This window comes from Kribbella sp. NPDC050470 (genome assembly GCF_044458365.1).
GTDB lineage: Bacteria > Actinomycetota > Actinomycetes > Propionibacteriales > Kribbellaceae > Kribbella.
Window position 1 is genome coordinate 339,360 of record NZ_JBITHV010000009.1, and the last position, 112,492, is coordinate 451,851.

Here is a 112,492-nt window from a genome sequence, read left to right on the forward strand (position 1 = left end):
GGTGCGTGTTGTGGGGGGGGCGCGCCCGCGCGGGGCCGCGCCCGCGCGCCTCCACCACCCCCCCCCCCCCCCCCCCCCCCCCACGACCAGGGAAGGACGCAGCTGCTCCGGAGCAGCTCGCCCGAATGGTCACGTGCTGGGGGTGGATGCGGTGGGTCGGTGTGGTTGGCGCCGGGTTTGTCAGCGTGGTCAGCCGGGGGAATCGGATCGGGGGTTCAGGTCGGGGCCTGGTCGGGTGTCGGGGCCCGGTCGGGTCCGGGGCCGGATATCCGGTGGAGTCGTCTGGCAGGTTGTCCTCGAGCACCTGGTTTCCTGGGACCGCGATATTCGGTAGGTGGACGGATTCGTCCGCATGCTGGTCGAAGTGGGGCATCTCTCGGAGGCTTGAACACCTTCTGGGGTCCTGGGACAGGCAATGACATGTCCGAGGACCCCAGTACCTGGTCAAGGCCCCGGTGCTTCGGCCGTGGTTTCCGGGATCCGGACGAAATTGCTCACATCCCGGACGGATGCGCGGCGGCGCTTCCCGCCGCGACCACACAGCAAGCCGACCAAGCCCGCGGCCCGCTCCCGCCGATCCGTACATACCAGTCGCCGCTCGTCCACAGCTCTTCACCGGAGCCACGCCGGGCATACAAACGCAACCCATCATCGGGCGCGCCTAGTTCCGATCAGCGGTATGAGTGCCGAATCTGAGTGATTGAGTACAGGCTGCACGGGTCGAGGCTGCCGGTGTCGGGCGCCTCCGCCTCGTCGATCAGTTGCCTTGGGTAACCACTCGGAGGCTCGTCTGTGATGCGACCGTTCTGTGTGGGACGGCTTGGTGATGCGTGGTCACTGCCAGCTCGGCCGTTGTTGCGGGGGCGGCCAGGGCCAGGATGGTTTGTTTGTCGACGGGTGGGTGTAGGACTGCGAGGGTTGGGGCGGACGGGACCAGGCCGGCGCGGAGCGGCGGGTCGTTGGTGGGAGGGAGCGGCATGCGGCGGCGGAGGCCGGTGTTGTGTAGGCCTAACCCGAGCGCCTTGCCTACAGCTTCCTTCGCCGTCCACAGGTGCAGGAAGGCGGTCAGCTGGTCGGCTTGCCCCGTTAGCCACTGCAGTTCCAGGGGGTCGAACCAGCGGCGTGCTAGTCCTCCCACCTCGCGGGGGTGGAGGTCTTCGATGTCTATGCCGACGGGGGCAGCGAAGGAGGCGGCGGCTGCGGTGAGGGTGGGGGTGCGGCTGAGGCTTACGGAGAGGCCGTCGATGTGGGGCTGGCCGGTTGGTGTGTGGTGCAGGGACGGCGTGCCGCCTAGTAAGGAGGCGGCCAGGTCGAGCAGGAGCGTGTGGGCGGCCGACGGGTCGCCGGCCGGGGCCAACCACACGTGTACCGAGTCACCCATCGGACGAAGGTAACCGCTCCGATACTGGTCCTCTGTGGCGGGTTGAAACTGGATCTGTAGGGGAGACCGGTCTGTTCTTAGGTTTGAGGCATGACCAACTGCGAAATCACCCTGGTTCCCGCGACACCGCGCCTGCTCACCGGGCAGTTCGGCCGGCTGCTGTTTACCGTGTTCGGCTCCTCGCTGAGCATGTACTTGCTCACCTCGGTGGTCCCGCTCTACCTGGCCGCCAGCGGCTCCGGGGGCATCGGCGCCGGGCTGTCCACCGGCGCGATGATGCTGTCCGCGGTGGGCGTCGAGCTGCTCGTGCCCCGGATGCTGGCCCGCTGGGGGTACCAGGTCGTCCTCGGGCTCGGGCTGGTCCTGCTGGGCGCGCCGTCCCTGGTCCTGCTGACCACCGCGTCACTGCCGCTGGTGCTCGCGGTCTGCGTCGTCCGCGGTGCCGGACTGGCGATCCTGGTCGTTGGCGCGGTCGCGTTGATCGCCGAGGTGACTCCGGCGCACCGCCGCGGTGAGGCGTTCGGTGTGTACGGCGTCGTCGTCGGACTGCCGGCCGCGATCGGTCTGCCGCTCGGCGTCTACCTGACCGGCGTGATCGGCTTCGACGCGCTGTTCGTCCTCGCCGCGGCGGCCTCGCTGGTCGGTCTGATCACCCTCGGCGGAATGCCCAAGCTGCCCAGCACGGAAGAGCAGCACGTCAAGGTGCTCGGCGGTCTGCGGGGGAGCGGCCTGTTGATGCCGACGTTCGTGTTCGCCGCAGTCACCGTCGCCGCCGGCATCAGCGTCACCTTCCTGCCGCTGGCCGTTGCCGAGGAGAACCAGTCCCTGGTGGCCGCCGCCCTGCTGATGCAGGCCATCACAGCCCCCGGCGCCCGCTGGCTGGCCGGCCGGTACGGCGACCGCGTCGGCCCGGCGAAGTTGCTGCCGGTGGCGTTGGTCCTGGCTGCGCTCGGCGCCGGCGCCCTGGTCCTGATCGGGAGCGCGACCGCGATCGTCGTCGGCTCCACCCTGTTCGGCATCGGCTTCGGCGCAGCGCAGAACCTGACGCTGTCACTGATGTACAACCGGGTCCCGAAGTCCCGCTACGGCCAGGTCAGCGCGCTGTGGAACCTGGCGTACGACGGCGGCTGGGGCATCGGCGCCATCGTCTTCGGCGCGATCGTCGCCGGCACCGGCTACTCGGTCGCCTTCGCACTGACTGCCGCGGTCGTCGCCGTGGCGATCGTGCCGGCGGTTCAGAGTTTGCGCAACCGGACGTAACGCACGGTGTGGTCAGCGCCCTTGCGGAGGACCAGGGTGGCGCGGGAGCGGGTGGGGAGGATGTTCTCCCGCAGGTTCGGGCCGTTGATGCCGTCCCACAGCGACTCGGCCTTCTTGATCGCCTCGTCCCGGCTGAGCTCGCCGTACCGGACGAAGTACGACTCCGGGTTGCGGAAGGCCGTCTCCCACAGCTTGAGGAAGCGGTGCACGTACCAGGACCGGATGTCGTCGGCGGCGGCGTCGACGTACACGGAGAAGTCGAAGAAGTCGCTGACCGCCAGGCCACTCTTGCCGTCCGCGTGCCGCGGCGCGGGCTGCAGGACGTTCAGGCCCTCGAGCAGCAGGATGTCCGGCTGCTCGACGGTGGTCCGGACGCCGGGCATCCGGTCGTAGTGCAAGTGTGAGTAGACCGGCGCCTCGACGGTGTCCATCCCGGACTTCACCTCGACCACGAAGCGCAGCAGCGCCTTGCGGTCGTAGGACTCCGGGAAGCCTTTGCGCATCATCAGGCTCCGGCGCTCGAGCTCGGCGTTCGGCCAGAGGAACCCGTCGGTGGTGACGAGGGCGACCCGCGGGTGCTCGGGCCAGCGGGCCAGCAGCTCGCGCAGCAACCGGGCGGTGGTCGACTTGCCGACGGCAACCGACCCGCCGATGCCGATCACGAACGGCGTCCGGGTCGCGGCCGGCTTGCCGAGGAAGCTCTCGGTGTCGGCGTGCAGGGCGCGGGCGTGCCGGACGTAGAGCGAGAGGATCCGCGACAGCGGCAGGTAGACCTCGCGTACCTCGTCCATGTCGATCTCGTCGCCGAGACCGCGCAGCCGCTCGATCTCCTCGGCCGTCAGCGGGGACACGGTCGTCTCGGCCAGTTGCGCCCAGGCCGCCCGGTCCAGCTCGGTGTAGGGAGTCACCTCCCGCGTCGGCTGCAGCATGAGCCCATTCTTCCCACCCCGACGTACGACGACCCACCCCGGGCGGGCGTGGCTTACGTCTCAACCATTTGAACGGACCGACTCCGGAAAACGCTTGCTCAACCTATTGACGGCGTGTGGGGGCGTGCGTACGGTGTGTCCACGTTCAAGTATCGAAGTTCCCAGCGAAAGTTTCGAGAACTCTGTGTGAGCGACCAAGAGACTCGGTGAGGAGGGCTGCGGGCGTGCACAACCGCCGTGTTGAGGTACAGCGCCGCCGGGGTGTCTGGGCGGACGTGAAGCGGGACTGGCGGCTGTACGCGCTGCTGGCGCTGCCGATCGCGTACTTCGTGATCTTCAAGTACCTGCCGATGGCCGGGAACATCATCGCGTTCCGCCGGTTCATGCCCGGCGGATCGATGTTCGGCGAGCAGTGGGTGGGGCTGCGCTACATCCGGATGTTCATCGAGGACCCGACCTTCTGGCAGGTGTTCCGCAACACGGTGGTGCTGGGCGGCCTGAGCCTGCTGGTCGTCTTCCCGATCCCGATCGTACTGGCGCTGCTGCTGAACGAGCTCCGCGGGCAGCGGTTCAAGAAGTTCGTCCAGACCGTGTCCTACCTGCCGCACTTCATCTCGGTGGTGATCGTGGCCGGGATGATCCTGCAGCTGGTCTCGCTGCACGGCACGGTCAACCAGGTGCTGAAGGCAACCACCGGCAGCACGGTGAACTTCATCCAGGACGCGGACTGGTTCCGGGCCATCTACGTGTCCTCCGACGTCTGGCAGACGGCCGGCTGGGGCACCATCCTCTACCTGGCCGCGCTCACCCAGATCGACGACACCTTGTACGAGGTGGCCCGGATCGACGGCGCCAACCGGTGGAAGCAGACCTGGCACATCACCCTGCCCGGGATCGCGCCGGCCGTGGTGACGCTGCTGATCCTGAACATCGGCTCGTTCCTGTCGGTCGGGTTCGAGAAGATCCTGCTGCTCTACAACCCGCTGACCTACGAGACCGCCGACGTCATCTCGACGTACCTCTACCGGGTCGGTCTGGTGTCGAACAACTTCTCCTACGCGACCGCGATCGGCCTGTTCGAGGCCGTGGTCGGCCTGACGCTCGTCTTCGGTGCGAACGCGATCTCGCGCCGCGTACTGGGAGCGGGACTGTGGTGAACCAGACGGCCGGCATCAAGGACAGCACCGGGCACCGGGCCTTCCAGGTCTTCAACGTCGCGATCCTGCTGCTGGTCGTGGTGCTGACGCTGTACCCGTTCCTGAACATCGTCGCGCAGTCGTTCAGCAGTGAGTCGGCGATCAGCGCCGGCAAGGTCAACCTGTTCCCGGTCGGCTTCGACACCTCGACGTACCACGTCGTGATGAACGACGCGATGTTCTGGCGCAACTACGCCAACACCTTGCTCTACACCGTGGTCGCGACCGCGATCTCGCTGGTGCTCACGACCTGTATGGCGTACGTGCTGTCGAAGAGGCACCTGCGCGGCCGGACGTTCGTCATCGGGTTCGTCGTGTTCACGATGTTCTTCAACGGCGGGCTGATCCCGAACTACGTGCTGGTCTCCCAGCTCGGGATGAAGAACACGCTGTGGGCGGTGGTGCTACCGAACGCGATCAGCGTGTTCAACCTGCTGGTGATGAAGGCCTTCTTCGAGAACATGCCGCCGGAGCTCGAGGAGGCGGCGATGATCGACGGCCTGACCACGTTCGGCATCCTGCTGCGGATCGTGCTGCCGCTGAGCAAGGCGATCCTGGCCACGATGATGCTGTTCTACGCGGTGGCGAACTGGAACGCCTGGTTCGGCGCCTTCCTCTACCTCGACGACAAGTCGCTGTTCCCGGTCACGATCTACCTGCGGAACCTGGTCGCCGGCGCCACCTCCGGCACCTCGGCCGGCGCGACCGGCGACGACCTCACCCAGATCGCGGCCAGCATCAAGGCGGTCACCATGGTGCTCACCGTCCTGCCCATCCTCTGCGTCTACCCGTTCGTCCAGCGGTACTTCGTCACCGGCGTGATGCTCGGCTCCGTCAAGGGCTGAGTACGCCGGATCGCCCTTCTGAAAGGAAGTCCACATGATCAGCGTGAAGAGGGCGGGCATCGCCTTGGCCCTGGCCGCCGCCTTGGGTCTGTCCGCGTGCAGTTCCGGCGGCGGTGACGAGAAGGCCGACACCAGCAAGAACCGAACCGGTGCCATGGACAACTACGCCGTCGGCACCCAGTTCAAGGCGACCGAGCCGGTGACGTTCTCGGTGCTCTACAACGACCCGCCGACGTACCCGTACAAGAAGGACTGGCTGCTCTGGAAGGCGATGGCCGAGCAGAACAACGTCACGCTGCAGCCGACCGTCGTACCGCTGAGCGACTACGAGCAGAAGCGGTCGCTGCTGGTGTCGGCCGGGGACGCGCCGCTGATCATCCCGAAGACCTACCCGGGTCAGGAGTCGGCGTACGTGTCGTCCGGCGCGATCCTGCCGGTCAGCGACTACCTCGACCTGATGCCGAACTTCCAGGACAAGGTGAAGAAGTGGAAGCTCGAGCCGGAGATCGACACGCTGCGCCAGCAGGACGGCAAGTTCTACCTGCTGCCCGGCCTGCATGAGGAGCTCTGGCCGGACTACACGCTGAACATCCGGGCCGACATCTTCAAGCAGCAGGGCATCCCGGTGCCGAAGACCTGGGACGACCTGGCGGCTGCGTTGGCCAAGCTGAAGCAGGCCTACCCGGACAAGACGCCGTTCTCGGACCGCTACCAGGGCAAGAACCTGCTCAACCAGCTGGCCGTGGCCTACGGCACGGCGGCCGGCTGGGGGTACGGCGACGGCGCGGTCTGGAACCCGTCCGAAAGCCAGTTCAAGGCCGCGGCCGGGATGCCGCAGTACAAGGACATGGTTGCTTACCTCAACAAATTGGTGACCGGCAAGCTGCTGGACCCGGAGACGTTCACCCAGCAGGACGACCCGGCGATCCAGAAGTTCGTCACCGGCCAGTCGTTCGTGATCAGCGGGAACTCGCAGGAGATCACGACGTACCGCAAGACGATGGACAGCACACTGGGCAAGGGCAAGTACGAGGTCGCCCGGATCCTCGTCCCGGGCGGTCCGGCCGGTCAGGTGATGGGCGGGTCCCGGCTGGAGAACGGGATCATGATCAGCGCGAAGGCGAAGGAGCAGCCGAACTTCGTCGCGATGATGCAGTTCGTCGACTGGCTCTGGTACTCCGACGCCGGCCAGATGTTCGCCAAGTGGGGTGTCGAGGGCACGACGTACCAGCAGCAGGACGGCAAGCCGGCGCTGCTGCCGGCCATCGACTACAACGGCCTGAACCCGGGCGCCGGGAAGAAGGACCTGCGCAAGGACTTCGGCTTCTCCGGCGGCGTCTTCGCGTACGGCGGAACGACCGAGCTGCTGCAGTCGATGATGGTCCCGGCGGAGCTGAAGTGGCAGGAGGAGATGGCCGCGACGCACAAGCCGGTGGCCGTCGAGCCGCCGTACCCGCTGAGTGACGCCGACCGGGAGCAGGCGACGCTGCTGAACACGCCGCTGACCGACTACGTCAACCAGCAGACGCTGAAGTTCGTGCTCGGGCAGCGGCCGATGGACCAGTGGGACGCGTTCGTCCAGGAGCTCAACGGCAAGGGCGCGGAGAAGTACCTGAAGATGGTCAACGACGCGCAAACGAAGTACGAGACGGAACACGGCGGCAAGTGATGTCGACGCTGTCGACGGGGTTCGTCGACGGCAGGTTGTACCGGACCTGCTCCTTCGTCTACCACCTGATGACGGTCGAGGGCTGCCTGGTGATCGCGCTGCTGCCGACGTTCGCCACGGTCCTGCTGCTGGCGCCGGATCCGCGCAACGCGCCGCTGTTCGCCGTTGCGCTGATCCCGGCCGGTCCGGCAATGGTTGCCGGCCTGTACGCCGTACGCCGGAAGGACGGATCGCCGGGGCGCGACTTCGTCCGGGGATACCGGTCGAGTTGGCGCGAGGTGCTCAAGGTGTGGGTGCCGGCGGTCGTGCTGATCGCGACCACGCCGGCGGTGGTGGCGGCTCTGGTGGCCGTGTGGCTGGCCAACGCGGTGGTGATCACGTCCCGGTTCTCGTTCCGCGGGCGTGACACCGCGCGACTGGCGGCGTACTACCTCGGTGCGCGCTGGCGGTGCACGCTGAACGTCCTGCTCCTGGGCGCGGCGTTCACGGGCCTGGTCGCGCTCACCTCTGATTGGGTTGCGGTGTTGCTGTTGTCGCCGGCGCTTTACCTGCTGGCCCGAGTGACGCGACCGCTGGTCGCCGACGTGGAGAAGAGGTTCGTGTGACGATCTGGTACGGCGGCGACTACAACCCCGAGCAGTGGCCGGCTGACGTCTGGGCCGCGGACTCCCGGCTGTTCGACCTGGCCGGGATCAACACCGCGACGATCGGGGTGTTCTCGTGGGGCCTGCTGCAGCCGTCCGAGGACGTGTACGACTTCGGCGTCCTCGACCGGATCACCGAGTCGCTGGACGGCCGCAACGTCATCATGGCCACCGCCACCGGCGCACTACCGGCCTGGCTGGCGCGCAAGCACCCAGAGGTCACGCGGGTCGACTTCGAGGGCCGCAAGCATGTGTACGGCGCTCGCCACAACCACTGCCCGTCGTCGCCGGTCTTCCAGCGGCTCTCGGTCGAGCTCGCCGGCCGCATCGCCGAGCGGTACGCCGGTCTGCCCAACCTGGTCGCCTGGCACGTCGGCAACGAGTACGGCGGTTCCTGCTACTGCGACAACTGCACAGCCGCCTTCCGGGTCTGGCTGCAGAACCGCTACGGCACGCTGGAGGCGTTGAACCACGCCTGGTGCACGACGTTTTGGAGCCACACGTTCTACGACTGGGGCGAGATCGTCGCGCCCTCGGCGTTGAGCGAGCACTGGCGTGGACCGAACCACACCGCGTTCCAGGGGATCACCCTCGACTACCTGCGCTTCATGTCGGACGCCCTGCTGGAGAACTTCAAAGCGGAGAAGTCCGCCATACGCCAACACAGTGATGCGCCGGTCACCACCAACCTCATGGGCTTCTACCGGCCGCTCGACTACTTCCGCTGGGCCGAGCACCTGGACGTCATCTCCTGGGACAACTACCCGCCGGACGACCGGTCGGCGCCGCGGATGGCGCTGACGCACGACCTGATGCGCGGGCTGAAGGGCAAGCCGTTCTGGCTGATGGAACAGACGCCGTCGACGACCGCTTGCCGGGACGTGAACCCGGTCAAGCGTCCGGGTGTCATGCGGCTGTGGAGCTACCAGGCGTTGGCGCACGGCTCCGACACCGTGCTGTTCTTCCAGCTGCGGGCGTCCCGTGGTGCGTCGGAGAAGTACCACGGCGCTGTCATCAACCACGCCTCCCGCTCCGACACTCGCGTGTTCAAAGAGATCGCTGAGTTGGGCGCCGAGCTCCCGTTGCTCGAGGGCCTCGTCGGCGCCGAGACGCGCAGCAAGGTCGCGCTGATGATCGACTGGAACAGCTGGTGGGCGGTCGAGATCTCCGACGGTCCGTCCCGGCACGTGTCCTACGTCCAGACCGCGATCGCCTGGTACACGGCCCTGCAACGCCTCGACGTGGATGTCGACGTGATCCCGGTCGACGGCAACATTTCGGCGTACGACGTGGTCCTGGCCCCGCTGCTGCACATGGTGCCGGACGAGTTGGGCCGGCAGTTGAAGGGCTTCGTCGCGGGCGGTGGAAAGTTCGTGACCGGTGTGCTGTCCGGGCGGGTCGACGTCGACGACAACGCGTTCCTGACCGATGTCCCGGGACCGCTCGCGCGAGTGCTCGGCATCCGCGTGGACGAGACCGACGCGCAGCCTCCGACCGTGGTGAACCCCGTGCAGTTGGACGGGTTGACGTCGGAGGCGTCACTCGTCTTCGACCTGGTCATTCCCGAGCACGCCGAGGTGATCGGCACCTACTCCGCCGACTTCTACGCGGGTACGGCGGCCGTCACGCGACACCGCTTCGGCGCGGGGCACTCGTGGTACATCGGGACCATGCTGGACGCAGCCGGCCTCGACGCCGTACTGGGGTCGGTGATCGAGGAGTCCGGGTTGACCGGGTCGTATGCGAGGATCGACGGCGTCGAAGCGACGCGGCGGTACAAGGACGGTCAGCGGTATCTCTTCCTGCTGAACCACGGGGACCGGGAGGTGCGAGTGGCGGCCGACAAGTCAGGAACCGACCTACTCACCGGCTCGCAGATCGAGGCCGGTGACAAGCTGGTGCTCCGGGCAACCGGTGTGGTGGTGTTGCGCTCGGATGACGTTTGACCCGTGCTGGCTCGGTGGCCAGCGGTTGCCCGAGGTCACCATCCACGCCTCCGGGGCGCTGGCGCAGACGATCCGGGGCGAGCTCCGGCAGACCCGCCGAGTCCCACATGACGTAGAGGTTGCCCTGTGCACCCTCGGGCGGCTCGAGGAGACGCCGCTCGCTCCGTGGGTCGAGCAGGCGTTGCCGGCCGATGGGCTCGGGGCCGAAGGCTTCGTGGTGACGCGACGAGGCAACCAACTCGTCGTCGCCGCCGAGGGCGGCCGCGGCCTGCTCTACGGAGACTTCTACCTGCTGCGGTACTTCGAGTGGATGACCGGCGACTTCACCGTGGTCGAGCGGCCGGCGGTACAGGTCCGGATGGTGGCGCACTGGGACAACCTCGACGGTTCCGTCGAGCGCGGGTACTCCGGTGGATCGATATTCTTCCGCGACGGCCGGGTGGTGCAGGACCTGACTCGGGTCCGCGCGTACGCGCGCCTGCTGGCGTCGGTCGGGATCAACGCGGTGGTGGTCAACAACGGCAACGTGCACGCCGCCGAGACCCGGTTGATGAGTGACCACCTGCCTGGCCTTTCCCGGCTCGCCGCGGTGTTCCGCGAGTACGGGATCGCGATCCACCTGTCGGTGAACTTCGCGGCGCCGATCGTCCTCGGCGAGCTGGAGACGGCAGATCCGCTGGACGAACGAGTGATCCGCTGGTGGTCGGCGGCCGTCAGCCGGGTGTACGACGCGGTGCCGGACCTCGGCGGATTCGTGGTCAAGGCGGACTCCGAGAACCGGCCCGGTCCGTACAGCTACGGGCGGCATCATGCGGATGGCGCGAACCTGCTGGCTCGGGCGCTGGCGCCGTACAAGGGGACTGTGTACTGGCGGTGCTTCGTCTACGACTGCCATCAGGACTGGCGGGACCGGAGTACGGATCGGGCTCGGGCGGCGTACGACCATTTCGTCCCGCTGGACGGGCTGTTCGACGACAACGTCGTACTGCAGATCAAGCATGGGCCGCTGGACTTCCAGCCGCGCGAACCCGTGTCGCCGTTGCTGGGGGAGTTGCAGGAGACCCGGTCCGCGGTCGAGTTGCAGGTGACGCAGGAGTACACCGGTCAGCAGAAGGACCTTTGCTACCTGGGGCCGTGGTGGCGGGAGATCCTGCAGTTCGACACCACCGGCTCCGGCGGGCCGACGACGGCCGAGCGCGCCGCCGCGGTCGTGGGCGTCGCCAACGTCGGTGACGATCCGAACTGGACCGGCCACAAGCTTGCCCAGAGCAACCTCTATGCGCACGGGCGGCTGGCCTGGGACCCGGCCGCGGATCCGGTCAGCCTGCTGCACGAGTGGGCCGCGGCGGCGTTCGCGATGGACGACCGGACCCGGGCCGAGCTGGTCGAGATCATGGCGGACTCGTGGCGGACGTACGAGCGCTACACCGCGCCGATGGGGGTCGGCTTCATGGTCACGCCGGGCACGCACTACGGGCCGAACGTCAACGGGTACGAATACTCCGAGTGGGGGACCTACCACTTCGCCGACCGGTACGGCGTCGGCGTCGACCGGACCGTCGCGACCGGATCAGGCTTCACGGCGCAGTACCCGGAGCCCCTCGCCGGCGGCTACGAGAACGTCCACACCTGCCCGGACGAGCTGCTGCTGTTCTTCCACCACGTGCCCTACGACCACGTCCTGCAGAACGGCCGCACCGTCCTGCAGCACATCTACGACACCCACTTCCAGGGGTACGACGAAGTCGAGGCGATGGTCGCCCGCTGGAAAGCCATCGCCGACCGCTTCGACCCCGCCACCCGCGAGAACATCACAGCCCGCTTCGACCTGCAGCTCCGCAACGCCCGCGAGTGGCGCGACCAGGTCAACACCCACTTCCACCGCCTCAGCGGCACCCCAGACACCGCCGGCCGCACGATCTACCGGTAGTCGCGACGTATCATGCCGCATCAAACTATGATTGAATAAAACTATGATTGATTCATAGTTTGTTCTCGGAGGTGTGGCTGATGAGGTTCAAGGGGCGGGCGGCTGATCTGAAGCTGCTCGACCGGCAGCTCGGCACGGTAACTGCCGGCGGCACTGACAGCCGTGGGCGCGCCGTGATCATGACTGGGCGTCGCCGGGTGGGAAAGTCTCGGCTGGCCCAGGAGTTCTGCGACCGGTCCGGTCTGCCCTACGTGATGTTCCAGGCAACCCGCGGCCGTCGGCCGGCCGCCGAACGGACGGAGTTCATCGCGGCTTTGTCCGGGCTGCCCGGGGCCGATCTCGTCGCCGGTCTCCAGTCCGGCGACTGGAATCAGGCGCTGCGTTCGCTGGCGATCGCACTGCCGGATGACACCCCGAGCATCGCGGTGATCGATGAGGTCCCTTGGCTGGTGGAGCAGGACGCGGAGTTCGAAGGGGCGTTGCAGACGGTCTGGGACCGCTACCTTTCGGCCAAGCCCGTCCTGCTGGTCCTGGTCGGCAGCGATCTGTCGGTGATGGAGGCGCTGCAGGCCTACGGCCGGCCGTTCTTCGGGCGGGCGGCGAAGATGACTGTGCGACCGCTGCACCTGGCGGATGTGCAGGCGATGACGGGTCTGGATGCCGCCGACGCGGTCGACGCACTCCTGATGACCGGAGGCTTTCCGGAGATCGTCCAGTCCTGGCAGAAGGGAATGAGCCGGAAGGCCTTCTTGCGGGAAGCCGCGAGCAATCCGCTCGCGCCGCTGCTGGTGGCGGGTGAACTGTCGTTGCTGGGGGAGTTTCCGGAGACGTCACAGTCGCGTGCGGTCCTGGAGGCAGTAGGTACCGGCGAGCGGACGTTCTCAGCGGTCGCGGCCCAGGCCGGCGGCGGTCGCGGGATGCTGCCGGGAACGCTCTCCCCACTCCTGTCGACTCTGCAGACGAAGCAGGTCCTGGTCGCCGATCTGCCGCTGTCGACCAAGGCCGACAGCAAGAACAAGCGGTACCGCATCGCGGATCCCTACCTGAGGTTCTGGCTGGCCTTCCTGCAACGGGGAATCCCGCTCATCGAGCGCGGCCGTGGTGACCTGGCACTGGAGCGAATCGAACGCGCCTGGACGAGTTGGCGCGGCCGGGCGGTCGAGCCGCTCGTCCGCGAGTCCCTGGTCCGGCTGCTGGCTGACGATGGCTGGGCTGCCACCGAGGCGGTGGGCGGGTGGTGGAACCGGCAGAACAATCCCGAGATCGACCTGGTCGGGGCCGATCGCGAACCGGTCGCGCGCGCAGTGCATTTCGTGGGCTCGATCAAGTGGCTGGATTCCAAACCGTTCGGCGGACGCGAGTATCAGGCACTGGCGCGGGACATGGCGGCGGTGCCGGGCGCCGGGGCGGATACGCCGCTGGTTGCCGTGTCGCGATGTGGTGTGGATGAAGGCATACCTCTCGCCGCACACTGGGGTCCGGACGACCTGGTCCGTGCTTGGCGCTAGCTGATTTCGCGCGAAGCGCAGCGGAGGGTTCGGGTGTGGTCTACGGTGCGCTCGGGGCCGGTCAGGGTGACGGTGTGGGTGGACTGGATGTCGGTGCTGGATTTTGCCAGGCGGAGGTTGATCTCGCCGGGCTCGACGATGCGTGTGCCGGTGCGGTCGGCGAACGACGTGAGGTCGGCGTGCACGGTGAACTCGACGGTCCGGGACTCGCCGGCGGCGAGGTCGATGCGGTGGTAGCCGATCAGCCGGGTGACCGGGCGGGTCACCTTGGCGACGGGGTCGCCGAGGTAGAGCTGGACGATCTCGGTGCCGTCGGTCGCGCCGGTGTTCTGGACGGTGACCTTGAGCGTCACGGTCCCGTCGGTTGGGGTGGTCTCGCGATCGGCGGTCGAGTCGGTCCACTCGAAGGTCGTGTACGACGTTCCGTGGCCGAACGGGAAGAGTGGTGTCGGGTCGACCGACGAGACCTTGCTGCGGCCGCCGAGCGGTTGATGGAGGTAGGTCCCGGGCTGCGCGCCCTCGCTCCGCGGCAGGCTGACCGGGAGCCGGCCGGACGGGTTGACGGCTCCGGTCAGAACCCGGGCCAGCGCCGGACCGCCTTCCTGGCCGGGGAAGAACGCTTGCACGATGGCCGCCGTACGGTGTGCGAATCGGCCGAGGGCGTACGGGCGTCCGGACAGCAGTACGACGACGACCGGCGTACCGGTGTCAAGGACCGCGTCGAGCAGGTCGGCCTGGCGTCCGGGGAGGGCCAGGGTCTCGACGTCACAGCCCTCGCCCGAGGTACCGCGGCCGAACAAGCCGGCCCGGTCGCCGAGCGCGACGATCGCGACGTCCGCCTCGGAAGCAGCGGTGATCGCCTCTTCGAAGCCGTCGTCGGAGTCGTCGTCGACCCCGCATCCCTCGGCCGTCTTCAGATCGATGCCTTGCGCAACGAGCGCCTCAGCGAGGGTGCGAATCTGGACGCCGTCGTCGGTGCCTGGGTAGCGGGGCGCGATGTGGATCGGGAAGGTGTAGCAGCCGAGCATCGCGTGCGCGTCCATCCCACGGGGCCCGACCAGCGCGATCTTCTTGCCTGGGGCAACCGGCAGTACGCCGTCGTTCGCGAGCAGCACGATCGACTCGTCGGCCAACCGCGCTGCGATCTCCCGGTTGGCCGCGGTGTCCAGCTCGACCGGTCCGGTCGGCTCGAGGTCCAGGTCGGGGTCGAGCAGACCGAGATCGCACTTCTGCCGCAGTACCCTGCGCACGGCCTGGTCGACGTACTTGACGTCGAGCCGGCCCTCCTCGACCTCTGCAATCAGCGCGTCGGCGTAGGTGTGCACGGTCGGCAGTTCCACGTCGATGCCGGCCTTCAGCGCGAGCGCGGCCGCTTCGCCGTCGGTGCCCGCGACCTGGTGCAGCGTGCGCAGGAACGCGATCGCGAAGTAGTCCGCGACGACCGTCCCGTCGAAGCCCCAGGTGTCGCGTAGCAGCGTGGTCAGCAGTTCCGGGTCGGCGGCAACCGGCACGCCGTCGATCTCGGCGTACGAGTTCATCACCGTACGGACGCCACCCTCGACCATGGCCAGCTCGAACGGCGGCAGGATCACGTCGGCCAGCTCGTGCCGGCCCATCGACACGGGCGCGAGGTTGCGACCGGCCCGGGAGGCGGAATAGCCGGCGAAGTGCTTCAGCGTGGCGTGAACGCCACCGTCCTGCAGGCCGCGGACGTACGCCGTACCGATCGTGCCGACCAGGTAGGGGTCCTCGCCGATCGTTTCCTCGGTGCGGCCCCAGCGGTAGTCGCGGGTGACGTCGAGGACGGGTGCGAGGCCGAGGTGCGTCCCGGCCGACTTCATGTCCGTGCCGATGTGGCGGGCCATGGTCTCGACGATTTCCGGGTCGAATGTGGCTCCCCACGCGAGCGGGGTCGGGTAGATGGTGGCGCCGTACGCCGCGAAGCCCGTCAGACACTCGTCGTGGGCGATCGCCGGGATGCCGAACCGGTTGGCGGCCATGATCTGCCGCTGCGCCGCGGCCAGCGACCGGGCGCCGGTGGTCGGGTCGACCGGCCGGGTGCCGAACGGGCGGGTGAGCTGGCCGAGCCCGTCCCGGATCACCTCGTCCCAGACCGGCGGGTCGGCGCTCATGTCGTGCTGGTACGGCGCGACGTCCTCGCCACTGTCCCGGGCGCCGACCCACAGGCCGGCCAGCTGGGAGACCTTCTCCCGCAGGGTCAGCTCGGCCAGCAAAGCCTCGACCCGGTCGTCCGGACGTGCGGTCGTGTCGCGCCAGGCGGACATCCAACTCCTCGAAAGTTTCGGGCAAATTCTCGATACCTCCGACGAGGTTAGCTTGTATTCTGCTGCTTGCACAGCCTCGAACCGGGTGGAGGAACGTCGTGGGTCAGCGGATGACCATCTCGAAAATTGCGGAGCAGGCGGGGGTCTCGGTGCCCACCGTGTCCAAGGTGCTGAACGGCCGCTCCGACGTCGCCGAGGAGACCCGGGCGAAGGTCGAGAGCATCATCCAGGAGCACGGCTACCGCCGCCGGACCACCAGTACGGCGAGCAGCCCGATGATCGACCTGGTGTTCCACGAGATCGGCGGCGCGTGGGCGGTCGAGCTGATCCGCGGCGTCGAGGAAGTGGTCCGCGCCGAGGGCGTCGAACTCGTGTTGTCGGAGTGCGGCGGCGCCCGGCGGCCGCGGCAGGAGTGGATCGAGTCCGTCCTGCTCCGCCGCCCGCTCGGCGTGATCATGGTCTTCTCCGACCTGGACGCCGACCAGCGGGCGCAGCTCGAGGCGCGGCGGATCCCGTTCGTGGTCGTCGACCCGGTCGGCGACGAGGGCGACGACGTACCGTCCATCGGCTCGGCCAACTGGAACGGCGGCCGGATGGCGACCCTGCACCTGCGCAAGCTCGGGCACACCCGGATCGGGATGATCGGCGGCCCGGTGGAGACACTGTGCTCGCGGATGCGGGTCGACGGGTACACCGACGCGCTCCGGTCGACCGGGGTGGACGTCGACCCGGCGCTGATCCGGGCGGCGGAGTTCGAGGTGGACAGCGGGCACCGCGAGGCGCTGGCGCTGCTGAAGCTGCCGGAGCGGCCGACCGCGGTCTTCGCGGGCAGCGACCTGCAGGCGCTCGGGGTGTACCAGGCGGCGCGGGAGCTCGGGCTGGAGATCCCGCGCGACCTGTCAGTCGTCGGGTACGACGACCTCCCGGTCGCGCAATGGGTCTCGCCGACGCTGACCACCGTCCACCAGCCGCTGCGCCAGATGGCCGAGCTGGCCACCCGGATGGTCCTCGACCTCGCCCGCGGCGTCACCCCGGCTGCCCTCCGTATGGATCTCGCCGTGGACATGCGCGTCCGCCAGAGCACCGCGGCGCCGCCCGGCGCCTAACTCGTCGTTCCAAGCCGGCGGCTAGGGTGATGGACATGATCGTCGGCGTGGGTATCGATGTGGTCGACGTTGAGCGGTTCATGAAGACCCTCGAGCGCACACCGGGTCTTCGGGATCGCGTCTTCACCGCTTCCGAGGCCGCCAGGCCGCCGGCGTCGCTCGCCGCCCGGTTCGCCGCCAAGGAAGCACTGGCCAAAGCACTCGGCGCGCCGGCGGGCATGCACTGGCACGACGCCGAGGTACAGACCGACGAGACCGGACGCCCCTGGCTGGAGATCAAGGGCACCGTCGCCGACCAGGCCGGTCGGCTCGGCGTCCAGAGCCTGCACCTGTCCCTGAGCCACGACGCCGGCATCGCTTCCGCCGTCGTCATCCTGGAGGGCTGATGCGCCGCGCGCACACCGTCGAGCAGGTCCGGGCAGCCGAGGCCGACCTGATGGCGCGCCTCCCCGAGGGCACCCTGATGCAACGCGCCGCGACCGGTCTCGCGGTTGCCATCAGCAACTTCCTCGGTCACACGTACGGCGCTCGCGTCGTACTGCTGATCGGGTCCGGCGACAACGGTGGTGATGCCCTGTACGCCGGGGTCCGGCTGGCTCGACGCGGTGCGCGCGTGGTCGCCGTACTGCTGTCGGACAAAGCGCACGCCGCCGGGCTGGAGGCGCTGCTGGCCGTCGGTGGACGGGTCGGCTCGACCGACGACATCGGAGACGCCGACGTGGTGGTGGACGGCATCGTCGGGATCGGCGGACACCCCGGCCTCCGCCCGAACGCGCTCGCCGCCGTCGAACTGGCCGCTCAGAAGGGCATCCCGATTGTCGCCGTCGACACCCCGTCCGGCGTCGACGTCGACACCGGCGAGACCCCGGAACCCCACGTGCGCGCAGCCCTCACCGTCACCTTCGGCACCCACAAGATCTGCCACTTCATCGACCCAGCCGCCACCGCCTGCGGCCCGGTCCACCTCGTCGACATCGGCCTCGACCTCCCGCCCGCTCCCGTCGAGTCGCTCCAGGCCGCCGACGTACGAGCGTTGTACCCCGTCCCGCACGGCGAATCCGACAAGTACTCCCGCGGCGTACTCGGGTTGATGGCGGGCTCAGCGCAGTACCCGGGAGCGGCCGTGATCGCCACAGCCGGTGCGCTCGGCGGCCCGCTCGGCATGGTCCGATACGTCGGCCCGGACGCCGTCGCGGCCGAAGTCCGGGCAGCCCATCCGGAGATCGTCGCCGGTGAGGGACGCGTGCAGGCGTGGGCAGTCGGCTCCGGTCTGGGCGACGAGCTGGACGTCAGCCGCGTCCGCGACCTCCTCGACGCCGACGAGCCGATCGTCCTCGACGCCGACGGCCTCCGCGCACTCGAGGACTCGGGCGACCACACCGGCGTACTCGCGACTCCGCATGCTGGCGAGCTCGCCCGCCTGCTGGGCGTCGACCGCGCCACCGTCGAAGCCGAACGCCTCAAACACGCCCGCCTGGCCGCCGAACGCTACGACGCGACCATCCTCCTCAAGGGCTCCACCACCGTCATCGCCGCCCCCGACGGCCACGTCCGCGTCAACACCAACGCCACCCCCTGGCTGGCCACCGCCGGCGCCGGCGACGTCCTGGCCGGCCTCTGCGGAGCCCTCCTCGCCGCCGGCCTCACCACCCTCGACGCCGCCAGCCTAGGCGCCCACCTCCACGCGGCCGCCGCCAACCTTGCCTCCTCCTCAGCCCCCATCACAGCCCTAGCAGTAGCCGCCACCCTCCCCGCAGCCACCCGCCAACTCCTGCACGGTTAGTCCCCCACGCAGCCGCTACGCGCTCCTGCGTCGCGCGCTCGCCGGCTGCTGCCTCCCACCTCGATTTGCGCGGCTACCGCCGCGCGATCGACGGCAAGGTGGTCGGGGCGAGCCGTCCGTCAGTCGACGCTGTCGCTGGACTGTGGTCGTTGTCTCGCACACGAACAGCCGGGATCGAGGCGTCACAGCTCGTGCCGCGTCAAGGAACGTTCGGGTCGTCACCGCTCTCCCGCGGAACGTGCTGGGGTTCGGTACCGCTCGACAGGACGTATACGCCCACTGCCGGCCGGTCCTCGCCTGAACCGGCCACCGAGCGGGCTGGAGGACCGGACACCTCCTGTCGAACTGCACCACCCGCCCGCCCTGTCCACCCACCACAGCACAGGCGCCGCGCCTGCCATCCAGCACCAGCCGTCCAGCACTCGCCACACGGCGCGGGCACTTCAGGGGAGAACCCCTGAAGTTGCCCCTTCTCCCGCGCAATGCGGGGAGAGAAGGGACAACTTGAAGGGATAACCAGTCATGTGACCGCGGGGGAGGGGTGCCGCGGATCGGGTTACACCCCGAACGTTTCTCGACGCGCTCGTCCGCGAGAGCTCCACGGTGATGGCAGTCCTGCTCTTGGTCATAGGCGTGGTCATGCTCGGCAAAGGCATCGAGAGCTTCTGACCGCGGACGTCACGCTTCGAAAACCGTCGGGCGGGAGCGGCGACTGACACCGGTCCACGGGATCGCGTGGGAATCCAATGCATGGGGTTGGCGGTGACGCGGGTTCGGGTGCGAGGCGACGACAGCAGTCCAGCGGCAGCGTTGACTGATCGCAGTCCGCGGGACCACCTCGTAGCCGAACGCGCGGCGGCAGCCGCGCAGATGGGGGTGCGAGGGAGCAGTCGGCGAGCACGCGACGTAGGAGCGGGCGTTGCGGGTGCGTGGGGGACACTTCGGGTGCGGTTGCGGGGGCGGCTTGGGGCGGATAGGACTGGAGGGCTGGTGTCTCCGCCGCCCTGGGAGATTGCACATGAAGCGTTTCGCCGTACTGCTGGTTCTTGCTCTTGTGGCCGCGTTGCCGGTGCCTGCTGAGGCGGTGAGCACGGGGTACGTGGCTGATGCCGCGACGAAGATTCATGTGATGGGGGAGTGGGCCCATCCGGATGACGACACGAGCATCATCGGGCCTTGTGGGGTGTGGCACCAGCGGTACGGCGTGAAGTGTGGCGTGATCATGGTGACGCGGGGCGAGGGTGGGGGGAACGCGGTCGGGACCGAGCTCGGGCCGGATCTCGGGCTGCGGCGGGAGAACGAGGACCGGGTGGCGCACTACCGGTCCGGGACCGTGGACATCTTCAACCTGGACCGGATCGACTTCTTCTACAACCAGAGTGCGCCGCTGACGCAGTACTTCTGGGACGAGGAGGAGACGCTGCGCCGGGTCACCCGGGTGATCCGGGAGACGCAGCCGGAGATCTACATCGGGTTCACGCCGACGCTCGCGGCGGGGCATGGGAACCACCAGCAGGCGGGGCGGCTGATCTGGGAGGGCGTGCTCGCGGCCGCCGACCCGACCAGGTTCCCCGAGCAGCTCGAGGGGCCGAACGCTCTCAGCACCTGGCAGGTCAAGAAGGTCTTCTCCGGCGGCAGTACGGCGGCAGTACGGCGGGAACCGGCGGTACGACGTCCGCCGCCAACTGCACCACCGGCTTCACCCCGAACGGGCTCGACACCGTCGCAGGCGTGTGGACGGGCTACGAGTCGCCGTACAAGTGGCCGGCCGGGAACCTGCAAGGTCAGCCGGCCGGCTCGGCCAAGATCTGGCAGCAGGTCGCGGACGAGGGGCGCGCGGCGTACCCGACGCAGAGCCGGGTGATGTTCAAGGGCACCTCGGCCCCGGCCTGCCCGCGGTTCGCGATGACCCAGTCGTTCGTGCCGTTCCAGCCGAACAGCAGTCCGTCGGCCGGCTCGGACGAAGCGATCCTCTTCGGCGCGACCAAGCCCGACCCCGGCGGGCTGCCGCTCGGCACGCTGCAGTACCTGACCTTCAGCCGCTTCTACAACATCGCCGGCGAGCCGTTCCAGGCCACTGTGCACCTCAAGGCGCCGAAGGGGAAGCTTGCCCCAGGCAACATAAACCTGACCGTCCCGCCGGGCTGGACCACGGACGGCCCCAAGCCGGTCCCGGCGCGCGCACAAGCCGACGTCACGTTCACAGTCACCCCGGCAGCGAACGCCCCGGTCGACCAGAACGCGAAGATCGCCGCGACCTACACCACCGCGAAGGCGACCGGCTACACCGACAATGTCGTACGCATCGTGGCCGCCGCCGAGGGCCGGTTCAAGCGCTGGGGCAACTGGCAGGAGTACGACGAGTGGCTGGCGACGACCGCCCCACAGGCCAACCGCCTCGGCCGCTCGTCGGCGATCCAGTCGATGGCGATCGGCAGCACGATCGACGTACCGGTCGTGGTCCACAACTGGTCGGCCCAGCCGCAGAGCGGTGCCGTGTCGCTGGACCTGCCCGCGAACTTCACCGTGGACGCGCCGTCCAAGCCGTACACCGTCCAACCCGGCGCCGACACCACCGTCACGTTCAAGCTCACCAACACCGACTCGGCACTGCCCGCGACTCAGAACGTCTCGATCCCGATCCGGACCGCCACCGGCAGCGAGACACTGACGCTGACTCTGGTGCCGACGACAACCATTCCGCAGGCGCAGCCGGTCGTCGACGGGAAGGCCGAGCCGGGCGAGTACCCGGGCCCGACCCTCGACCTCGGCCGGATCTGGCAGGGCGCGACCAACTGCACCGGCGTGGACGACTGCGGCGTTTCGTCAACAGGCGAAGGCAATACCGCCAAGGTGAGCTGGTCGGACGACGCGCTGTACTTCTTCATCCACGTCCGCGACGACTACCAGTCGTACGCCGTCACGCCGGCCGAGTGTGTCGGTCACTGGCAGGCGGACTCGGTCGAGATCCTGCTCGACCCGCGCGGAACCGCGTCCCAGGCGCTGATGGACACCGCCAACACGTTCAAGCTAGGCATCTTCCCGTTCAGCCAGAGCGGCGGACCGTGCTGGTCGAGGGACGCGGACAACCACCAGGGCTACTCCAGTGGTGACCTGGACACCGGGAACGCGCCCGGCGTCCAGGTCGCCTCGACGGCGCAGTGGGTGGGCAGCAACGAGACCACGGTCCCGCACGCGTACGCCGGTGGCGGCTACGACCTCGAGGTGAAGATCCCGCTGGCCACGCTGCCGGCCGCGGTCGACCCGTCCAGGTTGGGGCTCAACATCACGCCGTACGACAACGACGACACGTCAGCGGCCGGTGCGACGACGCTGCGGCACATCGACATGAGCACGCGACTCGGCTGGTCCGCACTCGGTTCCGTGCAGTCCGACCCGTACCGCTGGGGCCTCGCAACCCTGCCCGGCTACACCCCGCCCGCCGACCGGCCGACCACCCCGGCCCCGCCGAACGTCTCGAACCCGAACCTCAACGGCGCGCTCTCCCCGCAGACGATCGCCCAGTCCGCACGCAACGGCGTGCCGATCTCCGGCCGGGTCCCGGCGACCGACCTCAAGATCCTGTACGCCGACCTCGGCAAAGCCGGCGTGGACGTCTACACCCGGTCCACGGGCTCCGGCACGGCCCGGGCGTTCCTGACCACCGGCGCGATCGACGCCATCCCGGTCTGGACGACCAGCTGCTCGCCGGCCGCGGACCCGCCACCCGACTACGGTCTGACGCCCTGCGCAGTCACCGACGGCGGCACGCCGCCATGGTCGCCTGACATGAGCGGGCACGTGGTGAAGCAGGCGAGCAAGGACATCACCCGCGGCACGAGCCGCTGGTCCATCCCGCTCACCCCGGCCGAACACGGCAAGCTGGCCAAGGACGGTCGCCTGCTGATCTCCTACGAGACCCCGCAGAACACGGTCCAGGCCTTCGACCTCCGCCTCCGCTGAGCTTTGCGGAAGGAAGTAGTCGCCAGGCGGCCACTTTCTTCCGCAAACCCGGCTCAGCGGGCGCCGGTGAAGTCGAGGCCGTTGGGGCCGGTGCGGAGTTTGAGGCGATTGGCGTCGATCTCGTAGGTGACGTCGCCCTTGAGGCCGGTCAGCAGGGACTGCTCGAGCTTGCCGGCGTCGCCGGGGCAGGCGCGGCGGGTGGTGGCGATCTCGCCGAACGTCAGCTTGCCGGTCGCCTGGGCGACCTTGCCCTGGAGCTCGTTGCAGCCGGTCGAGCCGGTGACGCGTTCGCCGTTGATGGTGATCCACGCCTTCTCGGAGCCGACCTGGTGGGAGGCGGTGTCGTTGCTGACCACAGTCTCGAGCGACCACTTGGTGCCGTCGAGGGCGAGGTCCGGCTCGGCGGTCTCGCGGTCGGTCAGCGAGATCGTCGTACCGCCGGACGTCAGCGTCAGCCGCTCGCCCTCGAGCTTCCAGGCCGGGTCGGACGTCAGGATCGTCGACAGCCAGCCGTCCTGGCGGTGCCGGGGCTCGTCGCAGCCCATTGTGGTCGTGACGAGCTCCTTGTCGAGTGACAGCTTGCCGTCGCCGGTGTCGACCGCCGACTGCATGGAGTTACATCCGGCCTCCGCGATCAACCGGCCGTCGTCCGTGAAGTTGAGCCGGATCCGCGAGTTCGGGACCAGCTGTTTCGGCTTCCCGTCCTCGGTCACGGCGGCGGACAGAAAGGTCCTGCCCTCGAGCGACGCGCCGGTGGCACCACCGGTGCCGGACTCGTTTCCGCAGCCGGTCAGACCGAGCAGCAGGCCGGCTCCGGCGACCGTGATCATCCGCATCTTCACACCCTTAAGGACGCGGTCGAACAAGCGAGCGTTGCATATGCACTCTGCGTAAAATCGGGACCCCGGGGTTGGCGTTTCACATCACGGTTGGATAACGTCGGGCGCCGTACGCGCGAGAGCGAAACGAGAAGGACAGGGCCGGCGCCCCCTCGGCGCCCGGTCTGCCCGGATCGGTACGGCGTTTCGGGGACGTCGGCCGAACCTGGCCTCACTGGGGAAACCAACCGAAAAGCTGAGGGCCGCGCTGGAGTGCTGGGGCAGTCAGTGGGGCCCATCGAGCAGACGAGGAATGTTTCGCATGCCCCCCACCCGAACTGCCCGAAGCCGCATCGTCGTCCCGGCGGTGTTCCTTGCCATGGGCGCGCTTGTCGCAGCGCCCATCGCCGTTCAGGCGGCCAAGGACTCCCCTGTCGCCGCGACCACGACGAGCGCCGCGACGGACAGCACGGCTTCGACCCTCCCAAGCCTCGGACGCGTCGAGACCTGCGTCCTGGACTCCAACTCCGGTTGCACCGTGGTGCACGGCTTCCCCACGAAGCCGATCGCCATCACCGCGACCGCGGCCGGGCCGTCGATCCTGTCGATCGACCCGACCCAGACCAACGACAAGACGTACCGTCTCCGGGCGCTGAGCCGCAACGGCGACCGGTACCAGGCCGGCACCCGGCTGCGGTACACCGCGCACTACGACTTCGTCGAGGCGCCGCCGCAGCCGACCACCCCGACGCCGACCGCGACAGCGAGCCCGACGTCGACGCCGACCACGACGCCGACGGCGAGCCCGACCACCACCTCCACCCCGACCGCGACCCCGACCACGACGTCGACCCCGACGGCCACGGCGACTCCCACCACGACGTCGACCCCGACGTCGACGAGCAGCCCGTCGAAGAGCTGCACCAGCCCGGTGTGGACCACCACGTCGAGCAACAACCAGGGTGAGGGCCGGACCTTCGGCGCGTACTACGTCCACAACAACATGTGGAACAACGACAACGGCACCTACACGCTCGGCGCCTGCAGCTGGGACAACTGGTGGGTCGACGTGACCCAGCCGCTGCCCGGTGACAAGGGCGTCCAGGCGTACCCGAACGTGCACAAGGACTACGACGACGTCCCGCTGTCGAAGATCAAGTCGGCCAAGTTCGCCGCCACCACGCCGGCCAACTGCGCGAGCTGCATCTACAACGTCGCGTTCGACGCGTGGATCGGCGACGGCCTGAACAACGAGCTGATGATCTGGACCGACAACAAGGGCCAGGTCCCGGCCGGCCGCAAGGTGGGCACGGTGACCTTCGGCGGCTTCACCTACGACGTCTGGCACCAGGACGGCTACACGGCGTACGTGTCCCAGGTGACGCAGAAGTCCGGCACGATGCCGCTCGCCGACTTCTTCAACGACATGGTCAAGCGCGGCTGGGCCCCGAAGGCCACGACCTGGCAGGTCGACTACGGCGTCGAGGTGGTGTCCACCGGCAACACCAAGCAGCGCTTCAGCTTCACCGACTTCTCCATCCAGGAGAACTGACCCCTCACGCTCTCCCGCGAACCCTTGGCGGCCGCCGCAACACCTGTTGCGGCGGCCGCATTGCATAGGGTGGCCCGCGTGACCGGACTGGTGATCTTCGACAACGACGGCGTGCTGGTGGACTCCGAGCGGCTGGCCAACACGATCCTGGCCGAGCTGCTGACCGAGGCGGGCCTGCCGTACACGTTCGAGGAGACGGTCCGCGACTTCATGGGCGGCAGCATGGCCTCGATGCGGCTGAAGGCCGAGGCGCAGCTGGGTGGGCCGTTGCCGGCCGACCTGGAGGATCGCTACCACCAGCGGCTGTTCGACGGGTTCGCCAACCTGCAGGCGATCGCCGGCGTCGAAGCGGTGCTCGACCACCTGGACGCGGAAGGTGTCCGGTACTGCCTCGCGTCGTCCGGCACCCACCGCAGGATTCGTACGGCGCTCACCGCGGTCGGTTTCCTGGACCGCTTCGAGGGCAGGATCTTCAGCGCGGAGGACGTTGCCCACGGCAAGCCCGCGCCGGACCTGTTCCTGCACGCCGCGGGCTCGCTGGGCGTCAAACCCGGTGACTGCGTGGTCGTCGAGGACAGTCCGCTCGGCGTCGCCGCGGCCAACGCGGCCGGGATGAAGGTCTTCGGGTACGCCGGCATGACGGACCCGGCGAAGCTGTCCTCGGCGGACGCGGTTTTCCACGACATGGCCGCCCTGGCGGAACTGATCGACGGGGCCTGAGACACTGGAGGAGCTATGTCTACCCTCCAGTCACTTGGCGGCGAGCGCCCGGTCCGCGCCGAGGCGGTCGTCGACCTTGCCGCGATTCGTCACAACGTCACCACCCTGCGTGCCCGTGCCGAGGGCGCCCAGCTGATGACCGTGGTCAAGGCCGACGGCTACGGCCACGGCATGGTCCAGGTCGCAAAGGCCGCCCGCGAAGCCGGCGCCGCGTGGATCGGCGCGGCCGTGCTCGAGGAGGCGCTCGCGCTGCGTGACGCCGGCGACACCGGCCGGATCTTCTGCTGGCTGACCACGCCGGGCGAGCCGCTGTCCGATGCGATTGCGGCCGGCATCGACCTGTCCGCGGGCGCACCGTGGGAGATCGACGAGCTGGTCGCCGGCGTCGAGGACCACCCGGCCCGGGTCCACCTCAAGATCGACACCGGCATGAGCCGGGGCGGCGCCGTACCGGAGGAGTGGCCGGCGCTGATCCGCGCCGCGCTCGCCGCGGAGAAGGCCGGCCGGATCGAGATCGTCGGGATCTGGTCGCACCTGGCGTCGTCGGACGAGCCGAAGAGCCCGGCCAACGAGGCGCAGCTGGCCACGTTCACCGAGGCCGTCGAGATGGCCGAGGAGTTCGGCATCGACGCCGAGTTCAAGCACCTGGCCAACTCCGGCGCGACGCTGGCCCTGCCCGAGACCCATTTCAACCTGGTCCGGCCGGGTGTGGCGACGTACGGGCTCTCGCCGTTCGGGCACGCGCTGCCGTCGGCCGAGCTGGGGCTCATCCCGGCGATGACGCTGAAGGCCCGGCTCGCGATGGTGAAACGCGTCCCGGCCGGCGCCGGCGTCTCCTACGGCCTGACCTGGACCGCGCCGCGGCCGTCGACCCTCGGCCTGATCCCACTCGGGTACGGCGACGGCCTGCCGCGGCACGCCTCGAACGGCGGCCCGGTCCAGGCGCGCGGCGAACGCCGTACGATCGTCGGCCGGATCTGCATGGACCAGTGCGTGGTCAACCTCGAGGAGGACCAGGCGGACGCGGGGGACGAGGTGGTGCTGTTCGGCCCCGGGACCGCCGGCGAGCCGACCGCGGACGACTGGGCCGATGCGGCCGGGACCATCAACTACGAGATCGTCACCAGGCTGGGGCCCCGGATTCCACGCCGGTACGTCGACAGCGCCACCGCCCCGATCGAGAGGTAGACCGTGGTGTCCAAGGCAGGGCGGACCGCCGGTCTGATCGGAGCCGCGGTCGGAGTGCTGGCGGCCGGAGCTGCGGCCGGAGTCGCAGTGGAGCGGCAGGTCATCGGCCGCCGGTCGGGTCAGCGTGCTCAGCTCGAGGCCGAGCCGTTCGGCTCGCTGCGTGGCACGCCGTACGTGTTCACCGCCGACGACGGCGTCGAGCTGTACGTCGAGGTCGACGAGCTGAAGCGGTCCCGCCGGCCGGAGCCGCCACCGAAGCGCCGCTTCGGCAAGAAGCTGCCCTTGCCACCGGAAGACCTGACGGTGATCTTCGCCCACGGCTACGGGCTGAACATGGACTGCTGGCACTTCGAGCGCCGCGACCTGGCCGGCATCGGGACGATGGTGTTCTACGACCAGCGGTCGCACGGCCGGTCCGGGCGGTCGCCGAAGGAGAACGTCAGCATCGACCAGCTCGGCCGCGACCTGTACGGGATCTTCGAGGAGTTCGCGCCGACCGGCCCGGTGATCCTGATCGGCCACTCGATGGGCGGCATGTCGATCATGGCGCTGGCCGAGCAGCACCCGGAGCTGTTCGGCGACCGGATCATCGGCGTCGGCCTGTGCTCGACCAGCGCGGGCGCGCTGGACCGGGTCCCGATCGTGTTCCCGGGCAAGGTCGGCATGTTCGCCCGGGCGCTGGCCACCCCGACGGTCGCCGCGCTGGCCCGGATCCCGGACGTGGTCGAGCGCAGCCGGAAGGCCGGCACCGACATCAGCTACCTGCTGACCCGAAAGTACTCGTTCGGCTCCGAGGTGCCGCCGGCGTTCACCGAGTTCGTCAACGAGATGATCGCGGCGACGCCGATCTCGGTGATCGCGGAGTTCTACCCGATCTTCGCGCTGCACGACAAGTACCACGCCCTGGAGCCGTTGCAGAAGGTGGAGTGCGTCGTGATCGGCGGCGACAAGGACCACCTGACCCCGTTCGAGCACGCCGAGGAGATCGTCCGGCACGTGCCCGGCGCGGAGCTCGTCGAGGTGAAGAACTGTGGGCACCTGGGCCTGATCGAGCACCACCGTGAGTACACGGCCGCGCTCCTTGGCATGATCGAGCGAGCCGAACAATCCTTGGGACACACATGACCGACCTGCACGTCGTCGACGCGACCGCCGAGCACGCGAATGAGATCGTCGCGGTGATCCACCACGCGTTCTCCGCCCGCCGGGTGCTCGACCCGCCGTCGACCGCCCTGACCGAGAACGCGACGACCGTCATCGACGCGGTGAACAAGTACGGCGGCCTGCTGGTCCGGGTCAACGGCTCCCCGGCCGGCGCGGTGCTGTTCGAAGAGACCGGTGACGTCCTCAACCTGCGCCGCGTCTCGGTCGACCCGCGGCACCAGGCGCGCGGCGTCGCCTCGGCGATGGTCGGTTGCGCCGAGGAGGTCGCCGTACGGCGTGGGCTGAGCCGGGTGCAGCTGATCGCGCGAGTGGAATTGCCGGACACCGTGGAGTTCTGGCGCCGGCGCGGGTACTCGGTCGTCGAGCAGCACGACCACAACCTGATCTACGCGAAGGCGATGCCGGCCGAGCTGACCGTGCCGACGGCCGACGACATGCGGGCAATCGGCGAGGAGATCGCCGGCCAGCTGCGCGCGGGCGACGTGCTGGTGCTGTCCGGTGACCTGGGCGCGGGCAAGACGACGTTCACCCAGGGCCTCGGCGCCGGGCTGAGGGTGCGGGGTGACATCACGTCGCCGACATTCGTGATTTCGCGAGTGCACCCGTCGCTCGCGGGCGGGCCGGCGTTGGTGCATGTGGACGCTTACCGGCTGGGTGGGCTGGCCGAGCTGGACGATCTCGACCTCGACGCGAGCCTGGACGACGCGGTCACCGTGGTCGAGTGGGGTCATGGGCTGGCCGAGTCGCTGGCGCCGGACCGTCTGGACATCGTGGTGACCCGCGGCGACGACGACACCGACGAGACCCGGGAGATCCGCGTCACCCCGGTAGGCCCCCGCTGGGCCGCGTCCGGCCTTCGCGTGTCTGTACTGGAGAAGAACTGATGTTGCTTGCTTTCGACACCTCTAGTGCTGCGGTCACTGTTGCGCTGGCCGATCCGGTCAGCGGCGAGATCCTGGCGTCGTCCACGACCGTCGACGCGCTGCGGCACGGTGAGCTGCTCGCGCCCGCGATCGCCACATGCCTGGAGACCGCGGGCTGCTCGGTGCGCGACCTGACCCGGATCGCCGTCGGTGTGGGACCGGGGCCGTTCACCGGGCTGCGGGTCGGTCTGGTGACCGCTCGGACGATGGCCGACGTACTCGGGATCGAGGTCGCCGGCGTGTGCAGCCTCGACATCCTGGCCCGGCAGACCGACCTCATGCTGCCCGTGGCCGTCGCGACGGACGCGCGACGCAAGGAGATCTACTGGGCCCTGTACGACGGTCCGGCCGCGGACGGCAGCCGTCGTCGGCTGGAAGGGCCGGCTGTGGACAAGCCGGCCGACGTGGCGCACATCTTGTCCGGCCTGCCGGTGATCGGGCGCGGCGCGGTCCTGTACGCCGATGCGCTCGGGGTCGCGGATGTCGCGGTCGTCGAGTACCCGTCGGCCGAGGTGCTGGCGACCGGCGTCGCGACCGGGACGCTCGACGTCGTCGGACCGGAGCCGCTGTACCTGCGCCGCCCGGACGTCACGCTGTCGGGCGGACCGAAGAGCGTGCTGCCGAAGTGAGACCCGCCATTCGACCGGCGACCGCGGACGACCTGCCCGCACTGGTCGCGCTGGACGAGGTGTGCTTCGGGTCGGAGGCGTGGAGTACGGTCTCGTGGACGGGCGAGTTCGAGCGGCGGTCCGAGGACCGGGTGATCCTGGTCGCGGACGAAGGAGCCGTCGTCGGGTACGTCGTACTGCTGGTGCCGCCGGTGGCGCTGGACGTGGTCGAGTTGCTACGGATCGCGGTGACGCCGGCCGAGCGCCGTGCCGGGATCGGCGGACAGTTGATGACGGCGGCGCTGGCGCAGTGCAGCGGGCGGACGGTCTTGCTGGAAGTTGCTGCGAGCAACGAGTCGGCGGTCGGGCTGTACGCCGGGTTCGGGTTCGAGGAGATCAGCCGGCGGCGCGGGTACTACGCCGGCGGCGAGGATGCGGTGATCATGCGGTGGCGGGAGGATGCGTGAACGAGCGCAGCGAGCGAACAAAAAGTAGAGCAACGCGTGTTGGTTACACCGGAGCCGAGCGAAGCGAGGTGGAGGTGTGACCAACAGCGAGCCCCTGATCCTGGGGATCGAGACGTCGTGTGACGAGACCGGGGTCGGGGTCGTCCGGGGGCAGACGCTGCTCGCCGACGCGATCGCGTCCAGTGTCGAGGAGCACGCCCGGTTCGGCGGCGTCGTGCCGGAGGTCGCCAGTCGTGCGCACCTGGAGGCGATGGTCCCGACGATCCGGCGCGCCTGCGAGACCGCCGGCATCAAGCCGACCGACGTCGACGCGGTCGCCGTCACCAGCGGGCCCGGTCTGGCCGGCGCGCTGCTGGTCGGTGTCGCCGCGGCCAAGGGGCTGGCGTTGTCGCTCGACAAGCCTCTGTACGGCGTGAACCACCTCGCGGCCCATGTCGCCGTCGACACGTTGGAGCACGGCGACCTGCCGAAGGGCTGTGTCGCGATGCTCGTGTCCGGCGGGCACTCGTCGCTGCTCGCGGTCGAGGACATCACCGAGGGGGTGGTGCCGATGGGCAGCACCATCGACGACGCTGCGGGGGAGGCCTTCGACAAGGTCGCGCGCGTGCTCGGGCTGCCGTTCCCTGGCGGTCCATATGTCGACAAAGCGGCCCGTGACGGTGGTGACCGGCTGTACGTCACGTTCCCGCGCGGGCTGACGTCGCAGCGGGACCTGGAGCGGCACCGGTTCGACTTCTCCTTCTCCGGCTTGAAGACTGCCGTGGCGCGGTGGGTCGAGGCCCGGCGTCGCGATGGCGAGGACGTGCCGGTGAACCACGTGGCCGCGGCGTTCCAGGAAGCGGTCTGCGACGTGCTCACCCGGAAGGCGATCGACGCGTGCAAGGACCGCGGCTTCGAGCACCTGCTGATCGGTGGCGGGGTCGCGGCGAACTCACGGCTGCGCGCGATGGCGGAAGAACGCTGCGCCGAGGCCGGCATCGCCGTACGGGTGCCGCGGCCCGGGTTGTGCACCGACAACGGCGCGATGGTGGCGGCGCTCGGTTCGGAGTTGGTCCGGGCCGGGAAGGCGCCGTCGCCGCTCGGGTTGCCGGCCGACTCGTCGATGCCGATCACCGAGGTGCTGAACAAGTGAAGTGGACCGGGCCGGACGGCTTCGAGGCGGACGACTCCACCGAGCGCGTCGACGTCGACGTGGTGCATGGATTCCTCAGTACGTCGTACTGGGCGGAGGGGATCCCGCGGGAGGTCGTGGCGCGCTCGATCGCGGGCAGCCTGAATCTCGGGGTGTACGACGCGGACGGGGCGATGGTTGCGTTCGCGCGGATGGTGACGGACCGGGCGACGTTCGCTTGGCTGGCCGACGTGTTCGTGGTGCCGGAGCAGCGTGGGCATGGGCTCGGCAGGTTCGTCGTGTCGACGTTGCTCGAGCATCCGGACCTCAAGGGGGTCCGGCGGGTCATGCTGGCGACCGCGGATGCGCATGAGCGCTACCGCAGCTACGGCTTCGGTGATCTCGAGGACCCGAGCCGGATGATGATCATCCGGCGGGATGCGGCCGAGCTGTACGGCACGGCTTGAGTCCTGCTGCGGCGCGGGATTCTGCTGCAGCGCGGGGAAGGGCGCGGCAGAGACCTGGGGCTGGTGCGCCGCTCGATCCCCAGGTGAACGGCCAGCGGCAAACCGGTTCTGCCCCTGACCCTGCCCGACCCAGGTGAACGCACGACTTCACCAACGTGACGGCTTAGTGGCGGGCCTCCGGGAGGCTGCAGCAGCAGACGCAGCACCTCGCCCACCGGAAGCCGCCCGAAGGCCCGCACGTAAGATCGATCATATGTTCGACTGTGCTCAGAACGCAACTCGCCGGGTGTCTTACCGGGTGACCCGGTCGAGGAAGGTGAACAGCGCCTGTTTCGCGACGGTGGCCTCCGTGCCGTCCAGGAGCTCGACACCGTGCGCGGTAGAGCCGGTGACCACGACCAGCTTCTTGTCCTTGGCGGGTACGGCGGCGAAATCCTTGCGCACTTCGGCGACCGGCAGGCTGTCCCCGTCGCCGGCCAGGTACAGCGACGGAACCCGGAGCTTCGCGGCCAGCGGCGTGGTCGGCAGCCGATGCTCCACGTCGTACCAGGATGCGCAGCTCAACACCGCGACGCCGGAGACCGCCGGGGTGATCATGGAGCCGCCGATCATGGATATGCAGCCGCCGATCGAGCCGCCGGCCAGCACGACCTTGGTCGCGCCGGCGGCCCGGACCTGGTCCACGACGGCCTGCAGCTCCTTGACCCGATCCAGGCCGGTGAGGGTGCCGTACTCCCAGAGTGCGACCCGGTAGCCACGGGCGACCAGCTCGGTCGCGACACCGGACCAGTCGCACGGCGAACCGCCCCACTCGTAGGACAACACGACGGCCCGACTGGCGTCACCCAGCTGCACGCCGCTGACCGTGGCGCCGCCGGCAACCGGCGCGGTGAACGCCTTCGCGTCCGCGGACGGGCATGCGGCCATCATCCCGACCGGGGCGGACGTCGTCGGCGAGCTCGGTGGCGGCGCGGCTGGATCGGACCCGGACCCGGACCCGCATCCGGCCAGGCCGAATGCGAGGACGACGAAGAGGACCGCCGACCGACCGGCGTTCAGCATGGCCACCTCCAAGGGCGTCCCGGCAGATTATCCAGGCCACCCTGCTGTGGCGCTGGGAGCGACTCGGCGGCAGGAGAAGGTAATCGCGTCGCGGTCGATGCGGGTGATGATCAGGGTTGCCGAGCCGGAGCCCTTCGGCGCGAGCTTCCTCCGCAGCTGGGCGGGGTCGAGGTCGACGCCGCGCTTCTTGATCTCGAGCGTGCCGATGTCATGGCTGCGGACCCAGGAACGCAGCGCCTTCTCCTTGTAGGGCAGCTCTTCCAGAACCTCGTACGCCGACGCGAGTGCAGTCGACACCAGGGCGTCGGCGGTGACGTAGGCGATCCGGGGGTCCAGCAACCAGCCGTCTACTGCGGCGGCCACTGCAGTCACCAGGCCGGCACGCACCACAGCGCCGTCGGGTTCGTAGATGTACTGACCCACTGGACCGCTGTCGGCTTCGGGGGCGTCGGTGACGGTCGCGCCGCTGGGTAGAAGCGTTGCCCGACGAGTGATGCCGGCGTACAGATGACCGGACCACAGTGCTGCCTCCTTCACTTCGCCGGCGTCGCTGACCCACTCGGCCTCCACACCATCCGGTACGGCGTCATGCGGGATGCCGGGCGCGACCTTCACGCAGGCCGTGCGGTTGAGGAGCCCCGTGACGAAGGACCACGGTGGCGAGTAGGCGTTGTGGTCGAACACGCGCCGCCCGTCCGCCCGCCGCGCCGGGTCCGCGAACACCACGTCGTACGGCGCGAGGTCGAAGGACTCGGCGTCTCCGACGATGACCTCGCCGGGCAGTCCGAGTGCTGCCAGGTTGGCGCGGGCGGCGTCGGCGGTGGCTGGGTCGCGCTCGACTCCGGTGACCCGTAGGCCCGCGCGTGCGGCGCTGATGAGGTCGCCGCCGATGCCGCAGCCCAGATCGACCACGCTGCTGCCGGGCATTGTCGTTGCGATGCGCTGCGCCCTGTGCGCGCCGACAGTACTGCGGGTCGCCTGCTCCAGGCCGTCTGGCGTGAAGTACATCCTGGCCGCGTCGCTGTCGAACTTGGAGACCGCCCGGTGGCGTAGCGCGGCCTGCGTGACTGCGGCACTCACGAGCGTGGCGTCGTACTGCCGGCGGAGCTTCTCGACGAGCTGGAGCTCGCGGCCCGGCTGGAAGTTCGTGCACGCCTCGGCCAGCAGTTCGGCGCCGGCGCCGTCCAGCAAGGCAGTGACTGTCACCCCGTCACTTTAGAGGGGGCTCGAGCAGCCCTTGCTCCAGCTTCGGGTGGACATCGAGTAGAGGCGCCAGTTCATGGCTGAGCGGGTCTTCGGGCCGTAGATGCCGTCCGCGACGAGCTTGTGCTTGCGCTGGACCATCCGGACCACTGCGCGGGTGTTGCTGCCGTAGATGCCGTCGACGGCGAGCTTGGTGCCGTAGCAGAAGTTCAGGTTGCGCTGGAGCACGCGGATCGCGGTGTCCGGGTCGCCGAACACTGTGGAGCCGCGGTGCGGGTCGTCGCCGTACATCAGGTTGCAGTAGGTGCTGGAGGCGCCGTACACGGACGGCATCGGGATGCCCCAGGTCCGATTGACCGGCACGAGCATGGCCGACCGGCACTGCGGCAGTGCAGCAGCCGCAGCAGCGGCTCTGGTGCTGGCAGTGTCCGCGGCCGGGGCCTGCTCGGGCGGTGCGACGGCTGGTGCGTCCGCACCGGGCGCTGCAGTGGGCTGGTCCTTCGATGCGCCCGCGGCGACGGCGCCGACCGCGAGCGCGCCGGCCGCGGCCAGGACCGCGACAGTGCGGCCGGACAGTTTGGGCAGAGAGGGAAAGCTGAGGGCCATGGTCTCTCCTCGGGCACCCGGTCCCGGAGCGGCCGGGACGCCGTACAGACAGAACGGTCCCACGCCGACCCCGGGTTGGCCCAGCACTCGACCACATTCCGCAGCGGCTCGATCACAGTACGCCGGTCAGAGCTGATGCGGGTCGTGGTTTCGCCGTCGGCGTGATCCTGGCACTCGAGTTGACCGAGTGCTAAAGGCGGCCTAGATTCGGTATTGGCACTCTCCGGTGGAGGGTGCCAGCGGTCCGGCCCTTGACCCCCGCGACGGCAGGGGAGCGCGACCATCGCAGAACCACAGACAAGCGAATCGACCGTGGAGGTCAGCAAGTGTCGGTCACGATCAAGCCGCTCGAGGACCGCGTCCTCGTCGCGCCGCTCGAAGCCGAGCAGACCACGAAGTCCGGCCTGGTGATCCCGGACACCGCCAAGGAGAAGCCGCAGGAGGGCGAGATCCTCGCCGTCGGTCCGGGCCGGATCGACGACAACGGCAACCGCGTCCCGCTGGACGTCGCCGTCGGCGACAAGGTCATCTACTCCAAGTACGGCGGCACCGAGGTCAAGTACGACGGCCAGGACTACCTGATCCTGGGCGCCCGCGACATCCTCGCAGTCGTCAGCAAGTGACGACTGCTCGCTGTTCCTGACTGACACCGCCCTGGTGCCGTACCGGCGCCGGGGCGGAGTCGGTCTGGGCCCCCGGCCGGGGTGATGGGCGGGGGAGTTGGGCGCAGCGCTCGTACTGCTGTCACGAAGAGCGAATTTCAGAGAGGGACTGGATTTTTCATGCCGAAGATCCTCGAGTTCGACGAGAACGCGCGGCGCGCCCTGGAGCGCGGCGTCGACAAGCTCGCGAACACGGTGAAGGTGACGCTGGGGCCGAAGGGCCGCTACGTCGTCCTGGACAAGAAGTGGGGCGCCCCGACCATCACCAACGACGGTGTCACCGTCGCCCGTGAGGTCGAGCTGGACGACCCGTTCGAGAACCTTGGTGCGCAGCTGACCAAGGAGGTCGCCACCAAGACCAACGACATCGCCGGTGACGGCACCACCACCGCGACGGTGCTGGCGCAGGCGCTGGTGCACGAGGGCCTGCGGGCGGTCGCCGCCGGCGCCAACCCGATGGGCCTCAAGCGCGGTATCGAGGCGGCCGTCGAGGCTGTCTCGGCCAAGCTGGTCGACACCGCCCGCGCGGTGGACGACAAGGGCGACATGGCGCACGTCGCCACCATCTCCGCCCGGGACGCCGAGATCGGCGCCCTGATTGCGGACGCCTTCGACAAGGTCGGCAAGGACGGTGTGATCACCGTCGAGGAGTCGAACACCTTCGGCACCGAGCTCGAGTTCACCGAGGGCATGCAGTTCGACAAGGGCTACATCTCGCCGTACTTCATCACCGACGCCGAAGCCGGCGAGGCGGTGCTGGAGGACCCGTACATCCTGATCCACCAGGGCAAGATCTCCGCGATCGCGGACCTGCTGCCGCTGCTGGAGAAGGTCGTGCAGTCCGGCAAGTCGCTGCTGATCATCGCCGAGGACGTCGAGGCCGAGGCGCTGTCCACCCTGGTGGTCAACAAGATCCGCGGCAACTTCACCTCGGTGTCGGTCAAGGCGCCGGGCTTCGGTGACCGCCGCAAGGCGATGCTGGAGGACCTGGCCGCGCTGACCGGCGCGCAGGTGGTCGCTCCCGAGGTCGGCCTCAAGCTGGACCAGGTCGGTCTGGAGGTGCTCGGCACTGCTCGCCGGATCGTCGTCACCAAGGACAACACCACCGTCGTCGAGGGCGCCGGCGAGGCCGACGCGATCGAGGCCCGGGTCAACCAGATCAAGGCCGAGATCGAGCGCACCGACTCCGACTGGGACCGCGAGAAGCTGCAGGAGCGGCTGGCCAAGCTGGCCGGTGGCGTCTGCGTGATCAAGGTCGGCGCGGCCACCGAGGTCGAGCTCAAGGAGAAGAAGCACCGGATCGAGGACGCGGTGTCCGCGACCCGGGCCGCGATCGAGGAGGGCATCGTCGCCGGTGGCGGCTCCGCGCTCGTGCACGCGGCGACCGTGCTGGACAACGGCCTGGACCTCGAAGGTGACGAGGCCACCGGTGTCCGGATCGTCCGCAAGTCGATCGTCGAGCCGCTGCGCTGGATCGCCGAGAACGGCGGTTACGAGGGCTACGTGGTGACGTCGAAGGTGGCCGAGCTCGAGTCCGGCAGCGGCTTCAACGCCGCCACCGGCGAGTACGGCGACCTGCTGGCCCAGGGCGTGCTGGACCCGGTCAAGGTGACCCGGTCCGCGCTCGCCAACGCCGGCTCGATCGCCGCGCTGCTGCTGACCACCGAGACGCTGGTGGTCGACAAGCCCGAGGAAGAGGAGCCCGCCGCCGCCGGTCACGGCCACGGCCACGGTCACTGATCCTCAGGTCGAACGACAACCGCCCGGCTGGTCCACGGACCAGCCGGGCGGTTCGTCTTTGCCGGTGTGGTTGGGTTGGGGAGTGATTCGGGAGCGGACCGACGCGGATCTCGCGAGCTGTGCCGAGATTCTGCGGGAGGTGCATGTGGCCGCCGGTTATCCGGTCAACTGGCCAACGGACCCGACCCACTGGCTGACACCGCCGGGCATGCTCGGCGCCTGGGTGATCACCACCGACGACGGCCGCGTGGCGGGCCATGTCGTGCTGACCGCGGACGCGTCCGGCGGCGCGCTGGTGGAGCGGTTGTTCGTGGACCCGAAGGCCACCGGCGGCGGGTTGGGCCGCCGACTGCTCGACCACGCCCTCGCGGTCGCTGACCGGCCCGTCACCCTGGAAGTCGCCGACAACTGCCACGCCGCGATCGCCCTCTACCAACGCTCCGGCTGGCGCGAGACCGGCCGCAGTCCCGTCGACTGGGGCGGCGACCACGCGTCCGCCGTACTCCACTTCGAACCGCCGAACTGACTACGCTCCCAGGATGGACCTGACGGCATCCGCGCTGGTCGACGAGTTACGGTCGCAGGCTCGGCCGGCCGAGCATCCGCAGAAGCACTACCACGGTTCGGCCGCTGTTCTCGGCGTCCGGATGGGGACGCTGTTCGGGATCGCCAAGCGCTACACCGCGTTGCCGTTGAGCGAGGTCGACCGGCTGCTCGACGTCCCGGAGTACGAACCGCGCCTGGCGGCGTTCTGCGTGCTCGACTTCAAGGCCAGGAAGGCGAAACTGCCGGCCGACGAACGTCGCGGCTGTTACGAGCTGTACCTCGGCCGGCACGACCGGATCGACACCTGGGACATGGTCGACCGGGCCGCCCCACGCGTCGTCGGCAGCTATTTGCTCGACAAGCCACGTACGCCGTTGTTCGAGCTGGCCCGATCGGCCGATCCGCTGCGCCGGCGTACCGCGATGACGGCGCCGCTCGCCTTCACAGGATCCGGTGATCCCGATGCGCTCGCCGACCTCTTCGCCCTGGCGGAACTGTTGGTCGACGACACCGACCCGGTCGTGTCCAAGCCCGTCGGCATCGCCCTCAAGTACGCCGGCGTCGCCGACGAGCTCGCTCTCCGCGCCTTTCTCGACCGGCATGCTGCCCGGATGCCACGCCCGGCCCTGCGCTACGCCGTGGAGAAACTCGACCCGTCCGACCGCCAGTCCTACCTGACCCGCGGGTAGTGACAGATCGTGACCAAAAACCTGGTGCGATCACGAATTGCCACTAGGCAAGAGAAGATGAGCGCCGTACCATCTTTCAGGCTGACCGGTCCAACACGAGGGGGCGAGGGGTGACCGAGGTCCAAGTACCGCACACCCACGACCGGGTCGAGCTCAGGGATCTTGCCGCGCTTGCGAGCGAAGGCGACCGGACAGCTCTCAACGACCTGTTGACAAGGGTGCGCGCCGTGGCTCACCGCTATGTGCGGTCCCGGCTCTGGACGTACCCCGGCGGCGCCGACATGGTCGACGACGTCGCACAAGAAGTCTGTGTCGCGGTGTTCGGCGCGCTGAGCCGGTACCGTGATGAGGGGAGGCCTTTCGAGGCTTTCGTCTACGGCATCGCGGCCCGCAAGGTCGCCGATGCCCAGCGTGCGTTCGCGGTGGCCGACGTCTCGACGCCGGACCTGCCGGACGGCGCGGACGAGTCACCGACGCCGGAGGAGCACGCAGTCCGGCACTCGGAGGTCCAGCACATCATGGGCCTGCTGGACAAGTTGCCGGAGAAGTTGCGGGAGATCCTGCGGCTCCGGGTGGTAGCGGGGATGTCAGCCGAGGAGACCGGCCGGGCACTGGGGATGACACCGGGGGCGGTGAGGGTCGCACAGCATCGAGCGTTGAACACGCTCAGGGGGTTTGTGGGGCATGAGGCACAGCTGGAACGAGGAGCAGGGGAGGGGAATCATGGCTGACCGTTTCGACCTTGACGCGATCGACGCCGATGACGCGCTTCTCGACCTGCTGGCCGCTGGTGGGGAGTCCGCGCGTACCGCGGGAGAGCATGACCCGGCCGTCAAGCTGCTGGCCGAGCTACGGCTCGCGGTAGAGGTCGAGGACGAGCTCCCGGTGGAGACGATCGACGACCCGGAGAGCTTCCTGGCGCGCTGCGCGACGCTGAACCCGGTGACGGACCCGTTCGCCCGCAAGGTGGCGACGCGTGGTCTGGCGCTCGGGGTCGCCGCGGTGGCCGCGCTGTCGGTCTCCGGTGTTGCCGCGGCCGTCACTGGTGATCCGCTGTCGCCGTACGAGAAGGTCATCGAGAAGATGGTCGACGCGGTCCGTCCGCAGACCAGCTTCCCGAAGGAGCAGCTCGACGGAATGCCGGTGGTCGACAAGACGAAGATCGTCAAGGTCGCCAAGGACTTCCAGAAGAAGCAGGAAGAGCGTCGCGACGCCGAGCAGAAGGCCGCCGACAAGGTCGCGCCGACACCGCCGGCCACGGCCGTGCACGCCCTGCCTGAGGTGCTCCAGCGGGTCGTGCCCGAGCAGAACCCGACCGTTATCTCGGTCCCGCCGACCAAGCCGGTCGAGACGACCAAGCCGGCCGACACCGGGAACACGGAGGAGAAGCCGGCCGACGAGCCGACGACCGAGCCGTCGACGGAGCCGACCACCGAGCCGAGCACGGAGCCGACGACCGAGCCGAGCACGCCGCCGTCGACCGACCCGACGACGCCGACGACCGAGCCGACCTCGGAACCGACGACGACGCCGAGCACGCCGCCGAACAACGAGGAGACGGGCGAGACCGGGAACAACCCGGTCACCGACCCGACGACGACGCCGACCACGGTGCCGAGCAACGACACGGGGTCGGAGCAGGGCTCCTCGGACGAGGGCTCGGATTCCGGTGACACCCAGCCGGCTGAGGACCCCGGTGCGGACCAGAAGGAGCCGCCGACCGACGGGCCGCTGGAAGAGCTCACCGAGATCATCAAGGAGGTCCTGCCGGACGTCCTGCCGACACCGACCGGTGCGCCGGTCGAGGTGTCGAGCGCGGAGGAGTTCTTCGGGTCGCAGACGTCGGCGAAGCACTCCAGCGGCCAGCTTGCGACCGGCTCGGTCAAGAAGACCTACGCCAAGGGCAAGCACTCCAGCGGCACGTACGCCGAGGGCAAGCACGCCGCCATCGCCCGCGCTCACGGCTCCACCGAGTCGACCGAGGTCCTTCAGATCCTGGACGTCGTCAACACACCGACCACCCGCTGACACTGTCCGCCCGGCCCGCCACGGCCGGGCGGATTCACGGGTGGTCCGGGCGCCACGTCGTAGCGGGTGTGTACGGCGGGTGACGGCCGCCTGTGGATGGCGGATTCGGGGGTTGGGTGCGGGCGGCATAGGATGGTGTCCCGTTCTCGCCGTGCAAAGGTGCCTGCTTTCCCTATGGACATCACACCCGCTGGAGTTCCCGACAAGTTCGCCGTCCTCGGTCTCACCTTCGACGACGTGCTGCTGCAGCCCAACGAGTCCGACGTCATCCCCTCCGAGGCCAGCACCCGGTCCCGGGTGAGCCGCAACGTCGAGGTCAACATCCCGCTGCTGTCCAGCGCGATGGACACCGTCACCGAGGCCCGGATGGCGATCGCCATGGCCCGGCAGGGCGGTCTCGGCGTCCTGCACCGCAACCTCTCGATCGAGGACCAGGCCCAGCAGGTCGACCTGGTCAAGCGCTCCGAGTCCGGCATGATCGCGCAGCCGATCACCATCGGCCCGGACGCCAGCATCGGCGAGGCCGACGCGCTCTGCGGCCAGTACCGGATCTCCGGTGTGCCGGTGGTCGACGACGCCGGCGTCCTGGTCGGCATCGTCACCAACCGCGACATGCGGTTCGAGAACGACCTGACCCGGCCGGTGCACGAGGTGATGACCAAGCAGCCGCTGATCACCGGCAAGCAGGGCATCTCCGCCGACGACGCGATGGCGCTGCTCAGCCGGCACAAGGTGGAGAAGCTCCCGCTGGTCGACGACGCGGGCAAGCTGACCGGCCTGATCACGCTGAAGGACTTCGTGAAGCGGGACAAGTTCCCGCTGTCCACCAAGGACTCGACCGGCCGGCTGATGGTCGGCGCCGCGATCGGCTTCTTCGGCGAGGCGTACAAGCGCGCCATGACCCTGGTCGAGGCCGGTGTCGACGTGCTGGTCGTGGACACCGCGCACGGTCACTCCCAGGCCCAGCTCGAGATCATCCGCAGGCTCAAGGCCGACCCGGCCACCCGCGGCGTGGACGTGATCGGCGGCAACATCGGCACCCGCGCCGGCGCCCAGGCGCTGGTCGAGGCCGGCGCGGACGGCGTCAAGGTGGGCGTCGGCCCGGGCTCGATCTGTACGACGCGAGTCGTGTCCGGCGTCGGCGTACCGCAGGTCACCGCGATCTACGAGGCGTCGCTGGCCTGCAAGCCGGCCGGTGTCCCGGTGATCGGCGACGGCGGCCTGCAGTACTCCGGTGACATCGCCAAGGCCCTCGTGGCCGGCGCCGACACGGTCATGCTGGGTTCGCTGCTGGCCGGTTGCGAGGAGTCGCCGGGCGACCTGGTGTTCATCAACGGCAAGCAGTTCAAGGCGTACCGCGGGATGGGTTCGCTCGGCGCGATGTCGTCGGCCGGCGGGCTGCGCAAGTCGTACTCCAAGGACCGCTACTTCCAGAGCGACGTCGGCACCGACGAGAAGCTGATCGCCGAGGGCGTCGAGGGCCAGGTCCCGTACCGCGGCCCGCTGTCCGCCGTCGCCCACCAGCTGATCGGCGGCCTGCGCCAGTCGATGTTCTACTGCGGCTCCCGCACCGTCCCCGAGCTCCAGGACAAGGGCCGCTTCGTCCGCATCACCTCAGCCGGCCTGCAGGAGTCCCACCCCCACGACATCCAAATGACCGTAGAAGCCCCCAACTACTCCGGCCGCTGACCCCGAACCACCCCCGCGGAATCGCGGGGTCCTGCTGAATGTCGGGTTGATGTCTGAGACGGCAGATTCGTTCGTGCGGAGGCTCCTCGCGGCGTTCCCCAGACCAGGTGAGCGGCGCGCCGAGATCGAGGGGCTGCTGGGGCCGAGGCTCCGCGCCGAATTTCGGCAGCGACACAACTGACCCAGGCCCGCGGGCAGTGTGTCCACCAGCGGATGCGCGCGCCGGGCGCGCGAGGGGCTACCGGTAGATTGTCGGTATGAGTGAGATTGAGATCGGGCGGGCGAAGCGGGGGCGGCAGGCGTTCGCGTTTGACGACATCGCGATCGTGCCGTCGCGGCGGACGCGGGACCCCGAGGAGGTCTCGGTGGCCTGGCAGATCGACGCCTACCGGTTCGAGCTGCCGATCCTGGCCGCGCCGATGGACTCGGTGATGTCGCCGGCCACCGCGATCGCGATCGGGAAGGCCGGCGGTCTCGGTGTGCTCAACCTCGAAGGCCTGTGGACCCGGTACGAGGACCCGTCGAACCTGCTGGAGGAGATCACCTCCCTCGGCAAGGAGCAGGCGACGCACCGGCTGCAGGAGATCTACTCCGCGCCGATCAAGCCCGAGCTGATCTCGCAGCGGGTCCAGGAGATCCGCGACTCCGGCGTCACCGTGGCCGGCGCGCTCTCGCCCCAGCGGACCAAGCAGTTCGCGAAGCACGTCGTGGACGCAGGCGTCGACCTGTTCGTCATCCGCGGTACGACGGTCTCGGCCGAGCACGTGTCGGGCCAGGCCGAGCCGCTCAACCTCAAGCAGTTCATCTACGACCTCGACGTACCGGTGATCGTCGGTGGGTGCGCGACGCACCAGGCCGCGCTGCACCTGATGCGGACCGGTGCGGCCGGCGTGCTGGTCGGGTTCGGCGGCGGCGCGGCGCACACGACCCGCAAGGTGCTCGGGGTCGCGGTGCCGATGGCGTCCGCGGTGGCCGACGTGGCCGCGGCGCGGCGGGACTACATGGACGAGTCCGGCGGCCGGTACGTGCACGTGATCGCGGACGGCTCGGTCGGCCGGTCCGGCGATGTGGCGAAGGCGATCGCCTGCGGCGCCGACGCGGTGATGGTCGGTTCGCCGCTGGCTCGGGCGAGCGACGCGCCGGGCGGAGGATTCCACTGGGGCGCCGAGGCCTGGCACGCCGATCTGCCCCGCGGCGAGCGGGTCGAGGTCGGTGTCACCGGCACGCTCGAGCAGATCCTGTTCGGCCCGTCCTGGGTGCCGGACGGCACGATGAACCTGGTCGGCGCCCTCAAGCGCGCGATGGCCACCACCGGCTACACGGAGCTCAAGGAGTTCCAGCGAGTCGAGGTCGTCGTAGGTTGACCACGGGCGTCCTGCTCCTGCACGGATCCAGTGGTACGCCGGATCTGGAGCGGGCCCGGATCCTTGAGGCCGAGGGGTACGACGTCCACGCGCCGCGATGGTTCGACGCCACGATCAGCGAGATCCCGCTCGAGTCGTTTCCACTCGACGAGCTCAAGCAGCGCAATGACCGGATCGTGGTCATGGGCGTGTCCCGCGGCGCCGAAGCGGCCCTGCTGCTCGGCGCCCTCGACGAACACGTCGACGCGGTGATCGCACTCGCCCCCACCGCATACGTCTGGGCCTGGAACGACGCCGGCCACCAGACGTCGGCCTGGACCTGGCAGGGCGAACCCCTGCCGTTCGTCCCGCTCGACCTGACCTGGCAACCGGACGACGACCCACCCAGCTTCACCCCCTGGTACCGCCAGAGTCTGAAGAAGTACGACGGACACGCCGCCCGGATCCCGGTGGAGCGGATCCGCGGCGAGGTCCTGCTCGTAGCCGGCGGTGACGACCGGGTCTGGCCGTCGGTGCAGTTCGCGGAGCAGATCAGCCTGGCGCGCGAGGCTCGCCCCACCCGGACGGTGGTCGCGGCGAGGGCCGGGCATCGGGTGATCCTGCCCGGGGAGACGCCCAAGAGCGGCGGGCAGCGGATGGCCCGAGGGGGAACCGAGCAGGCGGATCGGGAGCTCGGCGAGCTGGTCTGGCCGCAGCTCCTGCGCACCCTCGCCGGATGAACCGGAGCGACCTGCGTCGAGTCCTCGCGGCTTGAGCAGTTCTGAAAGGATGGCGGCATGGGACTGTTCAGCCGACGGAGCAACCAGGACGCCGACAACGTCGCCCTCGCCGCCGCGCGGGCCAGGCTCACCCCTGACGACGTGGACCAAGTGCGGTTCCTGCTCACCACCAAGAAGTCGGTGCACGCGGTCAAACTGGTCCGGGACCGGACCGGCCTGGACCTGAAGAACGCCAAGGGCCTCGTCGACGACATCCGGCTCGGGCGCTACGTCTCACCGGTCACCGACACCCCGGTCGTCCGCGTGCCCGGCACGAACCTGGCGGAGCGCACCCGTGCCCTCAAGGCGCAGGGCGAGCTCCACCAGGCCACCGCCCTGGTCGTCTCCGAGACGGGGATGACCGAGGCCGAGGCCGGCCTGTTCGTCGGCGCTCTGAAGACGGACCTACCGGACTAGCCCTTCACGTACGACAGCTTCTCGGCGATCTTGCCGTCGCGCAGGCGCAGTACGTCGACGCCGCGGACGTGACCGCGCTCGCCGGACGATTCCCGCCACGAGTACGTCCAGCGGACGAAACCCCGGTCACCCTGCACGAAGGTTTCCTCGGTCTCGAACCGCGGGTCGTCCGTGTTCGCGAAGAGCTTCTCCCACACGGCCCGAACGGCGGCCGCGCCCTCGAACCGTTCGCCGTCCGGCGCGGGTGAGGTGGACTCGAAGACACAGTCGTCGGTGACGAGCGCCATCACGCCATCGATGTCCTGCCGGTCGAAAGCAGCTCCGAAGCGGGTGACGACGGTGTCCGTCGTCGACCAGTTCGGGTCGCGGCCGAAGGCGCCGATGAGCTGGTCGGCCGGGTCCGTGAAGCCGTCGACGGAAGCGGCGACCATGCCGGCCGAGCGATAGAGTTCAGCCCGCTCCGCGAACCAGGTCGCGACCTCGTCCACCAGGTCCGGATCCATCCGTGGGTCCACCCCGATCGCGGCGGCCAGGTCCCACCCGTGCACGAGGTGGTCGGCCGCTAGCTGCCGCAGGTACTCGGACGCGTCCTCGTCGCCGTACGAGAGATGGACCTTCTCGATCGGCTGGTCCGCGGCGCCCTGAGCGGCCCGGGCGGCCGCCGTCGCGGCGGACACCGGGTCGTCGCCGAGCAGATCGCCGTCCAAGGTGGCGCCGACCTCCGCGATGGTCTTTCCTTCCATCAGCGGCACGGTCCAGCGTTCCTCACCGACGACGTGATTCACCAGGTCACGAACGTTCCAGTCCGAGCAGGGCGTCGGAGCCGTCCACTGGTCGGGTCGCACCTGGTTGACCAGCAGGGCGAAGTTGTCGACCGTTCGATTGTGCAGTTGCACTACATGCATGTTCGTTCCCCCTCTCAAGCGCCAGCGTCCGCCTGGCGAGGGGAAGCGTCAATTACCCGGAGGTTACCGGCCGAGTTGGAGCTGCTGGGCGGCCTCGTGGGCGTGCTGGGACGCCATCACGTCTCCGGTCGCCGCGAGCAGGTCGCCGTGGTGCCGGTAGCAGGAGCCGGCGAGGTCCTTCATCACGGCGTCGTCGTCCGTGAACGGGATCAGCGCGGTCGCGACCTCCGCACACCAGCCGCCGAGGTCCAGGGCGAGGTCCGTCCGGCCGGCCTGGTAGTACGCCTCGGAGATGGCGAGCAGCAGCTGCGCCCAGATCGGCGCGTAGGTGCTGGTCTCGTACCGCATCCGGTGCGACTCCCGCTCGGACGAGATCGCGAACAGGTAGTGCGCCTCCATGCCCAGCGTGAGCGCGGTGTCCACGTCCTGCATCAGCAGCGGGCGGACCAGTTCGCTCAGCTCGGTCGCGCGTACGGCGGCCGACTCCGGGTCGGTGCGACCTGACACTGTCGCCAGCGTCATCCCGGGCGCGGGCTCACTCAGCGCCACCAGCCGGTGGTACTGCTCGAACGGGCCGAGCTTGATCTCCGCGTTCTCGAGCGCCGCGACCAGAGTCAGCGGCAGACCGCGGTCCAGCTCCTCGGTGACCCGTTGAGCGGTCTCCGCGTCGGTGTCGAACGCCGTCCGCAGGCAGGTCTCGCCTTCTATGATCCGGCCGACGACGCCGAGGTGCTTGCCCTTCCGGGTGAGCGCGGCGACCAGCGTGCGCATGTCGGTCGCCGACTCCGAGTCCGCGAGCGTGTCGGCCGTGCTCAGGCCGACCTCGTCCGCCTCCAGCGCCAGGTCGAGCCGTCCCTCGGCAGCGTGTACGTCAGCCGACACCGCGGTCGCCGTACACAGGTAGCGCGCGTAGGACAGCGACTGCGGGCTCTCGTTGATCTGGTCTGCGAGCTGCAGGAACAGCTGCGTCGCCGCGTCGGCGGACGCGACTGCCAGGGCGGGGTCGCCGTACCGCCGCAGGATCAGCGCGTTCATCGCCAGCACCCGGGCGAAGTCCGGCTGGTGCTTCAGCCCGTCCTTGCCGCCGACGAGCTGGCCGTACGCGATCACCGCGCCGTCCATCTCCAGTACGGCGGTCGCGCCGTGACCGCGGTGGGCCTGGGTCATCGCCCGCCGGGCGCGAACGTCGGCCAGGAAGGAGGTGGCGTCGAGGACGCCGGCGTCGCTGAGCTCGGTGTAGCCGAGCTGGGCCTCGTGCAGCGCGGCAAGCGCTTCCTCGTGCCGTCCGGACGCGTTCAGCGAGCCGGCCAGCTCGTACTGCGTCGCGGCCATCAGGTGCTTGGCCTCGTAGTGATTCGGGTGCCCCTCGGCGCGCTCCCGGGCCAGCTCGATCACGCGTTGCTGGTACGGCCCGGCCTCGTCGGCCCGGCCTTCCTCGATCAGCACCTGTGCGGTCTGCAGAGCCTCAGCGAGCTCGTCCTCAGGAGGCGTCCACAGCCCCCCGCTGTCCACCATCTCGACGTTCCACCCCTTCGCAGGTTCAGCCGTTCAGCTTAGTGGTCTGCCGGGTGGAACGCTGAGGCCTGACACGGCCGATTTCCGGTACTGACATGGGTATTACCGGCAGGTAGCCTGGTTACATGAGCGAGCGTAGCGAGCGAATCAAAGGCAGAGCAGCGTTTTCGCTCATTCCGGAGCCGAGCGCCAGCGAGGTGGAGGAATGAGCGAGCAGACCTCGATTCCTGCGGATCCCGAGCTCGACCCGACCGCGTCGTACGCGACCGATCAGTCGGTCGTCCGCCGCCTGTCGGGGCTGCTTCGCGCCTCGGCCGGGGTGCGGACGTCGCACGCGCCGGCCACCGGTCAGCCGATCGCCACGCTGCCGGTGTCCAGCCCGGACGACGTGGTCGCGGCGGTCCGATCCGCGCGCCGGACCCAGCAGACCTGGAAGCGGGTGCCGCTGGCCGAGCGCGCGGCGATCCTGCTGCGGTACCACGACCTGGTCCTGGACCACCGGCACGAGCTCGTGGACCTGGTGATCCTCGAGTCGGGCAAGGCGCGCAAGCAGGCCTTCGAGGAGGTCGCGCACGTCGCCCTCACTGCTCGCTACTACGCCCGCAAGGCCGCCGAGCTGCTCGAGCCGCAGCGCAAGCTGGGCATGTTCCCGATCCTGACCCGGGCCGAGCAGCGGTTCGTGCCGAAGGGCGTCGTCGGCATCATCTCGCCCTGGAACTACCCCCTCAGCATGGCGATGTCCGACGGCCTACCGGCTGTGCTCGCGGGCAACGCCGTCGTCCACAAGCCCGACAGCCAGACCCCGCTGACCGCGCTCCGGGCGATCGAGCTGCTGTACGACGCCGGCCTGCCACGTGAGGTCTGGCAGCCGGTGAACGGCGATGGCCCGACTGTGGGCGGCGCGATCATCCAGAAAGCCGACTACATCTGCTTCACCGGCTCGACCAAGACCGGCCGGCTGGTCGCGAAGCAGGCTGGTGAGCGGCTGATCGGCTGCAGCCTGGAGCTCGGTGGCAAGAACCCGATGCTCGTACTGCGGGATGCCGACATCAACCGGGCCGCGGAAGGCGCCGTACGGGCGTGCTTCTCGAGTGCCGGCCAATTATGCGTCTCGATGGAGCGGCTGTACGTCGCCGACCAGGTGTACGACGCGTTCGTGACCGCGTTCATCGACCGGGTGCAGAAGCTCCGGATCTCCGCAGGGACCGGCTGGGACGTCGACATGGGCTCGCTGATCTCGAAGGCGCAGCTGGAGACCGTGACCCGGCACGTCGACGACGCTCGCGCCAAGGGCGCCGTCGTACTCGCGGGTGGCAAGGCCCGGCCCGACATCGGCCCGCTGTTCTACGAGCCGACCGTGCTGTCCGGGGTGACACCGGAGATGGAGTGCTTCGACAACGAGACGTTCGGGCCGGTGGTGTCGATCTACCGGTTCTCCGACGAGTCCGAGGCGATCCAGCGCGCGAACGAGGGCGAGTACGGGCTGAACGCGAGCGTCTGGACCCGGGACGGCCGGCGCGGCCGGGCGGTCGCGGCCCAACTGGTGGCCGGCACGGTCAACGTGAACGAGGCGTACGGCGCGACGTTCGGCTCGATCGACACCCCGATGGGCGGGATGCGGGCGTCCGGTCTCGGCCGCCGCCAGGGCGCCGAGGGCATCCGCCGGTACGTCGACCCGCAGGCGATCGCCACCCAGCGGGTGCTCCCGATCGCCGCCTCGCACGGCATCTCCGACGAGGCGTACGCCGAGTTCATGACCGGCGCCCTCCGAGTGCTGAAGAAACTGGGCCGCCCATGAAATTGGACTATGACGTTGTCGTCATCGGGTCCGGGTTCGGCGGCAGCGTCAGCGCGTTGCGGCTCACCGAGAAGGGCTACAAGGTCGCCGTACTCGAGGCTGGGGCACGGTTCGAGGACGCCGGGTTCGCGAAGAACTCGTGGGACAAGAGCCGGTTCCTGTTTGCGCCGAAGCTCGGCTGGTACGGCATCCAGCGGATCAGCGCGCTGCGGGACGTGATCATCCTGTCCGGCGCCGGGGTCGGCGGCGGCAGCCTGGTCTACGCGAACACCCTGTACGAGCCGCTGCCTGCGTTCTACACCGACCGCCAGTGGGCGCACATCACCGACTGGAAGTCCGAGCTCGCGCCGTACTACGACCAGGCCAAGCGGATGCTCGGCGTCACGACGTACCCGCACTTCACGCCGGCCGACGAGGTGATGAAGCAGGTCGCCGACGACATGGGCGTGGGCGAGACCTTCCACCCGACCCCGGTCGGCGTCTTCTTCGGCAAGCCCGGCGTCGAGGTCGACGACCCGTACTTCGGTGGCGCCGGACCGCGTCGTACCGGCTGCATCGACTGCGGCGAGTGCATGACGGGCTGCCGGCACAACGCGAAGAACACGCTGACCAAGAACTACCTCTACCTGGCCGAGAAGGCCGGCGCCACGGTCTTCCCGATGACCACGGTCACCTCGGTCGAGCCGCTGCCGAACGGCGGGTACGCCGTCGACACCCGCCGTACCTCGAACCGCAAGATCACGCGCCGGTTCACCGCCCAGCAGGTCGTGTTCGCCGCGTCCGCCCTGGGTACGGCGAAACTCCTGCACCGGCTCCGGGACGAGGGCAAACTGCCGCGACTGTCCGACCGGCTCGGCGTGCTGACCCGGACCAACTCCGAGTCGCTGCTCGGGGCGATCGCCAGGGACCGCGATATCGACTACAGCCGCGGAGTCGCGATCACCTCGTCATTCCACCCCGACGACATCACCCACATCGAGCCGGTCCGGTACGGCAAGGGCAGCAACGCGATGTCGCTGCTGCAGACCGTGCTGACCGACGGGGATGGGGACCGGCCGCGGTGGCGGACCTGGGTGCGTGAGCTCGGCGTGCAGCGGAAGAACATTCGCCGGCTGTACGACCTGAAGCACTGGTCCGAGCGGACCGTGATCGCGCTGGTGATGCAGACCGCGGACAACTCGATCACCACCTTCGGGAAGCGGGACCGGTTCGGCCGCTGGCGGCTGTCGTCGAAGCAGGGACACGGTGCCCCGAACCCGCCCTGGATCCCGGTCGCGAACCAGGTGGTCCGGCGGATGGCGAAGCTGATGAACGGCACGCCGGGCGGCACCATCGGCGAGCCGTTCAACGTGCCGATGACGGCCCACTTCATCGGCGGCTGCGCGATCGGCGACTCGCCCGAGACCGGCGTGGTCGATCCGTACCACCGGGTCTACGGGTACGACGGCCTGCACATCCTGGACGGGTCGACGATCTCGGCGAACCTCGGGGTGAACCCGTCGCTGACGATCACCGCGCAGGCCGAGCGGGCGCTCTCGTTCTGGCCGAACAAGGGGGAGAACGACGTCCGGCCGCCGGTCGGATCGGCGTACCGGCGGGTGCAACCGGTGAAGCCGGGGCATCCCGTCGTACCGGCCGATGCGCCGGGGGCGCTGCGGCTCCCGATCATTCCGAAGCCGTCTGTGACGAAGTCGTAACACAACGACAATAGTTCACCCGCTGTCAGGTGAAATGAAGAAACCTCAGCAAACCCGTGAGGCTGCTGAGGCTGGTGGGAATTGCCAAAAGCTCCGGAAAAGGGAGCAGGTCCCTCGGGAACGTTTCCGCCCAAATCGTTTCCCGAGGGACCCACTCAAGCCGGGGTGAGGCGCCCGGCGCTTTGGGATCGGGTCACCAACCACAGCTGGCGACCCGAGCTCTTGGTCACTACCTTACATCCGATTCCCGGAGTTTCGAGGTTTTGCGAGTGGTTGTGACCACTCTGCGTGCCGATCGTAATGATCAGCTTTTCGTCGCTCCTTGTAACCGGGTGGCGGTCTTCCTTGCGGTAACCGCCTCTGCACACATCAACGAGCCCGTCTACGGGGGGTTACGAGGTTCCGCAGAAAATCCCGGAAAGTTTTGCCGGGGCTGCGGAGAGTTGCTGCGACGCCTCGGTCGCACGTGTTCCACGTGACGCCCCTCGCAGCCCTCCAGCCATGGGCTGACTTACTGTGGGCCGACCGTCAGATGAGGCAGGAGAACGATGAGCGACATCCTCGAGGTGGCCCGGGAGCAGGTTCTGGAGCAGGGCGTCGGCCTTTCCCAGGAACAGCTGGTCGAGGTCCTGCAATCACCCGACGACCAGTTGGCCGACCTGCTCGCGCTCGCGCACGGGGTGCGGGTGAAATGGTGCGGCGAGGAGGTCGAGGTCGAGGGGATCATCTCGCTCAAGACAGGCGGTTGCCCGGAGGACTGCCACTTCTGCTCCCAGTCCGGTCAGTTCACCTCGCCGGTGCGCTCGGTCTGGCTGAACATCCCCGAGCTGGTCGAGGCCGCCAAGGAGACCGCGAAGACCGGGGCGACGGAGTTCTGCATCGTGGCCGCGGTCCGCGGTCCGGACCAGCGGCTGATGTCGCAGGTGAAGGCCGGCATCGAGGCGATCAACGCCGAGGTCGACATCAACATCGCCTGCTCGCTCGGCATGCTCACCCAGGAGCAGGTCACCGAGCTCAAGGCGATGGGCGTGCACCGCTACAACCACAACCTCGAGTCGGCCCGCTCGTACTTCGGCGACGTCGTCACCACGCACTCCTTCGAGGAGCGCTGGGACACCTGCCTGATGGTCAAGGAGTCCGGCATGGAGCTGTGCTGCGGCGGCCTGGTCGGGATGGGGGAGACCCTCGAGCAGCGCGCCGAGCTGGCCGCGCAGCTGGCCGAGCTGGACCCGCACGAGGTGCCGCTGAACTTCCTCAACCCGCGGCCGGGGACGCCGTTCGGCGACCTCGAGATCATGGACGGCAAGGACGCGCTGCGCACGATCGCCGCGTTCCGGCTCGCGATGCCCCGGACGGTGCTCCGGTACGCCGGCGGCCGCGAGCTGACCCTGGGCGACCTGGGCACCCGCGACGGTCTGCTCGGCGGCATCAACGCCGTGATCGTCGGCAACTACCTGACCACCCTCGGCCGCCCGGCGACCGCGGACCTCGACCTGCTGGCCGAGCTGAAGATGCCGGTCAAGGAACTTCAGAAGACGCTGTGACCACGCTCGTCTACTGCGGCCACTGCGGCCGCGAGTTGGCCGACGGCAGTCACGAGGACTGCCGTCGGGCCCTGGCTCTGGAGCCGCCCCGCTACTGCGCCGAGTGCCGTCGCCGGATGATCGTCCAAGTCCATCCGATGGGCTGGTCGGCCCGCTGCTCAGTGCACGGAGAGCTAACAGACCGCGTGCGGACGGATCAGGACGGAAGGTGAGCGTGGTGGGCGGCGAGTGGTGGCAACGGGATGCGGAACGGCTGTGGCATCCGTACTCCTCGCTGAGCGATCCGTCCCCGGTCCGGCTGGTCCGCGGCGCCGCTGGCGTCCGGCTGCGGCTGGACGACGAGGCCGGCGGCACGGTCGAGGCGATCGACGCGATGGCGTCCTGGTGGTGCATGATCCACGGCTACCGCAACCCGGTGCTGGACGCCGCGGTGAAGAGCCAGGTGGACGACTTCAGCCACGTGATGTTCGGCGGACTGACCCACGAGCCCGCGATCCGGCTGGCCGAGCGGCTGGTCGAGATCAGTCCGGACCCGCTGCAGCACGTGTTCTTCTGCGACTCGGGCTCGGTGTCGGTCGAGGTCGCGATCAAGCTCGCCCTGCAGTACCAGGTTGCCCGGGGCAACAACGGGCGAACCCGGATGCTGACCGTCCGCGGCGGGTACCACGGCGACACGTTCGCGCCGATGAGTGTCTGCGACCCGGTGAACGGGATGCACTCGCTGTTCACCGGGGCCCTGAAGGAGCAGGTGTTCGGCCCGCGGCCACCGGCCGGGTTCGACCGGCCGGACGACGATCCCGAGCTCCGGGCCTGGGCCGCCGCCCTGACCGCGCTCGCGGACGAGCATGCGGGAGAGATCGCCGCGATCGTCGTCGAGCCGGTCCTGCAGGGCGCGGGTGGGATGTACCCATCCAGCCCGGCCTGCCTGCGGGTGCTGCGTGACCTCGCTGATCGTCACGGGTTCCTGCTGATCCTGGACGAGATCGCCACTGGCTTCGGCCGGACCGGGACTCTGTTCGCGTCCGAGCACGCGGGGATCGATCCCGACATCCTCTGCGTCGGCAAGGCGCTGACCGGCGGGTACCTCTCGCTGGCCGCGACCTTGTGTACGACGGACGTCGCGCACACCGTGTCCGACGGTCCAGGTGGTGCGCTGATGCACGGCCCGACTTTCATGGCGAACCCGTTGGCGTGCGCGGTCGCGCTTGCTTCGATCGACCTGCTGCTGTCGCAGGACTGGGCCGGCCGGATCGCCGGGATTTCTGCGGGTCTGTCGGCTGGTCTGGCTCCGGCGGCGTCGCTGCCGGGGGTCAAGGACGTCCGCGTGATCGGTGCGGTCGGCGTCGTACAACTGGATGGTCCGGTCGACATGAAGCGGATGACGGACGCCGTACTCCGGCGGGGCGTGTGGGTGCGGCCGTTCCGCGACCTTGTCTACACGATGCCGCCGTACGTCTGCACCGCCGAGGAGATCGCGACGATTACCTCGGCGATCACCGGTGCTGTGGAGGAGGTCGGCTGATGCTCGAGTCGTGGCTCGCGCCCAAGGCGGCTGCTCTGGAGTCGCGGGGCCTCACCCGCCGGCTCCGCGCTCGGTCTGCTGGTGATGACCTGATCGACCTTGCGGGCAACGACTACCTCGGCCTGTCGCGCGACCCGCGTGTCGTCTCCGCCGCCGCCGAGGCCTTGCAGACTTGGGGAACCGGCGCGACAGCGTCCCGCCTCGTCACCGGTACGACGGCCCTGCACGAGGAGCTTGAGTCGGCGCTCGCCGCGTACGTCGGTCAGGAGTCTGGCTTGGCGTTTTCCTCCGGCTACCTCGCCAACCTCGGCGTCGTCACCGCCCTTGGTGGGCCTGGCACTGTGCTGGTGTCCGACGAACACGTCCACGCCTCACTGGTGGATGCCTGCCGTCTCTCACGGTCGCGGGTCGAGGTCGTCCCGCACAACGACGTGGATGCCGTCGAGAAGGTTCTTGCCGAGCGCAACGAACCGCATGCGCTGGTGATGACCGAGTCCGTGTTCAGCGTGTTGAGCGACGAGGCGCCGATGGCCTCGCTTGCCGCCGTTGCTCAGGCGCACGACGCCGTACTCCTGGTCGACGAAGCCCACGGTCTGGGCGTCACCGGCGGGGGGCGTGGTTCGGTTGCGGCGGCGGGGCTGGCGGGTCTCGACCACGTGATCGTCACCATGACGTTGTCCAAGTCCTTGGCCTCGCAAGGCGGCGCTGTCCTGGGACCGTCGGTGCTGCGCGAGCACCTGGTCAACCGGGCGCGGCCGTTCATCTATGACACCGGGCTCAATCCGGCCGCCTGCGCTGCTGCTCTGGCCGCGCTCCAGGTGTTGCAGGCCGAGCCGGGGCGTCCCGAGGCCATCCACCGTGCGACGGCGCAACTCGCGGCAGCCTGCAACGTTCCGCCACCGTCCGGCGCGGTCGTCTCCGTTCCGATGCCCGGACCACGCGAGACGGTCCAAGCCGCCGAACTCTGCTTGTCCGCAGGTGTGCGGGTCGGCAGTTTCCGCCCGCCGTCCGTTCCCGACGGCGTCTCGCGCCTGCGCCTGACCGCCAACGCGGGTTTGACCTCGGCCGACCTGGACCGCGCGTGCACCGTCGTGCTCGACGCGATCGGCCGGTTCACATGATCACGATCATCACCGGCACCGACACCGGCGTCGGCAAAACCATCGCCACCGCCGCCCTGGCCACACGCGCCGCCCTCGCCGGCTCGGTCGCAATCGTCAAACCCGCCCAAACCGGAGTCACCCCCGAAGAACCAGGCGACCTCGACGAAATCCGCCGCCTAACCGCGCAGCCCACCCCGGCCACCTTCCACGAAGCTGCCCCCCGCGCCGCCCAGCCCACCTCTGCCACCGTCCGCGAAGGTGTCTCCGGCGCCGCGCAGGGTGGCGCGGCCGCCTTCCGCGAAGGCGCCTCCGGCGCCGCGCGGGGCGGCGCGACCGGCTTTGACGACGGCGGGCGGCTTGCCGCTCCGGCCGGCTTGATCACCTTCCACGAGGGCGTTCGCCTGCGGGACCCGCTCGCGCCGACGACAGCCGCGCGCCGGGAAGGCGTCCTCCTGCCGACCGTCGAAGAGCACGCCAAGCTGATCGACGACCTGGCGGCGACACACGACACCGTTCTGGTCGAAGGCGCCGGTGGTCTGCTGGTCGGCCTCGATGCAGAAGGCCGTGGCCTTGCCGACCTCGCCGAGCATCTGACGACGCCCTTCGGGTTTGTCGTGGTCACGCGCTCCGGGTTGGGCACGCTCAACCACACCGGCCTCACCGTCGAGGCGCTGCGCCGCCGCAACCTTCCGATCGATGGGCTGATCATCGGCTCCTGGCCGACCGAGCCTGACCTCGCCGAGCAGTGCAACCTCGAGGATCTGCCGACGACGACCGGCGTACCGGTGATCGCGCGCATCCCAGCCGGAGCCAGTGCAACGGACGGGTTTGCAAGCGCCGCCCCGGGCTGGTTCGCGTGACCGGTTGCCCTGCTCGGTACGACGAGGAGCTCGGGTACTGGGTGGTCGACGACCCAACGCTCGCCCGTGAGGTGCTGCTGGATCCGGACACGTTCCGCCCGGACAACGCCGTAGTCGCGCACACACCGCTGTCGGTGAAGGCGCTGCGGGTCCTGTCGGCGGCCGGGTTCGCACTCCCGCCGACGCTCGCGAACAACGCGGGCGAGTCCCACCGCCCGATCCGCGCAGCCGTAGCCCGCTTCTTCAGCCCGGCCCGAGTCGCAGCCATCGAGCCCCTGACCCGCTCCCTCGTATCGACCCGGGTCACCTCCGCCATGTCCGCGCTGGAGGCCGGTCAGCAAGTCGACCTGGTCGAATCCATCGCCGCCGAGCCTCCGGCCCTGGTACTCCTCCACATGCTCGGTCTGCGCGACGTCGACGTACCGTCGCTCAAGTCCTGGAGCCAAGACTCCCTGGAGCTCTTCTGGGGCCGGCCGGACGAGGACCGTCAATTGGAGCTCGCCCACACCGCGGCTGAGTTCTACACCTGGCTCCGCACCCGCACGACAACCGCCCGGCGAACCCCGGCCGACGACCTCTTCGCCGTACTGGTCGCCCTCGGCCTCACCGACGAGGAAGTCTGCGCCGTCGCCTACTTCCTCCTGATCGCAGGCCAGGAAACCACCACCCAATTGATCTCGACCGCCTTCCAGCGGTGTCTCGGAAGGTCTTTCGCGCCCGCCGAAGCGGTGGAGGAGGTGTTGCGGGAGGCTTCCTCGGTGCCTACGTGGCGGCGGGTCGCGGCGCGGGCTGCTGTGATCGGCGAGGTGGAGGTGCCTGCCGGCGCGCCCGTTCTGCTCGGGCTGACCGGCCACGGTGGGCCTGCCGATCTCGCCTTCGGAGTCGGGATTCACCGGTGTCTCGGCGCCGGCCTAGCTCGCCTCGAGGCGCGGGTAGCGCTGGAGTGTGCGGCCGACCTGCTGACCGCCGTACAACTCGTGGAAGAGCCCCCGATGATCGACCTGCTGTCCTTCAGAGCACCGAAGCGACTTCGGGTCGTAACGCGGAGCAATACGGCCGACAACTGACGGCGATAGCGTCCCGCAGGTGAGCTCCCCACCTCGCCGCCGAGTGCGCCTGTGGTTCGGCCCCCACCTCATCGCCGACTACATCGGCGACCCCGCCTCCGCCGCCCGCCACGAAGCCGCCCTCCGCCGCCGCTTCCCCGACCTCCACCTCACCAACGACCCCCTCCGAACGCCGGATTACGGCCCTGCTGAGGTGCACCGATAGGCTTTGCGGGTGAGCGAGCATGAGTTGGTACTGGTCGTCGACTTCGGGGCGCAGTACGCGCAGCTGATCGCGCGCCGGGTCCGCGAGGCCAAGGTGTACTCCGAGATCGTGCCGCACTCGATGCCGGTCGAGGAGATGCTGGCCCGGAACCCGAAGGCGATCATCCTGTCCGGCGGACCGCAGTCGGTCTACGCCGAGGGTGCGCCGCGGGTCGACTCCGGGCTGTTCGACGCCGGGGTGCCTGCGTTCGGGATCTGCTACGGGTTCCAGGCGATGGCGCAGACGCTCGGCGGCGAGGTCCGCCGGACCGGTCTGCGCGAGTTCGGCCGGACCCCGGTGACTGTGGGCTCGGCGGGCACGCTGCTGGCCGGGATCCCCGAGGACCTCAACGTGTGGATGTCCCACGGTGACGCGGTTCACGCCCCGCCGGCCGGCTTCGCCGTACTGGCTGCGTCCGAGGGCGCGCCCGTCGCGGCGTTCGAGGACCTGGAGCGGCAGCTCGCCGGCGTGCAGTGGCACCCGGAGGTGCTGCACTCGCAGGCCGGGCAGGCCGTGCTCGAACACTTCCTGTACGACATCGCCGGCTGCAACGGCGACTGGACCACCACGAACGTCGTGGACGAGCAGGTCGAGCTGATCCGCCGGCAGGTCGGCGACAAGCAGGTGCTGTGCGCGCTGTCCGGCGGCGTCGACTCCGCGGTCGCGGCGGCCCTGGTGCACAAGGCGATCGGCGACCAGCTCACCTGCGTGTACGTCGACCACGGTCTGCAGCGCGCCGGTGAGTCGGACCAGATCGAGAAGGATTTCGTCGCCGCGACCGGGATCCGGCTCGAGGTGGTCGACGCGGAGGACCAGTTCCTCGGCGCGCTCGCCGGTGTGACCGACCCGGAGCAGAAGCGGAAGATCGTCGGCCGCGAGTTCATCCGGACCTTCGAGGCGACCGCCCGCAAGGTGGACGCCGAGCGGCACATCGAGTTCCTCGTCCAGGGCACGCTGTACCCGGACGTGGTCGAGTCCGGCGGCGGTGCCGGCGCCGCGAACATCAAGTCGCACCACAACGTCGGCGGCCTGCCCGATGACCTGCAGTTCAGCCTGATCGAGCCGCTGCGCACCCTGTTCAAGGACGAGGTTCGCGAGCTCGGCCTGGCCGTCGGACTGCCGGAGGCGATGGTCTACCGGCACCCGTTCCCGGGCCCGGGCCTGAGCATCCGCATCATCGGCGAGGTCACCAAGGACCGCCTCGACATCCTCCGCGCCGCCGACCTGATCGCCCGCACCGAGCTCACCGCGGCCGGCCTGGACCGCGACATCTGGCAGTTCCCGGTCGTCCTGCTGGCCGACGTCCGCTCGGTCGGCGTCCAGGGCGACGGTCGCACCTACGGCCACCCGGTCGTCCTCCGCCCGGTCACCAGCGAAGACGCCATGACCGCCGACTGGGCCCGTCTCCCGTACGACGTCCTCGAACGCATCTCCACCCGCATCACCAACGAGGTCGACGAAATCAACCGGGTCACCCTCGACATCACCAGCAAACCCCCAGGCACCATCGAGTGGGAGTAACCGCGTAGCCCACCCACCCGCCACGCCCGCTCCTCGGTCGCGGGCGCTCGCCGGGCGCTCCCACCCGCCCCTCTGGGTGCGGCTGCCCGTCGACCACCCACGTGAATCCGCTGACCGCACTCACCCACCGCCGCCGCTACGCGGACTCCTCCGCCGCCGCTACGCGGACTCCTCCGCCGCCGCTACGCGGACTCCTCCGCCGCCGCTACGCGGACTCCTCCGCCGCCGCTACGCGCCTGCTGAACCGCATCCCCCGAACGGATCTGGAGCTGGCGCGGCGGTCGCCCGATGACGGAAGCTCGCTGGGTGCTGACGGGCGGTTCACCCGGCGGTGGTTCGCCGAGTTGTGGATTTCTGTTGTAGTTCCGCTCGCTGAAGCACCGAAATCGACGACTCGGCAAACGTCGGGTCAGAAGAGGGTTTGTTGGGTTGGGTCGGGGGTTTGGTGGGGGAGGGGGGCGGGGCGGTGGGTGCCTCGGGGGTGGCGGACGGGGTTGCGGTGTGGGGGTGGGCGGAAGCGGGCTGCGGTTGGGCCGGGCGGGGTGTCGGTGGAGGCGGGGATCGGGTCGGAGCGGTGGTGGGAGGCTCGGCCGAAGCCGTGTTTGTCCAGGAGGGGGTGGATTTTGGACTGGAAGGCGGTGAGGTAGCTGGGGGCGGCGTTGGGGCCGTGGGCGTAGAGGGAGGTGTAGCGGGGGACCAGGTCGGGGCGGGTTTGGGAGAGCCAGGTCATGAACCATTCCTTGGCGCCTGGGCGGAGGTGCAGGACGAGTGGGGTGACGCCGGTGGCGCCGGCCTCGGCCAACATCCCCAGGAGCGAGTCCAGGTGCTCGGTCGAGTCGGTGAGCCAGGGGAGGACGGGCGCGACCATGACGCCGCAGGGGAGGTTGGCGTTGCGTACGGCGCGGATCAGGTCGAGGCGGCCGCGGACGGACGGGGCGCCGGGGTCGACGAGTTTGCGGAGGTCCTCGTCGGCCAAGGCCAGGGAGACGCCGATGCCGACGGAGACCTCGGACGCGGCCGCGGACAGCAGGTCGAGGTCGCGGCGCAGCAGCGTGCCCTTGGTCAGCACGGACAGCGGCGTCCCCGAGCCGGCCAGCGCCTCGATGATCCCCGGCATCAGCCGGTAGCGGCCCTCGGCCCGCTGGTAGGGATCGGTATTGGTGCCCAGGGCAACCTGTTCGCCGCGCCAGGAGGGGCGGGCGAGCTCGCGGCGGAGGACGTCCACCACGTTCGTCTTGACCACGATCTGCTGGTCGAAGTCGGCGCCCTCGTCGAGTTCCAGGTAGCGGTGGGTCGGCCGGGCGAAGCAGTAGCGGCAGGCGTGCGTGCAGCCGCGGTACGGGTTGATCGTCCAGTTGAACGGCAGCGACGTCCCCGGCACCGAGTTCAGCGCCGAGCGCGCCAGCACCTCGTGGAAGGTGACGCCGCGGAACTCCGGCGTGGTCACCGACCGGACCAGGCCCGCGATCGACCCGAGCCCCGGCAACGTCCCCGGAGTCTCCGCGTCGACCTGCTGACCAGCCCATCTCATGCACCACAGTCGAACATATGTTCCCCGGATCTTCAAGTCGGCCATGTGCATACCGAGGCTATTCCCGTATATCCTACGAAAATAGCCAGCAGGGGAGGATGCACATGACGATCCTGGTGACCGGCGCGACGGGCAGCGTGGGCCGGCTCCTCGTCGACGAGCTCGTGGCGGCAGATGCGCCGGTGCGAGCACTCACCAACAACCCCAAGAAGGCCGCGCTCCCGCAAACCGTCGAGGTCGCGAAGGGCTACCTGGGCAAGCCGGAGACCCTCCCGGCCGCACTGCACGGCGTCGACACCGTCTACCTCGCACCACTTCCGGCGTACGTCGACGACTTCGTGACTGCGGCGCAACAGGCCGGCGTACGGCGGGTCGTCGTACTGTCCGGTGAGCCCGCGGAGTACGAAGCGCAAGGGGATCCGGCGGAGTGGCACTACTACAAGGTCGAGCGTGCGATCGAGCAGGGCGGCTTCGAGTGGACGCACCTGCGGCCGGGCCAGTTCATGAACAACACCATCGACTGGGCCGCGTCGATCAAGGCGGACAACGTCGTACGCGCGCCCTACCCGGCGGCGGTCCAGACGCCGATCGACCTCAAGGACATCGCCGCCGTCGCCAGGGTCGTGATCAAAACCGAGAGCTACACAGGCCAGAAGCTCACCATGAGCGGACCGGAAGGGCTGACCGCACCACAGCAGGTCGAGTGCATCTCCCAGGCGCTCGGCCGCGAGGTGAAGTTCGAGGAGCAGTCGCCCGAGGAGTACATGGCCGTCTGGACGCCGATCGTGGGCACTGAGACCGCACAGTGGTTGCTCGACGGCTTCCGCATGATGGCTGAGCACCCGATGACTCCAGAGCCGACAGTGCAGCAGTTGACGGGCCGCCCGGCGACGACCTATCGCGAGTGGGCGGTAGCCAACGCCGAGGCCTTCCGCTGACGCATGGGACGCTGTGCACGTGACAGTGCGGCACAGCGGTGGAGGCCAGCCCGAGCGCACGCTCGCTCTGCTTTGGCGGAACCAGCGAGAGCAGGTACGGCGTACCGCCGGCCGACGCCCGTCGCTGGACGTCGACGGAGTGGTGCGGGCAGGCATCCAGTTGGCCGACGAGCGTGGACTCGACGCAGCCTCCATGGGTGGCGTCGCCAAGGCCCTGGGCGTAGGCACGATGACGCTCTACACCTACGTGCCGTCCAAGGAAGAGCTGCTGGACCTCATGGTCGACCAGACCCTGGCTGAGCGGCAGCTACCCGGCCCCGGCGAGCCCAGACCGACGGACTGGCGCGAGCAGGTGGAGGTGTACTCCGAGCAGACCAGAGCCATGTACGAGCGCCATCCCTGGCTAGCCCGGGTCTCCACCGTCCGCCCGCCGGTCGGCCCGGGCATGCTGGCCGGCCGCGAGTACCTGCTCTCCACGCTGCTCCCACTCGACCTCAGTCCGCGCGACACGAACACGGCTGCGCTCGCCATCACGACGTACGTCGACTCCGCCGCCGGACTGCTGGCCGAGAACGAGTTGGTCGAGCGCGCGACCGGGCAGAGCAACGAGGCGTGGTGGTACGACCGCAACGACCTCTGGGAGACGTACTTCGACGTCGAAAGACATCCCGCGATGACGGCCATCTGGAACGCGAACGGCTACCAGGACACCGTCCGCGAGGCCGCCACCGACGCGTCCCGCTACGGCCTCGACCGCCTCCTGGACGGGATCGAGGCCCAAGCGAAAACCCTATAGATCAAGGGAGATCCACGCCGGATCGTGATCGGTCCCGTCGCGGGCGAGCTTCTTCCGCCGGCCGATGAACGCGTCCCGCAGCCGCGGCGCCAGCGCCGGCGACAGCCAGATCTGGTCGATCAGGTCGAACGTCCGCGGCTGCCCGGACTCCTTGAACGTCGACGTCCAGGCCGGGTTCGCCGGCAGCTCGACGGTCGTCGTGACCGTGCCGATCTCGGTCGGCGTCAGCAGCGCGTTCACCAGCCCCGCCTTCTGGTACGCCGCCAGCGCCGGCGAGTCCGGGGTGTCGTTCATGTCGCCGCAGAGCAGGAACCGCTGCCGGGTGCTGGTCCGCTGCGCGATGATCCGCATGATCGTGTCCGCCTGCTGGGTCCGCAGCAGTTGTGCGGCCTCGAACGCGGCGACCGGGTCCTCGACGGTGAAGTCGACGAACTTCGACTTCAGGTGCGTCCCGAACACGGTCAGCACCTTCCGCCCGCGGGTGTCCAGGATCTCCGCCTCGACCAGGTCGCGGGAGAAGATCGGCCGGTCCGGCACGGCCGGGTGGAACGTGCGCTGGTAGCTGGTCACGCCGCCGAGCGGCCGCCGGGACAGGATGCCGATGTCGATGAACCGGGTCGAGTCGTTGCCGTCGATCACCATCACGTGCTCGTAGCCGCCGTTCAGGTGCTCGCGGTTGAACTCGCGCAGTACGTCGGCGTTCTCGACCTCCTGCACGACCCACACGTCGACGTCCGCGGCCAGCAGCCGTTCGGCGACCCGGTTCGTGTCCTCCGGCTTCTTCGCGACCAGCAGCTTGCCGCGGCTGTCCAGCTGCAACCGGCGGCGGTGCTCGTCGTCGAAGGTGTACGTCGCCGGCACCGAGCTGGTGCCTTGCGCGAGCACGTCCACCGCACCGGCGAAGTTCCACCGGTCGAACAGGTTGTTGAGGTTGAAGGTCCCCACCGTCAGCGTCATGTCCCGACCCCTTCCGACTGACGAACTACTCCTGAAAGTACGCCGTTCGCCACCGCCCGTCACCAACACGAAGCGAACAGTCGCCGACTTCCGGGTGGGCCCCCGGAATGCCGTAGGTTGCCCGGGTGAGTGAGAACTTCCAGGTCGATCTGCAGGGGATCGTCGACCTGCTCAGCAACCACCTGTACAGCAGCCCGCGGGTGTATCTGCGGGAGTTGCTGCAGAACGCGGTCGACGCGATCACCGCCCGGCAGGCCACGGATCCCGAGGCGCCGAAGCGGATCGAGGTGCGGACGGCGGACGACGTACTGACCATCAGCGACACCGGGATCGGGCTGCGGCCGGACGAGGTCCGGGAGCTGCTGGCGACGATCGGCCGGAGCTCGAAGCGCGACGAGATCGGGTTCGCCCGGACCGAGTTCCTCGGCCAGTTCGGCATCGGCCTGCTGTCCGCGTTCATGGTCGCCGACGAGATCGAGGTCGTCACCCAGCCGGCCGGTGGCCCGGCGATCCGCTGGGTCGGTACGGCGGACGGCCGCTACACGATCGCGGACACCGCGGACCGCGCCGAGGTCGGTACGACTGTCACGCTGAAGGCCCGGCGTGGTGCCGAGCAGTGGTACAAGCAGGCCACGGTGGTCGAGCTGATCCGGCTGTTCGGCGCGCTGCTGCCGATCGAGATCCGCGTGGACGGCGAGCAGGTCACCGACGGCAAGGCGCCCTGGGAGGGCGGCGGCGTGGCGGACCTGGTCGGCTACGCCCAGGACAAGCTCGGGTTCACGCCGTTCGACGTGATCCACCTGAACAACCCGGCTGCCGGGCTGACCGGTGTCGCGTTCGTGCTGCCGTTCGCGGCCAACCCGGCCGAGCGCGCGACGCACCGCGTCTACCTCAAGCGGATGCTGCTCGCGGAGAACGTCGAGGGGCTGCTGCCGGACTGGGCGTTCTTCGTGCGCGCAGTCATCGACACCTCGGAGCTGCGGCCGACTGCGAGCCGGGAGGCGCTGTTCGACGACGGCAACCTCGAGGCGACTCGGGAAGCGCTCGGAGCGCAGCTGCGTGGCTGGCTGGTCCGGCTGGGCAGCACGGATCCGGGCAAGCTCGACAAGTTCCTGGGTATCCACCAGCTCGGTGTGAAGGCGCTTGCGCTGCACGATGACGAGATGCTCCGGCTGGTCCACCGCTGGCTGCGCTTCGAGACGAACCACGGCCGCATGACGACTGCAGAGCTCCAGGAACGCACCGGCGAGATCCGGTACGTCGCCACCATCGAGGAGTTCCGCCAGCTGGCCGCAGTGGCCGCTGCACAGCAGATCACGGTGGTGAACGGCGGCTATACCTACGACAGCGAGCTGCTGGAGCGGCTGCCGAAGGTAGTGCCCGACCTTGTCACCACCAGGTTCGACCCGACCGAGCTGAGCACCAGCTTCGACAGTCTGGACCCGGACACCGAGCTGCAGCTCCGCCCGTTCGTACAGCTGGCGCAGGACGCGCTGGACCCGGTCGGCTGCGAGGTGGTGGTCCGTGCGTTCGAGCCGGCCAGCCTGCCTGCGCTCTACCTCGTCGACCGGTCCGCACAGTTCGCCAGAGAGCTCCGGAGTACCAAGGACCGTGCCGACGCGCTGTGGTCGGAGGTGCTCGGCGCTCTCGACACGCACGACGACAGTCGCCCCCAGCTGGTGCTGAACCACCGAAGTCCCTTGGTACGGCGGATGGCGTCGCTGAACGACCGTGAGCTCGCACAGCTCGCAGTGGAAGGCCTGTACGGGCACGCGTTGATGCTCGGCTACCACCCGATCAGCCCGGCCGACTCCGCGCTGGTGAACCGCTCGTTCCTCGGCCTGCTCGACCAGGCCGTCCCCACGCAGGAGGACCCGACCCGATGAACCAAGATCTGATCGACCGCCTGCAGCGTGCCGAGAGCACGCCGTACGGGAAGGCGCGGTCCGCTCTGCTGGAGGACGTCGTACGGCGGGCTGACGCCGACGGCGCGGACGACTTGGCGTTCTACAGTCGGCTGTCGCTGGTGACGGCGTACGTGATGGGTGGGGAGCCGCGGAAGTCGCTGGTGCCGTTCGCGCGGTGCGTGGCGGATTGGGACGCGGACCCGGGCAAGTACCAGGACTACTCGCACCTGTTCCACTGGTGCTTCAAGTACGCGCCCAGCACGCTCACCAAGTTCCCAGAGGTGCCGCTGGACCGCGCGTACGCCGTACTGGACGACATGGAGCGGCGTTGGCAGCTCAGTGGTCACAGCATGCACGCCGTACACCAGCACCGGTGGCTGGTTGCCCACCACATCGGTGACACGGAGGCAGCGGCCGAGCAGTTCCGCCTGTGGTCGACTGCGCCGCGCGACGACCTGTCGGACTGCGTCGGCTGCGACCCCACCTCGAAGGTGCACCACCTGACGAGCGTCGGGCGTACGGCGGACGCCGTAGCGCTGGCCGTCAACGTGCTGGACGGGCAACTGACCTGTGCTGAGCAGCCGCAGCAGATGCTGACCGCGTTGCTGCCCGCATACCTTGCTGAAGGCATGCACACCGAGGCGGTCGACGCGCACCGGAAGGGCTATCGGCTCCTGCGCGGCCGTGTCGGTGAGCTGAGTGAGCACGCGGATCACGTGGAGTTCCTGGCTCGCACTGGCAATGAGCTGAAGGCGGTGGAGCTGATCGAGCGGCACCTGCCGGAGTTCGACGATCCGCCGTCGCCGTACGCGGAGATGACGTTCGCTGCGGCGGCTGCGCATGCGCTCGGGCGAGTGGACGGGCTGATGATCCGGCTGCCGAAGGCTGACCCTGTGCCAGCCGCGGAGCTGAGCGAGATGTTGGCTGGGCGGGCGCTCGAGTTGGCTGCGCAGTTCGACGCGCGCAACGGGACGACGCACCGCAGCTCGTTGATCCAGGGGATGCTGACGGCTGAGCCGTGGGTGGAGTACCTGCCGCTGTCGGAGACTGCTCGGCGGGCGCGGGTGGTCAAGGCGGCGGCTCAGCAGGCGCCGGCTGAGCAGGTCGACAGCCCGCGGCCCACGCCATCTGGCCGTGGCTGGCTCGACCGGGCCGAGGAGGCCTGGCAGAAGGCTCAGCCGGAGGAGGCGGAGGCCGCGTGGCGTGCCTTCGAGCAGGAGGTTCCGGACAGCGAGTGGACCCCTGTCGACCGGGCGCGGGTGCTGGACGGGCGCGGGCTGGTTGCGCGCGATCAGGCAGAGGTCGCACTGGAGGCCTGGCGTGAGGCGCTGGGGTTGTACGCCGAGGCGGGCGAGGAGGTCCGCGTGCTGCGCGACCGCGGCCGCATCGGCCGGCTGCTGTGTGAGACCGGGCAACTCGACGAGGGCCTGGCGACCGGTGAGGAGCCGATCCGCTGGCTGGTGGCCAACGACGAGCCACAGCGGCGCGGGCACTGGCAGTACTCGCTGGCGACCATGTACGCGCAGTCCGGTCGGCTGGAGGACGCCGTACGGGAGCTGGCTGAGCTTCGCGTGCGTACTGACATCGAGGAGGACCTGCGGGCGGGTGGAGCGATCCTGGAGTGCAACCTGCTCGCGAACCTAGGTCGCTTCGAGGAGGCGGAGGCGGCTGCGACGGTTGGCCTTGGTACGCCGTCCGACCTGGCGCGGTCGTTTGCGTACAAGCAGCGTGGGCGGCTTCGGCTCGAGCTGGAGCGTCCGGGCGAGGCAGTCGAGGACCTGGTCGAGGCGGTGGCGCTGGCGGCGGGGACGCCTGAGCTGGACGTGCATGTCGCGCTGACGCAGCTGGAGCTGGCTCGTGCGTACTTGCTGACTGGGCGTGCGTTGGAGGCGGCTGAGACCGCAGAGGAGGCGCTGCCGGGGCTGGGGAGCAGTCCGGAGCTTGCTGATCCGCTGGCGGATGCACGCGGGATGCTGATCGATGCGTATAAGGCGCTGGGTGAGCTGGAGGCTGCGCTGACGAAGGTCGGCGAGTTGCTGGCGGCGGCGCCTGCTGAGGCGCACCCGGCGTGGCTGGGCATGGTGCGGCAGGACGAGGGGATGTTGCTGAGCCAGCTCGACCGTGACGAGGAGGCGGTTGACGCGCTGGTCGCGGCTGCTGCGTACTACGAGGCCGGTGAGCAGCCGGTGGAGCAGGTGCAGGCCATCCGGCTGGCGGCACAGTCGGCTCGCTACGCGGGCAACTTCACGCAGGCGGTGGAGTTGGTCGAGCGTGCTCGCCCGTTGCTGGAGGCACTGCCGTCGGCTGACCAGCGGGTGCTGTTCCAGACTGCTGGTATTCACTGGGATCTGGCTGTGATCGCGTTGCAGCAAGGTGAGACGGAGGCCGCCGTACAGCAGGCCACGCAGGCCGCCGAGCGCTACGAGCAAGGCGGCTTCGAGGACCAGCACACCAACGCCCGCCTCCTGATCGCCGAGCACGGCACCACGGACGCCAAGCTCGCCGAGGACATCTTCACCACCCTCCCTACCGGCCACGACCTCTGGTACCGAGCCGGCTACCTCCTCCTGGACCGCCTCCGCACCGAAGGCCGCACCCAAGAGGCTGACACCTTGGAAGCCCGCCTCAACGAGTAGTTCCAGGGGAGGGGAACTACACGACGGTGAGGATTTGGGGGCCTTCTTCGGTGATGGCTACGGTGTGCTCGGCGTGGGCTCCTCGGGTTTGGTCGGAGGAGCGGAGGGTCCAGCCGTCTTCGTCGATGACGTAGGTGGTAGTGGAGCCGGTCCAGAACCACGGTTCGATGGCGAAGACGTGGCCGGGGCGCAGTTTGAGGCCGCGGCCGGGGCGGCTGTTGTTCGGGACGTGCGGGTCCTCGTGCATGCGGCGCCCAATGCCGTGGCCGCCGAAGTCCAGGTTGGTGCCGACGCCGGCCGCCTTGCCGATCCGGCCGATCGCGGCGCCGATGTCGCCGAGGCGGTTGCCCGGGACGGCGGCGGCGATCCCGGCTGCCAGCGCCTGCTCGGTGGTCGCGATCAACTCCAGGTCCTCGGCTCGCGGCGTACCGACGCAGAAGCTGATCGCCGAGTCCGCGCACCAGCCGTCGACCGAGGCCCCGCAGTCCACGTTCAGCAGGTCACCGTCCTGCAGCACGAGGTCTCCGGGCAGTCCGTGCAGCACGGCGTCGTTCACCGACGTGCAGATCACGCCACTGAACGGCGTCGTCGCGAACGTCGGCTGGTAGCCCTCGAACAGCGACACCGCACCCCCCGACCGCAGCACCTCCCGCGCGACCGCGTCGAGCTCGCGCAGCGACATCCCGACCGCGGCTTCCTTCTTCACCGCGGCCAGCGCGCTCGCGACCACCCGCCCGGCGGCCCGCATCCGCTCGATCTCCGCCGGAGTCTTCAACTCGACCATGCCCGCTCCTCGACCTCGGCCTCTCGGCCACTGCACTTCCCGGATAACTATACCGGTACTATTATCACGGTCATGGTACGACCACCTCTGTCCAGCTGGGACCGCGAGCGCGGCCGGCAGCTCGGCGCCCTGCTGCGCGAGGCGCGCGGCGAGCGCAGCATGGTCGACGTCGCGGCGGCCTGCGGCGTCTCCGTCGACACGCTCCGCAAGATCGAGACCGGCCGGATCCCGACCCCGGCGCTGTTCACGGTCGCCGCGGTCGCCGCGACCCTCGACCTGTCCCTGGACACCCTGGTCGCGGCCTGCGCGGACCAACCGGAGACCCAGGGCGACTCCAACCTGATCGCCTGACCCTAGTGTCCTGAGTCGGAGGTTCGACGGCGCTTTCGGCGCCCAGGCACGCACCTCGCGGCACTTGCCCAGCGCCCACGATGCTCCGCATCGAGGCCACTGACCAAGCACCCCGATGCACGCACCTGACCACCGAAATCACTCGCCGAACCTCCGACTCAGGACACTCGAACCAAACCGCCGGCCCCGGCGTCTCCCAAGCAACTGGGGAACGAAGCTTGGGGGCTTGCAATGGCGGTACGACGTCGTGCTGTGCTGGGGGCGATGCTCGCCGGAGCGGGAGCGTTCGCGACGACCGGCTGTATCGCTGACACCGCCGCCGACACCGGCGGCGGGACTGCGCCGGCACCCAAGCAGAAAGCCAAGGAAAACAAGGCGAACCAGCCCGACCGGATCACCTTGGTCGCGACCGGCGACGTCCTGCTGCACGAACGCCTCTGGACCACAGCCAGGCGCGACGGCCGCAACGGCGAGTGGGACTTCGCCCCGGTCATGAGCAGCATCAAACCGATCGTCCAGGACGCCGACCTCGCGATCGCCCACCTGGAGACCCCGCTCGCCCCGCTCGGCGGCCCGTACCGCGGCTACCCGCTTTTCCAAGGCCCGCCGCAGATCGCCGCAGCCCTCAAGCAGACGGGGTACGACGTCTGCACGACAGCCAGCAACCACAGCTTCGACAGCGGCGCGGCCGGCGTCGACCGCACCCTCGAGACGCTCGAGCGAGCCGGCCTCCGGCACGCGGGGACGGCGCGCACCCCGGACGAGGCCGAAACCCCAACGATCATTGACGTTCGCGGCGTCAAGCTCGCCGTCGTCAGCTACACGTTCGGCTTCAACGGCCTGCCCTACCCCGACGGCGAGACCTGGCGGGCCGGCAAGATCGACGTGCCGAGGATCAAGGCGATGGCCAAGAAGGCCCGCGACCGCGGCGCCGAGATCGTGGTCGTCAGCTGCCACTGGGGCACCGAGTACTCGAGCAAGCTCAACGACCAGCAGCGCGAGGTCGCCCCGCAACTGCTTGCCGACAGCAACATCGATCTGCTGCTCGGGCACCACGCCCACGTCGTCCAGCCGATGGAGAACATCGACGGCAAGTGGGCCGCGTACGGTCTCGGCAACCTGATCGCCGCGCACCGCGAGCCGAGCACTCCCAAGGCCGAGGGTCTTCTGGTCCGGTTCACCTTCCAACGCGACGGCGACCGCTGGACCACGTCCGACGCCGAGTTCGCCCCGCTGCTGATGACGGACGCGTTGCCGGTGCGGGTTCTCGACGTACGGCGGGAGCTTGCCAAGCCGGGGCTGGCCGCGGCCCGCCGTACCCGGTTGGAGCGGGCGGAGCGCCGTACGACGGCGACCGTCAAGTCGCTCGGTGCAACGCCGAAAGCCCTGTGAAAGCAGGATGGTCGCCAAGACCGCGGGGACCTGAGCTGGCGCTGATCGGCTGCGGGACCTCGGCGCCTGGCTTCCCGTTCGACTGGATCGGCGAGTTCCTGCACCACGTGCCAGGCCCGGTGGCCCGCCAAAAATGCGTTGAATCCGGGCAGTCCGGCTGTCTATGGTCTGGCCATGATTACGTACTTCGTGATGGTCCGTCGTGCCCGCCTCCGGGCAGGCGAGGGGTGCCTGGGGATGGCATCCGCTCGATAGTCGTTGGGCCCAACGCGTCGTCGACGCCGCCGGGGTCAGACCCGGTGAGCTCGTCCTCGACGTCGGAGCCGGACTCGGCGCGCTGACCGCGCCGCTGGTCCGGGCCGGAGCCCAGGTGATCGCCGTCGAGCTCCACCCTGGCCGTGCCGATCGGTTGCGCCGGCGGTTCGCCGACGCGTCGGTGACGGTGGTCCGTGCCGATGCCGCCGACCTGCGGTTGCCGGCCCGGCCGTTCCGGGTGGTGTCGAGTCCGCCGTACAACGTCTCCACCGCACTGCTGAAGCGCTTGCTGGCACCGGGTTCTCGCCTGGTGTCGGCCGATCTGGTGCTGCAGCGGGCGGTGGCGAACCGGTGGTCGCGCGGTGACGCGCCCGGTGCGAGCCGGTGGCTCCGCCACTTCGACCCGTCGATCGGTCTCCGCCTTCCCCGCAAGGCCTTCACCCCACCGCCGCATGTCGACTCAGCAGTCCTGGTGCTGCGCAAACGGTAGAGAGAGCAGAACCCCCGCCGGTCAGAGGTGACCGCCGGGGGTTCTTGCTGTCAGCAACTATCCGTGCCAGGAGTTCCACAGGGCGGCGTACGAGCCCTGGCGCGCCACCAGCTCGTCGTGGCTGCCGAGCTCCGAGATGCGACCGTCCTCGACCACGGCGACCCGGTCCGCGTCGTGCGCCGTGTAGAGCCGGTGCGCGATCGCGATCACTGTCCGGCCTTCCAGTACGGCGGCCAGCGAACGCTCCATGTGTCGCGCCGCCCGTGGGTCGATGAGTGACGTCGCCTCGTCCAGCACCAGCGTGTGCGGATCCGCCAGCACCAGTCGCGCCAGCGCCAGTTGCTGAGCCTGGGCAGGCGACAACGCCAACTGCCCGGACCCGACGCGCGTGTCCAGACCCTCCGGCAAAGCCTCGGCCCACTCGCGCGCATCCACCGCGCCGAGCGCGTCCAGCAGCTCCTGGTCGGAGGCGCTGGGCCGAGCCATCGACAGGTTGTCCCGCAAGGTGCCGACGAACACGTGGTGCTCCTGGGTCACCAGCGCGACCTGCTTGCGCAGCTCGTCCAGCGGCAGCTCGGTCATCCCGACCCCGCCGACCGTCACCGAACCTGTCCGCGGTGGATGGATCCCAGCGACCAGTCGGCCGAGTGTCGACTTCCCGGCGCCGGACGGTCCGACCATCGCGATCCGCTCACCCGGCTCGATGGTCAGGTCCACGCCATGCAGCACGTCGCGACCCTCGACGTACGAGAACCGCACGTCCTTCGCCTCCACCAGCTCACCGGCCGGCGATCGCCCGGACGGCGTCCGATCGTCCTGTACGTCGCTGATGCCCAGCAACCGCGCGAACGCGGCACCACCGGACTGCAGCTCGTCCAGCCAGGAGAGCAACCGGTCGACCGGGTCGATCAGCTGGTTGACATACAGCACCGCGGCCGTGACCGCGCCCAGCGAGACGTGACCGTTGATGTGCAGCCAGCCGCCGAACACCAGCGTCCCCACCACCGGCACGAGATACCCGATCTCGGCCACCGGGAAGTAGATCGTTCGCAGGAACAGCGTGTACCGCTCGGCCAGGTAGGAGCCGCGGATGTCGGCATCGGTCCGACGGACGCGCTCGTCGTACCGCCGGAGCGCCTCGACCGTGCGGGCGCCCTCGACCGTCTCGGCGAGCGAGCTGGTCATCTGCGCGTACGCCGCGTTCTCCCGCAGGTAGCCGTCCTTTGCGCGGCGCAGGTACCACCAAGTGCCCAGCCAGAGGGCCGGCACCATCGCGAGCAGCGGCAGCAGCACCCAGACGCCGACGAGCAGCGTCGCGCCGACCGTGAACAGCACGGTGACGAACGCGATGATCGTCTCCGGTACGGCGAACCGCACCGTCCGCGACAGCGTGTCGACATCCCGCGAGGTGCGGGACAGCAGGTCACCGGTGCCGGCCCGCTCGACCGTGCCGATCGGCAGCGCGAGCGCGTTGTCGACGAACTCCTCCCGCAGCTCGGCCAGCACCTGCTCGCCGAGCGCGAAGGACTTGAACCGGGCCCACCGGGTCAGCAGCGACTGCGCCACGATGAACACCGCGATCACCAGGATCACCTGGTTCACCTTGGCGACGGTCGTGCCCGACTGGACGTCCTCGACCAGGCCGCCGATCAGCCGCGGCGCAGCCAGGCCGGTGACCGCGGCCAGGCCGTGCAGCAGCAACGCCACCAGCAGCGTGCGCGGGTGCCGACGGGCCAGTCGGCGGGCATGCCGGCGGATCTCGGCGGGACCCGCGACCGGAAGGATCTGCCTCATGTGAGCGCCTCCTCCTCTTCGGTCTGACGGGTCACGGTCCGGCGGTACTGCGGGTCGGTCTCGAGCAGCGTGCGGTGCTTGCCAGTGGCAACCACTCGGCCGGCGGCGACGAAGATCACCTCGTCGACCCGGTCCAGCAGCAGCGGGCTGGCGGTCAGTACGACGGTGGTGCGCCCGGCCCGGTGGTCGCGTAGCCGGTCCGCGATCCGCGCCTCGGTGTGCGCGTCGACTGCAGACGTCGGCTCGACCAGCACCAGCACGGACGGGTCGGTCAGCAGCGCACGCACCAGCACGAGCCGCTGGCGCTGCCCGCCGGAGAACGACCGGCCCTTCTCCTCCACCTCGGAGTCGAGCCCGTCGGTCAGCGCGACGAGCACGTCCTCGGCAGACGCCGTACGCATCGCAGCCAGCACTTCTTCGTCGGTACGGCGGTTGTCCGGGTCGAGCTCTTCGCGCAACGTCCCGGTGAACAGTTGGGAACCGGTGTCGCTGACCAGGATCCGTTGCCGGATGTCCGCACGAGTCGCGCTCGCCAGGGTCACTCCGCCGTACCGCACCTCGCTGGTGTCGTCGTACCGGCCCAGGCGGTCGGCCAGGGCGTTGTAGGTGTCCGGCTCGGCCGAGACGATCGCGGTGAGCAGGCCGTCGCGCGCCCGGATCCCGGAGACCGGGTCGACCAGGTCGCCGCCGTCCGGCAGCCGCACGGGCTGGGCCGGCTCGGTGATGTCGGGCTGCAGCGCGAGCACTCGGATCACCCGGCGCGCAGCCACCAGTCCGCGCATCAGCTGGTTGGCGAACTCGGTGGCCGTGCGCAGTGGCAGCACCAGGAACGTCGCGTAGCCGTAGAAGGCGACGAGTGAGCCCGCGCTGAGCGTGCCGCTCAACGCGAAGTGCGCTCCGATGCCGACCACGAGCACGACGAACACACCAGGCAGCAGCACCTGGGCGGCGTCGAGCACGGACTGGATCTTGGCGACCCGCACACCGGCCTGCCGGACCTGCTGCGACTCGCCGCGGTACCGCCGGGAGAAGGAGTCCTCGCCGCCGATGCCGCGCAGCACGCGCAGACCGGCCACGATGTCCGAACCCAGCGAGTTCAGCTCGCCGACTGCCTCGCGTTGCGCGGACTGGCGCCGGTGCAGCGGCCGCAGCATCGGGCCCAGGCAGAACAGCATCACCGGCACTCCGATCAGCACCACCAGGCCGAGCGTGGTCGAGGTGGAGAGCAGGATCGCGGCGACCACCACGAAGGCCACGATCGCGCCGGCGAACCGGGCCGAGATCTCCATCAGGTTGCCGATGTAGGCGAGGTCGCCGGCGCCGATGCTGACCACCTCGCCGGTGGCCAGGTTCTTCGGCAGGGTCGCGCCGAGGTCGGCCGACTTCCGGGTCACCACCTGCACCGTGCGGTAGGCGGCGGTCAGCCAGTTCGTCACCGCGAACCGGTGCCGCATGATGCCGGCCAGCGCCTGCACCACGCCGACCGCGAACAGCGCCGCGCTCCACTGCAGCAGCCGGTCGCCGTCACGCGCGGCGATGCCCTCGTCGATCGCCTTGCCGAGGATCGCCGGGATGAACGCCTGTGCACCCATCCAGAGGATGCCGAACGTCATCCCGCCCGCGAGCGTGCGCGACTGACCGCGCGCGACCCAGAGCAGGTAACGGGCCGGCGAGCGGTGGACGGGGACGCCGGGATCGGCGAGTGGCAGCTGTCTCATGGCCCTCTCAGGCTAGGTCTGGCCACCGACACTCCGCATGCGAATTACTCGCACCTGGGACCGTCACGATCGGTGCCGACCCGGTCTCCCCGCGCATCAAAAGACCTTCACCTTGCGTTGGGCAACGGGTTCCCGGGCCGCCATGTCGGCCGCCTGTCCTGGAACCATGCTGGTGATCGCGCATCGGGGAGCGAGTGGGTACCGCCCGGAACACACGCCGGCGGCGTACCGCCTGGCTGCGGACCAAGGAGCCGACTACCTGGAACCGGACCTGGTCGCCACCCTCGACGGCGTCCTGGTCTGCCGGCACGAGAACGAGATCTCCGGTACGACGGACGTCGCCGACCACCCGGTGTTCGCCGACCGCAAGATCACCAAGATCGTCGAGGGCACCGCGGTGACCGGCTGGTTCGTCGAGGACTTCACCTACGAGGAACTGCGGCAGCTCCGGACCCGGGAGCGGATGCCCGCCCTGCGCGCCGGCAATACGGCGTACGACGGGCTGGAGGCGATCCCCACCTTCGACGAGGTGGTGGCCCTGGCCCGGCAGGAGTCGCTCCGGCTCGGGCGGCCGATCGGCGTACTGCCGGAGATCAAGTACCCGGCGTACTTCCGGCGGCTCGGGCTACCGCTGGAGGAGCTGCTCACCGAGCGGATCCTGACACTGGGGCTGCGCAACGACGAGATCATGGTGCAGTCGTTCGAGCCGACCAGCCTGCGCCGGCTGTCTGTGATGACGCGGGTTCCGCTGGTTCAGCTGGTGGACGCGGAGAGCGCGCCGAACGACTTCCTGCGGACCGGCGACGGCCGCACCTTCGCGGACCTGATCGAACCGGGCGGCCTGCGCGAGGTCTCGACGTACGCGCAGGTGCTGGCGCCGCACAAGGACCTGGTCATCCCGCGCCGTCCGGACGGCGCGCTCGGGGAGCCGACCCGCCTGGTCGACCAGGCCCACCGTCTCGGCCTGTCCGTCCAGGTGTGGACCTTCCGGGCCGAGCGCCGATTCCTTCCCACCGGCGCAGACTTCCGCACCGAGCTCGCAAGCTTCACCCGCCTGGGCATCCAAGGCATCTTCGCCGACCACCCCGACCTGGCAGTCGCTGCAGTGCGTCGATCCGCGCTGCGGGTCTAGAGCGCGCTGCGAAACTCAGCCAGGACCGCCTGGGCAGGTGGTGCCAGCTCCCTGTCGACGTTCCTGCTCTCGTCGAGCCCGAGCACGACCTTCGCGTGGGTGGCGGGCCTGGCCCGGATGAGTCTGGTCCGCAGGTACGTCGGCGGATGCATTGCGTCGGTGCGCGTCTCCCGGCTCCGGCTGGCTCTGACGCGCCGCTCGATCTCGCGCTTCGGCACCTCGTTCACAGCTCGCCGGACTGCCTCCAGCGGGTCGATCTCGCTGCCGAACCGCAGTACCCGCTCCATCGCCCGGAACGCCGTATCGCTCAGCAGCAACCGCTCGAGCGCATGTGCGGTCGCCTCCGACCCTGCGACCTCAGCTGCCCTCCGGTCCGCCAGGTACTCGGCCCGCTGGCTGCCGCGGAAGTAGGCGCGGTCCAGCAACCAGCCGTACCCACGCACCAACCCGCCGACCGTCGCGTTGACCAGGCGGGTGATGAGTCCGACGTAGGTGGCATCTGCGTTGATCTGGTAGCTCAGGTCCTGGCGGTACCTGTCCAGCGGCTGCTCGGAGAAGGTCAGCCGTAGCTCATGCAGGATCGACTCCGCCGCACCGATCACCCACCCGTGGTGGGCATCGCCGTTCCGGCCGTGTCCCAGTTCGTGCGCGAGGACAGCGAGGCGCTCCTGTGGGCTCAGGCTGGTCCAGAGTGGCAGGCCGATGCCGATCACCGGGCGGAAGCGCCAGCCGACTCGGCCGAACCACATGTTGGGTTCGGCGTCCACGACCACGGCTGCGATCTTCTGGGCGCCGATAGCGTCGGCTATGCGGTCCAGGACGCCGTACAGGGTCGGGGCTTGGTCGCGTAGGAGCAGCTGGGCGTCGGGCGGCAGCTTGTCGGCGCGCGGGCGGAAGAGGTGCGCTACGGCGAACGCGAGTAAGGCCAGGGGACCACTGAGCCACAGCGGCCGGTAGAAGATGAGCAGAGCGAAGCCGCTCGCGAGTGCCACAAGCGGCAGTACCAGGACAAGCGCCGATAGCAGGTAGGCGGCGACGCGGGCCGCGTCCCAGCCAGGGCGGTGGATGCCGCCGGTCTCCAGCTCGCGATAGAGCGCGTCGGCGAGCCTTTGCTCGAGCCGAAGGCGCCAGGCCGGCGTGGGGTCTGTCTGCGGGGCCGGGTCGACGTTCCAGTCACACTGGTCGCACCAGGTGACGTAGTGCTGTTCGACCCTGATCTGGTGCCCACAGTCGGGGCAGTTCGTCACATCCTCGGTGCTCTGCACGCGAGAAGTGTGGCAGGCCGGGCAGCAGGGTGACGGTCGCGTGCGACTGGGTCACCCTGCTGCTGCGTCGGTCATGCCGCCGGGGGCTTGTTGTTGGTCGGGTTGGTGTCGTCGTAGATGCGGGAGGCGATGTCGGCCTCGGGAGTCTGCTGCGGCTGATTCACCGACTGCTGGACGTTCTGCCAGACGGCCTTGCCGTCGGACTCCGGGATCACGACCCAGGCGATCACGTAGCCGATCAGGGCGGTGCCGCCGGTGAGCAGAGTCAGGGCGACGATGCCGAGGCGGACCAGGGTCACGTCGATGTTCAGGTACTCCGCGATGCCGCCGGAGACACCCGTGAGCATCCGCTGGTCGCGGGAGCGCCGGAGAACCTTGCCGGACAGGTTGGAGAACGGTGCGTTGGAGTTCGTCATGTCTCAACTCTCCCGCCTGAACACCCCTCACCACATCCGGATCGGTACCGACCCACCCCTGACCCGACCCCGGGGCCCCCGATCGACACCCCCCACGACTTTCGTCGGCCCGAGCCACCCAGCACTCTTGTCTGTATGCGCAACGGGCTGCGGGACGACGACCTGGCGGGACCGCCGCTGGATGCCGGCCGTGCGGGCGTGACCCGCCGTCGCCGGCCCCGCACGACGCTGGCGTCGGCCGCGGCCGCGATGAGCGCCAGCGGACGGGCTGCCGGGAGGACGGCATGTGCTCGGGTGCGGTCGGCATCCCTTCCCTGCAGGTGTGGTTCCACGCCGAGTCGACCACGAGTGCGGACGAGGTGGACCGGATCCTGACCCGGATCGAGATCGTGCGGAATCAGGTCGGAGTGCCCAGCTATCAGTCGCAGGTCACGCGGCCGACCGGCGTGGCGTATGCGAAGGCGCTCGAGCAACTGGGCCTGAAGACCCGGTTCCTGACCAGGACGTCGCAGAACTACCGGGCGGGCGAGATCTTCGCGGTTTCGCCGCGGCCGGGGACGGTGCTGGCGCCCGGGGCGACGGTCACCGTGACGGTGGTCAGGTAGTGGTCAAGTAGAAGTGTCGGTGGGCCGATCTACGGTTGGGGGATGGACGTCGACGTACTGGCGAAGGTCGTGCTGGGGTTGCCGGGGGTGGAGGAGTTCGAGGGCTGGGCGGGGCAGCCGGTGTTCAAGGTGCGGAACAAGAGCTTCGCGTACATGTCGGCGGACGAGACCAGGCTGCTGCTCAAGTCGCTGCGCGAGGAGCAGGAGGCCCTGGTGGCCGAGAACCCGGAGGTCTTCGCGCCGTCCTGGGCCTCCGGACGGTTCGCCTGGCTCGACGTCGACATCGAGGCGGCCGACGACGAGGAGCTGCGCGAGTTGGTCACCGAGGCGTGGCGCCTGACCGCTCCGAAGTACCTGATCACCCAGTTGGACGCAGCACAGTAGTCAGGTCCCGGAACCACACCCGCGGCCGCAGCCCGCTGACGGACTGGCCGAGCACGTTCCAGGTGGGCGTCCTCTCCACGCCGTACCTCTTCGCCGCCCGTTCGGACTTGTACAGAGCCTCGTACGCCGTCCCGTCGGCCAACGCGGCCCGCAGTCGCACCGGGTCGCCGCCGGCCGCCTCGGCCAGGATGGTGAGGAGATCGACGGACTCGATGTCCTGCCGCTGGGCGAAGTGCGCCGCGAACACCGACTCCGCGAACCGCTGGGCGACCTTGGGCCTGGCGCGCTTCAGCCACTCGAAAGCGGCCAGCGCGGGCCGCGTGTGCGGCATCCGGGACGCCCAGCGCAACGGCAGCCCGGCGGACTCGGCTTCCCGGGCCAGGAACTCGTACGTCGGCCCGACCCGCGGGCCGGCCGGCTTCCCACCGGGCGGGATCCCGGGGTGGCTGCGGAACGCGTGCTCCACCACCTCGATCCCGCGGTCGCGCAGGATCCGGTTCCGGTCCTGGGCGATGTAGCAGTACGGACAGGCGAAGTCGAACCAGTGCTCGACGACCATCAGGAAACTCCTCGAATGTTCAACTACCTGCCTCGGGTACAACACGCCCGAGGACTGGTGCGCGGGTGCATCGTCGCGGCGGTGCGACGTACTGCCAGTACCGCGCAGTAGGTTGATTGAATCTTAATCTTGCGATTCAAGAAGGGTGACCAGTGACCGGACGCCACAGGCTCTCGCGTCAGCGCGCCTGCGGGCGGACACTGGGCTGTGGGGGGTCACAACTTGGCTGATGCACGCCATCCGGCGCCCCCGGTTGCACGCAGGGGGGATGAGGATGGTTTGCGCTGAGCGAGTGCGGATGGCGATCGTCAGCATGGCCCTGGGTGGGTCGCTGGTCGCGTGTGAGGGCGACGATTCAACTGACTCCGGTGATGCCTCCCAGGCCGCCGGTGGCGCGAAGGGCGGCACGGTGACGGCCTACTCCGTCAACGACGTGGAGCACCTGGACCCAGGGCGGAACTTCAGCGTCGACTCCAACATGATCGGCAAGCTGATCACGCGCACGCTGATCGACTACCGCTACGACCCCAAGACCAAGAAGGTCGTCGCCGAGAAGGACCTCGCCGACGGCTACGAGTCGTCACCCGACCTGAAGACGTGGACCTTCAGGCTCAAGGACGGGATCAAGTACGAGGACGGCACCCCGGTCAGGTCGGCGGATGTGAAGTACGGCGTCGAGCGCTCGTTCTCCGCCGACATGTCGGAGGGAGCGCCGTACGGTCGCGAGTACCTGGACTGTCCGGGGTACGAGGGCCCGTACGTCGCCGGCAACAACGGCGGCAAGGGCTGCACCGCGATGGAGGTGCCGGACGACAAGACGATCGTCTTCAAGCTGAACCGGCCGGTCGCCACGTTCGTCGGCACGGCGAGCATGAGGATCTTCTCGCCGGTGCCGCAGGCCAAGGACACGAAGACCAAGTACGACACCCACCCGGTCTCGACCGGTCCGTACAAGATCGAGTCATACGCCCGTAAGCGGCAGTTGGTGCTGGTCCGCAACGACCAGTGGGACCAGAAGACGGACCCGCTGCGCACCGCGCTCCCGGACAAGTTCATCTTCACGTTCGGTGGCGACGAGGCGACCGTCGACCAGCGACTGATCGCGGACGGCGCCGCCGACCGGAGCTCGGTGAGCCTGTCCGGTGTGCAGCCAGGGAACATCGCCAAGACGAACCAGGCGAGCGTCAAGGACCGCGTGGTCGACGGCGCCGACATCTGCCGCCGGTACATCGCGTTCAACCAGCAGAAGCCGCTGCTGAAGAACCAGAAGCTGCGCGAGGCGCTGTACTACGGCCTGGACCGCACCAGCTACCGCGACGGATTTGGCGGCGAGCGGCTCGCTGCGGTGGTCGACTCGATCATTCCGCCGGAGATGGACGGCTACCGGCCGGAGGAGCATTTCAAGGCACCGCCGGAGGGTGACCCGGCGAAGGCCAGGCAGCTGCTGGCCGACTCCGGTTACCAGGGCGAGAAGCTCGTGTTCGGCACCGGCGACGCGGACGTGGCCGTCAAGGCGGCCGAGGCCGCTCAGGCGTCCTGGAAGGCTGTCGGGATCAACGTCGACATCCGCCGGATCCCGGGTGACAACTACTTCTCGACCCAGCAGCAGGACTCCGCGGCGACCGACCTGATCACCGCCGGCTGGTGCTACGACTGGCCGTCCCTGGCCACCATCGTGCCGCCGGTGCTCGGCCCGGACAGCACTGCTCAGGGCAAGGCGGCGCAAAACAACTACGGTCGCAGCACCGCAGGGTGGGAGCAGATGGCTGCGCTCGCGAAGGAGTCAGACCAGCAAAAGCTGGAGTCCGGCCTGTCCGACCTGTACGTCGAGATCATGAAGACCGCGCCGCTGGTGCCGACCATTCAGGACCTCAACGTGTACGTGGTGGGCTCGAACATCTCCAACGCGGTGGCCGATCCGAACGCCGGCGGGTTCCTCGACCTGACCCAGATCGGGCTCAAGAAGGCCGGCTAGAGGCTCTTGCGGACGAGGACCCAGCGCTCGCTGGTTCGGCTGACCTCGGTGAAGCCGGCGTCGAGGAACACCGTGAGCGGGCCGCGGTAGAGGTCGGCCGACGAGGTGCGGTCGACCTCGTCGACGTCGACCGCGCAGGCCTCGACGACTGAGGCGCCGTACGACTGCGCGAAGTCGGCGGCGCCGAGGGCAAGCTCGCCGGCGATGCCCTGGCGGCGGTGCCCGACGGGTACGACGAAGCAGGTGATCACCCAGGCGTCCGGCTGGTCGGTGCGCCAGTTGGGAGAGGCGACCACCCGTGGGTACGCCGTCCGCGGGGCGACCGCGCACCAGCCGACCGGCGCGCCGTCGTCGTACGCCAGGACGCCGGGTGGGACGTCGCCGTGGCAGACCTGCTCGCGGAGGGCGCTCCGGTTGCTCCGCTGGGTGGCGGCGTTCCATTGCTGTCCGCGCAGGCGGAAGTACTGACAGAAGCAGCGCGCGGGGTCGCCCCGCTCGCCCATCACGGTGGCAACGTCCGGCCACGAGTCCGGGCCGGCCGCTCGTACGTCCACCATGGGGCCTACCGTAGCGGGGGGCTGGCTTGCACTCGTTTGGGGCGAGTGCTAATACTTGGTTAGCACTCCATGGGTGAGAGTGATAAGACTCGTGCTCGCGGTGTGTGACAGAAGACGGCCTCGATGAGGTGCCGGAGCGTGGCGGGACGTGACCGCCGCGGTGTGGCGCCGTCCGTCGCGGGCATCCCGGCCGGCTGAACACAAAGACTCGACGCGGGAGGACTCGCGGAGAATGCCCAAGCTGATTTCTTTCAATGAAGAGGCGCGCCGCGGCCTCGAGCGGGGGATGAACACCCTCGCCGATGCGGTCAAGGTGACGCTCGGCCCGAAGGGCCGCAACGTCGTCCTGGAGAAGAAGTGGGGCGCCCCCACGATCACCAACGACGGTGTCTCCATCGCCAAGGAGATCGAGCTCGAGGACCCGTACGAGAAGATCGGGGCCGAGCTCGTCAAGGAAGTTGCGAAGAAGACCGACGACGTCGCGGGTGACGGCACCACCACCGCCACCGTGCTGGCCCAGGCGCTCGTCCGCGAGGGTCTGCGCAACGTTGCCGCCGGCGCCAACCCGATGGGCCTGAAGAAGGGCATCGAGAAGGCCACCGAGGCGGTCAGCGAGCAGCTGCTGTCGCTGGCCAAGGACGTCGAGACCCGGGAACAGATCGCCTCCACGGCCTCGATCTCCGCCGCCGACAACCAGGTCGGCCAGATCATCGCCGAGGCGATGGACAAGGTCGGCAAGGAAGGCGTCATCACCGTCGAGGAGAGCAACACCTTCGGCCTCGAGCTCGAGCTCACCGAGGGTATGCGCTTCGACAAGGGCTACATCTCGCCGTACTTCGTGACCGACACCGAGCGGATGGAAGCGGTCCTCGACGACCCGTACATCCTGATCGTGAACAGCAAGATCTCCAGCATCAAGGACCTGGTCCCGGTGCTGGAGAAGGTGATGCAGACCGGCAAGCCGCTGGCCATCATCGCCGAGGACATCGAGGGCGAGGCGCTGGCCACCCTGGTCGTCAACAAGATCAAGGGCACCTTCAAGGCCGTCGCCGTCAAGGCGCCGGGCTTCGGTGACCGCCGCAAGGCCATGCTGGTCGACATCGCCGTCCTCACCGGCGGCGAGGTGATCTCCGAGGAGGTCGGCCTCAAGCTCGACTCCGTCGACCTGGAGCTGCTCGGCCAGGCCCGCAAGATCGTCGTCACCAAGGACGAGACGACCATCGTCGAGGGCGAGGGCGACGCGGACCAGATCGCCGGCCGGGTGAACCAGATCCGCGCCGAGATCGAGAAGTCGGACTCCGATTACGACCGCGAGAAGCTACAGGAGCGGCTGGCCAAGCTGGCCGGTGGCGTTGCGGTGATCAAGGTCGGCGCGGCCACCGAGGTCGAGCTGAAGGAGCGCAAGCACCGCATCGAGGACGCCGTTCGCAACGCGAAGGCGGCCGTCGAGGAGGGCATCGTCGCCGGTGGCGGCGTGGCGCTGCTGCAGGCGTCCGTGGCGGCGTTCGAGAAGCTGGAGCTCGAGGGTGACGAGGCGACCGGTGCGCAGATCGTGCGCCACGCGCTGGAGGCACCGCTGAAGCAGATCGCCGTGAACGCCGGCCTCGAGGGCGGCGTCGTGGTGGAGAAGGTCCGCAACCTCGACAACGGTTTCGGCCTGAACGCCGCGACCGGCGAGTACGTCGACCTGCTCGCCGCCGGCATCATCGACCCGGCCAAGGTGACCCGCTCGGCGCTGCAGAACGCGGCGTCCATCGCGGCGCTGTTCCTCACCACCGAGGCCGTCATCGCCGACAAGCCGGAGAAGGCCGCGGCCGCTCCGGGCGGCGCGCCCGACATGGGCGGCATGGACTTCTGACCCCCTGAAATCCCACAGCGCCGGGCTTCTCCCGGGGTTGTGGGTGGGAAAGTCCACAGCGTCGGGCTTCGCCCGGGTTGTGGGAGGGAAAGTCCAGCAGCACAAGCAGTACAAGGCGGTCCCGGGCAGATGCCCGGGACCGCTTTTCTTGTAGTGCTTGACTACTGCGGGTAGCCGAATTCGGCGTGTGGTGACGGGTTGTCAGGTTTGCGGGCTCGGCCGTACTGTCGAATTTGGGTGTCCGGGGGGTGGGCGCCCCGGGGGGTGCTATGCACGCGTTTCTGGAACGTCTCGGGCGGGGGGCCGCTCGCCGGCACTGGATCGTGATCGGGATCTGGCTGGTCATCGTGGCCGGCCTGTTCGTACTCCGGTCCTTCTTCGGCGGCACGTACGTCAACAACTACACAGTGCCCGGCAGCGAGTCCTCGGCCGGCCTCAACGTGCTGAACCGCGACTTCGCCAAACAAGGCGGGTACTCCGGCTCGATCGTCTTCCACTCGCCGTCCGGCAAGGTCTCCGACCAGGCCGCCGCGGTGAAGACCGCGATGACCAACGTCGCCAACCTGCCCGACGTGGTCTCCGCGGACGACCCGCTGGCCGCCCAGCAGGCGGCGTACATCTCCAAGGACGGCACCGCCGTCAACGCCCCGGTCTCGTTCTCCGTCGTACCGGCGTCGCTCGACGCCGACTACCTCGCCACCCTGGACACGGCCGTGAAACCGGCCCGCGACGCCGGCCTCGAGGTCGAGTACGGCGGTGGCGCCGGCCAGATCGGGAAGCAGGCCGACGACCAACTGTCGGAGGCGATCGGGCTCGCGCTGGCGCTGATCCTGCTGTTCCTGATGTTCCGCTCGATCGTCGCCGCCGCGCTGCCCCTGGTGTCCGCGGTCTTCAGCGTGGGTGGCGGCCTCGCGATCCTCGGCCTGCTCGCGGCCGTGAAGGAGTTCCCGGTCTCGGCCCCGACCGTCGCGACCCTGCTCGGCCTCGGAGTCGCGATCGACTACGGCCTCTTCCTGGTCTCGCGCCATCGCGAGCAACTGGACAACGGCATGGAGGTCGAGGAGTCGATCGGCAAGGCCGAGTCCACTTCCGGCGCGGCCATCCTGGTCGCCGGTGGCACGGTCGTCATCGCGATCCTCGGTCTCTACGTCTCCGGCGTACCGTTCGTCGGCGCCCTCGGCCTGTCGTCCGCGATCCTGGTCGCGGTCACCGTGCTGGCCGCCCTGACGTTGATCCCGGCCCTGCTCGGCCTCGCCAAGCTCATGGTGCTGAACCGCGCGGACCGCAAGCACGTCGTCGAGGAGCGTGCCCTCGAGGCCGACCTCGACGCCGCCGCCGTGACCGCGCACCGCGCCGAGGAGCGCGCGATCCGGGACGCCAAGCACGAGCAGAGCGCCTTCGCCCGCTGGGGCCGCCGGGTCAGCGACCGGCCGTGGTCGTACGGAACCATCGCGACCCTGCTGCTCCTGATCCTCACGATCCCGCTGCTCTCGCTCAACCTCGGCCAGCTCGACGCCGGCACCGACCCGCCCGAGGACTCGAGCCGCAAGGCGTACGACCTGATCGCCCAAGGCTTCGGCCCCGGCGCCAACGGCCCGCTGACCGTCGTCGTCTCGCTGCCGAGCCAGGACGCCAGCGCCAACCAGACCCTGCTGACGAACCTCGCCGGTGAGCTGCAGAAGACGCAGGGCGTGGCCGCCGTCCAGCCGCCGTCGACGAACCCCGCCGGTACGACGGCCGCCATCAACGTCGTCCCGACCACGTCACCGTCGTCGGCCGACACCGAGGACCTGGTCAACCGGATTCGCAGCGACGTCCTGCCAGGAGTCGGAGCGACGACGTACGTCGTCGGCACGGTCGCCGGGTACGTCGACTTCACCGAGAAGGTCGCCGGCCGCATGCTGTGGCTGATCGGCGCGGTCGTCCTGCTCGCGCTGATCCTGCTCACCGTGGCGTTCCGGTCGATCGTGATCGGTCTGAAGGCCGCGGTCCTGAACCTGCTGTCGGTCGGAGCCGCGTACGGCGTGATCGTCGCCGTCTTCCAGTGGGGCTGGGGATCCTCGCTGGTCGGGATCGACGAGACGGTGCCGATCCCGTCGTTCGTGCCGATGCTGATGTTCGCGATCGTGTTCGGCCTGTCGATGGACTACGAGGTGTTCCTGCTGTCCCGGGTGCACGAGGCCTGGGTGGCGACCAAGGACAGCCACCGCGCGGTCGCGATCGGGATCGGCGCGACCGCCCGGGTGATCACCACCGCGGCCGCGATCATGATCGTGGTCTTCCTGAGCTTCGTCCTCGACGACGACCCGACCGTGAAGATGCTCGCCGTCGGCATGGCCGTGGCCGTGCTGATCGACGCCAGCGTGGTCCGGATGGTGCTCGTCCCGTCGGTGATGACGCTGCTCGGCGACAAGGCCTGGTGGCTGCCGCGCTGGATGGACCGCATCATCCCCGACATCCAGCTCGAAGGAGCCCCGGAGGAGCCCGCCCCCGAGCCCCCGAGCGAGATGCCCCCGCGCGAGACCACCTCCGTCCCGCCGGCACCGTGAGACCTCACGTCCCGGAGATCAGGCGCTTGGCCAGGGTGGCTGAGAAGGTGCCGGCTGGGATGCCCTTGCCGATTCCGCAGTCGCCGTCGGAGTCGCCGGGGACCTTGAGCCAGAGCAGCAGGTCCGCGCCGCCGCCGACCTGGGACGGGGCGCCGAGCTTGCGGCCGGCCGGGTTGCACCACTCGCCGTTCGAGCCGTTGCCGTTGCGGCTGGTGTCGACGACGAACTGGCTGCCGCCGCCGAGTGCGTTCCTGATCGCGGTGCCCTTCGTCACCGACTGCTCGGTCGTGAAGTAGTTCGACACGTTCAGCGCGAAACCGCGGATCTTGCCGACGTCGACCAGCCGGAGCCGGCGGGCCATCTCACCGGCCTCGATCCAGTTCGTGTTTCCGCCGTCCATGTAGGCCCACGTGTTCGGGTTCTTGCTGGCGATCTGGTTGACGGTGTACTTCAGCAGGTCGATCCGGACCTGCCGCTGGTCCTCCGGCATGCAGTCGAGCTGGGCCAGCGCGTCCGGCTCGATCACGACGACGGCCGGCCGGTTGCCGATCCCGTCGGCGAACTTGGCGATCCAGTCCCGGTACGCCGCCGGCGACCCGGCGCCACCGCCGGAGTGGCCACCGCAGTCGCGGCCCGGGATGTTGTACGCGACCAGGATCGGCAGCTTGTCGGCCCGGTCCGCAGCGGTGGTGTACGACGTCACCGCCGCCTTGATGTCACCGCTCCAGTTGCCGAACCAGCGCCCGCCGGCCTTGCTGGCGATCTTGTCCCGGATCTCGGTCTCGTTCGGGTGCTGCTTGACGTAGACGGCCGGGTTGGAGCTCGGGTCGACGTAGAAACCGTTGGTGAGCTGCACCGGGTTGCCGGCTGCCGGCCCGGGAACGAGCTGGCCGCCGAGGGTGAGCGATCCGGCGGTGAGCAGGGCGACCGTAGGCAAGAGAGCCATCGCGGGTACGTCCTTCCGTCAAGGAGTGACTACTCAACGTGTCCACAACACTACCCTGCGGGCTCAGCTGTGAATAACGGCTGGACTATGACCCCGGCCAGCACCTAGTGTCTGCGGCGGCGAGAAGGATTCCCTCAGTGGAAGGAGCGACCGATGAACACACCGACTTGTTTCCCGGCGCGCCTGATCCGCTCGCACAGCTCGCACTGAGCGGACGATTGCGCCTCCTGCTGGAGGATTCGTGAACATCCGCACCACCGTCGAGGCCGACCTCGACACCATCCTTGCTCTGATCGAGCAGCAGTCCGTCAACACCGTCACGCTCGAGCGCTACCGCGAGTACATCGAGGCCGGCTACTACCGGCACGACTGGACCTGGGCCGTCGAGGACGACGGCAAGATCCAGGCCCTCGCGATCTGGTGGGGCGTACCCGACGAGGACCACCCGTTCAGCATCGACGGCCTGTACTACGCCGGCGCCGGCGACCCGGTCCCGGTCTGGACGGCCCTGATCGAGCACACAGTGAAGGCGCGCCCGGCCGACGCCGAGCCGCCGGAGTACCACTTCTTCCTGGACAGCGACTGGCAGGACCATCCGGACGTGGTCGCCGCGCTCGAGTCGCGCAGCCGGGCCGCCGCGGCCGCGGGGCTGACCGAGATCACGGACCGCCTGCGGTACGAGTGGAAACCGTCGTACGGACTGCCGGAACGATCCACCCGGCTGCGGTTCGAGCAGGCCGACGACGAGGCGTTCGTGGACGTTTTCGCCCGGGTCGCCGAAGGCAGCCTGGACGCGGCCACCGCGCGGGAGATCGCCCGGCTCGGCGCCGAGGGCGCCGCTCGCCAAGAGCTCGAGATCTACAAGTCGATGCCGAACAGCGACAGGTCCTGGTGGCGGCTCGGGTATGACACCGACGGGAAGCTGATCGGGTTTGCGATCCCGTCGGCCAACGCGGGCGGAGCGACGGTCGGGTACCTCGGTGTGCTGCCCGAGCATCGCGGTCACCGGTACATCGACGACCTGCTGGCCGAGATCTCCCACGTGCACGCGGAACTCGGCGCGGAGCGGGTCACCGCGGACACCGATTTCGGCAACGTGCCGATGGCGAAGAGCTTCGAACGCCAGGGATACCGGAACTTCGCGGTCCGCCGGGTGCTGTCCTTCCCGGAGAGCTGATCCGAGCCCTATGCTCCCTGACATGTCAGGGGGCATAGGGGATCGCGATGCGTGACATCGCGCTGATCCTGCACGTTGCGGCGGGCATCCTGGCGGTGCTGCTGGGCCCGTTCGCGATCGTCCGCACGCTGCGCCGCCGCGGCCTGAACTGGGCCGGCGAGCTCTACCACTGGGCGATCGCGCTGGTCTGCCTGACCGCGCTCGTGATGGTCCCGTACGACTGGGGCGGGCTGTGGTTCTTCTGGCCGATCTCGCTCGCGACGTACCTGTTCGTCTACTTCGGCCAGCGGGCCGCGGAGGCGCCCGGCGGCCTCTGGTACCGCGGCGTCCTGCGCGGGTACGGCGGCGGCTGGATCGCCTTGTGGACAGCGATCCTGGTGGTCAGCGCACCCCGGCAGCCGTGGTCCTGGGTGATCCCGATCGTCGTCGGCTCCGCGATCATCGAGTGGTACTGCTTCAAGCCGATGCCGGGCTGGACCAGGGAGGTCCAGCCCGAGCAGTGATCAGGCTTGGCCGGCCTTCTCCTCCGGCGTGGCCTTGCGTACGACGAGGCGCGTCCAGGCGCCGACGTAGACGCGGTCGTCCGGGTTCAGCTCACGGCGCTGGCCGGGGACGATCGGGTCCTCGGGCAGCGGTCCGGCGGCCGGGGCGACGTACGTGCCGTTGGACGACTGCAGGTCCTCGACCCACCAGCGGGTGCCGTCGGTGCTGAGCTGGGCCTGGCGGCGGCTGACGCCGGTGTCGTCGCCGCAGTCGATCTCCGGGTGGATGTTCCGGCTCCGGGACGGGCGTCCGATCAGCACGCTCTTCTCGGTCAGCGGGATCACCACCGGCAGGCCCGGCGACGGACACGGGTCGTCACTCTGCTGTAGGGCGTACCAGTCTGGGTCGACCCAGCGTTCGACCACCCAGTCGGCGGTCCCGAGCGGCGCCGGCGGGACCGGGGGCGGTGTGCCCAGGTCCAGGGACGACGCCGGGCGCGGCATCGTGCCGGTGGTGAAGTCGTAGCCGCAGCTCTCGCAGAACAAGGCGTCCGCGGCAGCCGACTCCGAGCAGTTCGGGCAGGTCTGCGTCGCCGGCGCGGCCGGGCCGGCCGGAGCCGCGACGGCCGGTGCCGGGACCGAGGCCGCGGCCGGGGTGGCCGCGGCGCCGATCGGCAGGCCGCAGACGTCGCAGTAGTCGGTCGAGACGGACGGGTGCCCGCTCGGACAGCTGACTGTCGTCATTTCTTCACCCGGGTGGTCTTGGTGGAGGCCGTGTCGAGGGCCATCTCGTCGGCCTTCTCGACGGTCCGCTTCAGCCGCACCGTACCCGCTTCCTGGTCATCGATGTCGACGACCTTGCGCAGCCGCGTGGTCGCCTCCTCGTTGCCGGTCTGGGCGGCCAGCTGGACCGCGCGACCGAGCTTCGTGGTCGCGGTCGCGGTGTCACCCGCGGCCTTCGCGGCCAGGCCTTCCTGGATCGCCTCGGCCAGCTCGGTCTGCCCGGTGTAGTGCGCGACCTCCGGGCTGATCCGGGTGGTCAGCCCCTCGTCCGCGGACCACAGCGCCTTGACCAGGCCCTGCGCGACCACGTCGTCGCCGATCGCCAGCTGCACGCGGGCGGCGAGCTGCTCCTGCCCGATCGCCTTGGCCGCAAGGCGGATCGCGACGTGGTAGTCGCGCGACTCGTCACCCCACGAGCCGGTCGGGTACGAGCCGGTCAGCGGGTTGAGCGCCGTACGGCGAGAGGTCAGGTCCTCGACCGTGGGAGCGACCTGGCGGACGAACAGGACCTCGGCGCCCTGCGGCGCCCAGACCCGCAGGTCGGCCTGGGCGACACCGCGGCTCATCGCGTTCTGGATCAGCTTGGAGAACTCGGCGGCCAGCTGGTCCGGGGCCGGGATGATGTCGACGGTGCCGAGCAGTGCCTGCGCGATCCGCCGGACCTCGTCGACCTGCCAGGCGACGCCGACGCCGCGGCAGTCGCACTGGAACTCGCCGGTGACGGCCTGGATCGTCTGGGTCAGCACCTCGGGCGACTCGTGCTGGTTCTCGCCGTCGGTGAGCAGGATGGCGTGCTTCTGGGTCAGCGACGGCACGGTCTTGAACACCCGCGACGCCAGCCGCAGCCAGGTGCCCATCGCGGTCCCGCCGTCGGCGTAGAACCGGGACACCGCGTCCTTGGCCTGCTGCCGGGTGAACTGGTCCATCCGCACCATCACCGGCTCCGGCGACGGCGGGAAGGCCAGCTGGGCCCGGTCGTTGCCGGAGATCACCGCGAACCAGACCCCGTCGAGGATCTGGTCGAGCGCGGTCTGCGCGGCGTACGCGGCGGCCCGGACACCGTCGGCGCCCATCGAGCCGGAGGTGTCGACGATGATGATCTCGCCCGCGTCACCGCTGCCGGACTGCCCGGCCGCACCGGCGCCGCTGCAGTCCACCGTGACGATCGCGTGCACGTCGGTTCCGCCGTCGGGCAGGAACTCGTTCTGGTAGACGGAGGCGGTGAAATCAGCCATTGTCGGCGTCCTTTCGAAGCTAGAGCCGCGCCAGGGCGACGGTGATGTTGTCCTGACCGCCCTGGGCGTTGGCCCAGTCGACCAGGGCGGACGCGGTGGCCAAGGGCTCGCCACCGTGCGCCGCAGCGGTCTGACGTACGAGGTCGGCCAGTGGTGCCGCCTCGGAGCAGTAGTTCCAGAGCCCGTCGGAGCAGACCACGATCCACCCCGGCCCGGTGACCTGGACGGTCGTCGTGCGGGGAGTGTGGTCCGGGGCGTCCTTGCCCAACCAGCGGGTGATCGCGTGCGCGTGCGGCCCGGACTCGGCCTCCGCGCGCGGGATGCCGGTCGCGATCAGCTCCGCCGCCCACGAGTCGTCGACGGTCAGCGCGACCGCCTCGGCATCGTCCGGGAACCAGTACGCGCGGCTGTCGCCGACCACACCGGCGACGAGCAGACCGTCCTCCAGCACCGTCGCCACGAACGTGCAGGACGCCGGGTTCGGACTGTCCGGGCTCGTGTTCTCCAGTACGGCGTCATTGGCCGCGTCGGCCGCCGCCTTGAGTCGGGTGGCGATCGCGGCGCTGCGAGACGACTCGGTGCCCATGCCCTGCGCGTGCCCGGCCTGCAGCACCTCGCGAGCCGCCCGGGCAGCCGCCAGGCTGGCGACGTCGGAGTCGAGTGACGAGCTGACGCCGTCGCAGACGACCAGCAGTGCCCTGCTGCCCGGCTCCTCGTCGGCGGCCAGCGCCATGGCGTCCTCGTTGCGAGTGTGCCGGATGCCCCGGTCGCACACCCCGGCCACCCACGCGGTGGGCTGCTCGTCGAAATGGTCGCGTGGCTTCGCCGCCTTGGTGCCGCAGGTCTCGCAGTAGCCGTCCGCACCGACCACGCCGCCACAGGAATGGCAGGGGCTCGCCGGGGCGGTGGTGATCTCCACCGTCGGCTCGGTGTCGGTGTCCAGCGCCGGCGTGCTCGGCGCGGTGGGCTTGAGCTCGGCCCCACAGGCCTCACAGAAGCGGTCGGCCTCGGACACCGGGCCACCGCAGCTGGGGCAGACCGTCTGGGTCGTACTCGTCATCGCAACGTCCATCCTCTGACTTCGTTGGCCAGGTCGACCAGGGCGATTCGTTCCTGCCGGTGCTGCGCATGATCCGCCAGTTGACGATAGGTGGCCTCCAGCCCGTCCCGCAGGGCGGGCTCGGTCGCTTCCCGGCCGTCGATCCGCAGCCCCTGCTGCGGACCGGACTGCTGGACCTCCGTCAGCGCGGTCCGGAACACGGCGGCGGCCAGGTTGGCCCGGTCGACCGGGTCGATGGTCAGCGACTCGATACTGTCCATCGCGTCGGCCAGCGCGGGCAGGCCACGACCCGATCCTGCCAGCAGACCGGCTCGCTGGCGACGAGCCCGGACGTACGCGCCGCTGGTCCGCGGCACCAGGTCGAGCGCCGCGATGGCGCCGTCCAGGTCGTGCCGCTGGGTGCGGATGGCGGCCAGCCCGAACGCGGACGGTGCGATGTAGTTGGCGTCGGTGCGGGCGCAGGTGAGGTAGAGGCCTTCGGCGACGTCGTACTCACCGCTGAGCTCGCAGGAGATCGCCAGCGCGAGCTTGGGCGCGAGCTCCCCGGGCACCTGGCCGTAGACGGCGTTGAAGGCCGACTGGGCCGCGGCGTTGTCCCCACGGGCGAGGGCGACCAGTCCGGCCATCCAGACCGCGCGCCACTCCCACGGGTCCGCGCCGAGCAGGTCGGAGACCGCGGTGTCGACCATGTCGTAGCGGTGCTCGCCCACCTCGAGGGCAGCCTCGGCGATCTCCAGCAGCGTCTGCGCCGAGGACTCCGGCGCGTCGACGAGCAGCTCGAGTCGCTTGGACGAGTCCGGCACGCTGACCGTCTTCAGCCAGCCGGCCATCTTGTCGCTCTCGTCCGGCGCCAGCGACGGCAGCTGCTGCCAAGGAGCGGCCTTGTCGCCCAGTCCGGATGTCTTGTCGCCCGGAGTACCGAACAGCAACGACGACGCGGAGTGCTGCGCCGCCTTCGTGCCCTGCCGGTCGGCGACGACCTCGCGCAGCACACCGAGCAGCTGCACCCGGAACTCGTCGGCCGTCTGGAACCGGTCCGCCGGGTCCTTCGCACACGCCTTGGCGAGCAACCGGTACACCGAGTCGTACTTCTGGAACAGCGGTACGTCGTTCACCGGCGGCAGCGCGTCGACGTACCGGCCCTGGTAGCCGCGGAACTCCATCGCCAGCACGCACAGCGTCCGGCCGAGCGTGTAGATGTCGGAGGCAACCGACGGCCCGACCTCGGCCACCTCGGGAGCCTGGAAGCCGACGGTGCCGTAGATCGCCGAGTCCAGGTCGTCGATCCGCCGGACCCCGCCGAGGTCGATCAGCTTGACCGCGTCGCCGACCTGGATGATGTTGTCCGGCTTGAAGTCGCAGTACACCAGGCCGAGGTCGTGCAGGTAGGAGAAGGCCGGCAGGATCTCCAGGATGTACGCGATCGCCTGGTCGATCGGCAGCGCGTCGTACTGGCCGCCCTTGGCCGCCATCCGCTGCTTGAGCAACGTCTTCAGCGAGGTGCCGCCGACGTACTCCATCACGATGTAGCCGGCGCCCTCGTGGGTGACGAAGTTGTAGATCTCCACGATCAGCGGGTGCTCGACCCGGGCCAGGAACTGCTGCTCCGCGATCGCGGAGGCGACGGCGTCCGGGTCCTCGGAGTTGAGCAGGCCCTTCAGCACCACCCAGCGGTCGGAGACGTTCTTGTCCCGGGCCATGTAGATCCAGCCGAATCCACCGTGCGCCAGGCAGCCGGCCACCTCGTACTGGCCGGCGATGAGGTCACCCGGGTGCAGCTTGGGCGAGAACGAGAACTTGCTCCGGCACTTCGGGCAGAACCCGTCGGTGCGGCCCGGCTGGTCGCCACGGGAGCGGCCGACCGGGTTGCCGCAGCTGGGGCAGTTCCGGCGGTCCTCGGGGACCATCGGGTTGGCCAGGATCGCCTTGCCGGCGTCGATCGCGGGGATCGACGGCACGTGCGTGAGGCCGGCCCCGAGGCGGGCGCCGCGCAGGCGGGTGGACGACGTACCCAGGCGACGCGTCAGCTTCGAGCCGGCCGCGGCCGCGCGGGCCGAGCCGAGTGGTGTCGAGGCGAGCCGGTTGGACGCGCGGGAGACCGTGGACGGGGTGCTGAGCGGCGCCGCGTCACTGATGACAGCCGGAGCGCCGGTGACAGCAGACGGGCTGGCAGTGCCGTCGGGTGCGGGGGAGCCGCAGACGTCGCAGTAGCCGTCCACGAAGGTGCCGCTGCAGCCCGGCTGGTTGCAGGCGCCGGACGCCGCGGCCGTGCTCGGACTAGGGCTCGGACTCGGGCTCGCGGATGCCGCCGGGGAGCCGCAGACGTCGCAATACCCGTCCAGGATCTTCCCTGTGCACCCCGGTTGCGTGCAGGCGGTGGTCGTGGTCATCTGGTCCCTCCAGTGCTGTCCAGGTAGGCCTGGTACGCGGTGACGAGCGCGGCCAGCCGGATCAGGTCGACCGGCTCCGACTCGATCACCGCACGGCCTCGCCGGTACAACTCGGCCAAGTCTTCGTTGCCCTGGGCAATAGTGGACGCCTTCACCTGGTAGGCATCCAGCCGGGCGTCCAGCTCGTCCCGTCGTTGGAGTGCGGCGCCGTACGCCGCCTGCGCCTGTCCCAGCGCCCGCCGGACGGCGTCCAACCGCTTCAGGTACTTCTCCAGCTCGGCCGGCGTGTTCGGCACCGCACCGAGCGCAGTCACATCAGGTACGGCGAGCCGGGGCGCTGGCCTGACGCTGGCAACCGCCTTGTCCGCAAGCGCGCGTAACGCCGTACCCTGCGCCTCCAGCTCACTGCGCAACGACCGGGCGCGCGCGACATCGGCCGCTCGCTCCTTGCGGGTCGCGGCGCCGACGATCAGGTCGCGCTCGGTCCGCGCCGCGTCGATCTCCAGCGGGCCGATCAGGCCGCCGATGTCCGCGCCGCGTTTGTTGCGTTCGGCAAGATCCGTGACCCGGCGGTCGAGGTCGTGGTGCTCGGCGAGCGCCGCGTTGCGGACGTTCGCCGGCTCCTGCTTGACCAGGTCGCTGATCCGCTCGACCTGCGCCCGCAGGTGCCGCAGCCGGGCGGCCAGGTCGGCGTCACCCGGCTCCAGCGCGAGCTTGGCGCGCAGGCTGGACGCCAGCGCATCCGACAGTTTGCATGCCTCAGGCAACGAGACGGCGAGGGACCCGCCGGCGCCACCGGTGTCCAGACCGCCCCAGATCAGGGTCGAGATCCGCTCGGTCTCGGCCTGTCCGACGCGCCCGGAGTCCCAAGTGACCAGGATCAGCTCGTACCGGTCCGACACCGCCTTCCAGACCGCCATACTCAGTACGACGTCCGCGCTCAGCGCATCCGCGTCGGGGGAGTGCAGCGCGGCCTGGTCGAGCTCGTCGAGCTCGGCCTTCCGCCGGTCCCGCCAGGTGCCCAGCGCATCGAGGAACGAAAGCAGCTCCGTCGCCGGAATGCTGCTCCCCATCCTCCCCGGCGGCGCCGGGGCCGAGGCCGTCGGCGTACGAACGGTCATTGCCCCGGGATCCGGCCGTAGACGGACGGCGGCGGTGTGGTCAGGTCGCCGAGGGCATCGCCGAGCCAGTCGTCGTACGACTTCATCCAGGTGCCGTCGGTCTTCATCTGCGCGAGCACCTGGTTCACGAACTGCACGAACTCCGGGTGATTCAGTGACATCCCGAGGCCGTACGGCTCGTCGCTGATCCGCTCCGCGATCACCTTGGCGTACGGGTCCTGGGCGACGTCGCCCGCCAGCACCGTGTCGTCACCGGTGATCGCGTAGGCCTTGCCCGACTGGAAGAGCGCCAGACAACCCGTGTCGGTGTCGGCGGTGACCGGGATCGCCTGCGGGCTGAACTTCTTCAGGTTGTCCAGGCTGGTCGAGCCAGCCGGGGCACAGACCGGCTTGCCGGCCAGGTCCTCGATGCTCTTCGCCTTCGACTCGCGCGGCACGAGCGTCTTCTGGCCGGAGCGGTAGTACTCGGCGGAGAAGGCGATCTGCTGCCAGCGCGAGCAGTTGATCGTCATGTTCCGCGCGACGATGTCGACCTGTTCCTTCTGCAGCACCGGGATCCGCTGCGGGCTGGAGATCACCCGGAGCTCGACCTTGTTCTCGTCGCCGAAGATGGCCTTCGCGACGGCCCGCACCATGTCGATGTCGAATCCCTCGATCTGGCCGCTCAGCGGGTTCCGGGCGCCCAGGTTCAGGCTGTCCGCGGACACACCGGCGATCAGCCGTCCGCGCTGCTGGATCTTCGCCATGTAGGTTCCGGCCGGCATCGCCTTGGGCTGTGGCATCGCGCCTTCGGGCGCGTACGACGCGACCGGGTTGCCGCAGGTGGGCTGCGTGGCAGGCGGTGCCGCCGAGGTGGCGGACGGCTGCGGCTTCGGCGGGATCTCGGTCGCGGCGTAGTCACCGGAGCTGCAGGCGGTGGCGGCGAGCAGGATCGCGAGCGCGGCCGCGACCGGGACGACCAGTTTCCTCATCGGTACTCCTCCAGTCGCTGCGACATCCCCCAGGCGACCAGCAGCGCGGCCGCGATCCCGATCGGTATGCCCAGCCAGCCGATCGGCGGCAGGGCGTCACGGGCGCCGGTCAGCTCGGTGCGCACTGCTTCACTCGACGTCTTCAACTCACCGGCGGTGCTCTTGTCGAACGCAGTGAACGTGCCGACGGAGTTGGTGCCGGAAGCCTTGCCGATGGCCAGGTCGACCGCCTGGTCCCAGTTGCCGTCCGTGTCGAGCTTGCGGACCTCTCCGTGCACCTTCTGGTAGGCGCCCCATTGCCCCTCGAGGGCCGAGCCGGGAATGTTGTACAGCTGGTCGAGCACCACGGCCGCCGCGTCCTGGTAGGCCTTCTCGTAGGCGTCGCCGGAGCCGCGTGCGATCAGGGTGAGGCTCTCGTTGGAGCGGGCGTCGTACGCGGCGATCCTGGCCCGGGACAGCGCCAGTGTCTGGTCGTAGGCGTCCGTACGGGTGTCGGACGCGTCACTCGAAGCGTTGGCGAGCGCGAGTCCGCCGACGATCGTGGTCAGCAGGACGAGCACGCCGCCGGCCGCGATCGGGACGTTGATGTAGCGGTGCGTACGGCGGGCCAGCCAGCGCAGCGTGATCCCGAAGACCACGAGCGCGAGCAGGCCGCTGACGAGCAGCCAGATGTTGCCGTACCCGATTCCGTCGAACTCGGCGTCGACCCGCTCCTCGTTGGCCTGCACCAGCGCCTTCACCAACGGCAGCGAGTCGTTCTGCAGTACGGCGTTCGCGTCCCTGAGGTACTGCGATCCGATCGGCAGCCCCTGGCGGTTGTTCGCCCGGGCCTGCTCGATCAGGCCGTTGTACGTCACCAAGGTCTGGTTGAGCGCACCGAGTGCATCCTGGTCCGCGGGCTGCGCGGTCGCGGCCTCGGCGATCAGCCGGGCCGCCTCGGCCAGCGAGTCGACGAAGTGCTGGCGCTGGTCCGGCGGCTCCAGACCGCCCACCAGGAAGGCGTTCGTGGCGTCGGCGTTCGCGCTGACCAGGTTGGTGTGGATCGCCTGGATCCGGACCAGCTGGGCGGCGTTGGCCTCGGCGCGCTCGAGCGCGCCCTCGGACTGCCGGAAGCCCTGCGCGGCGGCCAGGCCGAAGACGACGCTCATCACCGCGGTCAGGATCAGGAACGCACGCATCCGGCCCGGCGTGCCCTCGAACCAGGCCGCGATCGGGCCGCGGGCGGTGGGCTGCTGCGCGCCCTGCTGGGGCGGCGGCGCGGCCGGTTGCTGGGCCGGCGGCGACCACGCCGCCGGCGGCGCACTCTGGGTCTGGGTCACGCCTGTTCTCCTTGCTCGACCTGCTCAGGTTCTGCCGCTGACTTCGGCTCGGCCGAGCCGTCGGGCTCATCGGTCGGCTCGGGCTCGTCGGTCAGGTCTTCGGCGAGGATCTGACGCAGCTGGTCCTTGGTGGGTGCCGTGACGTCGCGCAGCCGCCAGGCGTGCCGGCCGATCGCGGCCTCCAGCACGTTCCGGGCGAACCGGCCGTTGCCGAACGACCGGCCCCGCGGCGTCGCGGCGAGGATCTCGCGGAACTTCGCCAGCGCGTCCGGAACCAGCTCGTAGTCGGCGCCCTCGGCGAGCCCGGTGAGAATGTCGGTCAGCTCGTCGTCGCTGTAGTCGTCGAACCCGATCGTGGTCCGGAACCGGCTGGCCAGCCCCGGGTTCGCCGCGATGAAGGCCGCCATCGGCTCGGGGTAGCCGGCCACGATCACGACCAGGTCGTCGCGCCGGTCCTCCATCTCCTTGACCAGCGTGTCGACCGCCTCCCGGCCGTACTGGTCGGCGCCGAGCTCACCCGCGGTCAGGCTGTACGCCTCGTCGATGAACAACACCCCGCCGGCCGCGGAGGCGACCACGTCAGCGGTCTTCGTCGCGGTCTGGCCGAGGTAACCAGCGACCAGCTCGGAACGGTCGACCTCGATCAGCTGCCCCTTCGAGAGCAGCCCGAGCGCCTTGTAGATCCCGCTCACCAGCCGCGCGACGGTCGTCTTGCCGGTGCCTGGATTCCCCACGAACACCAGGTGCCGGGTGATCGTCGGACTCTTCAGCCCGGCCTCGGTCCGCAGCTTCTCCACCCGCAGTACGGCGACCTGCCGGTGCACCTCCCGCTTCACGGAGGTCAACCCGGTCAGCTCGTCCAACTCCGCGAGCAGTTCGTCCACCGTCTTCGCCGGCGGCTCCTCCACAGGCTCCGCCTCGACTGCAGCCTTCGGCTGGGGTTCCGCGGCGACCTGAAGCGGCTTAGCTCCTGCAGCCTGCAACTGCGCCGCCGCAGCTACTGATGCATTACCTACGACCCGCATGGTCGGCTCACCGAGCGTGCACGCCGCCGACGCCACCTCCGCGAGCGCCTGTGCGTAGGCAACCTTCTCCGCCGAGCCCTGCGCGATCAGCTCCACCAACGTCGCCGTCGGCGCACCACGCCACCGGCGTCCGCGCACGGCTGCATCGAAGAAGTCCTGCGTGGTCGCGCCAGGAGTCGCCTTCGCCCAGTCCGCCGGTGCACCGGTTGCGGACTCGGCCAGCGCGGCCGCCAGCGACAACGCCTCGGCGCGAGCCTTGTCCTCCGGCACCCCTGCACGAGCAGCCACAGCCAGCAGGTCCGTGACCGCTTGCTGCAGAGACTTGCCCCCCTCGCCGCTCATGCTCCTCCTCGTCCAGGTGGTGGATCCAGTGGTCCTGCCGTCGGGCCGAGGGCCAGGCCCCCGCCGGTCGATCCGGTGCCGAACTTCTCCTGCAGGAACCGGCCGTGCGCGATCAGCGCCGCCGCGTCGGCCCGGTTCACCGCGTCGAACACCTTGTCCATCGTCGAGCCCAAGAGGTCCAACTGGTCGATCAGGATCATCAGCGACGTCTTGCCCTTGTCCACCGGCCGGGTGTCCGCCCACTGCCGCGGCAGTCGCAGGTAGCCGCCGATCGCCTCCGGCAGGTAGTCGGTCGCGGTCGCCATCACCGAGTACGCCTGCGCGCTGCCGCCCAGGTTCCCCAGCCGCGGGATCGTCTCCCGCACCGTCCGGACCACCCGCGCCACGCGCGACGCGACCACCGCCGGTACGGCGCCCTCGGCAACCAACTGCTCGACGCGGGTCAGCGAGGCGAGCAGGTCGTCGGTGGTCGGCGGACGGGGGACAGGCGCGGGCTCGGGCTCCGCCTTGCGGCCGGTCAGCCGCGCAATGAAGTCACCGAGCGCCATTCAGTCCCGTCCCCGAGCCCATGTTCCGTGTCAGCGACCGAGGTCGAGGTCGAGGCTGCCGTGCACGACGCGCTGGTCCTGCTGCGCGACCCGGTCCAGGTACGCGCGGGACTTGGTCACCTCGGACTCCAGCGTCCCGATGGTCGCGGCCATGTTGTCCAGCGCCTCCACCTTGAACGTGTCGATCGCGTCCATGGTCGCGTAGATGTTCGCGAACGCGGCCTGCAACTGCGGCAGCCCGATCGTCGCCGACGCGGCCTGCTGCTGGATCGCCACCGAGTTGTCCCGCATCATCTGCGAGGTCCGCTCGATCATCCCGCTGGTGGTGGTGTTCAGCGCGCTGATCTGGTCCAGCACCAGCTTCTGGTTGCTCAGCGCCTGCGCCACGATGACCGCCGTCCGCAGCGCCGAGACCGTGGTCGTGGACGCGCGGTCGACACCCTTGATCAGCTCGATGTTGTTCTTGATCACGATGTCGATGGCCAGGTAGTTCTGGATCGACACTGCCAGCTGGGTGAGCAGGTCCTGGTGCTTCTGCCGGACATAGAACAGCACGTCCTCGCGGAACGCCTTCGCCTTGTCCGGGTTGGTCGCCTCCAGCTCGGCGATGGCCGCCGACAACCGGGCGTCCAGCCGCTCGGCGACGTACACGTACTGGTTCAGCCGGGTCATCGCGTCCCAGAGCTGCTGCTTCTCCAGGTTCAGCGCGGCGTTGTCCTTGCCGAGCTCGTCCTGGCCGTTGCGCAGCGCGTGCAGGATGCCCTCGAGGTGGCTCTGCGCGCTCTGGTACTTGCGGAAGTAGTCCTCGATCTTGTCCCCGAACGGGATCACCCCGAGCAGCTTCTTGACCCCGGTGGCTTCCTTCGGGTCCAGGTCCTCGACCGTACGGCGCAGCTCGAGCAGCGTCTTGCCGACGGTCGAACCCTCGGACAGGCCGCCTTCCTGCAGCGCCCGGACCGGTGACTTGAGCAGCCGGTTCGAGCTGTCCGCGGCGGCGCGGATGTCGACGTCGCCCATGCTGCGGACGTCACTGGCCTTGGCGGCGAACTCCGGCGACCGCGGCTCGGCCGTCATCAGAGCGGCCAGGAAGGTGTCCACCTTCGAGTCCAGCCCGGGCAGCGCGGCCGGGTCGACCGCCGGCGCCATACTCGGCGCGGCCGTCGCGGCTACCGGCTGTGACGGCGGTGGCGCGGTCAGTATCAGGCCCGGCGCGGTGGCCGTCGGTGGCTGCAGCGGTTGAGCAGCGGCAGCGGGCGCCGGAGCAGCAGCCCCTGGCGTACCTGCAGTGTTGTCGGCTTCAGTCATCGTCGATCCCCTCCACGTGGTGCCCCCGGCCAGTGCACTGTCACCTCCGTGACGCGCACACAATCTACGCGGTTCCGGGGTTCCAGCGCTGCCCCGTTGCCTACTCGTTGTTAGCGGCGCCGGTAGCTGACGAAAGTGAAGCCTTCGTGGGGCTCCCGGGCGGTCTCGAGCCAGGCGTCGGGGTCGAGGGTGGGGAAGGTGACGTCGCCGGTGGGGGACTGGGCGACCTCGGTGAGCTCGAGGCGGTCGGCGTACGGGAGGGCCTGGCGGTAGATCTCACCACCACCGGCGACATAGAGGTCACCGTCGTACTTGAGCGCCTCTTCGAGGGTGTGGACGATGTCGACGCCCTCAGCGGTCCAGTCGAGCTGACGGGTGACGACGACGGTACGGCGGCCCGGCAGCGGGCGGCCGATCGAGTCGTACGTCTTGCGGCCCATCACCAGCGTGTGGCCGAGCGTCAACGCCTTGAAGTGCTGCAGGTCCGCACGGATCCGCCACGGCAGGTCGTTGTCCCGCCCGATCACGCCGTTGGCGCCGACCGCGGCGATCAGGATGAAGCTCATCCACGTCCTCGCTTCGCTCCGGGCGTGGATGAGGCACGACGCGGACTGTGCTTGATGATGCCCTCGCTTCGCTCGGTCATACCGCGATGGGCGCCTTGATCCCGGGGTGCGGGTCGTAGCCGACCAGCTCGACGTCGGCGATCTCGTAGCCGTCGATCGCGTCCCGCTGGTTCAGCTTCAGGGTCGGCAGCGGCCGGGGCTCGCGGGTGAGCTGCAGCCGGGCCTGGTCCAGATGGTTCAGGTACAGGTGCGCGTCGCCGAGGGTGTGGACGAAGTCGCCGGCCTCGAGCCCGGTCTGCTGCGCCACCATGTGGGTCAGCAGCGCGTACGACGCGATGTTGAACGGGACCCCGAGGAAGATGTCCGCGGACCGCTGGTACAGCTGGCAGGACAGCCGCCCGTCGGCGACGTAGAACTGGAACATCGTGTGGCACGGCGGCAGCGCCATGTCGTCCACGTCCGCCACGTTCCAGGCGTTCACGATGTGCCGGCGGGAGTCGGGGTTGTTCTTGATCGACTCGATCACGCCCGCGATCTGGTCCACGTGCCGGCCGTCCGGGGTCGGCCAGGACCGCCACTGGTAGCCGTAGACCGGGCCGAGCTCGCCGTCGGCGTCGGCCCACTCGTCCCAGATCGAGATGTTGTTCTCGTGCAGCCACTTGATGTTGGTCGAGCCGCTGAGGAACCAGATCAGCTCCCCGATCACCGACCGCAGGTGCAGCTTCTTCGTCGTCACCGCGGGAAAGCCCGCGCGGAGGTCGTAACGCGACTGGTACCCGAAGACACTCAGGGTGCCCGTCCCGGTCCGGTCGCCCTTCTCGACCCCGTTGTCCAGCACGTGCCGAAGAAGATCCAGGTACTGCTGCATGCCGCCAACTTACCGCCCTGGCAGACTCGCGGCGTGGAACAGGTGCTCACTCTCGTGGTGCGAGTCGAGAAGAATGCGCGGCCGGGGCAGACGGATGCGCTGGAGACGGCGGCGCGGGCGGTGCTGGCGATTCTTGCCGACGAGCGGTCGGTCGGCGAGGGGGAGTGGGCCGAGGCGATGCATGCCTGGCAGGACGACCGGATCCGGAAGGTCGTACGGCGGGCGCGCGGGGCGGAATGGCGTCGTGCCGAGGCGCTGCCGGGGATCACGATGCACGGGTCGGGCGCGGAGGTCCGGGTGTTCCCGCCGGTGCCGCTGGACGACGTACCGAAGGATCTCGCGAAGCTGCAGGTGACGGGCACCGACTTCGAGGACCCGGAGGAGTTGCCGGCGGTCGAGCCGGGATTGCCGGTGCTGTGGATCAACCCGGGGCTGGAGATGTCCAGCGGGAAGGCTGCGGCCCAGTGCGGCCACGCGGCGCACCTGGCCTGGTGGGCGCTGTCAGCCAGGGGAAGGAAGGAGTGGGTGGCGGCGGACTTCGCGTTGGCGGTGCGCACCGCCACCCCTGAGCACTGGCAGGAACTCTCGAGGAGCGGACTCCCCGTGGTCCAGGACGCCGGCTTCACCGAGGTGGCGCCGGGCTCGCGGACCGTCATCGCGGATCACCCTTTGCTGACGCGGTAGTGCAGGTGGGTGACCCTGTCGCCCTCGACGACCTTCGGGTTGTCCAGCAGGACGTGCTCGCCGACGTAGTCGCCGAAGAACTTCACGCCGCTGCCGAACACCACCGGGGCGATGTTGTAGGCGATCTCGTCGACCAGCCCGGCCGCCAGCGCCTGGCCGGTCAGGTTGCCGCCGGTCAGCGCGACGTTGCCGTCCCCGGCGATCTCCTTGGCCTTCGCGATCGCGTCCTCGATCCCGCTGACGAACGTGTACGGCGCGTCCGGGAACGGCCAGTCGGTGGGCGCTTCGTGGGTGACGACGACAACGTGGTCGCCGACCGCGGGGACGCCGTTCCAGCCGTTGGTGATGTCGAACAGCCTGCGCCCGATCACGCAGACCCGGGTGTTCGGCCAGATCGTGTTGAGGTAGTCGGCGCTCGCCTGGCTGACGTGGAACGCACGCCCGGGGTCGGTGCCGTAGATCTCGACGGGGCCGTTGTAGTACCAGTCGAACAGTGCGCCGACCCCGTCCTCGGGATCCGCGACGAAACCGTCGAGGGAGACGACGGCGGAGGCTATGACGTTGCCCATGACACGTTCTCCTTCTTGACTCGGTAGGTGAGATGCTGCGCGGCCGGCGTGGAGACCATCTCGATCAGGTCCAGCGAGTACGTCGGCGCCGCGTCGGCCGGGAACAACCGGGTCCCGGCACCCAGTACGACGGGTGCGATGTGCAACCGCAGTACGTCGGCCAGTCCGGCGGCCAGCGCCTGGTGGCAGATCTGCCCGCCACCCATCACGTAGACGTCCTTGTCGCCGGCGGCCTCCCGGGCCTGGGCGACGGCGTCCTCGACGGAACCGACGAAGCGGAACCGTTCGCCCAGCCGGGTCTTCTCCGGCGCCGAGTGGGTGACCACGAAGATCGGCGGATTCACCTCGCCGGTCGGCTTGGCGCCGTACCCCATCTCGTCGTTCCAGCCGTGCGGACCGTCGATGATGTCGAACAGGTTCCGGCCCTGGATGACCGAACCGGTGGCCGCGAAGGCTTCGTCTAGTACGTTGCGGTCCTCGGCGGTGCCGTTGAAGACCCACTCGTGCAGCGCCTCGCCGCCGTCGCCGAGCCCGTTGTCGAGGCTGACGTTCGGCCCGGTGACGTAACCGTCCAGGGACACCGAGATGTCGACGACGACCTGGCTCATGGTCAGCCCTCCTTCGCGACGAGCTCGGCCAGCCGGTCCATCGAGTCGCGGAGGCCGACCTCCATGCCGTGCTCGATGGTCTGGTCGCGGGCCTCCACCGAGGGGAACACCGACCGGGTGTGCAGCCGGACGCCGGTCTCCGTCGGCTCGTAGGTCGCCTTCTCCAGGCACACCTCGCCCGGGGCGCCTTCCCACTCGAAGGTCTGGATGACGAGCTTGTCCTGCTCGACGGTGTGGTAGACGCCGCGGAACGCGTACTCACCGGACTCGTCCTTGTGGATGTACCGGTAGCTGCCACCCGGGCGGACGTCGTACCGGTCGACGGTCATCTCCAGGCCGCGCGGGCCCAGCCACTCGGTGACCAGCTCCGGGTCCGTCATGACCTTGAACAGCTGCGCCGGGGTGGCGGCGAACTCGCGGGTCACCTCCACGAACGGGGTGCCGGCCGGGGTGTTGATGGTGGTGGCGCTCATGTCTCCTGCTCCTTCACTTGTCCTGCTCTTGAACGGTCTTGAGAACTGCGTCCAGCCGCCGGAACCGGCGCTCGGTCTCCAGCCGGTACTCGTCGATCCAGCTCGTCAGGGCCTCGAGGGCGGCCGGCACCAGGTGACACGGACGGCGCTGGCCGTCCCGGGTCCGGGTGATCAGCCCGGCGGTCTCCAGCACCTGGATGTGCCGCGACACCGCCTGCTTGGTGATCGGAAACGGTTCGGCCAGCTCGTTCACGGTGGCCGGGCCGCGGGACAGCCGCGCGATCATCGCTCGCCGGACCGGGTCGCCGAGCGCGGCGAAGGCCTTGTCGAGCTGGTCGTCGTCAACCGGCATCTTTATCAACCATTTCCTTGATCAACTGATGTGTTGAATATAGGGAGGTCCTCTGCCCGTAGTCAAGGGCAGGGTTTAGCAACTTTGGTTGACAACCGCTGGCTGTCAACTTAAGTTGCTTACATGACCGAGTTGGTGGATCCCGAGGACCCCGCGGCCGGCCTGGCCGCGGTGGTGGCGTTGCGCCGGCTGGCCGACCGGCTGGAGGACAGCCAGGTGGAGCAGGCGATGCGGGCCGGCTGGAGCTGGTCCGACGTGGCCGAGGTGCTGGGGGTCACCCGGCAGGCCGTTCACAAGAAGCACGCCAAGCGGCTGATCGCCGCGGGTGTCGCCCTGAGGAGGCGCTGATGTCGTCCGATGCGAAGGACGTTCGCACCATCCTGGTGCGTGGTGCGCGCGAGGTCGCCCGCCGGGACGGATCCCGGACCATCGAGGCCGAGCACGTGCTGCTCGCGCTGGCCGCGATGGAGAACAACCCGGCCGCCCGGCTGCTGTCCGAAGCGGGGCTCACCGAGGACGGGATCCGGGCGGCCCTGGATCGCGAGTGGGAGCACAGCCTGGCGATCGCCGGGATCGCGGTCCGGATCGGGCTGTTGCCGGAGGCAACGCCTGACCACAGCCGGGATCCGCAGATCGGTGAGTCGGTGCGGCTGCTGCTCAAGCGGGCTCTGGACGCCGAGCCCCGAGTCGGTGGCACCCGGATCGGATCGGTCCGGATCCTGGTCGGCATCCTCGATTCCGACCGAAGCCGAGTCGCCCGAGCCTTGCAAACCGCAAACGTGGACCGCGCCGCCCTCCGCGCCCGCGCCGCCGAAGCCTTGGCCGAAGGCGTCCGCTGATGGTCGGCCCAGGCAGCTCAGCGGCGGCGGTCAAGGCGACCGCTCGGGTTCCGACGACCCGCCGCCTCGTCTCCTGCGGATTGCTCGCGGGCCCGCTCTTCGTCGTCGCTTTCCTGATCCAGGGGTGGTTGAAGGGTTCCGGGTACGACCCCATGCGCCACCCGGTCAGCTCGTTGGCGCTCGGCGATCACGGCTGGGTGCAGACCGCCAACTTCCTGGTCTGCGGTTTGCTAACCATCGCGTTCGCCGTGGGTCTCTGGCGATCCGGCCTGCGCGCCGGCGCCGTGCTGATCGGCATCTGGGGCGTCGGCCTGGTCGGCGCCGGCGTCTTCGTGACCGACCCCGTGAGCGGATTCCCCGTGGGCACGCCGAACGCCTCGGAGTACACCACGATCGGCGCACTCCACGACGGCTTCTCGCTGCCCGCGTTCGTCGCCCTCGCAGCCGCACAGGTCGTGCTCTCCGGCGGCCAAGGCTGGAAGTGGCGCGTCTATTCATTGCTCAGCGCAACCGCCTTCGCCGTGATGTTCCTGCTGGCCGGCGCCGGCTTCGACCAGAACCAGTCCCTGGTCGACACGGCCGGCCTCTTCCAGCGGCTGTCTGTGACGATCGGCTGGGCTTGGCTGTTCGCGCTGAGCTTGCGCGTCCTCCGCCGTACCTAGACCGTCTCGAATCCGGCCATCATCGCCATGTCCTCGTGCTCGAGGTTGTGGCAGTGGATCAGGTACTTGCCCTTGTGGGCGGTGAATTTGACCAGTACGTCGACCACCTCGGCCGGCCGGATGTCCACGGTGTCCTTCCAGCCGGCGTCGTACGCACCCCGCTTGCCACCGCCGCGGCTGAGCACCTGGAACGGCGCGAGGTGGACATGCACCGGGTGGTGGACATCGGTGACGAAGGTCCAGATCTCGTACTGGTCCAGCTTGACCTGAGCCTGCATCACCACCGGATCGAACGCCTTCCCGTTGATCGTCCAGCCCTTGTGCCCACCGGCGTCGCCTCGGCTGAACTTCCACTTCCGCTTGACGATCCCGGCCGGCTTGGGCAGCAGGCCGTACGACGAGAGCTTGGCCGGGATGCTGCTGTCGTCGGTGGCCTTCCGGGCGACCTTGAAACGCAGGACGTTCGCGTTGCCGTCCAGCTTGTTGACGATCGTGACCTCGTCACCAGGCTGGTACGCCGAGAAGTCCACGATCACGTCGAAGCGCTCGGCCGGCGCGATCACCAGGGTGTCGTGCTCGATCGGCGCGTCGAGCAGTCCGCCGTCACTGCCGATCTGGACGAACTTCGCCGGCCCCTTGTCGAAGGCGAGCTCGTAGCGGCGCGCGTTGGCCGCGTTGAGAATCCGGAAGCGGTAGCGGACCGCGTCCACCTCGTGCACCGGCCAGGGCGCGCCGTTGACCAGGGTGACGTCGGCGACGACACCTTCCATGTACGCCGACTCGACACCGGGACGGTCCTTCGCCGCGGGGTACAAGAACGAACCGTCCTCGGCGAACGCGCGATCCGCGATGACGAGCGGGATCTCGCGATCGCCCGCAGGCAAGGGCAGACGGTCCTCCTCGTCGTCCCGGACGAGGTGGAAGCCGAACAGGCCGCGATAGACCTGTGGAGCGGTGTAGTCCATCCGGTGGTCGTGGTACCAGAGGGTCGCGGCGCGCTGCGTGTTCGGATACGTGTAGATGCGACTGCCGGTCTTCACATCGCCGCCGGTCATGTTGTGGTGACCGGCGTGCCCTTGATGATCGCCTGGCGGCATGAGCAGGTCCAACGGCCAGCCATCACTCGCAGCGGGTGTGTGTCCGCCGTGCAGGTGTACGGCGGTCGGCACGTCGAGCTGGTTGACCTGCTCGATCACGGTGGTCCTGCCGCTCCGAACGTCGAACGTTGGTCCTGGTAGCAGGCCGTCGTACCCGAGGATCTCGGTCTTGAGGCCGGGGAGGATCTCCAGACCGGCCTTGCGTTGTACGACGCGGTAGTAGTCGACGCCGGCCTCGGTACGGATCGGTTTCTTGACCGGAGGGATCGGGAGCGGGACCTGGAACGGCTCTGGGAGTTTGGCCTCGCTGCGCAGGAGCTCGCCGGCCTGTGACGGCGATGGGTCGAGGCCGCAACTGGTCAGGGAGACGGCGCCGGCAGCGGCAAGGAAACCGCGGCGGGACAGCTTCATCGGGTGGGCTCCTTTCGGCTTCGGCGAGCGGCGGGACGGAACGACCACACGGTCATCCACACGACGGTGACGACGATCGCCGTGCCGAGCGGGACGTGGACGGCGAAGTTCTGCAGGTAGCCGAAGGTCAGCTGGGCGAACTCGGCGAAGAACAGCACGACGGTCAGCAGCAGCGGCCAGATCCGGCCGCCGCCGGCCAGCCAGTAAAGGAGCGCGGCGACGAACTGGATCATCGAGACCATCCACAGCGTCGACCCGATCGGGCCGTGTGCGCTCATCGCGTCGACCTCGCCGGACAGGAAGTAGCCGGCGAGGATCGGCTGCGCCACGACCAGGCCTGCGTGCAGCAGCAGGACGATCCGCAGGGTCCACAGGGTGGCGCGTGGCCGCCGTACCTTCGGTTCCGTGGCTGTCGCCGTCGCGGTCATGCGGCGCCTGCCTGCTGGCGACGCGTCCAGAACGCGAAGCCGACCACGGCACCCACCAGGGTGATGCCGAGCGGGAGGTGCAGGGCCAGGTCGCGGCTGTAGCCCATGCCGACCTGGAAGCCCTCGCCGACCGTGATCAGCAGGGAGACGGCTGGGGCGACGATCCGGCCGCCGGACCGCCACCAGATTGTTGCTACGAGCAACTGGAAGAGGCCGGTGAAGGTGAGAGCCAGGCCGAGTGGCTCATGGATCCGGATCGCTCCGCCGGAGCCGTTCAGGTAGACGCCGGCCAGGATCGGCTGCAGGCAGATCGCGATCGCGTGGGTCGCGGCGACCAGTCTGAGGGCGGCAAGGGACTTCATGTAGACAGACAATAGTAGTCTGGCTACATGTAGGGCAATCAGGTATTGCCCTGACCGCTACGTGAGGCGCCCCAGGGGTGCCACCGTGATGCCGGCGCGTTCACAGACCCAGTGCGGGTCCGGGCCGAGCTCGGGCTCGATCCGGAGCTCGTGGTCGTTCAGGTCGTCGCACGCGGTGCAGCGCGGCCAGCGGATGCCGGAGTCGACCAGCCGGTCCTGGACGTCCTGCGCGACCAGCCCGGCGATGTGCTCCGCGCCGTCCGGCCACTGGTCCAGCCACCACTGCCGGCCGGCCACCGCGTCCTCGAGTACCGACACCATCACCGCATCGTCGAATCCCCGCGCAGCCAGGTCGTGCAGCACCATGGCGCGGGCGGTCAGCAACACCCCGGGCTCGTTCATCGCCCTTCAGAGTGCCACGCCGTACCGACAAAACCCCACGCCGCCCACCCGCGTCGCTCGAGGGGATATCCCCCCGAGTGCAGCCTTCTCCCCTCGCATACCAGGGGAGAAGGCTGTGTCGGCGGGGATATCCCCTCGAGTGCGGTGGGTCAGTTTGCCGTGCAGGCCGGGTCGATCCGGTTGGCCAGCCGGAGCTCGCGTTCGGCGGCGGTCCGCAGTACGGCGCTGATCCGGGCGCGGACTGCGAGGGTCCGGCGCGGGGCCGGCTCGTCGTACGGCTGCTGCGGAGCGTTCGGAAGAGCCGACTGCGCCAGGTTGCGAGCGTTTTCGACAGCGGTGTTGGCGGCGATGAAGTACGTCATGATGCTGCTCCCTTCCTGAGAGCGTGTTCGGTCGGCCGGCGGCCGGGCGGCCGTCGGAGATCGTGGGGGATCGGCCCGGGAACCCGCTGCGGGCCCCAGGTGTTGCTGTGTGGTTGTTAGCTACGTGGCGCCGGCCCGCTGCTGGATCGGACGATCAGCTGGGTGGGCATCAGCACCTGCCGTTCGGTGGTCGCCGGGTCGAGCAGGATCCGGCCGACGGCGCGGCCCTTGTCCCGGATCGGCTGGCGGATCGTGGTCAGCCCGGCCGGCTCGGCGGCCGGGATGTCGTCGAAGCCGACCACGGTCAGGTCCCGGCCGGGCGTCAGCCCGCGGACCCTCATCGCCTCCATCGCGCCGAGCGCCTGTACGTCGCTCAGCCCGACGATCGCGGTCGGCCGGTCCTGGGAGTCGAGCACGAACTCGGCGCCCTTCAGGCCGGAGGCGAAAGCGTTGTGACCGCCGGATATCAGCCGCAGCCGGGCGTCCGGCATACCCTTCTGCAGGCCCTGGATCCGCAGCTCGCAGTCGGTGCAGCCGATCTCGTCGAAGTCCACGTCGACCGCGGTGTCACCGGCCTGCTCACCCTTGTCGTCGACCAGTACGACGACGTCGCGGTGACCCAGCCGGGCCAGGTGCTGGCCCAGCTTCGCGGCCGCTTCGACCTCGTCGATCGCGACCCAGGACAGGTCCGGGTGGTCGCCGCGATCGGTCGAGACCGCCGGGATTCCGCGCGCGTGCAGGATGTCCACCGCGGGGTGGCCGCTCGGCACGCAGAAGATGGCTGCCGCGTCGATCGCGGCCTGCTGCACCGCGTTGCTGCCACCGACGAGGTCGGCCGAGCTGAGCGGCATCAGCAGCAGGCTGGTGCTGAACTCCTCGGCGACCTCGGCCAGTCCGGCCAGGAAGCCGACCGCGTACGGGTCCGAGAACGCGTACGCCAGCTTGTCGGTGAACAGCACCCCGATGGCGCCGGCCTTGCCGCTGCGGAGCGCCCGTGCGGACGCGTCCGGACCGGCGTAGCCGAGCTCGTGGGCGGTGGCCAGGATCCGCTCGCGGAGCGCGGCGGACAGCTGGTCGGGCTTGTTGTAGGCGTTGGAGACGGTCGACGGGGACACGCCGACGGCCTGAGCCACGGTCTTGAGCGTGACGCCTGCCATCTCTCGTCTCCTTCCGCCGGGGCTGCCGCTTGTCGGGGCAGTCTTCTGGATCGTTCTTCTAAATCGTTCTAGAAAAACGATACAGAAGACTGCTGGGGAGTGCAACACCTATTTCCGGCGTCCGCCGTACTGCGGTCTGCCGGGCGGGCACCTGGGATGATTGCGCGCATGGGGTCGTTGCTGGAGGTCATCGCGCTGCATCCGGCGGATGCGGAGGCGGCGCAAGAGGGTGGGGCGGACCGGCTGGAGCTGTGCGCGGCGATGGAGGCCGACGGGCTGTCGCCGTCGGTGTCGACGGTCAGCGCGATCCGGCGGTCGACCGATCTGCCGCTCCGGGTGATGCTGCGGCTGTCCGACTCGTTCACGACGAACGGCGCCGAGCTCAACCGGCTGACCGCGATGGCGCAGTCCTACCTGTCGGCGGGGGTGGACGGGTTCGTGTTCGGCTTCCTGACCCCGGACAACGAGGTGGACGTCGAGTCGACGGCGGCGCTGGCGAGCACGTTCGCCGAGACGCCGTGGACGTTTCATCGCGCGATCGACGCCGTACTGGAGCAACGTCCGGCTTGGCGTGCGCTGCGGACGCTGCCGGGACTGGACTGCGTCCTGACTGCCGGGTCGTCGCTCGGGGTCGGACACGGGCTGGATGACCTGTGCAAGCTGGCCAACGAGGAGCCCGCGGTGGCGAAGGTGATGATGGCCGGCGGCTCGTTGCAGCCGGAGCACGTGCCATGGCTGTACCAGAGCGGCGTACGGCGCTTTCATGTCGGCTCGTCTGTGCGGCAGGACGGCTCGTGGACGAAGGCGTACGTGAACTCGCGCTTCGTGCGCGCCTGGCGCAACCTGCTCGACGCGCAGGACTCGCGCGGATGATCCTCATCGACCCACCGGCCTGGCCCGCCTGGAACAGAGTCTGGTCCCACCTGGTCAGCGACGAGTCCTTCGACGAGCTGCACGCCTTCGCCCGCGCCGCCGGCATCCCCGCCCGAGGCTTCGACCGCGACCACTACGACGTCCCCAGCGACCGCTACGAATCTCTCATAGCCGCCGGCGCCACCCCAGTCTCCAGCCGAGAACTGGTCCGCCGCCTGACAGCCGCCGGCCTCCGCCACCGCAAACGCACGTGACACGGCCCTCAGTTGCTTGCGGCAACTGAGGGCCGTTGGTCAGTCGAGCAGCTCGGTCACCGTGCCGGCGGCTACGGTGTGGCCGCCTTCACGGACGGCGAAGCCCAGGCCGGTGTTCATGGCGATCGGCTTCGACAGTTCTACGGTGAGGTCGACGGTGTCGCCGGGCATGACCAGGGTGATGTCGCCCAGGTCGATGCCGCCGTCGACGTCCGTGGTGCGGAAGTAGAACTGCGGGCGGTAGTCCGGGCCGAAGGGGCTGTGACGGCCGCCTTCGGAGGTGGACAACGCGTGCAGTTGCGCGCGGAACTTGCGGTGCGGTTGCACGCTGCCCGGCAGTGCCACGACCTGGCCGCGACGGACCTCGTCGCGCTTGATGCCACGCAGCAGCACGGCCGCGTTGTCGCCCGCCTCCGCGGACTCCAGCGACTTCCCGAACGTCTCGAGCCCGATCGCCGTACTTGTGACCGTCGGGCCGAGGCCGACCACCTCGACCGTGTCGCCGACCTTCAGCGAACCGCGCTCGACCGCTCCGGTGACCACGGTGCCGCGGCCGCTGATGGTGAGCACGTTCTCGATCGGCATCAGGAACGGCTCGCCCAGCTCACGGTCCGGGGTCGGCACGTAGGAGTCGACCGCGTCCAGCAGCTCGCCGATCGCGCCGGTCCACTGCGGGTCGCCCTCGAGCGCGCGCAGTCCGGAGACGCGCACGACGGGTAGGTCGTCGCCCGGGAAGCCGTACTCCGACAGGAGCTCACGGACCTCCAGCTCGACCAGGTCGAGCAGCTCGGGGTCGTCGACGGTGTCCGCCTTGTTCAGCGCGACCACCAGGTACGGAACACCGACCCGGCGCGCGAGCAGCACGTGCTCCCGCGTCTGCGGCATGGCGCCGTCCTGTGCCGACACGACCAGGATCGCGGCGTCCACCTGGGCGGCGCCGGTGATCATGTTCTTCACGTAGTCGGCGTGCCCGGGCATGTCGACGTGCGCGTAGTGCCGGGTGGCGGTCTCGTACTCGACGTGCGAGATGTTGATGGTGATCCCGCGCGCGACCTCCTCCGGCGCCCGGTCGATCCCGTCGAACGCGACGAAGCGGTTGACGCCCGGGTCGCGCTCGGCGAGCACCTTGGTGATGGCGGCGGTCAGGGTGGTCTTGCCGTGGTCGACGTGACCCATCGTGCCGATGTTGAGGTGCGGCTTGGTCCGCACGAACTGGCTCTTGGCCATGAAGATTTCCCTTTGCTGTCAGAAGATTCGTTGAGCCAGGACCCCCGGCTCGGCCTCCGCAGCGCTGTCACCGCACGGGAGGGGGCCGGTGAGCGCGCCACCCTCCTCCGCGGGTCCTGGTCAGCAGGAGAAGGGTCGGCGTCGCGCGCCGGTGCAGATGGCTGAATCGACTGACGCAGCCCACGTGGGAGCGCCCGTCAGGCCGGTGCCTGACAGGTCGTGCTCGAGAACCACGCGGAACATGTGCATCACGTTAGAAAGGAACGCTGCCCCGGGCAACAGAATTCCCGCGCTGCGCGCGGGAGGAAAGAAGCGAGGAAGGAGGGGAGGCGGGGCCTCAGTTGAGGGCGAAGAGGCGGGTGCCGTCGGAGAAGATGGGGCGGGCGCCGGCGACCGTGACGGCGGGTTTGTTGCAGGTGACCGCTTCGGACTGGGCGACCGATTCGGCGGTGGGGCCGGCGAGGATGGGGCGAGGCTGGATGCCGGTGGTGCCGATCATCACCGGGGAGCAACTGCCGTTGGTCTGCGGCATCAGCGTCACCACGCGACCGTCCGGCAGCAGGCCGAAGCCGTCCCGCGGGTACTCGGGCTGCTGCAGCTTCGGCGGCACCTCCAGCAGGTGGTGCCACTGCGGCGTTCCGTCCGCCGGGCTCACCGCGGACACGTCGTACGTCTGCGGCTGACCGGGATCGGTCGCGTTCCGGCACGTCACCAGCACCAGCGACGCCGGCGTAGCGGCGAG

General features: G+C 69.4%; 106 protein-coding genes (1 of these 106 running past the window's edge). 62 read left to right on the top strand and 44 right to left on the bottom strand.

Annotation, left to right across the window (positions count from 1 at the left end; all coding sequences use genetic code 11):
• Positions 1-757: 757 nt before the first annotated feature.
• A complete protein-coding gene (locus tag ACIBGM_RS28475; protein ID WP_396387239.1) occupies positions 758-1,381 on the bottom strand; it encodes a 4'-phosphopantetheinyl transferase family protein in 624 nt (207 codons plus the stop codon).
• A gap of 90 nt (positions 1,382-1,471) precedes the next feature.
• Between ACIBGM_RS28475 and ACIBGM_RS28480 the strand changes: the two genes are divergently transcribed.
• Positions 1,472-2,641 (top strand): MFS transporter, encoded by a 1,170-nt coding sequence (locus ACIBGM_RS28480; protein ID WP_396387240.1) that lies wholly within the window; start codon positions 1,472-1,474, stop codon positions 2,639-2,641.
• On the opposite strand, the gene coaA is transcribed toward ACIBGM_RS28480, so the two are convergent.
• Positions 2,617-3,570, bottom strand: a complete 954-nt coding sequence (gene coaA, locus ACIBGM_RS28485; RefSeq protein WP_360530572.1) for a type I pantothenate kinase — start codon at positions 3,568-3,570, stop codon at positions 2,617-2,619. The genes ACIBGM_RS28480 and coaA overlap by 25 nt on opposite strands.
• A 206-nt stretch (positions 3,571-3,776) precedes the next feature.
• Here coaA and ACIBGM_RS28490 point away from each other — a divergent pair, with 206 nt between their 5' ends.
• The 7 genes from ACIBGM_RS28490 (at position 3,777) to ACIBGM_RS28520 (ending at position 13,308) form a co-directional block, all read left to right on the top strand.
• Positions 3,777-4,727, top strand: a complete 951-nt coding sequence (locus ACIBGM_RS28490) for an ABC transporter permease (RefSeq protein ID WP_396387241.1) — start codon at positions 3,777-3,779, stop codon at positions 4,725-4,727.
• Positions 4,721-5,611, top strand: coding sequence for a carbohydrate ABC transporter permease (locus ACIBGM_RS28495; RefSeq protein WP_396387242.1), 891 nt, complete (start codon positions 4,721-4,723; stop codon positions 5,609-5,611). The genes ACIBGM_RS28490 and ACIBGM_RS28495 overlap by 7 nt, the downstream gene beginning before the upstream one ends.
• A gap of 34 nt (positions 5,612-5,645) precedes the next feature.
• Complete coding sequence (locus tag ACIBGM_RS28500; RefSeq protein WP_396387243.1) at positions 5,646-7,280, top strand: extracellular solute-binding protein; 1,635 nt, start codon at positions 5,646-5,648, stop codon at positions 7,278-7,280.
• Positions 7,280-7,885 carry a hypothetical protein gene (locus tag ACIBGM_RS28505; protein WP_396387244.1) on the top strand — a complete coding sequence of 202 codons (606 nt, stop codon included), beginning with the start codon at positions 7,280-7,282 and terminating at the stop codon, positions 7,883-7,885. Before ACIBGM_RS28500 ends, ACIBGM_RS28505 begins: the two co-directional genes overlap by 1 nt.
• Positions 7,882-9,870 (top strand): beta-galactosidase, encoded by a 1,989-nt coding sequence (locus ACIBGM_RS28510; protein WP_396387245.1) that lies wholly within the window; start codon positions 7,882-7,884, stop codon positions 9,868-9,870. Before ACIBGM_RS28505 ends, ACIBGM_RS28510 begins: the two co-directional genes overlap by 4 nt.
• Complete coding sequence (locus ACIBGM_RS28515; protein WP_396387246.1) at positions 9,860-11,800, top strand: alpha-glucuronidase; 1,941 nt, start codon at positions 9,860-9,862, stop codon at positions 11,798-11,800. Before ACIBGM_RS28510 ends, ACIBGM_RS28515 begins: the two co-directional genes overlap by 11 nt.
• An 80-nt stretch (positions 11,801-11,880) precedes the next feature.
• Positions 11,881-13,308 carry an ATP-binding protein gene (locus ACIBGM_RS28520; RefSeq protein ID WP_396387247.1) on the top strand — a complete coding sequence of 476 codons (1,428 nt, stop codon included), beginning with the start codon at positions 11,881-11,883 and terminating at the stop codon, positions 13,306-13,308.
• On the opposite strand, the gene ACIBGM_RS28525 is transcribed toward ACIBGM_RS28520, so the two are convergent.
• Entirely contained in the window at positions 13,305-15,593 is a 2,289-nt protein-coding gene (locus tag ACIBGM_RS28525) for a glycoside hydrolase family 3 N-terminal domain-containing protein (protein WP_360530594.1), read from the bottom strand. The genes ACIBGM_RS28520 and ACIBGM_RS28525 overlap by 4 nt on opposite strands.
• A 110-nt stretch (positions 15,594-15,703) precedes the next feature.
• Between ACIBGM_RS28525 and ACIBGM_RS28530 the strand changes: the two genes are divergently transcribed.
• The 5 genes from ACIBGM_RS28530 to ACIBGM_RS28550 all read left to right on the top strand — a co-directional run bounded on the left by ACIBGM_RS28530 (position 15,704) and on the right by ACIBGM_RS28550 (position 22,445).
• Positions 15,704-16,699 (top strand): LacI family DNA-binding transcriptional regulator, encoded by a 996-nt coding sequence (locus ACIBGM_RS28530; protein WP_360530596.1) that lies wholly within the window; start codon positions 15,704-15,706, stop codon positions 16,697-16,699.
• 35 nt (positions 16,700-16,734) lie between these two features.
• A complete protein-coding gene (locus ACIBGM_RS28535; protein ID WP_360530599.1) occupies positions 16,735-17,085 on the top strand; it encodes a holo-ACP synthase in 351 nt (116 codons plus the stop codon).
• On the top strand, positions 17,085-18,482 hold the full coding sequence (locus tag ACIBGM_RS28540) for an NAD(P)H-hydrate dehydratase (protein ID WP_396387248.1): 1,398 nt from the start codon (positions 17,085-17,087) through the stop codon (positions 18,480-18,482). Before ACIBGM_RS28535 ends, ACIBGM_RS28540 begins: the two co-directional genes overlap by 1 nt.
• A gap of 1,018 nt (positions 18,483-19,500) precedes the next feature.
• Positions 19,501-20,346 carry a PIG-L family deacetylase gene (locus ACIBGM_RS28545; protein ID WP_396387249.1) on the top strand — a complete coding sequence of 282 codons (846 nt, stop codon included), beginning with the start codon at positions 19,501-19,503 and terminating at the stop codon, positions 20,344-20,346.
• A gap of 560 nt (positions 20,347-20,906) precedes the next feature.
• Positions 20,907-22,445 (top strand): sugar-binding protein, encoded by a 1,539-nt coding sequence (locus ACIBGM_RS28550; protein WP_396387332.1) that lies wholly within the window; start codon positions 20,907-20,909, stop codon positions 22,443-22,445.
• A 53-nt stretch (positions 22,446-22,498) separates the two neighbouring features.
• Here ACIBGM_RS28550 and ACIBGM_RS28555 read toward each other — a convergent pair whose 3' ends face one another.
• Complete coding sequence (locus ACIBGM_RS28555; protein ID WP_396387250.1) at positions 22,499-23,281, bottom strand: META domain-containing protein; 783 nt, start codon at positions 23,279-23,281, stop codon at positions 22,499-22,501.
• A gap of 304 nt (positions 23,282-23,585) precedes the next feature.
• Between ACIBGM_RS28555 and ACIBGM_RS28560 the strand changes: the two genes are divergently transcribed.
• From ACIBGM_RS28560 to ACIBGM_RS28600, 9 genes are all read left to right on the top strand, one after another.
• A complete protein-coding gene (locus ACIBGM_RS28560) occupies positions 23,586-24,815 on the top strand; it encodes a hypothetical protein (RefSeq protein ID WP_396387251.1) in 1,230 nt (409 codons plus the stop codon).
• A gap of 78 nt (positions 24,816-24,893) precedes the next feature.
• Positions 24,894-25,535, top strand: coding sequence for an HAD family hydrolase (locus ACIBGM_RS28565; RefSeq protein ID WP_396387252.1), 642 nt, complete (start codon positions 24,894-24,896; stop codon positions 25,533-25,535).
• A 15-nt stretch (positions 25,536-25,550) separates the two neighbouring features.
• Entirely contained in the window at positions 25,551-26,723 is a 1,173-nt protein-coding gene (gene alr / locus ACIBGM_RS28570; protein WP_396387253.1) for an alanine racemase, read from the top strand.
• A 6-nt stretch (positions 26,724-26,729) separates the two neighbouring features.
• Entirely contained in the window at positions 26,730-27,848 is a 1,119-nt protein-coding gene (locus tag ACIBGM_RS28575) for an alpha/beta hydrolase (RefSeq protein WP_360530624.1), read from the top strand.
• Positions 27,845-28,771, top strand: a complete 927-nt coding sequence (gene tsaE, locus ACIBGM_RS28580) for a tRNA (adenosine(37)-N6)-threonylcarbamoyltransferase complex ATPase subunit type 1 TsaE (RefSeq protein WP_396387254.1) — start codon at positions 27,845-27,847, stop codon at positions 28,769-28,771. The genes ACIBGM_RS28575 and tsaE overlap by 4 nt, the downstream gene beginning before the upstream one ends.
• Positions 28,771-29,439, top strand: a complete 669-nt coding sequence (tsaB, locus tag ACIBGM_RS28585) for a tRNA (adenosine(37)-N6)-threonylcarbamoyltransferase complex dimerization subunit type 1 TsaB (RefSeq protein WP_396387255.1) — start codon at positions 28,771-28,773, stop codon at positions 29,437-29,439. The genes tsaE and tsaB overlap by 1 nt, the downstream gene beginning before the upstream one ends.
• A complete protein-coding gene (locus tag ACIBGM_RS28590) occupies positions 29,436-29,885 on the top strand; it encodes a GNAT family N-acetyltransferase (protein WP_396387256.1) in 450 nt (149 codons plus the stop codon). Before tsaB ends, ACIBGM_RS28590 begins: the two co-directional genes overlap by 4 nt.
• Positions 29,886-29,961: 76 nt before the next feature.
• Complete coding sequence (gene tsaD / locus ACIBGM_RS28595) at positions 29,962-31,017, top strand: tRNA (adenosine(37)-N6)-threonylcarbamoyltransferase complex transferase subunit TsaD (protein WP_396387257.1); 1,056 nt, start codon at positions 29,962-29,964, stop codon at positions 31,015-31,017.
• Positions 31,014-31,463: a GNAT family N-acetyltransferase gene (locus ACIBGM_RS28600; RefSeq protein WP_396387258.1), complete on the top strand. Its 450-nt coding sequence runs from the start codon at positions 31,014-31,016 to the stop codon at positions 31,461-31,463. The genes tsaD and ACIBGM_RS28600 overlap by 4 nt, the downstream gene beginning before the upstream one ends.
• A 291-nt stretch (positions 31,464-31,754) precedes the next feature.
• Here the strand turns inward: ACIBGM_RS28600 and ACIBGM_RS28605 are convergent, their stop codons facing one another.
• Genes ACIBGM_RS28605 through ACIBGM_RS28615 form a run of 3 tightly spaced genes read right to left on the bottom strand, consistent with a single transcriptional unit; the run spans position 31,755 to position 34,334 of the window.
• The gene (locus tag ACIBGM_RS28605; RefSeq protein ID WP_396387259.1) at positions 31,755-32,525 is read right to left on the bottom strand and encodes an alpha/beta hydrolase; all 771 of its coding nucleotides are present in this window, start codon (positions 32,523-32,525) and stop codon (positions 31,755-31,757) included.
• A gap of 27 nt (positions 32,526-32,552) precedes the next feature.
• On the bottom strand, positions 32,553-33,731 hold the full coding sequence (locus ACIBGM_RS28610) for a methyltransferase domain-containing protein (RefSeq protein ID WP_396387260.1): 1,179 nt from the start codon (positions 33,729-33,731) through the stop codon (positions 32,553-32,555).
• Between the two features lie 9 nt (positions 33,732-33,740).
• A complete protein-coding gene (locus tag ACIBGM_RS28615; protein WP_396387261.1) occupies positions 33,741-34,334 on the bottom strand; it encodes a peptidoglycan-binding protein in 594 nt (197 codons plus the stop codon).
• Positions 34,335-34,660: 326 nt separating this feature from the next.
• Here ACIBGM_RS28615 and groES point away from each other — a divergent pair, with 326 nt between their 5' ends.
• From groES to ACIBGM_RS28665, 10 genes are all read left to right on the top strand, one after another.
• Positions 34,661-34,957 (top strand): co-chaperone GroES, encoded by a 297-nt coding sequence (groES, locus tag ACIBGM_RS28620; protein WP_130384566.1) that lies wholly within the window; start codon positions 34,661-34,663, stop codon positions 34,955-34,957.
• Positions 34,958-35,116: 159 nt separating this feature from the next.
• A complete protein-coding gene (groL, locus tag ACIBGM_RS28625) occupies positions 35,117-36,736 on the top strand; it encodes a chaperonin GroEL (protein WP_360530651.1) in 1,620 nt (539 codons plus the stop codon).
• 82 nt (positions 36,737-36,818) lie between these two features.
• Positions 36,819-37,262, top strand: coding sequence for a GNAT family N-acetyltransferase (locus ACIBGM_RS28630; RefSeq protein ID WP_396387262.1), 444 nt, complete (start codon positions 36,819-36,821; stop codon positions 37,260-37,262).
• A gap of 13 nt (positions 37,263-37,275) precedes the next feature.
• The gene (locus ACIBGM_RS28635) at positions 37,276-37,971 is read left to right on the top strand and encodes a DNA alkylation repair protein (RefSeq protein WP_396387263.1); all 696 of its coding nucleotides are present in this window, start codon (positions 37,276-37,278) and stop codon (positions 37,969-37,971) included.
• A 110-nt stretch (positions 37,972-38,081) separates the two neighbouring features.
• Positions 38,082-38,702: an RNA polymerase sigma factor ShbA gene (shbA, locus tag ACIBGM_RS28640; RefSeq protein WP_360530661.1), complete on the top strand. Its 621-nt coding sequence runs from the start codon at positions 38,082-38,084 to the stop codon at positions 38,700-38,702.
• Entirely contained in the window at positions 38,695-39,999 is a 1,305-nt protein-coding gene (locus tag ACIBGM_RS28645) for a hypothetical protein (protein ID WP_396387264.1), read from the top strand. Before shbA ends, ACIBGM_RS28645 begins: the two co-directional genes overlap by 8 nt.
• Before the next feature lie 174 nt (positions 40,000-40,173).
• Entirely contained in the window at positions 40,174-41,688 is a 1,515-nt protein-coding gene (gene guaB, locus ACIBGM_RS28650) for an IMP dehydrogenase (RefSeq protein WP_360530667.1), read from the top strand.
• A gap of 257 nt (positions 41,689-41,945) precedes the next feature.
• A complete protein-coding gene (locus ACIBGM_RS28655) occupies positions 41,946-43,052 on the top strand; it encodes a GuaB3 family IMP dehydrogenase-related protein (protein WP_360530673.1) in 1,107 nt (368 codons plus the stop codon).
• A complete protein-coding gene (locus ACIBGM_RS28660; RefSeq protein WP_396387265.1) occupies positions 43,049-43,771 on the top strand; it encodes an acyl-CoA thioester hydrolase/BAAT C-terminal domain-containing protein in 723 nt (240 codons plus the stop codon). The genes ACIBGM_RS28655 and ACIBGM_RS28660 overlap by 4 nt, the downstream gene beginning before the upstream one ends.
• 57 nt (positions 43,772-43,828) lie before the next feature.
• Positions 43,829-44,227: a hypothetical protein gene (locus ACIBGM_RS28665; RefSeq protein WP_396387266.1), complete on the top strand. Its 399-nt coding sequence runs from the start codon at positions 43,829-43,831 to the stop codon at positions 44,225-44,227.
• Here ACIBGM_RS28665 and ACIBGM_RS28670 read toward each other — a convergent pair.
• Positions 44,224-45,132: a TIGR03086 family metal-binding protein gene (locus ACIBGM_RS28670; protein WP_396387267.1), complete on the bottom strand. Its 909-nt coding sequence runs from the start codon at positions 45,130-45,132 to the stop codon at positions 44,224-44,226. The genes ACIBGM_RS28665 and ACIBGM_RS28670 overlap by 4 nt on opposite strands.
• 63 nt (positions 45,133-45,195) lie before the next feature.
• On the bottom strand, positions 45,196-46,647 hold the full coding sequence (locus ACIBGM_RS28675) for a hypothetical protein (RefSeq protein ID WP_396387268.1): 1,452 nt from the start codon (positions 46,645-46,647) through the stop codon (positions 45,196-45,198).
• Positions 46,648-46,852: 205 nt separating this feature from the next.
• Between ACIBGM_RS28675 and ACIBGM_RS28680 the strand changes: the two genes are divergently transcribed.
• From ACIBGM_RS28680 to bioB, 3 genes are all read left to right on the top strand, one after another.
• Positions 46,853-48,445, top strand: a complete 1,593-nt coding sequence (locus tag ACIBGM_RS28680; protein ID WP_396387269.1) for a succinic semialdehyde dehydrogenase — start codon at positions 46,853-46,855, stop codon at positions 48,443-48,445.
• Entirely contained in the window at positions 48,442-50,142 is a 1,701-nt protein-coding gene (locus tag ACIBGM_RS28685) for a GMC oxidoreductase (protein ID WP_396387270.1), read from the top strand. Before ACIBGM_RS28680 ends, ACIBGM_RS28685 begins: the two co-directional genes overlap by 4 nt.
• A 548-nt stretch (positions 50,143-50,690) precedes the next feature.
• Positions 50,691-51,686 carry a biotin synthase BioB gene (gene bioB, locus ACIBGM_RS28690; protein ID WP_396387271.1) on the top strand — a complete coding sequence of 332 codons (996 nt, stop codon included), beginning with the start codon at positions 50,691-50,693 and terminating at the stop codon, positions 51,684-51,686.
• On the opposite strand, the gene ACIBGM_RS28695 is transcribed toward bioB, so the two are convergent.
• Complete coding sequence (locus tag ACIBGM_RS28695; protein ID WP_396387272.1) at positions 51,671-51,820, bottom strand: hypothetical protein; 150 nt, start codon at positions 51,818-51,820, stop codon at positions 51,671-51,673. The two genes, bioB and ACIBGM_RS28695, sit on opposite strands and share 16 nt — an antisense overlap.
• Before the next feature lie 74 nt (positions 51,821-51,894).
• On the opposite strand from ACIBGM_RS28695, the gene ACIBGM_RS28700 reads away from it, so the two are divergent.
• Genes ACIBGM_RS28700 through guaA form a run of 6 tightly spaced genes read left to right on the top strand, consistent with a single transcriptional unit; the run spans position 51,895 to position 58,003 of the window.
• Entirely contained in the window at positions 51,895-53,208 is a 1,314-nt protein-coding gene (locus ACIBGM_RS28700) for an adenosylmethionine--8-amino-7-oxononanoate transaminase (protein ID WP_396387273.1), read from the top strand.
• Positions 53,208-54,329 carry an 8-amino-7-oxononanoate synthase gene (locus tag ACIBGM_RS28705; RefSeq protein WP_396387274.1) on the top strand — a complete coding sequence of 374 codons (1,122 nt, stop codon included), beginning with the start codon at positions 53,208-53,210 and terminating at the stop codon, positions 54,327-54,329. Before ACIBGM_RS28700 ends, ACIBGM_RS28705 begins: the two co-directional genes overlap by 1 nt.
• Positions 54,326-55,171: an ATP-dependent dethiobiotin synthetase BioD gene (bioD, locus tag ACIBGM_RS28710; protein WP_396387275.1), complete on the top strand. Its 846-nt coding sequence runs from the start codon at positions 54,326-54,328 to the stop codon at positions 55,169-55,171. The genes ACIBGM_RS28705 and bioD overlap by 4 nt, the downstream gene beginning before the upstream one ends.
• Positions 55,168-56,238, top strand: coding sequence for a hypothetical protein (locus ACIBGM_RS28715; RefSeq protein WP_396387276.1), 1,071 nt, complete (start codon positions 55,168-55,170; stop codon positions 56,236-56,238). Before bioD ends, ACIBGM_RS28715 begins: the two co-directional genes overlap by 4 nt.
• Before the next feature lie 19 nt (positions 56,239-56,257).
• Complete coding sequence (locus ACIBGM_RS28720; protein WP_396387277.1) at positions 56,258-56,443, top strand: hypothetical protein; 186 nt, start codon at positions 56,258-56,260, stop codon at positions 56,441-56,443.
• Positions 56,444-56,452: 9 nt separating this feature from the next.
• Positions 56,453-58,003 carry a glutamine-hydrolyzing GMP synthase gene (gene guaA, locus ACIBGM_RS28725; protein ID WP_396387278.1) on the top strand — a complete coding sequence of 517 codons (1,551 nt, stop codon included), beginning with the start codon at positions 56,453-56,455 and terminating at the stop codon, positions 58,001-58,003.
• 409 nt (positions 58,004-58,412) lie between these two features.
• Here the strand turns inward: guaA and ACIBGM_RS28730 are convergent, their stop codons facing one another.
• Positions 58,413-59,534 (bottom strand): Rv2578c family radical SAM protein, encoded by a 1,122-nt coding sequence (locus tag ACIBGM_RS28730; RefSeq protein ID WP_396387279.1) that lies wholly within the window; start codon positions 59,532-59,534, stop codon positions 58,413-58,415.
• Between the two features lie 104 nt (positions 59,535-59,638).
• Here ACIBGM_RS28730 and ACIBGM_RS28735 point away from each other — a divergent pair, with 104 nt between their 5' ends.
• Positions 59,639-60,472 carry an NmrA family NAD(P)-binding protein gene (locus tag ACIBGM_RS28735; RefSeq protein ID WP_396387280.1) on the top strand — a complete coding sequence of 278 codons (834 nt, stop codon included), beginning with the start codon at positions 59,639-59,641 and terminating at the stop codon, positions 60,470-60,472.
• Between the two features lie 19 nt (positions 60,473-60,491).
• Positions 60,492-61,268, top strand: coding sequence for a TetR/AcrR family transcriptional regulator (locus tag ACIBGM_RS28740; RefSeq protein ID WP_396387281.1), 777 nt, complete (start codon positions 60,492-60,494; stop codon positions 61,266-61,268).
• Here ACIBGM_RS28740 and ACIBGM_RS28745 read toward each other — a convergent pair.
• The gene (locus ACIBGM_RS28745) at positions 61,263-62,225 is read right to left on the bottom strand and encodes an endonuclease/exonuclease/phosphatase family protein (RefSeq protein WP_396387282.1); all 963 of its coding nucleotides are present in this window, start codon (positions 62,223-62,225) and stop codon (positions 61,263-61,265) included. The genes ACIBGM_RS28740 and ACIBGM_RS28745 overlap by 6 nt on opposite strands.
• A 125-nt stretch (positions 62,226-62,350) precedes the next feature.
• On the opposite strand from ACIBGM_RS28745, the gene ACIBGM_RS28750 reads away from it, so the two are divergent.
• Together ACIBGM_RS28750 and ACIBGM_RS28755 are read left to right on the top strand one after the other, a co-directional pair.
• Entirely contained in the window at positions 62,351-64,111 is a 1,761-nt protein-coding gene (locus ACIBGM_RS28750; protein WP_396387283.1) for an HSP90 family protein, read from the top strand.
• On the top strand, positions 64,108-66,768 hold the full coding sequence (locus ACIBGM_RS28755; RefSeq protein ID WP_396387284.1) for a tetratricopeptide repeat protein: 2,661 nt from the start codon (positions 64,108-64,110) through the stop codon (positions 66,766-66,768). Before ACIBGM_RS28750 ends, ACIBGM_RS28755 begins: the two co-directional genes overlap by 4 nt.
• A 16-nt stretch (positions 66,769-66,784) precedes the next feature.
• On the opposite strand, the gene map is transcribed toward ACIBGM_RS28755, so the two are convergent.
• Entirely contained in the window at positions 66,785-67,552 is a 768-nt protein-coding gene (gene map / locus ACIBGM_RS28760) for a type I methionyl aminopeptidase (protein WP_396387285.1), read from the bottom strand.
• 72 nt (positions 67,553-67,624) lie between these two features.
• Here map and ACIBGM_RS28765 point away from each other — a divergent pair, with 72 nt between their 5' ends.
• The 3 genes from ACIBGM_RS28765 to ACIBGM_RS28775 all read left to right on the top strand — a co-directional run bounded on the left by ACIBGM_RS28765 (position 67,625) and on the right by ACIBGM_RS28775 (position 70,040).
• A complete protein-coding gene (locus ACIBGM_RS28765; protein ID WP_360530735.1) occupies positions 67,625-67,903 on the top strand; it encodes a helix-turn-helix transcriptional regulator in 279 nt (92 codons plus the stop codon).
• 231 nt (positions 67,904-68,134) lie between these two features.
• Positions 68,135-69,295 (top strand): CapA family protein, encoded by a 1,161-nt coding sequence (locus ACIBGM_RS28770; protein WP_396387286.1) that lies wholly within the window; start codon positions 68,135-68,137, stop codon positions 69,293-69,295.
• Between the two features lie 202 nt (positions 69,296-69,497).
• Entirely contained in the window at positions 69,498-70,040 is a 543-nt protein-coding gene (locus ACIBGM_RS28775) for an rRNA adenine N-6-methyltransferase family protein (protein ID WP_396387287.1), read from the top strand.
• Between the two features lie 57 nt (positions 70,041-70,097).
• On the opposite strand, the gene ACIBGM_RS28780 is transcribed toward ACIBGM_RS28775, so the two are convergent.
• Together ACIBGM_RS28780 and ACIBGM_RS28785 are read right to left on the bottom strand one after the other, a co-directional pair.
• Positions 70,098-71,834 (bottom strand): ABC transporter ATP-binding protein, encoded by a 1,737-nt coding sequence (locus tag ACIBGM_RS28780; RefSeq protein WP_360530741.1) that lies wholly within the window; start codon positions 71,832-71,834, stop codon positions 70,098-70,100.
• Positions 71,831-73,552 carry an ABC transporter ATP-binding protein gene (locus ACIBGM_RS28785; protein ID WP_396387288.1) on the bottom strand — a complete coding sequence of 574 codons (1,722 nt, stop codon included), beginning with the start codon at positions 73,550-73,552 and terminating at the stop codon, positions 71,831-71,833. The genes ACIBGM_RS28780 and ACIBGM_RS28785 overlap by 4 nt, the downstream gene beginning before the upstream one ends.
• A 166-nt stretch (positions 73,553-73,718) precedes the next feature.
• Here ACIBGM_RS28785 and ACIBGM_RS28790 point away from each other — a divergent pair, with 166 nt between their 5' ends.
• Complete coding sequence (locus ACIBGM_RS28790; RefSeq protein WP_396387289.1) at positions 73,719-74,684, top strand: glycerophosphodiester phosphodiesterase family protein; 966 nt, start codon at positions 73,719-73,721, stop codon at positions 74,682-74,684.
• Here ACIBGM_RS28790 and ACIBGM_RS28795 read toward each other — a convergent pair.
• Complete coding sequence (locus tag ACIBGM_RS28795) at positions 74,681-75,949, bottom strand: M48 family metalloprotease (protein WP_396387290.1); 1,269 nt, start codon at positions 75,947-75,949, stop codon at positions 74,681-74,683. The genes ACIBGM_RS28790 and ACIBGM_RS28795 overlap by 4 nt on opposite strands.
• Before the next feature lie 71 nt (positions 75,950-76,020).
• On the bottom strand, positions 76,021-76,365 hold the full coding sequence (locus tag ACIBGM_RS28800; RefSeq protein WP_360530753.1) for a PspC domain-containing protein: 345 nt from the start codon (positions 76,363-76,365) through the stop codon (positions 76,021-76,023).
• 284 nt (positions 76,366-76,649) lie between these two features.
• Here ACIBGM_RS28800 and ACIBGM_RS28805 point away from each other — a divergent pair, with 284 nt between their 5' ends.
• Positions 76,650-76,970 carry a PASTA domain-containing protein gene (locus ACIBGM_RS28805; RefSeq protein ID WP_360530756.1) on the top strand — a complete coding sequence of 107 codons (321 nt, stop codon included), beginning with the start codon at positions 76,650-76,652 and terminating at the stop codon, positions 76,968-76,970.
• A 42-nt stretch (positions 76,971-77,012) separates the two neighbouring features.
• Complete coding sequence (locus ACIBGM_RS28810; RefSeq protein WP_360530759.1) at positions 77,013-77,354, top strand: MmcQ/YjbR family DNA-binding protein; 342 nt, start codon at positions 77,013-77,015, stop codon at positions 77,352-77,354.
• Here ACIBGM_RS28810 and ACIBGM_RS28815 read toward each other — a convergent pair.
• Positions 77,329-77,913 carry a DsbA family protein gene (locus ACIBGM_RS28815; RefSeq protein WP_396387291.1) on the bottom strand — a complete coding sequence of 195 codons (585 nt, stop codon included), beginning with the start codon at positions 77,911-77,913 and terminating at the stop codon, positions 77,329-77,331. The two genes, ACIBGM_RS28810 and ACIBGM_RS28815, sit on opposite strands and share 26 nt — an antisense overlap.
• A gap of 298 nt (positions 77,914-78,211) precedes the next feature.
• Between ACIBGM_RS28815 and ACIBGM_RS28820 the strand changes: the two genes are divergently transcribed.
• Positions 78,212-79,888 (top strand): ABC transporter substrate-binding protein, encoded by a 1,677-nt coding sequence (locus ACIBGM_RS28820; RefSeq protein WP_396387292.1) that lies wholly within the window; start codon positions 78,212-78,214, stop codon positions 79,886-79,888.
• Here ACIBGM_RS28820 and ACIBGM_RS28825 read toward each other — a convergent pair.
• Complete coding sequence (locus ACIBGM_RS28825; RefSeq protein ID WP_360530996.1) at positions 79,885-80,445, bottom strand: GNAT family N-acetyltransferase; 561 nt, start codon at positions 80,443-80,445, stop codon at positions 79,885-79,887. The two genes, ACIBGM_RS28820 and ACIBGM_RS28825, sit on opposite strands and share 4 nt — an antisense overlap.
• A 232-nt stretch (positions 80,446-80,677) precedes the next feature.
• On the opposite strand from ACIBGM_RS28825, the gene groL (ACIBGM_RS28830) reads away from it, so the two are divergent.
• Entirely contained in the window at positions 80,678-82,303 is a 1,626-nt protein-coding gene (groL, locus tag ACIBGM_RS28830) for a chaperonin GroEL (RefSeq protein ID WP_360530999.1), read from the top strand.
• A 269-nt stretch (positions 82,304-82,572) separates the two neighbouring features.
• Entirely contained in the window at positions 82,573-84,852 is a 2,280-nt protein-coding gene (locus ACIBGM_RS28835) for an MMPL family transporter (RefSeq protein WP_360531002.1), read from the top strand.
• A gap of 4 nt (positions 84,853-84,856) precedes the next feature.
• On the opposite strand, the gene ACIBGM_RS28840 is transcribed toward ACIBGM_RS28835, so the two are convergent.
• Positions 84,857-85,798 carry a glycoside hydrolase family 6 protein gene (locus tag ACIBGM_RS28840; protein ID WP_360531005.1) on the bottom strand — a complete coding sequence of 314 codons (942 nt, stop codon included), beginning with the start codon at positions 85,796-85,798 and terminating at the stop codon, positions 84,857-84,859.
• 241 nt (positions 85,799-86,039) lie between these two features.
• Between ACIBGM_RS28840 and ACIBGM_RS28845 the strand changes: the two genes are divergently transcribed.
• Together ACIBGM_RS28845 and ACIBGM_RS28850 are read left to right on the top strand one after the other, a co-directional pair.
• Positions 86,040-86,975 (top strand): GNAT family N-acetyltransferase, encoded by a 936-nt coding sequence (locus tag ACIBGM_RS28845; RefSeq protein WP_360531008.1) that lies wholly within the window; start codon positions 86,040-86,042, stop codon positions 86,973-86,975.
• A gap of 47 nt (positions 86,976-87,022) precedes the next feature.
• The gene (locus tag ACIBGM_RS28850; protein WP_360531011.1) at positions 87,023-87,478 is read left to right on the top strand and encodes a hypothetical protein; all 456 of its coding nucleotides are present in this window, start codon (positions 87,023-87,025) and stop codon (positions 87,476-87,478) included.
• Here ACIBGM_RS28850 and ACIBGM_RS28855 read toward each other — a convergent pair whose 3' ends face one another.
• The 12 genes from ACIBGM_RS28855 to ACIBGM_RS28910 form a co-directional block, all read right to left on the bottom strand.
• A complete protein-coding gene (locus ACIBGM_RS28855; protein ID WP_396387293.1) occupies positions 87,479-88,201 on the bottom strand; it encodes an FHA domain-containing protein in 723 nt (240 codons plus the stop codon).
• Positions 88,198-89,475, bottom strand: coding sequence for a VWA domain-containing protein (locus ACIBGM_RS28860; protein WP_360531018.1), 1,278 nt, complete (start codon positions 89,473-89,475; stop codon positions 88,198-88,200). Before ACIBGM_RS28860 ends, ACIBGM_RS28855 begins: the two co-directional genes overlap by 4 nt.
• Positions 89,476-89,494: 19 nt before the next feature.
• Entirely contained in the window at positions 89,495-90,535 is a 1,041-nt protein-coding gene (locus tag ACIBGM_RS28865; protein WP_360531021.1) for a PP2C family serine/threonine-protein phosphatase, read from the bottom strand.
• A complete protein-coding gene (locus tag ACIBGM_RS28870) occupies positions 90,532-92,925 on the bottom strand; it encodes a tetratricopeptide repeat protein (RefSeq protein WP_396387294.1) in 2,394 nt (797 codons plus the stop codon). Before ACIBGM_RS28870 ends, ACIBGM_RS28865 begins: the two co-directional genes overlap by 4 nt.
• On the bottom strand, positions 92,922-94,046 hold the full coding sequence (locus tag ACIBGM_RS28875; RefSeq protein ID WP_360531027.1) for a hypothetical protein: 1,125 nt from the start codon (positions 94,044-94,046) through the stop codon (positions 92,922-92,924). The genes ACIBGM_RS28870 and ACIBGM_RS28875 overlap by 4 nt, the downstream gene beginning before the upstream one ends.
• On the bottom strand, positions 94,043-95,017 hold the full coding sequence (locus ACIBGM_RS28880) for a glutamate ABC transporter substrate-binding protein (protein ID WP_360531030.1): 975 nt from the start codon (positions 95,015-95,017) through the stop codon (positions 94,043-94,045). Before ACIBGM_RS28880 ends, ACIBGM_RS28875 begins: the two co-directional genes overlap by 4 nt.
• Positions 95,014-96,336, bottom strand: coding sequence for a hypothetical protein (locus ACIBGM_RS28885; protein WP_360531033.1), 1,323 nt, complete (start codon positions 96,334-96,336; stop codon positions 95,014-95,016). Before ACIBGM_RS28885 ends, ACIBGM_RS28880 begins: the two co-directional genes overlap by 4 nt.
• Entirely contained in the window at positions 96,333-97,703 is a 1,371-nt protein-coding gene (locus ACIBGM_RS28890) for an AAA family ATPase (protein ID WP_360531036.1), read from the bottom strand. Before ACIBGM_RS28890 ends, ACIBGM_RS28885 begins: the two co-directional genes overlap by 4 nt.
• Positions 97,700-98,251, bottom strand: a complete 552-nt coding sequence (locus ACIBGM_RS28895; RefSeq protein WP_360531040.1) for a hypothetical protein — start codon at positions 98,249-98,251, stop codon at positions 97,700-97,702. The genes ACIBGM_RS28890 and ACIBGM_RS28895 overlap by 4 nt, the downstream gene beginning before the upstream one ends.
• 30 nt (positions 98,252-98,281) lie before the next feature.
• On the bottom strand, positions 98,282-99,556 hold the full coding sequence (locus ACIBGM_RS28900) for a toxic anion resistance protein (protein WP_360531043.1): 1,275 nt from the start codon (positions 99,554-99,556) through the stop codon (positions 98,282-98,284).
• Between the two features lie 110 nt (positions 99,557-99,666).
• Positions 99,667-100,122: a dihydrofolate reductase gene (locus ACIBGM_RS28905; protein WP_360531046.1), complete on the bottom strand. Its 456-nt coding sequence runs from the start codon at positions 100,120-100,122 to the stop codon at positions 99,667-99,669.
• A 76-nt stretch (positions 100,123-100,198) separates the two neighbouring features.
• Complete coding sequence (locus ACIBGM_RS28910) at positions 100,199-100,990, bottom strand: thymidylate synthase (protein ID WP_360531049.1); 792 nt, start codon at positions 100,988-100,990, stop codon at positions 100,199-100,201.
• Positions 100,991-101,023: 33 nt separating this feature from the next.
• Here ACIBGM_RS28910 and ACIBGM_RS28915 point away from each other — a divergent pair, with 33 nt between their 5' ends.
• The gene (locus tag ACIBGM_RS28915) at positions 101,024-101,674 is read left to right on the top strand and encodes a peptidyl-tRNA hydrolase (RefSeq protein WP_360531052.1); all 651 of its coding nucleotides are present in this window, start codon (positions 101,024-101,026) and stop codon (positions 101,672-101,674) included.
• Here the strand turns inward: ACIBGM_RS28915 and ACIBGM_RS28920 are convergent.
• Genes ACIBGM_RS28920 through ACIBGM_RS28935 form a run of 4 tightly spaced genes read right to left on the bottom strand, consistent with a single transcriptional unit; the run spans position 101,653 to position 103,676 of the window.
• A complete protein-coding gene (locus tag ACIBGM_RS28920; RefSeq protein WP_360531055.1) occupies positions 101,653-102,243 on the bottom strand; it encodes a dihydrofolate reductase family protein in 591 nt (196 codons plus the stop codon). The two genes, ACIBGM_RS28915 and ACIBGM_RS28920, sit on opposite strands and share 22 nt — an antisense overlap.
• On the bottom strand, positions 102,228-102,851 hold the full coding sequence (locus tag ACIBGM_RS28925) for a dihydrofolate reductase family protein (RefSeq protein ID WP_360531058.1): 624 nt from the start codon (positions 102,849-102,851) through the stop codon (positions 102,228-102,230). Before ACIBGM_RS28925 ends, ACIBGM_RS28920 begins: the two co-directional genes overlap by 16 nt.
• Before the next feature lie 2 nt (positions 102,852-102,853).
• The gene (locus ACIBGM_RS28930) at positions 102,854-103,324 is read right to left on the bottom strand and encodes an SRPBCC domain-containing protein (RefSeq protein ID WP_360531061.1); all 471 of its coding nucleotides are present in this window, start codon (positions 103,322-103,324) and stop codon (positions 102,854-102,856) included.
• A gap of 13 nt (positions 103,325-103,337) precedes the next feature.
• Complete coding sequence (locus tag ACIBGM_RS28935) at positions 103,338-103,676, bottom strand: metalloregulator ArsR/SmtB family transcription factor (RefSeq protein ID WP_360531064.1); 339 nt, start codon at positions 103,674-103,676, stop codon at positions 103,338-103,340.
• A gap of 123 nt (positions 103,677-103,799) precedes the next feature.
• Here ACIBGM_RS28935 and ACIBGM_RS28940 point away from each other — a divergent pair, with 123 nt between their 5' ends.
• From ACIBGM_RS28940 to ACIBGM_RS28950, 3 genes are read left to right on the top strand one after another with little or no spacing between them, the layout of a single operon-like run.
• Positions 103,800-104,024, top strand: coding sequence for a hypothetical protein (locus ACIBGM_RS28940; RefSeq protein WP_132212221.1), 225 nt, complete (start codon positions 103,800-103,802; stop codon positions 104,022-104,024).
• Positions 104,024-104,515, top strand: a complete 492-nt coding sequence (locus tag ACIBGM_RS28945) for a Clp protease N-terminal domain-containing protein (protein ID WP_360531068.1) — start codon at positions 104,024-104,026, stop codon at positions 104,513-104,515. The genes ACIBGM_RS28940 and ACIBGM_RS28945 overlap by 1 nt, the downstream gene beginning before the upstream one ends.
• Positions 104,515-105,177, top strand: a complete 663-nt coding sequence (locus tag ACIBGM_RS28950) for a DUF998 domain-containing protein (RefSeq protein WP_396387295.1) — start codon at positions 104,515-104,517, stop codon at positions 105,175-105,177. Before ACIBGM_RS28945 ends, ACIBGM_RS28950 begins: the two co-directional genes overlap by 1 nt.
• Here the strand turns inward: ACIBGM_RS28950 and ACIBGM_RS28955 are convergent.
• From ACIBGM_RS28955 to ACIBGM_RS28980, 6 genes are all read right to left on the bottom strand, one after another.
• Complete coding sequence (locus ACIBGM_RS28955; protein WP_396387296.1) at positions 105,174-106,685, bottom strand: multicopper oxidase family protein; 1,512 nt, start codon at positions 106,683-106,685, stop codon at positions 105,174-105,176. The two genes, ACIBGM_RS28950 and ACIBGM_RS28955, sit on opposite strands and share 4 nt — an antisense overlap.
• A complete protein-coding gene (locus ACIBGM_RS28960; RefSeq protein WP_360531077.1) occupies positions 106,682-107,113 on the bottom strand; it encodes a hypothetical protein in 432 nt (143 codons plus the stop codon). Before ACIBGM_RS28960 ends, ACIBGM_RS28955 begins: the two co-directional genes overlap by 4 nt.
• Positions 107,110-107,475 carry a hypothetical protein gene (locus ACIBGM_RS28965; protein ID WP_360531080.1) on the bottom strand — a complete coding sequence of 122 codons (366 nt, stop codon included), beginning with the start codon at positions 107,473-107,475 and terminating at the stop codon, positions 107,110-107,112. Before ACIBGM_RS28965 ends, ACIBGM_RS28960 begins: the two co-directional genes overlap by 4 nt.
• Positions 107,476-107,532: 57 nt before the next feature.
• A complete protein-coding gene (locus ACIBGM_RS28970) occupies positions 107,533-107,877 on the bottom strand; it encodes a hypothetical protein (protein ID WP_360531083.1) in 345 nt (114 codons plus the stop codon).
• A gap of 149 nt (positions 107,878-108,026) precedes the next feature.
• Positions 108,027-108,239, bottom strand: a complete 213-nt coding sequence (locus ACIBGM_RS28975) for a hypothetical protein (protein ID WP_360531086.1) — start codon at positions 108,237-108,239, stop codon at positions 108,027-108,029.
• Between the two features lie 116 nt (positions 108,240-108,355).
• Positions 108,356-109,396 carry a LacI family DNA-binding transcriptional regulator gene (locus ACIBGM_RS28980; protein WP_360531089.1) on the bottom strand — a complete coding sequence of 347 codons (1,041 nt, stop codon included), beginning with the start codon at positions 109,394-109,396 and terminating at the stop codon, positions 108,356-108,358.
• Between the two features lie 168 nt (positions 109,397-109,564).
• Between ACIBGM_RS28980 and ACIBGM_RS28985 the strand changes: the two genes are divergently transcribed.
• Positions 109,565-110,269 (top strand): copper homeostasis protein CutC, encoded by a 705-nt coding sequence (locus ACIBGM_RS28985; protein ID WP_396387297.1) that lies wholly within the window; start codon positions 109,565-109,567, stop codon positions 110,267-110,269.
• Positions 110,266-110,523 carry a DUF4031 domain-containing protein gene (locus ACIBGM_RS28990; protein WP_360531094.1) on the top strand — a complete coding sequence of 86 codons (258 nt, stop codon included), beginning with the start codon at positions 110,266-110,268 and terminating at the stop codon, positions 110,521-110,523. The genes ACIBGM_RS28985 and ACIBGM_RS28990 overlap by 4 nt, the downstream gene beginning before the upstream one ends.
• 39 nt (positions 110,524-110,562) lie before the next feature.
• Here ACIBGM_RS28990 and tuf read toward each other — a convergent pair whose 3' ends face one another.
• Positions 110,563-111,750, bottom strand: a complete 1,188-nt coding sequence (tuf, locus tag ACIBGM_RS28995; protein ID WP_360531097.1) for an elongation factor Tu — start codon at positions 111,748-111,750, stop codon at positions 110,563-110,565.
• A gap of 337 nt (positions 111,751-112,087) precedes the next feature.
• On the bottom strand, positions 112,088-112,492 hold the final stretch of the coding sequence (locus tag ACIBGM_RS29000; protein ID WP_396387298.1) for a hypothetical protein. The gene runs 1,977 nt beyond the window's last position; the window shows 405 of its 2,382 coding nt (coding positions 1,978-2,382); its start codon lies beyond the right edge, outside the window; the stop codon is at positions 112,088-112,090.

Bases quoted from the DNA above. Each gene is read 5' to 3' on its own strand.
- ACIBGM_RS28475 (WP_396387239.1), bottom strand. From the start codon at position 1,381: ATGGGTGACTCGGTACACGTGTGGTTGGCCCCGGCCGGCGACCCGTCG.
- ACIBGM_RS28480 (WP_396387240.1), top strand. From the start codon at position 1,472: ATGACCAACTGCGAAATCACCCTGGTTCCCGCGACACCGCGCCTGCTC.
- coaA (WP_360530572.1), bottom strand. From the start codon at position 3,570: ATGCTGCAGCCGACGCGGGAGGTGACTCCCTACACCGAGCTGGACCGG.
- ACIBGM_RS28500 (WP_396387243.1), top strand. From the start codon at position 5,646: ATGATCAGCGTGAAGAGGGCGGGCATCGCCTTGGCCCTGGCCGCCGCC.
- ACIBGM_RS28505 (WP_396387244.1), top strand. From the start codon at position 7,280: ATGTCGACGCTGTCGACGGGGTTCGTCGACGGCAGGTTGTACCGGACC.
- ACIBGM_RS28515 (WP_396387246.1), top strand. From the start codon at position 9,860: ATGACGTTTGACCCGTGCTGGCTCGGTGGCCAGCGGTTGCCCGAGGTC.
- ACIBGM_RS28520 (WP_396387247.1), top strand. From the start codon at position 11,881: ATGAGGTTCAAGGGGCGGGCGGCTGATCTGAAGCTGCTCGACCGGCAG.
- ACIBGM_RS28525 (WP_360530594.1), bottom strand. From the start codon at position 15,593: ATGTCCGCCTGGCGCGACACGACCGCACGTCCGGACGACCGGGTCGAG.
- ACIBGM_RS28530 (WP_360530596.1), top strand. From the start codon at position 15,704: ATGACCATCTCGAAAATTGCGGAGCAGGCGGGGGTCTCGGTGCCCACC.
- ACIBGM_RS28535 (WP_360530599.1), top strand. From the start codon at position 16,735: ATGATCGTCGGCGTGGGTATCGATGTGGTCGACGTTGAGCGGTTCATG.
- ACIBGM_RS28540 (WP_396387248.1), top strand. From the start codon at position 17,085: ATGCGCCGCGCGCACACCGTCGAGCAGGTCCGGGCAGCCGAGGCCGAC.
- ACIBGM_RS28545 (WP_396387249.1), top strand. From the start codon at position 19,501: ATGAAGCGTTTCGCCGTACTGCTGGTTCTTGCTCTTGTGGCCGCGTTG.
- ACIBGM_RS28550 (WP_396387332.1), top strand. From the start codon at position 20,907: ATGGCGATCGGCAGCACGATCGACGTACCGGTCGTGGTCCACAACTGG.
- ACIBGM_RS28555 (WP_396387250.1), bottom strand. From the start codon at position 23,281: ATGCGGATGATCACGGTCGCCGGAGCCGGCCTGCTGCTCGGTCTGACC.
- ACIBGM_RS28560 (WP_396387251.1), top strand. From the start codon at position 23,586: ATGCCCCCCACCCGAACTGCCCGAAGCCGCATCGTCGTCCCGGCGGTG.
- alr (WP_396387253.1), top strand. From the start codon at position 25,551: ATGTCTACCCTCCAGTCACTTGGCGGCGAGCGCCCGGTCCGCGCCGAG.
- tsaE (WP_396387254.1), top strand. From the start codon at position 27,845: ATGACCGACCTGCACGTCGTCGACGCGACCGCCGAGCACGCGAATGAG.
- tsaB (WP_396387255.1), top strand. From the start codon at position 28,771: ATGTTGCTTGCTTTCGACACCTCTAGTGCTGCGGTCACTGTTGCGCTG.
- ACIBGM_RS28605 (WP_396387259.1), bottom strand. From the start codon at position 32,525: ATGCTGAACGCCGGTCGGTCGGCGGTCCTCTTCGTCGTCCTCGCATTC.
- ACIBGM_RS28615 (WP_396387261.1), bottom strand. From the start codon at position 34,334: ATGGCCCTCAGCTTTCCCTCTCTGCCCAAACTGTCCGGCCGCACTGTC.
- groL (WP_360530651.1), top strand. From the start codon at position 35,117: ATGCCGAAGATCCTCGAGTTCGACGAGAACGCGCGGCGCGCCCTGGAG.
- ACIBGM_RS28635 (WP_396387263.1), top strand. From the start codon at position 37,276: ATGGACCTGACGGCATCCGCGCTGGTCGACGAGTTACGGTCGCAGGCT.
- ACIBGM_RS28645 (WP_396387264.1), top strand. From the start codon at position 38,695: ATGGCTGACCGTTTCGACCTTGACGCGATCGACGCCGATGACGCGCTT.
- guaB (WP_360530667.1), top strand. From the start codon at position 40,174: ATGGACATCACACCCGCTGGAGTTCCCGACAAGTTCGCCGTCCTCGGT.
- ACIBGM_RS28655 (WP_360530673.1), top strand. From the start codon at position 41,946: ATGAGTGAGATTGAGATCGGGCGGGCGAAGCGGGGGCGGCAGGCGTTC.
- ACIBGM_RS28665 (WP_396387266.1), top strand. From the start codon at position 43,829: ATGGGACTGTTCAGCCGACGGAGCAACCAGGACGCCGACAACGTCGCC.
- ACIBGM_RS28670 (WP_396387267.1), bottom strand. From the start codon at position 45,132: ATGCATGTAGTGCAACTGCACAATCGAACGGTCGACAACTTCGCCCTG.
- ACIBGM_RS28675 (WP_396387268.1), bottom strand. From the start codon at position 46,647: ATGGTGGACAGCGGGGGGCTGTGGACGCCTCCTGAGGACGAGCTCGCT.
- ACIBGM_RS28680 (WP_396387269.1), top strand. From the start codon at position 46,853: ATGAGCGAGCAGACCTCGATTCCTGCGGATCCCGAGCTCGACCCGACC.
- ACIBGM_RS28685 (WP_396387270.1), top strand. From the start codon at position 48,442: ATGAAATTGGACTATGACGTTGTCGTCATCGGGTCCGGGTTCGGCGGC.
- bioB (WP_396387271.1), top strand. From the start codon at position 50,691: ATGAGCGACATCCTCGAGGTGGCCCGGGAGCAGGTTCTGGAGCAGGGC.
- ACIBGM_RS28695 (WP_396387272.1), bottom strand. From the start codon at position 51,820: ATGGACTTGGACGATCATCCGGCGACGGCACTCGGCGCAGTAGCGGGG.
- ACIBGM_RS28705 (WP_396387274.1), top strand. From the start codon at position 53,208: ATGCTCGAGTCGTGGCTCGCGCCCAAGGCGGCTGCTCTGGAGTCGCGG.
- bioD (WP_396387275.1), top strand. From the start codon at position 54,326: ATGATCACGATCATCACCGGCACCGACACCGGCGTCGGCAAAACCATC.
- ACIBGM_RS28730 (WP_396387279.1), bottom strand. From the start codon at position 59,534: ATGAGATGGGCTGGTCAGCAGGTCGACGCGGAGACTCCGGGGACGTTG.
- ACIBGM_RS28735 (WP_396387280.1), top strand. From the start codon at position 59,639: ATGACGATCCTGGTGACCGGCGCGACGGGCAGCGTGGGCCGGCTCCTC.
- ACIBGM_RS28745 (WP_396387282.1), bottom strand. From the start codon at position 62,225: ATGACGCTGACGGTGGGGACCTTCAACCTCAACAACCTGTTCGACCGG.
- ACIBGM_RS28755 (WP_396387284.1), top strand. From the start codon at position 64,108: ATGAACCAAGATCTGATCGACCGCCTGCAGCGTGCCGAGAGCACGCCG.
- map (WP_396387285.1), bottom strand. From the start codon at position 67,552: ATGGTCGAGTTGAAGACTCCGGCGGAGATCGAGCGGATGCGGGCCGCC.
- ACIBGM_RS28765 (WP_360530735.1), top strand. From the start codon at position 67,625: ATGGTACGACCACCTCTGTCCAGCTGGGACCGCGAGCGCGGCCGGCAG.
- ACIBGM_RS28770 (WP_396387286.1), top strand. From the start codon at position 68,135: ATGGCGGTACGACGTCGTGCTGTGCTGGGGGCGATGCTCGCCGGAGCG.
- ACIBGM_RS28780 (WP_360530741.1), bottom strand. From the start codon at position 71,834: ATGAGGCAGATCCTTCCGGTCGCGGGTCCCGCCGAGATCCGCCGGCAT.
- ACIBGM_RS28785 (WP_396387288.1), bottom strand. From the start codon at position 73,552: ATGAGACAGCTGCCACTCGCCGATCCCGGCGTCCCCGTCCACCGCTCG.
- ACIBGM_RS28790 (WP_396387289.1), top strand. From the start codon at position 73,719: ATGCTGGTGATCGCGCATCGGGGAGCGAGTGGGTACCGCCCGGAACAC.
- ACIBGM_RS28800 (WP_360530753.1), bottom strand. From the start codon at position 76,365: ATGACGAACTCCAACGCACCGTTCTCCAACCTGTCCGGCAAGGTTCTC.
- ACIBGM_RS28805 (WP_360530756.1), top strand. From the start codon at position 76,650: ATGTGCTCGGGTGCGGTCGGCATCCCTTCCCTGCAGGTGTGGTTCCAC.
- ACIBGM_RS28810 (WP_360530759.1), top strand. From the start codon at position 77,013: ATGGACGTCGACGTACTGGCGAAGGTCGTGCTGGGGTTGCCGGGGGTG.
- ACIBGM_RS28815 (WP_396387291.1), bottom strand. From the start codon at position 77,913: ATGGTCGTCGAGCACTGGTTCGACTTCGCCTGTCCGTACTGCTACATC.
- ACIBGM_RS28820 (WP_396387292.1), top strand. From the start codon at position 78,212: ATGGCGATCGTCAGCATGGCCCTGGGTGGGTCGCTGGTCGCGTGTGAG.
- ACIBGM_RS28825 (WP_360530996.1), bottom strand. From the start codon at position 80,445: ATGGTGGACGTACGAGCGGCCGGCCCGGACTCGTGGCCGGACGTTGCC.
- groL (WP_360530999.1), top strand. From the start codon at position 80,678: ATGCCCAAGCTGATTTCTTTCAATGAAGAGGCGCGCCGCGGCCTCGAG.
- ACIBGM_RS28835 (WP_360531002.1), top strand. From the start codon at position 82,573: ATGCACGCGTTTCTGGAACGTCTCGGGCGGGGGGCCGCTCGCCGGCAC.
- ACIBGM_RS28840 (WP_360531005.1), bottom strand. From the start codon at position 85,798: ATGGCTCTCTTGCCTACGGTCGCCCTGCTCACCGCCGGATCGCTCACC.
- ACIBGM_RS28850 (WP_360531011.1), top strand. From the start codon at position 87,023: ATGCGTGACATCGCGCTGATCCTGCACGTTGCGGCGGGCATCCTGGCG.
- ACIBGM_RS28855 (WP_396387293.1), bottom strand. From the start codon at position 88,201: ATGACGACAGTCAGCTGTCCGAGCGGGCACCCGTCCGTCTCGACCGAC.
- ACIBGM_RS28860 (WP_360531018.1), bottom strand. From the start codon at position 89,475: ATGGCTGATTTCACCGCCTCCGTCTACCAGAACGAGTTCCTGCCCGAC.
- ACIBGM_RS28865 (WP_360531021.1), bottom strand. From the start codon at position 90,535: ATGACGAGTACGACCCAGACGGTCTGCCCCAGCTGCGGTGGCCCGGTG.
- ACIBGM_RS28870 (WP_396387294.1), bottom strand. From the start codon at position 92,925: ATGACCACGACCACCGCCTGCACGCAACCGGGGTGCACAGGGAAGATC.
- ACIBGM_RS28875 (WP_360531027.1), bottom strand. From the start codon at position 94,046: ATGACCGTTCGTACGCCGACGGCCTCGGCCCCGGCGCCGCCGGGGAGG.
- ACIBGM_RS28880 (WP_360531030.1), bottom strand. From the start codon at position 95,017: ATGAGGAAACTGGTCGTCCCGGTCGCGGCCGCGCTCGCGATCCTGCTC.
- ACIBGM_RS28890 (WP_360531036.1), bottom strand. From the start codon at position 97,703: ATGAGCGGCGAGGGGGGCAAGTCTCTGCAGCAAGCGGTCACGGACCTG.
- ACIBGM_RS28895 (WP_360531040.1), bottom strand. From the start codon at position 98,251: ATGGCGCTCGGTGACTTCATTGCGCGGCTGACCGGCCGCAAGGCGGAG.
- ACIBGM_RS28900 (WP_360531043.1), bottom strand. From the start codon at position 99,556: ATGACTGAAGCCGACAACACTGCAGGTACGCCAGGGGCTGCTGCTCCG.
- ACIBGM_RS28905 (WP_360531046.1), bottom strand. From the start codon at position 100,122: ATGAGCTTCATCCTGATCGCCGCGGTCGGCGCCAACGGCGTGATCGGG.
- ACIBGM_RS28910 (WP_360531049.1), bottom strand. From the start codon at position 100,990: ATGCAGCAGTACCTGGATCTTCTTCGGCACGTGCTGGACAACGGGGTC.
- ACIBGM_RS28920 (WP_360531055.1), bottom strand. From the start codon at position 102,243: ATGGGCAACGTCATAGCCTCCGCCGTCGTCTCCCTCGACGGTTTCGTC.
- ACIBGM_RS28925 (WP_360531058.1), bottom strand. From the start codon at position 102,851: ATGAGCCAGGTCGTCGTCGACATCTCGGTGTCCCTGGACGGTTACGTC.
- ACIBGM_RS28930 (WP_360531061.1), bottom strand. From the start codon at position 103,324: ATGAGCGCCACCACCATCAACACCCCGGCCGGCACCCCGTTCGTGGAG.
- ACIBGM_RS28935 (WP_360531064.1), bottom strand. From the start codon at position 103,676: ATGCCGGTTGACGACGACCAGCTCGACAAGGCCTTCGCCGCGCTCGGC.
- ACIBGM_RS28940 (WP_132212221.1), top strand. From the start codon at position 103,800: ATGACCGAGTTGGTGGATCCCGAGGACCCCGCGGCCGGCCTGGCCGCG.
- ACIBGM_RS28945 (WP_360531068.1), top strand. From the start codon at position 104,024: ATGTCGTCCGATGCGAAGGACGTTCGCACCATCCTGGTGCGTGGTGCG.
- ACIBGM_RS28950 (WP_396387295.1), top strand. From the start codon at position 104,515: ATGGTCGGCCCAGGCAGCTCAGCGGCGGCGGTCAAGGCGACCGCTCGG.
- ACIBGM_RS28955 (WP_396387296.1), bottom strand. From the start codon at position 106,685: ATGAAGCTGTCCCGCCGCGGTTTCCTTGCCGCTGCCGGCGCCGTCTCC.
- ACIBGM_RS28960 (WP_360531077.1), bottom strand. From the start codon at position 107,113: ATGACCGCGACGGCGACAGCCACGGAACCGAAGGTACGGCGGCCACGC.
- ACIBGM_RS28965 (WP_360531080.1), bottom strand. From the start codon at position 107,475: ATGAAGTCCCTTGCCGCCCTCAGACTGGTCGCCGCGACCCACGCGATC.
- ACIBGM_RS28970 (WP_360531083.1), bottom strand. From the start codon at position 107,877: ATGAACGAGCCCGGGGTGTTGCTGACCGCCCGCGCCATGGTGCTGCAC.
- ACIBGM_RS28975 (WP_360531086.1), bottom strand. From the start codon at position 108,239: ATGACGTACTTCATCGCCGCCAACACCGCTGTCGAAAACGCTCGCAAC.
- ACIBGM_RS28980 (WP_360531089.1), bottom strand. From the start codon at position 109,396: ATGGCAGGCGTCACGCTCAAGACCGTGGCTCAGGCCGTCGGCGTGTCC.
- ACIBGM_RS28985 (WP_396387297.1), top strand. From the start codon at position 109,565: ATGGGGTCGTTGCTGGAGGTCATCGCGCTGCATCCGGCGGATGCGGAG.
- ACIBGM_RS28990 (WP_360531094.1), top strand. From the start codon at position 110,266: ATGATCCTCATCGACCCACCGGCCTGGCCCGCCTGGAACAGAGTCTGG.
- tuf (WP_360531097.1), bottom strand. From the start codon at position 111,750: ATGGCCAAGAGCCAGTTCGTGCGGACCAAGCCGCACCTCAACATCGGC.